The following is a 115,343-nucleotide window of genomic DNA, read 5'->3' on the forward strand; positions in this document are numbered from 1 at the left end:
CTATGGCTCATTCAAATGCTGGCAAACAAACAACAGTCGAAGATAATGCATTGCAGTTTCATCAGGTTCTAGATGCTGCGATGAGTGCCATGTATGGTGAATGGTCTTCATTTGACGAGATGACAAGCCTGGTCTGCGCGCATGGGTGCCAAGACAATCCAGACATCCAATCACTGCGCCTGAACGAGCAATGCCGAAGGGATCTAATAAGCTATCACGATGCATTAATTTCAATGGGCAGTGGCTATGAAAGAAGGCGTTACGCTTTTTCAATCCTTATCGCAGCCGCTGGTGAACCTTCACTTTTCCAATCAATGACAGCTTCGCTCATTGAAGCGGCGAGCATAGAGAGTCGGTTGAGTGGTTCTTTCAATGATGCCCTGCGTATCCTCCCACTAATGGTTTTGTCTCCAAACAATCAACGTTATCAAACAAGAGAGAACGAGGAAAATCAATCATTTGTATTAATGATGTATTTAATTGCCAGGAGTGTGAAAAAGACCGAAGAGTATGATTTTTTAATAAACAAGTGCACCAAAGGATTGCGCGATGGGTATTCAATTTATCTCAGCGGAGGCCTTTTTTCAAACGTAATCAATAAACTAGACAAAAGGCCTGGGAAGCAACAGGCCAAATGGATTATCGAGAATGTTACAAATTCTTTATATGACTATCTAATTGATAATGCAGGGTGCACGTTCTCCTTCCAGCCTTCAAGTTATGTTCAGAAGGCATGCGAAGCTATTCAACATGCAAACAATCGTGATGGTGATTCACAGTCAGTACATTTCAATAAGAAAGATAAGCTTGCAGAATTAATTTCAGCATCCCTGTCCGAAGAAGTTCTAAGAATTAATTTTAGCCAAGTATTAATAGGTCTAAAACGCCCTTCGATCATACCAATAGACCAGCATGACAACCAATTATCCAGGCTAGAAGAGATATTGGCGTTTATAAAGATTAACGCCAGTACCGCTGCGCACATTTCTTCTTGCAACACAGTCATGGCAGCCATGATTGTACTTCTAAGCCAGCCAAAAAAAATCATCTATTCTGATGCCGTAAAAAATCGAACCTATTCTTTTGCAATGAGCAACATTGAAAGCATAAGTCTTGATATTCTACATCAGCGCTTGCCTGACGAAGCTGGAAAAATAATTGAGGAATTCGTTTATAAGGGGAATGTGAAAAGCTCAATAAAAATAAGGCACTCAATCAAGAAGGATGCAATTAGCGCGGGGCTTGAATTATAGCTATGTAAAAGCGAGAGAAATCCGAAAATAATCATATATTTTCTGACCTATTTAGATGTGGTACAATTCGTTGCGCATGGAAAAACCAAATGGAGTGTGTATGGGCAACATTAATGAGTTTGTTGAAATGTTCAGTGAGGCAATTGACAGGAATCAACTTCAATTGCCAGACAGGTTCCACAAGGATGGGGTTTCAGAAAAAATTTGGACAAAGATACTTCCCGCAAGCTATAAATTAAAAGAATACGTAGAATCGCTATTTCAAGCAACAGGTTCAGCTAAAATAAGAAAAGCATTAAAGCACGCTAATCCTGGAACTGTACTTTCAATATTCCTTGGAAGCTTCGAGCATAGACAAATTATTTATCACGCGCTTAATAAAGATGATCCTGTAGCTCAGGAGCTTTATCTAGAGCGACACATGCAAAGGTTGTTAAACAAACTTCCTGATGGTTTTCTAGAAAAACCTGAAACAGTAGTACCTGATGAAATAAGGAATCTTTTACCATTCGTTTTTCACGATACATTTAGAGTTCTCGATTGCTTCTTTAATGAGCAACGATATAAAGAACTAAGTTATGATCTAAAAGACCTGGCAGACTTCTGTCTTAATATTTTTCTTGTTAGATCCAGTTCGTACAAATTCATAGTCAGTTATCTCGATGCTGCCCCATGGCTGAAGGCGCGCCAGACATCTTTGTACGAAGCAGCTCTTGCCGAGTCCATTAAGGAAGACGATAACCCAGCACATGTTTTTGAACATGCTGTAGATATATGGGGCTTCATGGCTTCTCACATCGAAGCTCAAGTCAAAGACCTCAATTCAATTGATGTAAAAGAAGTTCTGGAAATGGACATTCTTTTTGAGAGGTTTTATAAAGACCACTATTATTCACCATCGGCCCTGATTGCTTCCAGGATAGTGTATGACCAGGCGAAGATAAAAAGGACAACAAAAAGATTTCTATCCTTTGTGGAAAAGGTTGATGCCGTCGTACGAGATTCGACAGCAACAATCCTCAAGGAGAAGGCTGATAATCCAGCACTTGAAATCAACAGATTCAAACTGAACGATGACTCTAGAGGCATACTTGGTAAATACGTAAAGGCCATCAATGACGTTCAGTCTCTAAGGCAAGAAAAGTCCGAGCTGCTTGAAAAAGCACTGGTTAAGCGGGATGAGCTTAAATCTGAACTGTCTGACATCATAAATTCAAATAATCCTCAAGGAATGGCCAGGATTCCAGAGATCAGCGGCGAACTTCAAAATGTCGTTGCAAAGATAAATGAGTCGGCACAAGTAATTGCCGATGACATTCTGGTTCACTTCGAAATTATTGAAGAAGTCTTTGCGCAGCTGCAATCTAATCAGACTGAAAAAGTCACAGCAAATGAAACGACAGCAGTCCCGCCAATTATTGCAGAGGAACTTAAAACTCCTGCGGGAGTTAGCGAGCTATATAGTGAATTGAATATCGCCAGGCAACAGCTGGAAGCTGCACGTGATCATGAGAATGAGCTCATAGCGCTCAATGATCACCTAATGGATGAGATAGCTGAGCTTAAGAAATCAAGGCACGAAGCGAGAAAGGTGATGTATGAAGTATCTGACGTAAATGCCCAGGAGCCATCATCTGCCGGCATCTGGTTGCGCAAGCTCCTCAAAGATGAGGGTAGACTCACGCCCGAAGAGGTTCTTCAGGCCTACTGCTCAATGGCGCCCGACAGGGTAGTGCTACTTCCTTCCGCAATTAAGTCAGCACGCGAAGCTGAGAATTTTGAGCTTCCGCATCGCCTGGCTCAGATGCTGGACAGCCTTATTTTTGCCTATCTTGACAACATCCGAAGCGGAATTCCTGACTCAGAAGCCAGGGTTGTGCTTGGAAACCGTTACGCAGCCAACGAGTCCAAAACAGTCGGAAGCAATAAGCGACTTCGCTCACTCAGAGAGTTTGATTATCAAGGGCAAACCATTTTCTTCCGACAGCACGTGGGAATTGGGAGTGGTTACGGCACACAGCATGCTCTGAGGATCCACTTCAAGGTGATCGACGACAAAATTGTTATCGCCTATTGTGGTGAGCATATGGAAACGATGAGAAGCAACTAATAAGAGTGGGGCTGCCATGCCTTTCGCGTGGCAGCTATCCTCTCCTGAATCAAAATCTTGGTGCCCAAAGAGGGACTCGAACCCCCACACCTTTCGGTAGCTGATTTTGAATCAGCCGCGTCTACCGATTTCGCCATTTGGGCAAAACGTGCAGCTTTCGCTGCACAAAGCCTGCGACAACACAACACAAGCAGCACCATGCATAAGCATGGGAAAACAAGGGTTTTCCTATGCTTACGAGTATTGGTGCCCGAGGCGGGAGTCGAACCCGCACACCCTAAGGTAGAAGAGTTGGGTCGCCTGCCAGAGCCTCCGAAGAGGACTGCCAGCAGGCTCCCACCGAACCGGACGTGCAACTTTCATAGCATCCGGCTCTCCAGCAGGTGGATGACGACCATCATTGGGGTATGTAGGCAAGATCCGACAGCTTCACGCCGTCGTACCTTCCAGCATGGATCCCATCGTGACAACTGCGGCAAACCGGCAGCTGTTTTCGATTGATGGCACTCATGATTCTGTTGAAGCCATTCGCAATGGTCTTGTTCCCTTTACGCAGCGCCCGTACGTGGTGCATTTCTACACCATGTGGGTTGCCGCATACCGCACAGGGACTGCCCAGACGGCTGCGGGTGAGCCTCCCCGTCTTAGCCACCAGTACATTGATATCTAGTGGTCTTTCCGATGGGGATTTAACCTGCCGCCACGTAGGGGGTCTCCAGAACGAGATGTCCTTGGGCTCCCCGTCCGCTCCTTTGTAAGTGATTCGAGGAAACACACCATATTTCCTGATGGCTCTTGGGACTCTAATCCGATGCTTGTGACTTAGGGTCATTAGGCATGAATACTGGAGGATGTACATTACCCATCTGAGCTTGTGGGCGTTATTGCTGATGCAGTAGTAGTTGTAGACCCCTCTCCAGACCGAGTTATACCTCAGGACTATTTCATGATCCTCCAAAGCCACGAAGGACTTCTTGGAACACGGGAAATGGGTCTTGCCTTTTACTGAGTGGCAAAAACCTGACTTACTCAGCCGGGAGACAATCTCCAGCGTCGGGACGTCGACTCTTGGCTGCCATCCGGTCACACGCTTAAGCGTTGTCCGCTTTCCTTCTGTTTCGACCATGCGACGCTTTACAGAGTCGCCGACGGATAGGCGAAAGCCCAAGAAAGAAGCTTCATCCGACTTGGCGTGGGTGATTAGTGTCTTCTCCTCCGACAGTTCCAGCTTTAGGTTCTCGGCGAGAAATTGCGTTGCCCTAGACTTGACCGCGCTGGCCAATTCCTTGCTACCAACAACACCAATCATCCAGTCGTCCGCGTAGCGCACATAGTAGATGCGGCAAAAATCAGGGTCGTTGACCATGACCGTTGGTAGCAGTGAGGCCTTTCTCTCCAGTTCCTTTACTGCTTCAGATTCCTTAGTGGCTTTCCCTTTCGATATCAGGTAATCCCTCTTTCTAATCAGGCTGCGCCATTCCGGATTCGCTTTCCTCTTCACTCCCTTGTTGAGTTCTTTCTGAAGATCCATGACCCAGCAGTCGAACTCGTGCAGGTAAATGTTTGCGAGTATAGGGCTGATGATTCCACCCTGGGGCGTTCCGAGCTTACTGGATGACAGCGAGCCATCTTCTTCTCGAATTCCCGCTCGCAGGAAAGACCAGACAAGGTTGATGAACCTCTCATCCTTGATGCGCTTACGGAGCATCGTAATGAGGATATGATGGTCGATGTTGTCGAAGAAGCCTTTAATGTCCCCTTCGACTAACCAGGTCACCCCCTGCCATTTGGTGAACTCATTTATTGCCGTATGGCAACTCAGATGCGGTCTGAAGCCATGGCTGTGCTGTGAGAATGTTGGAGCCTCGCTCGTGTCGTAGATGCATTCGAGGATTTCTCGAATCATTTCTTGGACAATCTTGTCTCTCGGAGACGGTATACCCAGAGGCCTGGACTTCCCGTTTGCTTTAGGTATGAATTTCCTGCGAACAGGTTTCGGGGAGTACGAACCATTTTTAATCGATTCGCACAGCGTGCCTATTGCTTCCAAAGAGATGTGATCAAGGGTGACTCCGTCGTCCCCGACAGTCATGTTCCCTGGTTTCGATTTGATCTGCTCGTAGGCCAGGACGGCCATTTGAGGTGAGCACACCAACCTGAAGATGTTGTCGTTAATCCACTCCGGATTCCGGTTCAACTTTCTCAGAGTTTCAAGCCTTTCAATGATTTTCATGAGCCATCCAACTCAACCATTTATAAGCTTGATAACACCCGCCTGTAACCCTTCTGAGTTCGACCCCTCACGAAAGTCGTCCCCCCTTCCTATTACGGAAGTAATGGTGCCTCGGGCCGGACTCGAACCGGCACGCTCGGAGAGCGGGGCATTTTAAGTGCCCTGTGTCTACCATTTCACCACCGAGGCGTCACTCTACTACGGTTACTCCGTGACCATATCGCTTACGCAACTTAGGCCATCCCTGCGTTAACGACAGAACGTTGCACCGGACTTAGGTATCCCTTTCGTCATTTAGCCCCGCGCTGGGGTTGAGCCTTGGAAGGGGAACTACGGAAGGCCTTAAAATCTTACCTTCTGTCTCCAAGGAGTGGGGTTACAGCATCCTTTCCCCACCGATACGAGTAAATCGCTCTCTGACTAGGATTCGGGCAATACAGCTCTTACCATATCCGTTTTACCTGCCTCTCCGGGGAAGCGGATACTATCCCCTTTGAGACTTTTAACACCATGCTACAGTCCCTTACGGGGTTTCCCCCTCCGGTAAGGTGTTGGTTTACTCACTTTGTTCCCAGTGAGGACGTATGCCTACGTCGTCGTTCCGTCGCCATCTACAGGCGCACTTTTAAGTCTCCAGCGTCTACCATTCCGCCACTCGGGCAATCTTTGCGAATAACCGCTTCGATGGGCATATAATAACAATAGGACAAGAAATGTCAATAGCATTCGATGAAATTAACTACTTGACTTGCAACAGGAAGATGACTATAAGGGGTTAAAATCCAAGCGGCAAGGTGTGTCCATGATATGGGATCAAGTGATCCTTCAAAGCGGTTTTGAATACTGGTTGATGCAGCAACTAGTCAATCCCGACGTGGATGACATCCGGTTGCAAGTGGAGTCACTTTCAAATGAAAGCGATTTGCTCGCCGCCCCTTTGGAGCTGATGTCCCTTTCTGACTTGGTTGCAGATCCTATTCTGGGCCTGACCTCCAGGTATCCAGACATACATCTGGAAGCCAACGAACAAGCCCTCATTACACCTGCTACAGCGCTTTTAGGGCTGTGCTCCCGTCATGGCGTCAAACCCAGGGTTCATCACTGGCTCGGATGTAAAAATCTCGTATGGCAGCTCCTTCTGCTACCCAAGAGCACCTGGAATTTTCTAGGCATATCGCCTAAAGAAATCTCATGCGATGTCATCCGGGATCTGGATGATCAAGGCTTGCTGTGCGAGTCATACCATGAGCATTGGCATGAAGAACTGAATGCATGCTGTGGAATATCACCGTTAAAGGACATGCCTGCCGATTGCGTTGAAATTGCTGACGATTATATACAAGAGAACCTTGCGCGCTTTACAAGCAACTCATTGATAGATATCCCACATTTAGAACTGGCGAAGTATGTCGAGGCAGCCGAGCTGACGCAGGGTGAGGCGGCGAGAAAGGTTTTCTTGCTGACGGCTGAGCACGGCATCCTCTCCAGCTCCGTCCTTTCTGACTTGGTTAACTATCAAATTGACTTATCTGAGCTTCCGATTCCACTGCCTGATGACGTACATATCGAAGCGTTTTGGCTTCAAAGCAAAAATATGGCAGAAGGGACGCAGCTCACGGCCTTGGCCTGTATTGCTATCAATGCTGCGCTTGTTTACCTCTGCCAGCAACAGATACCCGATCTGTCTCTACTGAAACGGATTTCGCACCCATTCAGTAATTTGGCCTTGATCCAGCTATTGGGGGTTCGCCCAGATTGGCTTCAGTATGCCGATTATGACCAGAAATCGGCACTCATTCAGGATAAAATGCAACTTTATTGACACAAGCGTATAGGAATGATATACTCTCAACTAGTTTATTACAGTCGAGGTCTATCATGACAACGCCTCAAGCCATCGACCAAAAGCTCTTGGATTCGTTAGCTCAAAAACATCCCTTTTTCAGATCTTACCAATTCAACGAGTTTGGAGCACCTCATCTTAAGGGCGGATCTCCCGTTGATTTGGGGATGTATTTGCTTTTCATCCAGGAGCTTGAAAGGGACGCCAACTGCGTTAATCTCTCCAGCATCTTGTCTGTTAGCGAGCTCACATGCAAAAATTGGATAACTAAGCTTCGCGAAGAATGTGTCTGTGATATCGATTGGCACAGTCAGTTGAGGGTTGGACGTAGTTTCCAAGTAAAATCAACGGGCATATTCAGCATCGAACTTTATGAAGAGTTCAAGGAATACGTGAAGCTTGTCATCCATAACTGGCGAGCAGAGCAATGCAGAACAATTTAAACAAAAACAATAGCTTACAGGATTTTTTTTATGAAGCACTTGAGAAAAAAAGCGTTGATCTGTGCTTGAACATCCTGTCAAGAATGGTTGAGACTGCAATAATCAGCTCTAAAGGAGAAGATCTTTTAGGCAAGGGGAGGGTTTTCTCGAAAGCATTTGAGTTGATTTGCGATGACCTGACACATGAAAGAGCCATATCTTTTGGTCAATCGTTTAGCAAATGGTTAAGCACGTTCAGTGATGACATGATAACGCCTTGGGCTAAAAATACGATCTACAAAATTTCTAAAAATCTTGCAGATCTGTTAGTTGATGAAAACCAGTCCGTTGAATATCATCAGGTTCTTACCTCTCTTGTCATTGAGAAAAGGCACCCTCAACTAGACCGGCAGATCGGTCGAGCATTAGCGAAAGGGTATTATGAGAGCTGGAGCGATAGTCATCACCAAAACGATCAATGGTTGAATTTGATTGGTTGCATGAAGGAACACGGCGGGCAGTCTGTTCTGGATAATTTCGCAGAACAGACAGTGAAAAGCGCACTAGATTCTAACATTGGCGCTTGGCAGGATATTTTTCGAGTCTATTGCCCTGCTTCGCGCGAAATAGATGCCGAATTAGTCGAGAGTTTCAATTTGGCCAGAGATCGGGCTTTACCAGTCCCAGGAGAATCCATTTTTTCGTTGATGGCGGATGGAAACTGCAATAGATGGAGTTTTATCACGAAAATCCAAGAGCTGATCATGTCCAGCAGCGTTGACAGAAAGACGCTTGCCAAGCACGTAGATGGGAAGAAAGACGTAGATTTCATCACCCAAACGCTAAACTTGGACATTGGATATGTCTTTGGGATAAGCAACCTTATGCCAGCCGCGAAACGTGCCATGGTTTCAGACGGGCTGGACATTTAGCGAGTCGACTTTTCGCGTAGCGGCTATTTTTCCTTAATACCAATTGAGCAGGTCTTGAAAACACGACCTTCAGTGATGCTGTTGGTCAATTCTTCAAGAACCAAAACATCCCCTGGGAAGTAATCTAATGGCAGGGGAAGATCAATTAGGATCTCTTTTCCTTTCACAGCAGGCGTACGCATAAAGCTTGAATCAATTGATTCTACGTCCTGAATATCCTTGCCCTTGAACTGAGCCCTAACCAATGACATGGTATTGGTATAGGTATTGGCTTTCCAGGAAGTATGAAGGAAGCCATAACCGCTTCCATTGAACTCCTTGATTCCGATTTTAAGGCTTATATCACCCGTGCACTGTTTGTCGAACGTGAGCTTAAGGCCTCTCATCTGTCCGGAAAGCTGAATCAGGCCGACCATTGCACCGGATGATATGGGCTTGTAATCATAAGCTGGCTTTAAAAAATCAACACGAAGATCCACCGTTTTGCTTTGACTCGGGAGTACCTGGATGAATCCCTCATAGGATTTTACGTCGGTTCTCTTGAGAAGAGGAGGGTTTGTTTGAGCGCTGGCAATGAGTGACGTGGTAAGCGCGGCGATCAATAGAATTATTTTAGATTTCATAAACAGTAGTACCTTTCCGGTCAGGTTTGGGATATCGTATCATAAATAAAACACTTATTGACAAATACCATGACCGAAAGCAATCAGACCACCGCACCAGAGGATACAATCAGAATCTCGGCCCTGATAAAACAGCTGTCTGATTTGTGTTCAAAAAATGAAATCCCATTAATGATAGCCTTGCAGGACTTAACCAGTGATGGAAAAAAATGCATCAGGCTTGTCGCAGATGAATCTAATCCTGTCAGCCCGCAGATGAAACTCATCAAAACACTGATTCAACATTCGGATATTGACGGGTTTCTAAAAAGCCTGATGCTGGACGCAAAAAAGAATGGGCACAGAAGCATAGTTCTCAGGGCGATGGGCATCCCTGAAGAACCGAAATCCTGACATTGCATCAGGTCTTCGGCGGGAATTTTAATGCTGCTTAAAGAACTAGAAAAGTGGCTGGCCCGTCGATGTAATCTATGACTTCCATATACCAAGTCTTGAGCATATCAGGAGAAGCTGGGTAGCCGTATTCAGTAGCGGACTCCAGAGCTTCCAAAGCGCGTTCTCCGACGAACTCTTTATCAATATTGAAAACGTTCATCCAGATTGGGTGCTCATGCCCTGTGATTCTGGCCTTCATGGACAGATGAAACATTCCGTCCTCATGTGAAATGAGAATGTTTTCGATATCCGTAATGAATCGATTTTCAATCGCGATTTCGAGATGAGATTTGGCCGGAGGAGGGCTGACCTCCCTTGTCCGCCCCTTGAGGCGACTATGGTTCGGATCAAATTTCAGTACGTTCATCATAATAACTGCTTACTACATTAGATTCTGAGTTCTAAACGGCTTTAATTTCTCGATCCACGGCGTGAAACATAGCCCAAAGTAGGTAGCTGCGGCAAGGAAATTTCGGGTTCCAGGTCTCAAAGGGCCGCGAAAATCACTGATTTCTCACTCTCTCTGTATACCTATACAGTCCAAGGACGTCCATGAGCCCAAAACGAATTCACATCGTGAATTGTTGTCGTTACCTAGAATTGATTGCATGAATGGCCTTGAAAAAGCTCTGCACTGCCTTCATTTGATTATCAGGAAAATCTTTGCACGGACGTTTTAACGCGATGTGTCAATGTGTTGACATTTGCCGCTGGTCATAAATATCGCAGAGTCGCTCCACGTGCATTGAATGAAACTCAACAGCTGATAAAATTCACGCCTGAGCTTGACGCCAACTGATTGGAATTAGCCTTGTTTACTGAACCTAAAAAAAATGATAGCTGTGTCGGGAGCCTGAAAAGCAAAGTAGCCTTGGCGTGTGGAAGCTTTTCCATGCTTCCGATCATGGTGCTCATTGGTTTTCAGCTGCTGAGCGGCCAGGATCTGGGCTCGACAATCAATTTGATTTTCATCGCAGCTTGTATTTCTACATCCGTTCTTAGCACCGTGACGGTTCAGAGCCTCTTGCGAAAGCAGGATCTCAAAATCGGGCAAGCCTTAACTGATTGTGCGACCAATCCGCTTAGCGAAATGCTTAAGAAGCAAATGCCAGGCGCTTATGCGTTGCTTGAAAAAAACAGGCTTAGCGATATCCGCATTTCTGAACTTGAGATCAAGCTGCACGAGGCCAGGCAAGAGGTAGAGGCCGGCGAAAGTCGTATGCAGAGAGCGCTGAAGCAGGCCAGGATTGACTCTGAGCGATCCAAGCTTGAAGTCATCTCAGGGCTTGGGCATGACCTCAAGCAGCCCCTGTACGCGTCCAGCATGGCTCTTGCCAACATGCAGAGAAGCCAGGCGTACAAAGACAATCCATCACTCAAAGCTCACGCAAATCGCATTGAGGAAGGTCTCAGACGCGCCTCGAATCACATTAATGAAATATCGCGGGTCAGTAATACTGGGAGCTTGTCCTCGGCGTTAACCATGGCTCCGATGGACATTTATAGAGAGGTTGAGTCGATTCATGCTCATCTCTCAGTGACTGCCTTTGCAAAAGGTTTGTACGCTGACTTCATTGTCGATAGCCATGTACCGAACATGGTCATATCTTCATCAAATGCCATACGTTACATGGTGCAAAACGTTTTTGATAACGCGATAAAGTTCACCAAGTCGGGCGGGGTTACGCTTCGGGTTTCGGTTGAAAAAATCATCTCAAGCAGCGAGTTTATGCTCGGGATCACCGTAACCGATACAGGGTCGGGTCTAAGCAGGGATCAGATTGATGCAATCGTTTCACGCTTTGATCATAGCGGTGGTGCCATCAGTTTAATGGGTGGTGGTAGCGGCCTGGGGCTTGATATTGCGATGACTTACCTGAAAGGGCTGGGTGGTGCACTCGATATCCAGAGTTCTGAGGATGGAACCTCAATCAAAGCTGTCATACCCGTAAAGAGAGCCAACCAGACTGTTGGGATAGAGCAAAGCGTTTGCGCCTCTATTCTAAATGCCATGCAGGTCAACTTCTTTGTTCTGGATGGACGTGAAAGCTTTAGATCCAGCATTGCAAGCCGCCTTGAAAATATGGGGGCGACCTGCTTTAAGTCAACCTCACTCAGCGAAATTGAAGATCAAATCAAGGCATCAGATAAGTCTCCTATTGTAATACTCCGTCGCACGCACTCTGAAGAGACTAAGGGCATTATCGGCAGTCTAAGCAAGATAAGAGATCTAGACCCGGCCCTTATTATTTCTATGGAGAAATCCACGGAGGACTTGGACTCCTATGTCGGCAGAAGCGATGATACTGCGGATGTTGTAGTCAATGCCGCAATCCAAATATCTCCTCTGCTTGAAATCGTTCGACAGCACATCGCGCCGTCTGAAAGTTCATTGCACGACATTTTTCTTGATCAATCGATTTCACTGGAGCAGTCGACTCTCAAAGGCATGTCGATCCTGCTCATCGATGATGACCAAACCAATCTTGAGCATACGGCTGACTACTTAAGATCTTATGGTGCAAAAGTCGAGATAGGCCTTGGGCCTGATAAGGGCGTAATCCTGGCATGTAACAAGGCATATGATGTCATTTTCGTTGACATGAAGATGCCTGACACCAATGGCATAGAAGCGGCCTTTATGATCCGTGGAGGTCTCCCTAATAAAGAAACCCCTATCTTTGCCTTTACCGCAGCGAGCCTAACGGAGAAAGAATTGCTGGATATCAGCAATCTGGATATGAAGGTGCTTGATAAGTCAGACGCGATAAACTCTATCGTAATGCTCATTAAGACCGCTCACATGAAGAGTCAGTCTACCAAACTCACTGATGGGGAAAGGCCTGCGCGACGCTTAAGAAGCGTTCGCTGACTCGCTTTAGGCTTGCCCTAGGCATATAGTGAAAAAGCCCCTGTAAGGGGCTTTCAGGGCTCATGGGCTAGGGCTTTCTTCAAGACCCTGCTTCTTTGCCAATCGAGCGGCTTTCTTCTGCTCTTTCTCTTCCAAAACGAGCACTTCTTCCTTGGTCAATTCCTTGCATCTGTTAATCCTTGTTTCGCACACTTCCTTGCCATAAAACTTTGAAAACCATTTGCTGTACGAAGCCACAGTTCCCAGCAAATTTACTGTTGTTCCTTCTTCAAGACCTTCAGCGCCTGAACGCTTCCATATGATCAAGTTGTTTTTACTATCAAGCATATGAATCTTGACGTAGCTACCGTAAAGCTCACTATGGCCTGGAAAACAAGCCTCAACCTTCAGATCTTTGAATACTAGTCTTTCTTTTTCTTTTCCAACAAAGTTATTACAATATTCCTTGAACTTGTCTGCCTTTTTAACATTCCTTTCATGTTTTTCATATGCAATAACAGCACTTGCCATCTTGGATGCGCTTTTTCGGCTGACGCAACCATTATTGATTATATGCCTTAGATTTACAAAGTAATCAACGTTACGATCATCCTGGCGGTATTCGCTTGCCATGACATAATTTTTAACTGCGATTGCCTTTTCTTTAACTTCAGGCGAATATTCGAAATCAACCACCCCGTAATCATCTGACTTATTCATCACCGATTCGAAAGTGATTGCACCTGTATTGTTAGAGCCGTATTCGGTGGCACTAAAATAGCCCATGGAAGATACAACCAGTACAGCCTCATTGAGGAAGTCATCTATCAAAACGACGTTTTGTGCCTGTGCTTCTACCAATGAGATGTTGGATAGCTCATCGAGCACTTTCACTGCATCCTCGAACGACTGAGTCCACCTTTTCATGTGCGATTTTTGTAGCCCAGCAAATTCATCAGCGCAACCGCTTCCCACTCGAAACAGACCAGCATCGGTATTGAAAACGAACAGGGTGCTACGGTTTCGCTGAGTGTTGCAATGATCACAGTGGCATGGATGCGGCGGATTTTCGAAAAAGCTGACCTGCTCGTTATCGAGCTTCTTGAAAAACTGGTGGCTCATCTCAAGTTTTGCCTGATTGGGTAAAACGGTCGTTTTACCCAGAAGCTCGATGTTTCCATTTGGCGTATCAATGCTTCTCTTAAGGGTCACGGCGCTCGTAGTCATCGTTACGCCTGCATAACCATGCTCCTCTGCATTAGTGATCCTGGGCGCAGCGACCTCCATTTCAATCACAGGCGCTCCTGCAAGCCTTAAGCGGTCATTGATTTTACCAATGCGCTCTTGGAGAAGTTCAATTTTATCGCTAAGCACTTCTGCTGTTACGCTGGTCAGGTTGTTCATGGTACATACGCCTCGTCGTTAGCTACATTGATATCACACCCCTTGATCCGGTGGTGCCATTGCTTGAGGGCCGTGCAAAGACTGCGCTTGTCGATCTCGTCGATTGACACGTCACCTAGCGTGCTGGACAACTTGACGATTCCTTTAGCAGCCTGAAGATCAAGCGAAATGTGACCCAAAGATAGATTCATCCGCTGTTTCCCAGAAACAATTCCCTCTCTGACTTGGTTCGCTAAGGCCTTCAATTTCTTTTCATCTACGGGAACGTTTTCAACATCCGCGATTCGCGCTAGGGCCTGTTTGAAGAAAACGCCCAAAAGCTCATCAGTTCGGTAACTTTTGGTGCAATTTTTGTCTATGAAAAAACAAGAATCCTGGCTGTCATATCGGTCATTCAAAATGACCGTTTCAAAAAACACATCGCTCAAGCTACTTGGGCTCATTTCCCTTAGCAGCTCAATAAATTCATCAACTTCAACACGACCATCAACGGAGACTGTAGCGTTTTGGCTGTAGTCTTCCGCTAGGCCTTTGATCATTTCTTCTGGCGAAAGCGCTAGCTGAATGAATTGATATATCTCTTCCTGAGCCGAGTCAGGAATGGACTTAAGGCCCATGATTTCGAATCCTCTTTATTGTTATATTTTGATTCTATGTCCTGAATGAATGTCAATGCAAGAGTAAAGCCATGGTTGCTATCATTTTATGCTCATGAGCATAATATCTAAAAGGGGGAGCCAAAATGACTGCTACGGTATATATAGATTTTTTTAACGATGAGGTTGAGGTTGAAAACCCAGAGAAAATAGAAGACTGGGTGTCTGCGCTTCTACCCCTGTGTGAGGATTTTGCTGAAAAAAACTACAGATCCGTCTACTACAATGATTATCGCGGCGGACTTTCTGAAGACACAATGAAAAAAGTAGCCTTAGCCGTCTTTAACGCCATACAGGAATATCGCTCAGCTGATATCCCTGAGTCTTCAGGATGGCACCAAACATGGAACGGTATTTTAAATTGCTGTTTAGCGGACGTTTTAGAAGATTTTTTTGAAGACAATGACCAAAGCTCTGCATTGCATGAGGCCGGGTTTCACAGACTTTACGAATCGTTGGAAGAAGCAATGGAAGAAGTTGATGGGCCTGTATGCTGCGCAGAAGCCGTATATGAGCAACTAAAGGACTTGACTCAAGACAAAATGAGCGAGCTAGATACCTCAGAACCGGAAGATTACATTGGAAATAATCCAATACCACTCGCCTTTACACCTGACTTCAACCCTGATAATCAGTCAAGGGATGATATCATGATTTACAAGGAATCCATTGAAACCATGGATCCGTTGATTCTTAGGCTTCTTACTCTATGCAGAAATAGCGCAGAGGATTTGGTTGACGACGGCGAAATAGATTATACAAACACAGAACTTCTCGAAAAATGGGACAGGATTGCAAACATCACCTTTGATCATCCTCCTGTAATTTCAAAGGAGACGCTAAAGTCAGTTCTAGACAACATGCACAACTATGGCCTACCGCTATGGGTCGGTACGATCAGCCTTCGTCAATTGAAGCAAGCAAACTTTAAGGAGACTGTTTTCATTGAAGGAGGAATGGTGGGATCACATGATTTCATCAATGGTGCAGGGGCCATGGAGCCCGTTGAAACCTACATAACGATATCACCTTCTGAGTACCTCACAACAGAAGTCGGTTACACGGTAAAAGAAACCTATGACCCGTATGCTAGGACACTTGAGGCTCGTGTTATCCAGGATCCAAAATTGAAAAAAATGAAAGTAATCACGATGGATAATGACAATTCACCGAGTATTTAATTTGTTCAATTGAAGGGTGAGCGATCTTGGGGTAGTATTCATGCAAGAGGAAAAATCATGTCTAAAAAAACCACTACCCTTGAGGCGGCTCTATCCCGCCATATCAACGCTACGAATACAGATATTGTTCGTGATCGTGCTACTTTCGATGAACTGGCTAACAAGTTCTTGAGTAAGTCAAGTGCAGTCCTTGGACTGAAGGATTACCTTAAATCTTTGCAATCAAGCCCAAGGGTTCTGGGTCTTCTGGTTTACTCAAGCCATGGCAACCGGCTTTTACGAGACTGGGTTGATCAAGGCATGAATACGAAGCTTTTGTACCGAGGCATTATGTATGATGGAGCTTTCTGGCAAAGGGCGGGAGCAGAACTTCCAATAGCCGAAGACATCATTCATGGCGATCAAAAGTGGGATTTCGATCCGGCTGAATACTTCTCTGAAATTGAGCTTCTCACCTCGTTGCCAGGTTCCGTGGAGGCAATGATTGGGCGATTCAGAGCATCTGGTGAGCTTGGCCTGCTTCTTAAGTCGATGCCACTTTTCACCTTAAGAAAATTACTGCTTGATAAGCCAGATCTTTTCAAGGACGAGGTTCAGGGCTTGTCATACGATAAACAATCCGCTGGTGAAGATTGGGCCTCCCTTGCCGCAATAGATGTCCTTAAGAAATATCTTGATGAAGAGGGCGCCTTTAAGAAAATGTTGGGCATGAAGGTCGCTTAAGCCGCTAACATTTGCAACACTGAATCGGGGTGATTCATAATGATGGTGCATATAACATTTGGCAAAAATCATGACATCTAATTTTATTACCCCGTTTGAAATACATGAAATCGTACGGAGTCTATCCGATAATGATTTTCTTGATTTTCATTCCATTACAGTTCAAAACTACAAGGCAAAACTTGATGAGATAGCTCACAATGACAAGCTCATAAGAGAGCTTAGGGTTTATGCGGCATTTGCTGTACCAATGTCATGCAATAATATCAGGGTGAATAATTTCATTACGAGCATCATGAATTTCTGCGGCGAGAAAAGAGACTCTTCATCACTCATTTTGCTTGATGACATTCTCTATGATAAAAGCTACATGATTCCCGGCAATATGGGAACATCTCATCTGCTATACAAAGAAGGAACAGCAAGCCGAGCAAACAATGAAAACTGTGGCTATTTGAAGGTGTTTCAAAGTCATTTTTACGCAAAGTACTTTAATCCTGAAAAAGCAATCAGATACAATGTCAAACAAGAATTAGCAAACTGCCACAAGGCCATTGGTTTTAATATTGATTACGCAATAACCAGTGGAGATAGAACAATAGAAGATATTATGTATCTTCATGCCGCACACCGCTTCATTGAAAAAACATGGTGCAACAGTGACACGATTGGGTCACTCATATTTTTCTACTTGTTGAACTCAAGGGTTATGAAAGATGATGAAGAATACATTAGGGCCGATAAAGTTGTAAACCATTTAGTTAGTCAAAACTTCCTTCCATGCAAGCTGATTACATGGATAACTCTTTTTGCTAATCAAGGCACTTTTGAAAGCATGCTAAACAAGCTGCCCAACAATTTATTTGGAGCAGAACATTACTACAAATCTTTCAACATTGAAAATGAGTTCTCATACGAGAATAGGTTTGTGGAAAACATTAAGCATAGATTTCACAAATTAATCGAAGTGCTTAATCCTAATGAAAATAAAAAAAGCCAAGAGTTTATACATCTTAGTAAAATTCAGCAGCAAGCGATTTTTTCTAGCTGTGAAAGTATATTTGACGCCTGTACTGAAAACAATCCAGTGGTTGATGCAATTATTGAGCGCCTTGCAAAAAAGGAATTTATTGAAATTTTGATGAAACACCTGTCGCTAGCAAAAGATCCAGCGACCATCAGATCTTCGATAGATCGATATCCATTTATAAAGCCACACCTTGGGCTCTTACCAAGGGAGATACGGGCTAGTCTAGTGAGTCACGATTTTGATTTCTAGTTAACCTGGATCCCTGCTCTTTAGGGTGGGGAGGATGTCAAGAGCGTCTCGCAGGTGAACGACCAGCTCTAGAACGAGGAGAATTTCAAAGCAACCCCTTCGCCTCGTAAAGCCAGCCCTCCGTGACCATGGCCCATTGAACGACAAATTTTACCATATCCAGCGTCCCGCCTGATTTCGCCAACAGATCATCAAAACCTGCGGAGTTTACTACTGAATTACCTATGATTAATGGCGCTACAACTATAAATGCAATAATAAAACTCTTTATTTTAGTGCTATTATTACTGCGATTACTGACCGCCTCAATGAGTGAGAACAATAGTATCACTAAACTAATAACTCCCATAAAAAGAGATGTTGCAAGTGTAAACGGTAGAAACAACATGTTCTTTATTATGGCCTTACCTTGTTCGGAATCCAGATCAGTTGCAGCAACTTCATAAGCCATATTCTGTGAAATCTGTGGGATATATCTATTGAACTCTTCTTTTGTTGCCAAAGGATTCATGCCATTGACATAAAGTGGGCCGAGCACACTTTTTGCCATCATCTGGATTTGCTTATCCTTGATAAGACTATCCTTATTGCGGATGCCTTCTGGAAGCGCTCTTGCATAGAGCAAAACATGTGGGCGTGTTTTAGCGTTATCTGAAAATGCGGGCTCTGACAAGGGTACAGGCGCGTGATGTTTGCGCTCTGAAAGTGGTAGTGATTTACGATGTGCCTCTTCTGAAGCATATTGCTCTACAATTTCCTTTATGGGCTCAATAGACCGTGCTTTAAACTTTTCGTACAATTCATCACTATGCCTTTGCCAATAGCGAGTAAATACATAGTTTGTAAAAGCCACAAAGTCTTTGTCAATTTTCTTCAAATACTCGCTATTGTAATTTAGTAAAATCCCCATATTTGCCACCAAGGACTTATTGGCACCTGATCTATCTTTATTGAACCCTTCGATGTCTTTTAAGGTAATGACACTGCTCACGTAACCCTTTTTTACAACATAAGCGTAAACACTCGCAGCCTTATGTTTATGCTCAAGATTTTCCATTATAAGGTCAGGGACAACATCCTGAATTACGTAAGCGCAAGGATAGACCAGAACGAATGAGGCAAGCCACGTCACTGCCAACTTTTTTCCAACAAACCTTGTAGACAGTAGCTTCCATGCAAGTAAAGTCATGCCAAAAGCTGACAACAACTGACCATTTCGAGCAATTTCATCGAACTTAATAAGGGTTATGTCAGAGGCAGCCAGGTCTAATAATTGAGCATTGAATGCCAGGTTAAAAACCAAAAAAACAATATTAAGAAGAATAAGTGCTATTATCATGTCTGTATATTTCTAGAGTACATATATATTAGCCTTGTAAAACATGAAGGCCAAATTTAACAAGGTTATAACAGCAATGAACTGAACAAGGTTTTTTCGCAATGACAAACCAATCGTGTGCAAGCCAAAAGCGCAAATAACAGAGAAAACAACAAGGTCTGACAGGCTTGGAGGGACTTGGGAAGCAAATGTTAGTATATAGCGTATACCGAAAAGGGCAAGTGAAGAGAATCCGAACAGGAAAAAATCCTGCCACTTTGGTTTTATGAGTTTAACCCCAAGTAGCGCGTATCCGTGATTGATGCTTGTTCGTTCCATGTTCAAGTTCAAGCCCTCTAGAGTTAGGCCTCAATACTACAGGCCAAACCCTTTATTTACAAGACTCTTAGATCTCTTACAGCTCGAAATCTGAAAGGACTGATTGCCTCTTAATAGAACTCAGTCGTTTTGTTGACTTATCCAGAATTCCCAATGCCCCGTATAAGGCAAGCTCGTCAGAAACCTTGAACGATAGCTCCTTTAAAAGTGGAGTTATACCTGCGCCCAAGCTTTTGGCCAAAGCCTTTACATGATCAGGGATATCGCCACTTTGAGCCTTCGCATGCAGGTGCGCTGCAATAGCTTCAGTTGGGCTGCAAGTGTGTTCATGAATTACCCGCCTGGCTGCGAGTATGTATGCCTCGTTATCAGCATCTACGACAGTCCTTGAGAGCATCCATGCCATGACTTCCAGCATTTGGGCTCTGACTTCAGGTGAAAGATCATTGATGACTGAGCTATAGAGCTTTAGGTGATTATTTACAAGTATGGGACTTGGTTTTCTTCCCTTCACTCCATTCAAGATCTTTGCAAACAGCTTATCTACATCGACACCCAACTCTTTGGCTTCTTGAACGCTCCAGCGACCTCCAAGCCAGGCTATGACAAATTCATTGTCTTTGGGTTTTACCCATTCCATACCGGTTAGGCATTTACGTATATAATCATCAATATCAAATTCTTTACTGATGATGTTCTCTTTTTGAGCAGTCTTAAGAAACTTACTCAGCTGTTTGATCCTACGCTTACGCCGTACCGCCTCAATCCCTACAGACCTTTCTACTACTTGGCTAATATTTCGAAATGAACCCATATCCGAAAGATAGACCCTGAGAAACCATTCCTGCTGGAAACCGCCGTAAGCCAAGTAATCGGCGAGACCCTTTGCGAATGGCTTAACAATTGAGCCCAATGTATGGCTCATGAATTGCTGACCTACAACATGTTGCAACGGAAGTGGATAGCTCTTTTTGCCGCTGTTATTTAATGAATTCTTCTCATGAATTTTGACTTCTTCAGCTATATCATCAATATACGGATTTGCAATTTTCTTTATTGGATCGTCAAGAATAGAAAATTTTTGCTGAACATGCGTTAGCAAAGAAATATAGTCTTTCTCCTTTGCTATGCGAAGAAAACTATCTTGGATTTCATTTTCAATAGACATGGCTACCAGACAATATTCCTTGTCAGCAGCCATTTTGCGAAGCTCTTTGTACACAGATGACATACTTGAATTTATCTTTGAAATATCACCATCCGAATTTCTAAACAACTCCCAGAGATACCCCCTGGCCCAATAGCCTGCCCTGGTTTTCGCAAATGGCAACCGATATTTCGACGCAAACTCATCTGACATTTAAATCACCTTGTGCATAACTGTAGCCATTGGGCGCTCTTTATTTAGCCGTATGCAGGACTCTGAAGATCTTGTTTCTTGTCGGCCACATTCTTTTTATCACGATCCGCAGTAATTCCTTTTAGAAGTTCATTAGCGCCCGTCATATTAGTCGTTAGCTTGTGCTCGGTATCAACAAAAGTGCGGTAATCAACTTTGTCATTTGGATTCACTATGGCCTGCAATGGCTGCGGTACGCTTTGCTGAAGTGGAACACGATATTTCTCTTCTATGCGACCCAGCGCATCCTGAAATACCTGTGATTCTGCCGTGAGCTTTTCCATAATTTGATAAAGTGGCGCCAGGCTTTCCTGAACCTTTACTGCGTGCTGCTTGCATTCCTTGCCAGCCAAATACAAGCTTCCTGCGTTCAGTGCAGAAAAGACATCTGAACCAGGAGCGTAGATCATGTCGACAAATGTATCAATTCCCATTCCGCTAAGGTATGATTTCAGCTCAGGACTGCCATTTCCAAGCTCATTATTGAAATTGTTCAGATGATAGAGCGCCGAATGAACAGAGCGTTGAGCTGATGAGGTAATCGCTCCAGATACCGCTGCAACAGCCCGGCTGCGTGAAAAGGCATCAACAACTTCCCCTGCAATTGCTCTGTTGCATGCGCTTGACGCCGAAAGAAGTAGATCATGAACTCTTTCTCCACGCTTAATGAGCTGCCCAAAGCCATCAGTATAGCCGTCAAGTTCTCTTAATTTCTCCCCTTGCTCCTTCCAATCACGGAATTCTTCGGGATTTGCCTTGATCTGATGCATTACGTTGTTATCGACCCAACGGTCAACGCGGTATTCGGCCTCTTTGTGAACGCGGCCAAAAGTTTTGTCATACTCAGCCAGGGCTTCCTCGGACGATGTGTCTGCGATGAAGTCGTAAATCTTTCCTGCCAGGCCTCTGCCTGCCTTGTCTTGGGCCACTGCATCACTCAGCTTCTGCTTATGAGTCGATACATCGTTGTACTGCTGCGCGATATCGGAAAGGGGATGGGGTGCATTCATGGTTATTGCTCCTTCTTGTCATTCCTTATTATTGCAGAACACCATGTGGCCTATCAATCCAACGATTTCAAAATAACCTATTGACAACCTGCTCAGGCATGGGTAATATGAGCGCCATGGGGTCGTTTTGGATTCGACTTCGGAAGGTAGGACGTAGGAGCACGCCGAGCACGTAGATCACTCGTAAAAATGTCTGCAAACAGATAGTCGCAAACGACGAATCTTTCGCACTCGCCGCTTAAGGCGGTGCCGTTGAAGCCAGCAAGTTGCTCATTCTTGGGTTTTTCAACGTCAGATAATTGAGATAGGCAGACGCTTCGCTGGGGGAGCCAAGCCGAAAAATTTCCCAGCACCCCTGAACGGAGCCTGTCGACCGGCGCCAGCAAGGGTACTAAAAGATCGACTACGCGTTGTAGAACCAAAATCCGATAGCTGAAACACGGGGGTTCGACTCCCCCCGACTCCACCAAATCATAAGGCGCTCGATGAGCGCCTTTTTTCTTGCGGTTATTGCGAAGTGTAAATATTGACAAACATTCAATTACTAGTATCTTCGTGGTACTGACACAATCTGAACGTAGAAGCCTTTTCATTCACAGCAGACTGAAAGCATGGTTAACGAATCGCAAGCTCATAAACAAGACGCTCCAGCAACCCTGGCAGATAAGCTGTTTGGAGGCTTGATCGTATTAGTTGCTTTTTTACTATATCTCTTTATGCAGCTGCATGATTTTGAAATATCCAAGTGGAATAGTGAAATGTCGGCGCTGGAAAATAAAAGCAGCCTGCATACGCTCATCGTTCCTAACTATAGAGACTGTATGATATCTCGTAACCCTAACCATATAGTATGCGTGGGTGCTTTAAGTCAGGCTGCTCAGGTTAAGGGATATGAAATAAAAGACATAAGGTCTGCATTTGCCGATATCGAGGCTCCTAATATGAAGTATGGAACCAAAGGTTTTTAAGTTAAGATGCAAGTCTTTATTATTTAGCTTACACAAAGGCATATCATATGAGCAAAGAATCCAAGATCATTGCTGAAAATCGCAAGACCAGACACGACTATTTCATTGAAGAAACAATCGAGGCCGGACTCAAGCTTGAGGGATGGGAAGTAAAAAGTCTGCGCGCTGGCAAAGCTCAGCTTGTGGACAGCTATGTTGTGTTCAAAAATGGCGAAGCGTTTCTGTTTGGTGCCCTAATCCAGCCGCTGCTAAGCGCCAGCACGCATGTTGAGACTGACCCCATCCGCACACGCAAACTTTTGCTTAAAGCCGGTCAAATCATCAGGCTACAAGAGGTGGTAGAGCAGAAGGGCTTCACCTGTGTTGCGCTCAACCTGCACTGGAGCAAGCATCTTGTGAAGTGCTCGATTGCCCTGGCCAAAGGCAAGAAAAATCATGACAAGCGCGACACGATCAAAGCTCGTGAAGCTGATCGTGAAATCCAGCGCGCTGACAAAGGCCTGAGAAAATAGCCTTCAAGCAAGAGCTGGCCGCACGCGGAATACTCAATGAGGGAGGAGTATGAACTGGATTAACGACAAATTGGGGCGACTGAGCCATTGCACCGGAACGCAATGCGTAACGAGCGGCAGCTTAATTGGTTTCCTCGCCTCCATTGTCTTTTCAGCAGTAAATCATGTACCTGCGGGATGGCTGCTCCTTGCGATAATCGCAGGTAGCTTGTCTGGAGCAGTAGCCATGACGGCTCTGTTTTGTGCGCTGGCCCCATCTAGTAGAGATAAGGTCATTCAGCAGGCAACAGCTAAATGCTCAATCCTTCAGACAAAATAGCTCTCTTGATGGCAGGTGGGGCTTCAGACCCCATCCTCCTCATTTCATCATAGCCAAAGTCCAGCAGCCTGAAAGCCTTCGGCGTTACGCAGTTGCTTTTTAAGAAGGCTCGTTCCACTTCTTCTTTTACATCCGGCCTTGCCCTGTAGAGCAATTTAATATGAGATATAAGTTGTCTCTCCATAATTCTATTTATAGTAGGATTACCTTTACTTTCGCCCGGATAATTTTCCAAGATATTGTTAACGTGCAAGTACACCCAATTTACAAGTGATTTAACTGAATAGGCGTTAAAGTTGATATTCCCTCTCGCTTTCGTTAATTCTAGCTTTGAAACGTTCGAGTTTTCTAGATCTAGCTCAAGCGCCCGAGAATATCCATTTTGCTTATTAAGCAAATATGCTACAGCATGGTGATGCTGAACAAAACCATTCCTGGCAATATCGTAAGTTGTCTTTATACCATTTTCCGCAAGAACTTGATCAACTAAAGCTGGTGGCTGTGTCGAACCATTATCAATGTAAGCAGTAAGAGGCCCGCCAAAATGAGCCTTAAAAATACTTGCTCTCAAATCGTCAACATTTACGTTTCTTGCGGCCCCTTGAAATTCTTCGACTGCCGGAGACAAAACTGAGGCGTTTGTAAATGCTGAAAGTACATTTATCATAATTTGACGAACCAGATCGTTCGAAAAGCTTTCTTGATTAAATCCTGTTGCGATAAGTATGGCGTTAATAATAGGCGTTATGGCCTTAACCACCTTATCATCCGATAATCCTGACGCCTTAAGTGAATAACCGTGATTGTAGGCAAATGGTATAAGTAAATTATGTGCAATAATGTATCTGTCGGCGTCAGTCATTTCATTATAAACTTTGCCTTTTCGAGACCACCATTTCTGCGCAAGTGAAGCCATTTTGGTTTCAATATCTTGATATTCAAGATTTGGATAGCCTATCACCTCATTAAATTCAACAACATCAAGCCCAAGTTCTTTGATCTCTTCATCCTTGAAAGCAAATTTGGTTACTGATTGGCATTGTATTTCTGTATGTATACCCGTGCTTTCCCACATCGTGGATTCGGCATGTAATAACATGCAGATAAGTCTGACCGATTTAATGCGATCTTCCATATTAGCCACACCACACAAGAAGTGCAGGCCATGCAAGCCACGATCTCGGAGTGTGGTTGAAATAAGCCTTTTACCGTTTTCACCGATATCTTCAAGCTTGTCGAAGATATCGATGCCGTCATTCAAAAGCGCAATTTCACCATCTAAATTGAAAGAGTCGTCAGCAAAGGGGGACAGGGTTGAGCTATGGAATCCTGTAACTCGATCAGGCTCTGAAAATGGGCCGCTACATGAGCCATACCATTGGCATATACTTTTCCAAAGGCCCATTTCATGTGAGCATAATTCATGCAAAGAGTTATAACAGATATCTCCTTCATAACTCTCAAGATACACACGTATGCCAGAAAGAAGATTTTCGTAAGCTTGACGCCTATCCTCACGGAAAAACTCAGCAGGGGTGTTTTCGAAAAGCTTCTTGATTTTCATGCTCAACATTCCAAACATTTTTCTTAGTATCGCATGTTTTTGATATGGGCCGTCTACCTCATTATTTAACTACTTTAACAACCCGCCGAAGCTTGGCTAAAGCGTCTTTGTAATAGGGGGCATGATCGAATCTCGGAATCACATACCCTCTACATGAATAGAAGCTCATTAACGCATTTTTGATATCTATATAGTCATCGCTGTCCGCTTCTATTCTCAATACTAATGGAGAAATCTGCACTAGCCTAAAATCTTTAACGTGCGTTTGAAATAATATACTTCTTACCAAAAAATCAGGGAATATCTTCTTTGGAAGTCCGTCCGAAACCCCAGTTCCATCCAGCACGTCATCACAACGCCCATCAATCGATGCAATGGGCCGAAAGGGGTGATCGTCAAATGGCTTGACCTGAATGACATCGTCGAGTTGGTAGCGGATGATCGGCTGCGAGGTGCGTCGAAAGTCGGTAACGATTGGCTGAAAGCGTGTTTTCTCATCATTGAGCCAAAGCGGCTCGATGTGCACCATGTCTTCATTGAATCTTAAGGAGCCTGCTTGATGGCAGGCCAAAAAGCCCTCTGTGCATTGATAGATCTGCTCTACCTCAACGCCGAATGCGCCCCTGATGGCCATGCGCGTATCATCGTAAAGCACTTCGGCACATGCAATGATGCGCCTCGGCCTAAAGCTGATCGAGTCAGATAGAGACGCAAGGATAGACAGGACATGGCCAGGCGCGATTATGATATCCGGCTTCAGGTCGTTGAGCTCGCCAAGCTGATCTTCAACAGGTGTCGCCAGGTCAAAGTAGCCAAACGCAAGCCGTCTTGATCCAACGCTGTTATAAAGCGGGTTTCCTGCCCTCAGGAACAAGGCGACGCGATGTGACTTGAACAACATATCAGGGACAAGCTTTGCCAGGATCGCACCAGCCCATAAAGCTCGCTCAGCAGAGCTTGCCAGGAAGATTCCACGTGTTCCAGATGTGCCGCTAGACAATCCAACCGCAACCCCGTTGAGCGTCTTGGAAAAGGAACGCGACTGCTCAGATGTAAGCGCGAAGTCAAAGGCATCATCCTTGCGAATCCCAACCGTATTCAGAGCATCGAAGTTGCTCATCATGACCGCCTTGTTCATCAACGGCCACTGATCCAGGGGCTTGTCCTGCATGCCCTTATAAAAAGGGCTGTGCTTACCAACCCACTGGAGATGTCTGCTCACCTGTACAGACTGCCATTCAAGCAGACGCTCACGGCTGGCGAATGATCTATAGCGATAGGTGAGAAAATGGCGTAGTACGTCAAGCTTGTTCAATGTCGGGAAACCTTGTTGCAACGGAAGATTCGTGGGAGCAAATCAGCAAGATACTAGCGCCAAGGGATCGCTGAATGCCTGAAAGTGAAGACAGTGTTTGCTGATAGGACTGAGCGTCGTCCATGATCAGGTGCGTCAGCCTGTTGGGAAGGTGATCGGCAAGGTTTCCCTCTGTCCAGAACGCATCAGCGCATAGAAATACCCAGTTTTCCAAGCACCTGAATAGCAAGCCAATGTGCCCCGCAGCGTGACCCGGCAGAGAAACCAGGTAGCCACCAAGCTCTGGAACAGAACAGGCGTACAGCTCATGTTCGAGCTTCACGCCAAGTATCATTGACAGCGCCAGAGGGTAACGCTCAACCCATAGGATGCGCTGCTCGAAGTCGACGGGAAGCAGGTTACTCAAGAAGCCTTTCATTACCTGCCGAAATCTGGGCGTTTCTTTTAGCTTTTCATAGCCCTCGCGATCACAAAGAAGGCTCGCACGAGGAAAATCCTTCACGCCAGAAATATGATCGGCATGAAAATGAGAGAGGATTATTGTCGAAATCTCCTCGGGAGAAATTCCATCAGCGGCCAGCTTCAGCACTAGCGCACTTGGGCTGGCGGGCGTAGCGAGGGCATAAAGCTTTTCAGGAAGTTTTTTGGTAGCGTCCAGAAAATGGTCTGAATAGCCTGTATCGAAAAGAATCTTTCGGCCATCCTCAAGCTCAAGGAGTATGGCCAAAGCTGGAAATTTTTTGCTATCAAAACCAAGCCCGCGCTCAACCATGCAACCGGGATGAGTGCAGTAGCCGGTGTCGTAAATTTTAAACCTTTTTACTGACATATCATGACGCTGCATTGGAGGCATAATCAGCAAGCCCCTGTTGAATCGTAACCGTTGGAGCATAGCCAAGGCATCGCTTGGCACGACTGATGTCCAGCGTCTGGTCATACTGGAGCAATGAGGCCGTGTAGCGCGTCACGGGCGGCTCTATGCCCGTCAGGTGACCAAGGATATCCAGTGTGGCCGCAACGCTTCCCAATAGCCAAGGTTTGACGTTCCGGGTCTTGATGGCGGTGCCTGTGGCATCGCTCAGCATCGCCAGGAGCGCTTTTACCTGCATGGGCTCACCGTTGGTGATATTGAATACCTTTTCAATCCCAATCGGGCTGGACAGCGCTTTGTCGACAGCCTGCACCACGTTGCTCACATGGGTAATGTCAATCCAGGCATCACCGTCATTGGTGAGCGGGATTCCCCCTGACTCTGAAAGCTTTAACAGCCTGGGAAATATGGCGGTATCGTATTTTCCGAAAATACCCCTCGGGCGCAGGATGACAACCTCGATTTCCTTTGACGCCTGGAGAACCTCAAGCTCTGCCTGATATTTTGTCTCGGCGTACATGTTGACTCGATTCCTGGCGAGATACTCTTCCGGGATGTTCCTGTGGTGCTGAAAGTCAAAATAGAGACTGGGTGTCGAGATGTACACAAATCGTTCTGCGCCAGCAGATATTGCAAAATCAAGCAACCTTCGCGTTGCTACGACGTTGGACTCATAAAATTCCAAGCTACTGCCAAACGGGGCGGAGAGGGCGGCGGCATGAACGACCTGCGAAACCCGAGGCAAAACCTTTAAATCATCGCGCGCGTGGTCTATACGATAAAAACGATGCCCAGTACTGATCTCAATATCCCGACCTATTGCATCGTTACGCCCTGTGAAAATGCATGGCCCATTGAGGCTCTCAAGCAAATGACGACCAAGAAAGCCAGTACCACCTGTTATCAGTTTCATTCTCTTTCCTTAGAATTGGAGGAGGGCTGTGCCGAATGACATGCCGGCTGATGTGCCAAGAAGAAGGGCTTTAGACCCCTTTGGTAACAGCCCCCGCTCCAGCGCCAAATGCAGTGACAGCGGAATGGATACCGAGACCTGATTGCCAAAATGCTCAAAAATGTTGAAGAATTTATCATCTTCAATACCTAGCACCTTTTGCACATGTGCAAGCCCATGTGCACTGGCCTGGTGTGGTATTACCAGGTCGATTTCATCCATACTCAGGCCGTGATCTCCAAGATGCCTTGTAACGTAGGGCTTGAGATCCTTGAATACATAGCGGTAGAGCTTCTTTCCGTCCATGCGAAAATATGACTGTTTGATATGCTGCTCAAGGGTAAAGGATTTGCCAATTTGGCTAGGCGGGAGGGAGGTTCCTCCAGAAGGAATCACGCACGCGTCGAAGGCTTCGTGCACCGTCTCAAAGCGGAAGGAGATGGGCTCAAATGACCCATCGCCAGGTTTACCACCGAAGATGAAGGCCGAAGCACCGTCGCCGAAAATTGAGCTCGTTTCATAGCTATCAGGATCGAGCCCCACGGAGGCGCGCTCTGAGCAGACAATTGCAACACGCTTGTATTTTCCAGCGGCCAAATACAAGCTTGAAAGCTCAAGGGCCTGCACAAAAGACAGGCACGTCATGTTTACGTCGAACGTGTGAATTCTTCGATTTGATTCAAAGTGTCGGTAAATGCTGGCCGCGTTGTAAGGAAGCTCTTGGGCCGATGTTCCACAGGCAGCAATAAGGCAGTCGATTCCCTCGATGGACAGCCCTGCCTTGTCCAGCGCACTCTCCAATGCCCTGAAGCCCATGATATCAGCCGTCTCAGTAGAATCAGCGTAATACCGGGTCTTGATCTTAAAATCACGCTCCACGGAACCGACTTCTCTATTCATGCGAGCATCAAGGTAGCGCGAAGCCACCGCTTGCGATGGGAGATAAATAGCGCTGGACACAACGTTCATTGGATTCCCCAAGATTTTTCAATTGGCGGAGCTTAAGCATAGGCTATAAGACTGTCAATATTCATGTATCGTAAATGCGGAGTTGATTGACGAGCTGTCAATAAACGGGTAGGATGCTTTTGTAACTCACAAGGAGATGGGCATGTATAAGGCAGCAATTGGACTCGGTATCGCACTCTCGCTCGCAGGTTGCAACACAACTGATCTGCAAGGCATCCAACATGCCCTGAGCAGCAAGCCAACAGAAATCGCCCTTACGCCTAATCGATACTGGGCAGGGCAAGCCTACCAGCCACGTTCGCGAAGCAAAACCTGGACGATTGAAGGTTATATTGTTCCTCGGCGAGCCAGTCGGATGACATATCCATCTCTTGGATGTGCTGCTGAGTGGGCCTTTAAAGCAGGCGATCCTGCTGGAAAACTCACCTATCGTGAAGAGATCTATCATGATCCCAAAAACACCTGCGTCAAAAGCCTGGATGTCTCTGTAAAGGCAATTGACGCCACTACCGTCGAATACAAAAGCTACAATCCAGACGGATCCGTATCTGCAACCGGCCAGCTGAAGCCAGCACCTGTTCCTGTGCCATTCAATCTTGAAGGCGACTGGTCAGGCTTTGCCAAGAACGCGAAGGGGCAGAAGACGGAAATCCAGGTTCGCTTGCGTCGAAATGAGCAGTCCCTTTCACATCAGTTCAAGGATGGATGCACTGCCGAACTCTATTACAACTCAGTCGTGCGCGGCGCGCTTGGTATGGATGAGCAAACAGGGGTATCAGAAATGCCTGGCATCACCTGTGATTACGGTGGCCTTGTGATTTTTGCGCCGGTTAACGGTAATACGCTGATTCGGCGCGCTCACAACGAAAAAAATCAGATCATCTCGGAAACCACGCTGACGCGAATGAAGTAACGAGCACTGTACCGGGCACGCAATGATTCATTGTCGTGCTCGCTATCAAGCATACAGCAGAGGTGTTTCAGGTGGTCAGCAAAGCGCGCATCTCAAAAAACCTGCTTGTGCTTCGGAAAAATTCCTCCCAGCAGTCCGAAAGGTAGAGCCGGACTTGGAGTCAGGTAATTGTCACGCAGTCTGTTCGCAGCGCAATACGACCGCGATGTTAATGCTGCCAAGAACATTGCCCGCCTGGGACTTCAGGCGCTTGCAGATGGAATCCCCTGCGTTTAGGCTTGAGAGGAAGTCAATCAGCTCACCCAGGCGGAGATCTCAATGACGCAAGGCGTTTTGCAACAGGTGTCCCCATGCCCAAAATGCGGCAATCACTCGGGTTGGTATGAGAAGCGTCTATGCAAATACCTGCAATTCTTTGATGCGAATGGAGAAGCCTTTGATGCTGGAAATATGGAGCGAGTTAAAGGAGGTGATCGCCGTTTCTGCCTGGGCTGCCACAAAGACATTACGAATCTAATCAAAACAGTTTTCGAGTAGATCTAATATCCCACGGACGGACTCAGAGCCCAAAATCCGAAGACGCTATTCTTTTGATCATTTTCTTGTTCTCAAATCGGCCAAGAATTCTCGTGTCATTTGAAAACGTATAGTAGTGCTCCCGGCACCGATCAGTTGCCAGGATGATATCCAAGTCGTTTTCCTCACAACTGCGCAGTACCTCGGTAGCCACAATTTTCTGAATTGACTGCCCCTTTATTGAAAAATAATCGATTCTAGTCAACATCTCTCTGATGACGTCAATCTGATTCCCCCTGACATAGGCGTCATCATTGAACATTGCCACATTGTTGACGTGATCATCATCGAGCAAGAGCGCCGCAGTAAAATCAAGGCCTTTTGAAATCAGGTAGTTAGTAATCGAAGTAATTTCTTTAATTCTGTTTTTAACAGAATACATATGCGACAGCTTTACAATTTCGCTGGCGAGTATAACTGCGTATTTTTTTAGGAAAGCGTCAGTAATCTCTGGAACCTCAACCTTCTGTTCAAACTTGTAGTTTGCAAGGCAACGATAGAAGACCTCACGATCCTGTATCCTGTCGGTTCCAGTTAACAGTTGTCGCAAACCACTCATTTCCGGCTTGAGATTATGATGATAGAGCAGCTTCATTGCGGTTTTATGAAAATTAAGCCTACGATTATCGGGTAGATTTTCCATTGCAACAAACAGGCTCTCTAATCGCTCAGCAACCCTATCGTTGAATGAATCATATAACAATGGTTCAAAATTATTATAGAGCCACGCATACCCGATAATATTAGCCCGCGAACCTTCAATGCTTGCCAGGAGCGAGGTTATCTGCTTATCGCGACGTTCTTTATCGAAAGGCGCCAATGACTTCGAAAAAATCGCTCGATAATTTTTGAAATAATTAGACCTCTCCGGGAATAGATCACTCCCTGCAACAAAAATATTCTTGACCAGTGCAAAATAAGGGTAATCACTTACATGGAGTTCATCAAATGCGGCATGAACAACGTGTAATGCGCACATGATTGATCGAGCCTTATCTGAAGAACCCAGAACCCTAGTAATTGAATCCAGCAATGGAAAGGGGTCTGCTCCATTCTTCAGCATATACGTCGCTACATGATATTCCCAGCCATGAGTCTGAAGATCAAGACCTGCCTTTGTGGCATAGTGTTCATGTAGTTTCATACTGATAGCTCATGGCTTTATTTTAATTAACGCTTATGCGTAGATGACTTGCTCATTTGATACATTTTGTCGAAGGCCTTGTCGATTTCCTGACTAACCTTGCTTCGTTTTTCGATCTTTGAGCCGATAACCACCAGCCAGTGATTTTTTTCCTTGGAATCACGGAAGATGTAGGCAGTGGATTCATCAAGTTCAACGTTCCTGATCAGCCTGAGATCGGCCTCAAAACTAATCCTTTTGAACTTCATGGAAAGGGTGATATTCCGAGGGCTTACATTTGCCTTTACAAGGATATCAGAGCCTGCTTTCATGGTGTCATTATTGACGCTTGGCATGTTCTCCCATGGATTGAAGTCGATGCTATAGCGCTCATCACCTGTCAGCTCGTAAACGTACACGGTCGGAAACTTGCGGAACAAGCCCGCAATTCCATCCAGCATGTTGTGAACTTTAAAGTAAGAATAGATGTCAGGGGTGTGCATGTTCAAACGGAAATACTCCGTAAACGTCTTGTTTGCTTTCTTGCCATTATAACCAGCTATTGGCGCCTTGTCAATAACTCTACTATGTTCGTGAGCTTAGTGCTTATTTAGGTTTTCAGAATATTAAACGGCATTTGCACGCCACATCATTCTGGAAGAAATAAGACTACTATTCAATAGAAGGGTACGTATTTTTATTTATTGAAATCTTGCCTGTAATTGATTGAACCAAGGTGGTCTTGCCACCTTCAGTTGCCATTCCGACTTCCTCGCTAGCGGTCATTGCAGCCATTCTCATCATGGGTCTGACAGGGTATTGGGTTCCAGCTTCAGGCACATTAAGGCTGACAACTGAGTACTGCTGAGCCCCCATTCCTTTTGCGATCATTAGGGCCTTTTTGTTAAAGCTCTCAATCGCTTTGGCCGTTAACTCTTCTTCTTCACTAGCCAACAAAGAAGGCGAGACAGAGAAGCTCAACCCTTGCATTTTGATATCGCCATCGAGTTTGGCAATGGCTAGGCTGAGCGAGCCAAAATCTGAGCTACTGGCTGAAAATTCCAAGCGCTCAGTCCAGCCATCAGGCTGATTAGAGGTGCCATCGCTTGTGCTGATGCGCTTGTAATGCGGGCTCATGACTCGATTTCCAATCGTGATGACGAACCCCTGGGATTTTAACGATTCAACAGCGCTATTCAGGGATTTTGTATTTTTTATCCCTATGGATTTTGGGTTGTCACCAGTACTCTCTATGTACAGCTGCACGCGCATCAGATCATTTGGGACTTGCGTTTTGACAGACGCATTGAGGTCTATATAGGTGAAGTTTTCATCAGGCTCTGAGGCACAGCTAATAGTCGAAACGGCCATGAGCGCGCTGACCAGCAAAATGGCAAATGGTTCTTTAAGCATAGAATCACCAATTAATTGAACTTGAATCAATTTTATTGAACATCCGATGCTTAATCTACCGCGAAAACGAAAATGCCGAGACTTCTCTCGGCATATCGTTTTTCATTTTAGACTGGCGTAAAGGGCAATGATCGCTTGTGTTGCGTCTTTCGATACTGAAGGATGATCATCGCCGCCACTTGATAATCAACTTCACGCCCCAGCAAGAAACTGTCGATCTCATCGTAGGTGCATCCGTACGCTTTTTCATCGGGCTTTCCTGGATCCAGATCTTCAAGATCCGCTGTAGGGGTCTTGAATGCCAAATCTGTTGGAGCACCCAGTTCAACTGCCATCCGTCGAACCTGATTCTTGACCAATCCAGAGAGTGGCGCCAGGTCGCAGGCGCCATCACCAAACTTGGTAAAGAAGCCCATTACCGCTTCAGCTGCGTGATCAGTTCCAACGACCAGGCCCTGAGTCAAGTTGGCAATCGCATATTGCGCCATCATCCGCGTTCGCGCTTTGACATTGCCCTTGGCGAAGTCTGCCTGATAATCGCTTGGCTCAATCCCCGGCACGCGCAGATTGGCCATCAGACCATCGACAGCCTGTTCGATGTTCAGGTCGGCGACCACGTCGGGCTTGATGAACTCGATAGCACGTTGCGCATCTGACTCATCAGCCTGTGTCTTGTAGGGCAGTCGGACAGCAATGAATCGCGCCTGCTTATCGCCTTCCTCGCGCAACTCCTCTACTGCCAGCTGGCACAGGCGACCTGCGGTGAGGGAATCGACACCGCCGCTAATACCCAGCACCAGCGTATGAGTCGAAGACTCACGCACCATGTGCTTGATGAACGAGATTCGGTTATCGATGGCACTCTTTAGGCTGCCATCGTATTCGAGCTGAACGTTCACACCCAGGGCCTGGATGATTTCTTTTTGAAACGCTTTAATTTCTTCTTTATTCATGGTCTTCACCTCAGGCAATTTTGAATACGTTTTTGGCGTATTCAAGGAATGACGGACTGTTGCACACCACCTTCACCGGGTCATCGGAGAATTTGACCACCGGATCGCCATTTACCTCGACAAGCTTCATGACGATGCTGAGGGGTGTAACGCCTTCCACGTCGCAGCCAAGGTTTGTGCCAATGCCAAAGCTCATGCGAAGGCGGCCCTTGAAGACTCGAATCAACTCAAGACAGGTGTCAAAATTCAGAGAATCTGAAAACACCACACTCTTGCTGGCCGGGTCGATTCCCATCTTCTTGTAGTGAGCAATAACCTTCTCACCCCACTCGAATGGGTTTCCTGAGTCATGGCGCAAACCGTCAAACAGCTTGGTAAAGTAGCTATCGAACTCACTCAGGAAAAAGTCCGAGCTGATGCAGTCGGTCAATGCCACGCCCAAATCGCCACGGTATTCCTTGACCCAGCCTTCAAGTGCCGCACTCTGGCTCTCACGCAGGCGTCCGAACTGCTGATAAGCCATCAGCCACTGGTGAGCCATGGTTCCGATTACAGGAAGGTCATACTCATGCCCAAGGTGCACATTACTGGTTCCTGTGAAGACGCCAGGGAAGTCGGCCTTCATGATCTGAACCATCTCACGCTGAGCCTCGAACGAAAGGCGGCGCCGTGTAGAGAAATCAGCCACACGCAGGTATGAGAGTTCTTCCTGGGTTGCGCAGGCATGCAGGCTATCGAACTTGGCATACAGCTTCTCGCGCACGGCTTCGAGCGTAACATCGGGGTAGACGCGGCGATTGCGGATCTCGCTGATCATGCTGAGGATGGGTTGCTCGAACATGATGGTGTGCAGCCATGGGCCACGCACGCGAATTGCGACGTTGCCATCCTGCTCGAACACGTGAACATAACGCAGGTTGAAGCGATAAAGGCTCAGGAAGCGAATGAAATCAGGTTTCAGGTAACCACGCTTTACTGGATCACCAAGGAAGCGCAGCTCGTCCTCCCGCATTTCCAGATTGCACAGCACCTCCATCTGCTTGCGGATCTCAGGAATGTCTTCAACCAGCGATTCTTTTGATCGCACGATGAACTGGTATTCGACTTCTTCGCCAGGATGCTGATGAAGTACTGCCTGCATCATGGTGAAGGTGTAGTAATCGGTGTCGAGCATGCTCTGGATGATGTTGTTGCCGTATGCGCTTTCCATGTTCTTGTCCTTAGCCTTGAATGGCTGCTTTGAGTTCAGTTTCATTGTTTGCAATCAAAATGCCTTTGTCTGCCATGGCTTTCAGGGCAGGAAGCTGGGATTCACCGTTCAACACCCGGCACGCTGGAGTGAACAGGATCACCTTGAATCCAGCCTCGATCAGCTGGGTGGCTGTGGTTGCCACACAAAATTCCAGCGCCAGGCCACCAACCAAAACCGTGCCTACCTTTTTAGATCGCAGAAATTCGATCACACCGGTAGACATCGTATTGCCCAGGTCGTGGTAGCAGGCGCCGTAAGGGTGCAGATCGACCTCAACCCCCTTGTAGACCATGAAGTCATAATCGATAGGGCGGGGCAAGCCATCAAGCAACTCGAAGCCAGGTGTGCCGGGCACACAGTGACTGACCCAGGTGATATCAGCGTTTTCCAGGCCTGTGGGCTTGAGCATCTGCTCCTTGGTGTTTACAACCCAAAGTGCCTTTGGGCTGTGAGAATCCTTGCTGGCTACACGCACATCAGCGTATTGCGCCATGAGATTTAGTGCATCAACGATTTCATGGCCACCAGGTACGGGTAGCTCGTCTGGGCAGATGGGGGTGAAGCCCTTTTGAGCATCTACATCAAAAGCGGCAATAGCGGTATATGAAGTGGTCTCGTTCATGGGTATTTCCTCTTGTGTGTTTACATAGTACGCCTGGTGTACTATGTAGTCAACCGTCTTCTTGAGAAATTTTAAGAACGATGAAAAAATGGTGCTAGAGACTCATTGATGGAAGAGAATCGGCAAAAACCTCTTTACTACTTAGTACTCCTGATGTACTATATAGGCATTAGAGGAACTGAACATGTACAAGATCATCGTCTACGGCGGCGCCTTCAATCCTCCACATGCCGGTCATGTGGATGTCATTAAACAGCTATCAAACCAGGGTGAACGCATTCTGGTTGTACCTTCCTTTCGCCATGCCTTTGCCAAGGAAATGGCACCCTATGACCTTCGTCTTCAATGGCTTAAAACCATTTGCAGCGACTTGGCTAAGCAAGGCATAGAGGCGGAGGCTGACGATTGTGAGCGGGCTATTGGAGTATCCACAAATGGCCCGATCTACAGCCTTGATATGCTCAAGCATGTAGCTGAACGAGAGGGCGTTGAAGAAGGGGAGATTGGTTTCGTTATCGGCGAAGACAACCTCCAGCACATTGGTCGATACCACAAGGCCAATGAGCTACTTGAAACCTTCGCGCTGGTGGTAGCCAAGGAGCAAATTCATCTTCACAGCACAGACATTCGAAATGCATTGGGGCAAGGAATCGCCATTGAGCCATCATGGCTTGCCTCAGGTCTGAGCACCGCTGATTATTCTTACTTTTCATACCCTGGAGCCCACGCATGACCACCTTGCCCAAAAGCGCATATCTTCATACCGTCGATGTGGTCGTCTTACGATTTGTCAGCAAAAAAACTGCTCAGGGTCGTCATCTGAAGGAAGATCGAATCGAGGTATTACTGCATCGCCGTGATAAAGAACCATTCGCCAATGCCTGGGCGCTACCGGGCTTGGTTATCAACGGTGACACGCCTGATGCGAGCATTGAAGATGCTGCCAAGCGCCTGATGGACTCTCCTAAGGTGGCCATGAAGGCTTTCTATATGGAGCAGGTCGGAAGCGAAGGGAATGCCGTCCGAGATCCGCGCTGCTGGTCGTCAACCACCTTTTATATGGCTATTGTAGGATCAGATGTCCAGCCTGCTGAGGATCAGGGCTTCTTTGCGCTGGACGACATCATTGCTAACAGGACGCCTTTACCGTTCGATCACAACCGACTGGTTGCTTTGGTGGCTGACAGGCTGTACTCCAAATCGCTCTACAGCAGCCTGCCTTTGATTTTCCTCGGGGAGAATCTGACGCTGACCGAGGCGATTGATGTGACCGCCTGCATTCTTAAGCGAACTGTGCAAAAAAGCAGCATGAGATCACGCCTGGTCACCATGATCGAGGAAGGCATTCTGCAAGAGACGGATGAAAAGAAGGCGATGGCGGTAGGGAGGCCTCAGTCAATCATTAAAAACACGCGACCTGAAGAAGTGTATTTCTTCGACCGCTCATTCGAGAAATAGAAAATGACTACAAACACCGTAATGCTGCTGCAAACCCCGTTTTTCAATGTTGTACAGGAGGGGAAATACTACATGATCAAAGAGCGTGCCGTAGAGAACGGCGTTGTGATCGCCGCTCAGCGCGAGGATGGACGCTATCTGCTGGCTCGCCTTTTCCGCATGGCTATTGGACAGTATTCATTTGAGTTCCCGCGTGGTGCTGTGGACAAGGGGGAGGATGCAACGAAGGCCGCATACCGAGAGCTTTCAGAAGAGACCGGAGTATCTTGTTCGTCTGTAACCATACTGGGGCGTATGCATAGCAATACCTCTTTGCTTAGCAGCCATGTTGCTTTGGCTCATGCGCTAGTCACCGACGTATCAGAAGGGGACACCGATGGTGAGGTGGATTCGACTCAATGGCTTAGCGTCGAACAGCTGGATGAAATGATGGTTCAGGGGCTGATTACCGACAGTCACACCTTGTCTCTGATTGCGATGATCAAGGCGAGGGGCCTATGAAGCGGCGAATCGTTGTCTTCCGGCTTTGCCGGGATTCATAAAGCACCTATTGAGAACGAAGCCTAAACCGCCTAAATCTGTTCGAGCTGTGGATCACTCCCCAACACGAGGCCGAAAGGTATCGCAGGGCTTGGAATAAGAGAACGGACATGTACCGGTGGTATCACGCACGACCGAGACATCAATGCGGCCAGGGAAATTCTCGCGCTCTGGCATCAGCGTCCCGCTGATGGAATCCCAGCTTTTAGGGCTGGGAGGATGTCAAGATCATCCCAGTAGAGGTAACAAATCACGAAGGCTATGGCATTGCGCGCCTTTATGGCCCTCTCGGCTTAACCAGTAACTGGTAATTCCGACTGCTTCCGGCCCCCGCTTGTCGCAGCGCAGGGAGTCGCCAATCATGAGAGTCGACCCCGCTTCGACCCCAAGAGCGTTGATAGATGATTGATAGATAGCGGGGTCTGGCTTAGTCATTCCAACTTCGTAGCTCAATATATGGGCATCCATTCGAGGTAAAAAGGCTTTAACAGCTTTTCCATAAGGCAATGCCAGGTTGCTGCATGCAGCTATTTTAAAGCCGCGAGCGTGAAGTTCGTCGATCACCTGGTCAACCTCGTCGAATAGGGATATTGACTCCAAATGCTGCTCCAGCATCCGCTCAAGCTGTCGCATCTCCCTCGCGGTGACTTTGAAACGAAGATGTTCGGCACAATCTGCTAGCGACCATGGATGGCACATGAATTGATGCAGCGCCGTTCTCGGCACCTGAATACCCTGTTTAATAGCCATCTTACTCAATGCATTGAAAGGATCGCAAAATCGATCAATTTTCAACAAGGTTCCAAAAACATCGAAAATAATGGCTTTCACTGGGTTCCCCTACGGATGCTCTTTCCTGACAACAAAACGCATCAAATCTCTTGCCAGGTCACTATCATACCGAAAAGCTTCTAGACCAAGGTTTTTCGGTACGAAATCAGAGTCCATTATGACACCAAGCGCGTCATCAATTTGATCCGGAGTAAAGCTTGAGAAGTCTTCAAGATTGATGATTTGCGGACGCAGTTGAATCACGTTCATGGTATTTTCCTAAATAATCATGATTATGATAAAATCACAAAAAAAGCAATTAATCAAGAGAAACATTATGAATATAAATAAACTGTCGGGCATTATTAATCCTAAATCTGATCAAGATGCCCCAGGCCAACACATCTATGAACAACTTGAGCGCTTGTCTCAACAACCTAGAGAGACATTTATTGACGGTTTGAGTGTATTGCTTTTAGAGAATGATGACTGGCATATTGAATATGCAATTAATACTTGCGATCATGCGATATCTGATTCATTGATGAATGATCAAACAGTTAAGTTTTTGCTTGATAACAATGTCAGGCCTTATCTGAGTAACATGACGAAGTGCGACCTCTCACCAGAGACCATCAGATTAGTACTTCATGCACACCCTGAGTCAATCCAACATCTACCTGGCCATTTAATTACTTACGAGATGGCCGCCACAGTTGTAAAGTCTGACCCTTCTTTGTATCAAAGCCTCCCAGCACGTTACAGAACACCTGAAATAGCAAAGTTTATTTACCCAAGCCCTGGCAATTACTACAATCTCCCACCGGAAATTACTGAGCATATTTTTGAGCTTTGGTTATCGGGTGATTTTGTTTTCAAAGAGTATGCGGGTGCGGGTAATACAAGGAGTATCGGAAAACCAAACTGTGCAGATGACATTTTTGCTCTTTATAGAAACGCCTTCGACAGTGATCGAATGAACAATCAATTAGAAGTCATGACCACGATGACACCATTTTTACTGGCAAAATTCGATGCAGCTGAGTGCTGGAATGCTGCGAGAAATGAAACCGAGCAAAGGCTTGTGATTATGGCGTTCGGAAAAGAACACCTGATTACCCATGCTGCTGTCGATAACAGACGTAAACGCGACTGGATCGGTGATGGACTTGGCCTTTAGTAAGGTCATGCATACAGGAAGCGAGCACTGGAGAGCCAGCCAGGCGCCCGATGGGCCCGGTGGACGAGTCGTGAACTTCATGCCTTGCCTTGATTTATATCGCATCTATTGACAGTAAAATGAAAATGGATATACTGCCCGCAAACCAAATCGGGAGTATTGTATGAGCATGTTGATTATTGGAAGCGCAATTGCGGGTCTCGCCCTGGCAGTCGTCATGATGGGCGTTAAGGTCGTTCCTCAGGGTTATTGCTGGACGGTTGAGCGCTTTGGTCGATATACGCAAACGCTAAAGCCAGGTTTGAGCTTCATCATCCCTGTGATTGAAGGCATTGGACGCAAAATCTCGATCATGGAGAGTGTCATGCAGATCGACCCTCAGGAGTGCATTTCTGCGGACAACGTAATGGTGAAAATCGATGCGGTGTGCTTTTTTCAGGTTGAACTGCCCGAGCGAGCGGCTTATTCAGTCGACAATCTCCAGGTAGCGATCAGAAACTTGGTAATGACCAACATCAGAAGCGCTCTAGGCAGCATGGAGCTTGACCAGATCCTGAGCTCACGAGAAACCATCAATAGCCAGTTGATGAGCAGCATCAAGCCGGCAGTTGAATCGTGGGGCGTGCGCATGCTTCGTGTAGAAATCGCCGACGTGACGCCCCCGGTTGACCTGGTGGAAGCCATGGCCAGCCAAATGAAGGCAGAGCGCGTTAAGCGAGCCCACATTCTTGAGGCCGAAGGCCGCAGCCGCGCGGAAGTGCTGACTGCCGAAGGCGAAAAGGCATCAGCGATTCTTCGTGCCGAAGGCGAAAAACAAGCAGCCTGCTTGCAGGCTGAGGCGCGTGAGCGCGCAGCAGAGGCCGAAGCTAAAGCAACCGAGGTTGTTTCAAAGGCTATCAGCGATGGAGACATCAATGCGGTCAACTACTTTGTAGCGCAGCGCTATATTGATGCCTTGGGTAAGGTCGCATCCTCAGATAACAGCAAGCTGATCATGATGCCGCTTGAGGCGACTCAGGTTACCGGCGCGATTGCGGGCATCAGCGAACTTTTGAAAGCGGGTAAGGCGTAAGGAGCCATCAATGGGCGGTGAAATGAATTACGTCACGGTTTGGCTTTGCATTGGCGCTTTTCTCGTCATGCTTGAAATGATGGCATTGTCCGGGATACTTCTGATGCTTGGCATTGGTTTCCTGGCTACCGCATTCATAAGTTGGCTAGTGAGCCCAGGCGTTGAGGTACAGATCGTAATCCTGGCTGCATCACTGATTCTAACCTATGCGATTTGGGCTAAATTCTGGAGGCGAGTAAGCGCCACAAAAACAGATGATGAGATATCGCATGACAAGGAGCTAATTGGCAAACGGTTTCATCTCTACACAGCCATAGAGGGAGGGGATGGAGAGGTCAAAATACAGGATGCTCTCTATAGTGTTTACGGTGAGGACATGATGGCTGGGGAGCTTGTAAAAATCCTCCGAAAGGAAGGAATGGGTTATCGTGTTGAAAGGGCATAAGTCAGAGACTTATAAGTGATTTGTACCACTAAAACCCGGCCATGTGCCGGGTTTTCTATTTTATAAAATTGACAAATGCGGGCATTCAAGAAATGGGTTAGAATAAATCTTTCATTTAAACTAATTCAGCTCGCAGGCCAAAATCTTCTACAGGTATCCAGCATGCTTAAAAAATTCATAATATTAGCCTTTCCAATGCTTTTTATCGCACAGATGACGCAAGCTGAGAATACAATCCGAATTTATGCTCCAATAGCCAAGCAGGCCGGAAAATGGATTGCAAGCGAGCCACTCGTGAGCGATTGGATAAGAGCTGAAGAACCACTCTACTGTGCTCAGGGTGTGCCATCGAGTGATCAATATGATGAAGGGGTTCTGTTTGAACAGACAACATCCTGCGAATTTGAACTACAAAGAACAGTGACGCCTCAACAAACAAACACACTAACACATGAAGTTAGAGTCGCAGGGGAAGCGTCTATTGAAAAAATGTTAACCACCGAAAATGTAAAAAGATCTGCAACGGGAACATATACCGGCGTAAACATTAGCCTGAGGATTGGTAGTTACTATAAATCTGGTCGTACATATTGGGGATTTATGACGCCTGATTTTAGGAGTCTTTATTCAATATTCGTAACAGCAGAAGGCGTCCCAAGCGAAAATCTTTATAGAGGTAATGAAATTAAAGGGATTTACTTCGCCAATGATGGAACAAATGCTTTTGTAGTTGCTTACAAAGCTGACGAAAATAAAATAACACCAATAGTGGTTGTTGATGGTCAACAATGCACCCTGAAGGCTGCATATTTCAATGATGTGAATCACCATGGTTTTCATTACACCGGCTGTGGGGCAAGTCTGCGTGACAGAGCTGGGACAGAAATTCAGGTAAAGTTGAAATAATCAACAGAAGATAGAGATCAATGATCTTTATCAGTGCTGCTCGATCATGCGATACTGAAAAAAAGAGGGCGAGGCATGCTGAACACCATTCAACAAACGATGTTAGAAATTATACGAACTGGCGATAAAGCTCTGATTTCAGCGTATTTCACGCACTTATTTCCTTTGCTTCCGGCAGACAACAAATTCAATTTTTACGAATATGATTATCAGGACATATTGATATCAGATGATACTGAGATTAAGGAGCAGGCTGAGCTTATAGTAAGTATCGTAGGGTTTAACGAGAAATCTTCAAAAACATACATAAGTAGGTTTCTTGGGTGTAGGGATTCAGACAGGAAGGAGCGATATAAATTTGTCGAATCGGCACTGCACGAATTAGGCAAGCATACAAAGACAATATTTACGACTGCCTGCCTCGTAGGTGATGCCGATACTGCCGAAAAAATAAAATCGATACATGGAGATCTTACAATAAGCGTAACCTCCGTAAGCGGCGCGATAATGGTAGACGGTGAGACATATTATGGCTTCAGCGAAAGAATGGTCAATTCCGATGCTGAATCAATCAGGCGAAGCATAGAATTACTAGAAAATGCGGGGGCTGGCGCCATTCTTTTTCTTGACTTCAAGGGGAACGAGAACCCTTCTGATAGCCGATTTTTCAATGATCAACGATCAAGATTCATCTACTACCAGCCAGATAAACTTGAGCCTCAGAGTATCCCTGTATTCAACGGAGGAAGAATAAGGAATGCAGATCTCTTGCATGCCTTGAGTGAAAAACAACACTCAAATCGACTTGAAAAAGCGTATAAGCGAGCACCATGCTGGGTTAATGAATCCGATATCGGCTGTCTTGCGACCGCCAGGTATTATCGGCCTGTGCAATATTTTTCAACTGTGGGCGGGGCTAAAATCGACTACAAAGATTTAAATCCAAGCCACTTAGAAAAACCAAATACTCCAGATATAAAAAGATGTGTTATGTCTATTGTGGAGGATCTGCAATATAAATGCGACGAGCCATTAAGCGCTGACAATATGCGGCTGCATGCAATGATGGATGATCTAACATTGTCTGGATTTGGGCACGACAAAGGCTATGTATTATGTGTCGCTGACGTGGATGAGCTTTTGCTGTACAGCTCAGGCCAAATGAATCAAAGTACGCTTGATAAGCTGCGCAGTTACGCAGAAAACTTAGCATGCCATGAATATCTGAGCGCTATATATTCAGACAATTATGTTGAACTCGGAATTGATGAGAACAACATTATCCGATTCCTAGATCTTATAAGTTCTACTCCCAAACTTTTGGCTGAGTTCAGGGATAAAATTGGTGAAGAACCGCTAATGAATATATGCAGCAGAAACAGGAATTCATCAACTTTCTTAAATGCCATCCATAAACAATTTGGTTACAACAATAAGCATTTTGAAATCAGGATCCAAAATGCAAAGTTCCTCGATGATCTTTACCAAAATGGTTTTAGATTTGAGGATGGATCATCAAGACTCCCACGAGTAATTGATCCTCAACATAGTGTGCACATTGATTTTCAAATAGGCCTCTTCTCGGCGACCAAGCTATGTGAAATGGGCTTATGGCCAGGCGAAGCACACACCAGGCCTGAATCGATTGAGTCAGCCCTCAAATCAGCAGTCAAGCTCTCCGCCAATACCAATGCATATTATAGGGGATACTTAAAGGCGGCTGGCGTAGAGGAGGTGTCAAAGGCATGCAAAACAGCACCTCAATGGACGCTTCTGCTTAACCTATTCGAGGAACACGAAATAGAGAGAGTAAGAGCCATGATCCCGAAAAAACTGATGCAACTACAAATTTCGAGTGATTTCGGGCTTTGATACATTGATACCCTCCGATGAGGGTATCTTGTTTGTGATCAAACCTTGAATGATGAAATAAGCGCAGACAATGAGCTGGCCAGGCTTGAAAGTTCTTCGCTTGAGGCACTCGTCTGGTTTGCTCCGGTTGCGCTCTGAGCTGATAGATCTCTGATATTCACGAGGTTGCGATCAACTTCGCGAGCAACCTGAGCCTGTTCTTCAGAGGCGCTTGCAATAACCAGGTTACGCTCTGTTATTTCCGACATCGACTGAGTGATTGCATCGAGCGCAGCTCCGGCTGATCGAGCAACCTCCAGGGTTGCATTTGCCCTGTCCGATGACTTCTCCATCGAAGATACCGCATGGTCTGATTGGTCTTTCACATGCGAGACTATCTGTTCGATTTCCTTGGTTGAATCCTGTGTCCGCCTAGCCAGGGCCCTGACCTCATCGGCAACCACAGCAAACCCCCTTCCAGCGTCACCAGCCCGAGCCGCCTCAATGGCCGCGTTAAGCGCCAGCAGGTTGGTCTGATCAGCAATTGCCCTGATTACATCGAGCACCTTGGTAATGTCTGCCGTACTCTGCGCAAGCGCCTGCACCTGCACAGAGGTCACACCAACGTCTTCTGCAAGCTGGCCTATCGAATCAACCGTTCTAATAACCTGCTCACGACCGTTCTTGGCTGTTTGATCCGATTGTTGTGAGGACTGTGCTGTAGAGACTGCATTTTGAGCAACCTCATCAACCGCCGCCGTCATTTCATTCACAGCCGTTGCGGCTTGTTCAATCTCTGCATTTTGAGCGATCAAGCCACGGGTTGCATCGTCTGTAACGGCATGCAGCTGCTTAGCGGCACTAGCCAACTGAGCGGATGAACTGGAAATCTCATGAATTGTTTTTCGAAAATTGTCTTGCATCGTTCTGATCGATTGAAGCAACAAAGCTGGCTCATCCCTTCCTGTAATGATGACCTCGTGCGTCAGGTCTCCTTTGGCCATGTGATTCGCTGCAACCACGGCCTCACCAAGAGGCAGCACAACACTTCTGGTAAAAAACGTTGCGAGAATTGCCGTGATTACAACCGCCAGCACAATCGCGATAATCACTCCACGTACCGCATCTGTGCGCGATTGTGCTGCATCATCAGATGCATGATCAGAACCGGTTCGGTAAACCGACACCATGGCGGCTATGGCTTGGTTCAGCTGTGTTCCGTAATCATTCACAACCCCGTTTATCCCTTCAATGGCAGTAGACATATCACCATCATTGGCCGCTTGAGCAATCTTTGCCTGCTCCTGGAAGTAGAGGCGTTTTGCTTCGACCAGTTCAGTATAAACCTTGCGCTGATCATCTCCATTAACGTGACTTGAAAAGTCAGAAAGCCTTTTCTCAACATCCGCAACTGCTTGATTCAGGGCTTGGCTGTTTTGATTGAACACCTGGTCATCCTTGAGCAACGGCATGCGCAACGTCAGTACACGCACCCTCAGAAGAGACTGGTTGAGCGCAGCGAGATCCTCCAGTGAAGGAACCCAATTTTGATCGATGTCGTCGGCAAGATCGCCCATGTGATTGATCTTTACCAGAGAATAGATCCCGAGCATGACAACAATCATGGCCATCAGGCCAAAGCTTATGGCCGAGCGCAGAGCAAGCTTAAGATTTCTCAACATCGTGTTTCCTCGCCAATTTTTTTCGGCAGCCTGAGGATTAGGGGGAGGGACGGCATGATAGACAGAAAAATGACCCCTGTCAATATATGCTTTTCGAATGATATACTGGATAAATTAACGTGAAACTCGCCGAATTACCGCAAATTTTCTCGAATAAACTAAAGAGGTAAAGATGATCACCCTTTCAAAAAAAATTAGCCTATATAAAACTACTGCGGATGCTGAACTCGCACGACTTGGTATTCCCGCCAACAGTATGGATGTTGCTATTGTGCTTGATGCATCTAAATCGATGTATGCTGACTACAAGGAGGGGAGGGTACAGGATCTGCTTGAAAAGATATTCGGTTTGAGCATGTCCTTAGATAAGGACGCCAACCTTGACGTATTTCTGTTCGGTAACGAGAGCGCTCAACTCACTTCCATCAATAAGGATACACTTGAAGGTTATGTCGAGAGAGAGATCATCGGCACGCATAAAATCAATCAGGCCACCAATTACGCTAAAGCTATTGAGTGTGTGAATAACGCCTATTTTGGACGCAAAGATGCAACCTTTGTGATCTTCATCACCGATGGCGATGCTACTGATAAGGCGCATACCACGGCCTGGATCCATCAGGTATGCCGCAATCCGTACTATTTTCAGTTTGTGGGTATTGGCAACGAGCGCTTCAGCTTTCTTGAAAAACTCGATGATTTGCCAGATAGGGCGGTAGATAACTGCGGCTTCGTGAGAGCCGTCGATGTATTTCGCATGAGTGAATCAGCGCTCTTCCAGGACATACTGTCAGATCTGCCTACTTGGTTGGAAGAGGCTAAACGGAGGAAGTGGCTTGCTTGATTTTTTAGGGCGAGTTAACATCAAAGCAAATGGAGTTTAATATGCATTATAATGCATATTAAACTCTGTAAACTGACTCAATATGCATTATAATGCGTATTGAGGCTCTGTTTTAGTTAGATTAGATTAATAAAACTTATAAAAATAATAAAGGCTCCTCATCATGCATATGTTACGCACCCTTAGCCTGTTGCCACTGGCTTTCATCTGCTCAATATCAAGCGCTGAAAATATAATTAGAACCTCCGCGCCCGTTATGCTTTACACACATCCAAAACCAGAAGCGCCTCCGTGTTTGGAGAAAAGCGCGGTTGAGATTGGCACCGTTTCAGACAGGTTTTGCGGATTCGATGGAGAAAATCTCGTCCTTGCAAATAATAGAAAGCTTTATAAGTCTACAGATGAAAAAACCTCCGTATGGGATGTTGCAAGATATTCCTGCTCGGGAATTTACCGATTGCCAACACCAACTGAACTGTGGAGCTTGATTAAACAAACACCAAGATCGGCATCAGGTGTAAACGCAAACTATTACTGGAGCTCACAGACCTATTATAACTACTGGGGGGAGTATATAATCAAAATTGTAGGTGACGCAAACAATACTATCGATGGAGTTGGTAGTAAGCCGATTTATGCGAGGCAGGTCAGGTGTATCGTAAGATAGTCTTAAATATTAAGATCCCGATCCAGGAACCTGTATTTGTCGCCTGGAGTTCCCCACCCAAGACGCGCCATCTCGCGAAGGGGTAAAAAATCGTGTTTTATGATCGTATTGACTGTTTCTTTATCAATCTGTTTTAGCGCCTCTTGATAATTTGGATCATTAATCGCTTTATATAAGCACAACATCGAGACGCGGTGCTCAATCGTTTCGATACTTGAGTTAATTGATTTGAAAGATTCATTTGCAGAATCAAAATTGAAAGCCTCAATTAGCTGCTCTATGGTGATAAGCTTAAAGCACTGATTCTCTAAGCGCTTTGCGAATCCAACCTTGCATAACCAATGAGCGACAATCGTTTTTAAGTCAAAAACTCTCAGATTTAGTTCAAGGATCTCCCTCATATCTTGAATACTGAGCTCGTCGCGCGTGCGTTTGATATTTTGCCGATCCGGGTCAATCCATAGCAGTAAAGCTGGCCACGCTGCCTCTCCAAGGGTAGCAGCAATATGAAAAAGAAACTGGTCTAACCCTAATTTTTGGATTTCCCGCTCGATACATAGCGTGACGCGCGGGTGATCAACAAACGTTGTGTATAGCGGCTCATAAGCACATTTTGCAATCGATGAAAAGCTTTCGTGTATCCTTTCGATTCGATCAAGAATATCTGGGTGCGATCCCGCCTCTGAATAGATATCGATGTAAAAATTGAGAATTCGCTGTTGCCAATAGGGGCTTAATTTAGGGAAATCATTTCCAAGCCTGGTTAAAATGCAATCGCTATATAGTGCAAGCTTAGCTTCCACCCATGGCTCGGTCGTCTTGCCGACAATGCTAGGTAACAACCCGGCCTCAGTAAAAACCTTTCCGGCATGGTCAAGGTCTAGATGAGTGTCCCAGGTTGAAAAGAACGTGCATTCATCTATTACACAATTCAAGAGATCTACAGCGCTGTCCATTTACACCTCTACGCTTAAGGAAGCATCTTACCATGATGAGGTGGGCGCCACCAAGTGCGGTGTCAATAGGTGACTTTCAAGTAAATGATTGCTATACTCCCAGCCATCTATGAGAAGAGAGCTTAGCCATGCGGACACTTCACAGCACTGAAGACCAATCTGTCAATTTCGTCCAATTGGTTGATGGCCCAGGGTATTTTGAATCACGGTTCGTCAGGAGAGAAGATCGTTATTTTATCGTCTACCTGTCCTGCCAGTCTGGATGTGATCAGTCATGCCGCATGTGTCATTTGACCGCCACCGGACAGACCGAGCTGGTGAATGCTGACCTGGCAGGCCTATTGCGTCAGGCAGAGGCCGTGTTTGCACATTATGACACTCGCAATCGAGCTGAGCTTGCTCACTTCAACTTCATGGCAAGGGGCGAGCCATTGAATAGCCCTGTAATGCTAAACCAGCACGAGAAGCTGTTTGAGGGGCTCGAATCGCTTGCGCTGGCTCGCGGACTTCAGAGTAAGATCCTGATCTCCTCTATCTTCCCGAAAACGCTAGGGGAGCGCACGCTCGAATCTATTTTTAGCGCCAAACACCCTGAGATTTATTATTCGCTGTACAGCGTGAGCGAGGCGTTCCGCAAGCGCTGGCTGGGGAAAGCACTTTCGGCAGAGCGCGGCCTTGACTTGCTCAAGAGCTGGCAGGAGCATACAGGCAAGACGCCAAAGATCCACTTTGCCTTCATCGAAGGTGAAAATGACAGCGAAAACGACATGCGCATGATGGCTGATGCCATCAATGCTCGCGACCTCAAGGTCAACCTGAACATTGTTCGCTACAACCCGCACTCGGAAAAATACGGCGTTGAGTCTCCGCTAGAGGTGATCGAGCGCAACGTGGCCATGCTTGCCGAATGGATCAAGCCAGAATCATACCGAATCGTTCCCAAGGTGGGCTTTGATGTCAAAGCTTCTTGTGGCATGTTTATCGATAAGTAAAAACAGACAGAAACTGGGCAAAAATTGGCCCTTAAGGAATTATTTTGAATCAGGCACTAAAGAACAACCCTCTGCTGGCTCAATTGAAGGCCAGCATTGAAGAGCAGAAAAGTCGAGTAACCGGCACCGTACAAGGTTCTCGCAAATCGTTTGGATTTTTGCTCGACGAGCAGGGCAATCGGCATTTCATCGCTCCACCCGTGATGCAAAAGCTCTTGCCGGGCGATGAGGTACGCGCCGTTCTGGAATCGGAAAATGAACGCGAACACGCCGTTGTGGAAGAGGTACTTAGCTCATCTATTGCCGATTTTTACGGCGTGGTCAGAGTTCGTAGCCATGGCCTGTGGGTTGAACCAGAATCGGCGCTCATGCCTAACTGGATGCGACTGGACGCAGACAGTGACCTTGAGGACGGCGACTGGATCAAGGCCATCCTGATTTCCCACCCTTTCAAGTCTGGAAAGGGGCGGGCCAGACTGCTCAAGAAAATTGCAAATAGCAAAGACTCTTCCCTGCCCTGGAAGCTGGCCATCGACCGATATGGCATTCATACCTCGCCGGATCTATCAGAAGAAGTCACTGCGAATGATGAGGGTTACCAGGATTGGACTTCCATTCCATTCGTTACCATCGATAGCGAAAGCACCCTTGATGTTGATGACGCAGTCCATGCGAAAATCACTGATGAAGGCCTTTATGCCTTGACGGTCGCGATTGCAGATCCAGCAAGCCTTGTACGTGAAAATGACACGTGCGATCAGGAAGCGCTTAAGCGCGGCACCACGACGTATCTTCCGGGCGTGAGCCACTCCATGCTCCCAAGACAGCTGTCTGAAGATTTCTGCTCGCTGCTTGAAAATAGAGTAAGAAGATCCCTGGTGTGCCAGATGGTGATTGACCTCGATGGCAATATCATCAGCAGACAATTCAGCTCTGCACTTATCTGCTCTCATGCCAAACTCTCCTATTCAGGGGTAGAGCAGTACCTCAACGGAGAGACAAATCTCAACAGAAACGAGCCGATTCGAGATATTGTTCGCGCTCTACATGAGTGCACAACAGCGCTGAGACTGAATAGAGAGCGACATGCTGTCTTGGGTCAGTACGGTGATGACATACGATTTATCGTGCATAACCATGAGCTGACCGCTATCGTCAGACAGCCTCGCAATGTTGCTCATTTTCTCATTGAGGAATGTATGGTGGCAGCCAACCGATCATTCGCGGCTTACTGCCTTGAAAAAAATATCCCCTGCGTGTACCGCGTACAGCCTGGGTATTCCGAAAAAATGAAGAGCAAGGCTCAGGAAATTCTTGAGCATTGGGCCCTTATTGAGCCACAGGATGACATCAGCGATCTGGATGTATTTTCCAAGGTTGCGAGAGCGCTGGATCGGCCTGAGAACCTGATTCCCTCGATTCTCTTAAGGACAATGATGGACAAGGCAATTTTCAGCTTGACCCCTGGTGTTCATATGGGTCTTGGCCTGGAAAGCTATGCAACGTTCACGTCACCTATCCGCAAGTACAGCGACCTGATCAATCATCGTCTTATGAAAGCGCATCTTCGTAATGAAGACATCAGTAGCCCTGAGGCATCACTTCTTGCGCATCTGGATGAAAGGACAACAGCCGCAAATAAGGCCTCCAGAGACGTACAGAAAGCCCTTTATGCCCGTCATTTTGAGGCAAACAATGTCTTTGCGTTTAGCGGCCAGATCGTTGGGATCACCACTGGAGGCATTCGAATTGAAGAGGCTCAGACGGCGGCACAAGTCTTTGTGCCGATGAAAGAAATCTCTGGCCGGAATCAGAAAACTGAAATTCAAGCCTTTGGTAGTGAGCTATGGGTTGATGGTGAATGCCGCTACAAAATCGGGGATGAGGTTTCGTTTGGAGTGAGGTCAGTTGAGCCGATGAGCAATTCTATTGACGGCTTCCTGCATGCCTCTCCTCTAAATGGGGTTGCGGCAGCGTCCTGAACCTGTAAAAACTTTAGCCAAAAGCGACCCATTGATTGCGGTTGCTTTTAGCTAATTTCTTCCGCTCTTTTTCTATAAGTCAAAGCTCGACCTAATAAGAAGATTTCTAACTCCAGGTTTAAGCTTGCGAATAACTTCATCAGATGGTGAGCCAATAGACTCAAGAATCTGGAGCTGTGATTTGCTAAGCTTGGATAGGTCGCAAGTAGCAAAATAGATTTTATCCGTAATGCCAGGTATCGCTTTACAGCACCGCCTGTAGAAATCGGAAAGACTAGGCGCATATTCAGGTTTCATACCTGAATTGAAAATTGAAAGACATACTCGAATGACTGATTCTGGAGCCTCTTCTGGGTGCTGCAAGTATACTACTTTGTCAAGGTACTCTCGTTTAAATCTTGATTCAAGCTTAAGAGCCACGTCACTCCATAATTCAGGGTCTGTCTTGTATGCATATTCATTAATGTACCGACTAGAAACCCCTGATCTAAAAAAAACTTCTTTCTTAAATAGGTTTATGTCAAAAGCGGTCGCAATATGCTTGTCGCTGAAGCCCTCTCGGGCAAAACCATACTTCCAACTCTCTGTTAAAGGAGCATCAAAATAAAACGGATCTATGCCCATTACACTGTAATCGGGCTCATTGAAACGATTGAGAATTGCCAAATAAATCGATTTGTACTTATCGAAAATAGAGTTATAAGAATAGAGTTCAGATGCTGTAAGGGAATCCCCAATTTTCTTCTCAACAAACAGCTTAAACGGTATCCTTAATAATTCGAAATCCACACCATCAACTGCATGACGTATGGCCTGGTATGACATGATCATTTCAGAATTACGAAATAGACTTTCTTTTGTTTCATGGTCTTTTAATTTAAAGGCTTTTGAAAAAGTGTCACAGCACTCCTCAACTGTTGATCTCGAAAAATCCAGTTGTAAAAGGTCATTGATATCAGCATCTAGATACTTACCAGGCAAAGAAGTATTTCCAGTCCTTAATGCTGAAAGCATATGGATAGCTACCAGCGCGTTTCTTTTGACACTTGAAAGTAAAGGGTTGTTAGAACTATCAATAGATTGAACAAGATCATGTATAAGATTGGCGCAGCCAGCTTCAATATTCTGAGATAGATTTTCAAGCTTAATAAGCCAGCCAGGGTCTGCCACCAATAGAAGCGGAATGCCGGTATCCAGTATTTTACTATAATTTATAATGGGGATGTAACTGTCAAGAAAATGAGAGCCATATTGGCGAGGCTTCAAAGTACCGAATGCATCTTGTATTGATTTAGATTCCGGAAGATTGAGAAGGCACCATGACACGATGCCAACTTCATTTCCAGCAAACTGGAGGAATTTTCCAAGCACTCTTTGATTGCCGTTCAACCATTCAGCCATTTCATTGTCAGGCAGATGACGATTCGAATGAAATGAGGCGGGGAGAGCGGTTACATGTATATTGATAATGTCTCTTAATGCAATTCTTTTCATGAAAAGACCCTATGCTACACAAGTGACCTGTCTCTAATGGCAGGTGATTTACTCATTTCCATTCTGGAGTACGACGTGAACCCTTTAGAGCCGCATTGAAAAATTTCGTCATCATCGATACAGACGAGTGTCATAACCCCATCAGAATAACAGGTGCCGGTATCTATATAATGCGTGTTTCCAAGTACCACCGGGTCATAGAGCGAGGTATGGCCTACAAACAATTGGTCAACACCCCCTATCGGCTGAGTTTGATTTACATAGATACGCACGCGTGAGAAAAGCACCTTCTCAAGGAGCGGGGTGCTCAGGTGTGCTTCTTGATTTTCAAGCATGATAAGAAAATCATCCCAGTCATCGCCTACGACCTCTGCATGGACAAAACCTATTCTTCGGCCATCTGAGTGGGTGAGATCGATGGCATAGGGCATCTCATTGATTGCATCAATGATCCTGGAGCGCTCTGAGTAGGCAATCTTGGTAAACCACTCACCTCCGCTTTTGAGGTGCAAGGGGGTAATGCCTGTCAGGCCAGACTGCCGACAGAAGTCCTCATGATTACCGATCAGAGCGTGAACCCAGGGTCGTTCAATGAATTCCATGAAACGATGCGACTCCGGCCCCCTGTCCACCAGATCCCCACAAATTATGAGCCAATCGTATTTTTCATCAAACCCTGCACGATCAAGCAAATGCTCAAGTAATGAAATGTGTCCATGGACGTCGCTGACGGCGTAGACTTTGCCCTTCAAGTTAGGCCCGAGCCTTTTTATCGGCGATAAATGCGTAGATTTCATACCATACCCTATACTAATATGAATTTATTGTAGCACGATAACATGGCCATACCCAATAACATCGGCTATCATCATTAAGCGAGTAACACCAATGCGACCTGAAATTGCATATTTCAATCGTTTCTTCAAGAATTCTTTTGATAGCGAATACTTTACCAGAAAGGTAATTGAGAACTTCCCGATAGAGCTTAAGCGCTTCATGGCTATTTGTGATCTAGGAGAAGGAGTACTTAGTCTTGATGAAAAAATTAGAAAATCAGACCCCATGCTTGCCGGCGCTCAATGCCTAATCGAAACGTTGAGCATTACATGGCCACCTCAGACAGTATTTGCTGGCATCGATTGCAGTGAATCACTATTGCCAATAATTAAGGATATGGTGGTTGACACAATCAGAGAAAACATCCCAGGCGAGCTTGATAGCCTTGTCCAGGAAATTCCAGATGATCTCATTGATTCAACCATGGCCGAGTTGATTATAAGGCATGACGGTTCAATATTGAGATTGTTAAGCGAAAGAACGATTACCAGAGATTTGGCCCTGCTAGCAATAACCAATAATCCAAGCGCGTTTCATGATATTCCCAGGAAGATTAAGGATGATGATTTCATAAAAGACGCCATTGAACAAAATTATAAAGTAGGCGCATTGCTTCCTGTTGCCGAGCAAACGCCTGATACAGTTAGCAAAGTCATGAGGGAAAATCCGAGAATGATTCGATTCCTCAACAGTGACTATATCGATGAAAAAATGTACCTAGACGCTTTGAAGTTAGATGGATTACTTCTTGAATTTGTTCCTCCCAGTAAAGTAAAAAGCGAATTGATTATGGCATCGATTTCATCAAATGGTGCTGCTTTAGGTTTCGTGGATAGAAGAAAGATAACTGTTCCTATGGTATTGCTTGCTATTCAGTCGAAAACAAGCGCCCTAACTTACGCTCCTTTTGATCTGATTGGGAAGAAGCTAGTCGAGGTTTTAGAGCAACGTGATGACTTACCTCGTGACTTAATTTTCTTTATTCCAATGGAGTATCAAACGGATCTGCTCATTCACAAAGTTATAGAGAAATGCCCTACATCTATAGGATATGTTCACCCTAACAAAATTAAATTTGAACATCAGATCAAGGCTGTCAGCGCAGACCATGATGCGCTTCTGTATGTACCACTAGGGGAAAGAGATAGGGTTTTGAGTGAGGTAAGGCGTCTTAAAGATAAGTGTCTCAACGAAGATCCACACCCTTAAAACCTATAAGAAACATCAGGAAAATCACGTAAGACATTGATATATATGAAAATTACTTCGATCTAATGTAATTTTAGAATGCGGCCTTAAAGTGAAATCTATCTCTGCAAGCCATTATCAGCCGCTTTCTAAATGAAGGGTGTAAGTGCTTGATTTATAAATAGAAAGGGGTCTAAAAGACCCCTGGAAAGAGCACAATCAGAAGCCTGGGCCAGCTTCATAGTCATGGCTTTTCTTCGTTTTCTTGCCTTCTTCGCGAACGCATTTGCTGAATTTTTCGATTTCGCGAAATCCAACCATCGCCACGAGATGAGGCTTACCATCAAGAACGAAGACATCGCCCGTCATGGAAGATCGCTGATTGCCACCAAGACTGATTGCATTGTCGAGTGAATGCCAAGGGGCATCTAGGTTTTGGGTTTTCTCCCAGGCCGACTCTAGAGCGCCAGCGCCTAGATTTTTTGGTACGGACACATAACCAGCCATTTTAAAAAGGCCTGCCTCATCGAACTTTTCAACGTTCTCAATCTTCGGAATCATTGCAAATCTTGCGGCCTCGTTCTCAAGCCCTTTTTGCATGGCTTCCCTGATATCCAAGAAATAAACTTCAATTGTTGTGTTGTCTGGGTTGGCGAATTCTGCAAATTTTCTTTCAGTGCAGGGGTAAAAATACTGGCTTACCTCATTAGCATCATTAAGAAACTGAATCAGCTTGTCCGAAAGCTTGTAGGAGACTGTCAATGCATCAAGGTCTAGATAGGTTAGCAAAAGCGTCCTTACCATACTGTACTCTGATGATTCGCCATCAAATTTTGGCGCAACCAGCGTTGGTGTCGCAAAGTCAGGAAATGCAGGCATATGGCTAAGCAGCATTCTTACAAATACACTACCGCTACTATCGGAAAACTCTTTTAGAGTTACCTCCTTAGATTCAACTAATTCCTTTAGATCTGACATGAGCTGTAAAATGGTTTTCATGGATTACCCTCTTTCTTTTAAGCTTAGCATTGTCAGCATTGACATGTGAATTTTTTTGTCATGACTTTTTAAGCACCTTGCTAGCGTTCAGGCCAAAATTATCGCTTGTGATTGCCAAGTCAAACATTAATGAGTCATATTATAAAAAATTAGGCAAGAAATATGTTGATGAAATTTGCAATCGCAAGCAATACGCTCTGTATGAATATACCTGATGGGCAACGGGTGCTGGAGGCAATTTTTGACAACGCAAGGCGCGTAGATCCTATGAAGCTGATCGAAAATTGCGACTTGCAAACTTTGCTTGATGAAGGTGAGAGCTATGATGACTTTGTTGGATCAGATGATTGCGCCGGATGCTATGAGACAATTTTGCCAGGCTTGCATACCTATTTCATTCAAACGTCTGGTTTTGAATTCTTTTTCACCATGGATGGGCAAGTACCAAATTGCGTATTTGAGCGAAATCCAGTTTTTGATTTCGTTGCAAGAAATCCTATGACAACACTTCTTTTGCCAACAAACCATCCGCTTTGCGCGGGTAAATATGGATACGAAAAATCGGGGGAGCTCCTGAGCGAGGAGCTTGAAATGATTGAAGGAAATAGTGTTCGATTTAGGCTTTATAAAGATGGAATAGCAATCGCAGGCCTTTCCGTAAAAAACAATACGGTTGATTCAATTTATGTTATTGACGAATACCGTCGTGCAGGATTTGGCACGTCAATTTTTAGGATGGTTAAAAGTGTGCTTGGGACTCTTGAGCATTCAAATTCTCTTACGGATGATGGCAAAGCATTTGTATCCTCCTTTGATAAAAGAAAACAAAATATAACAAGTGAGACCGAATATGTTTGATAGAAATGAGTTGATTATTTTAGGTAACGCGCAATCCGTGGATAAAAAATTCCTCTTAATCTTAGAGCTGCTTAAAACAGGGATGAAGCCAAATGAAATGGCTCTATTTCTGAACGAAGAGCGCGAAAGAGCAGGACTGGTACACGCAGTGAGTAGATTTACTGAGGAATCGGTAAAGTCAGATATAACAAGAATGATAAATGAGCACTACAGAAATAAAGACAATCATGATTTACTGTTTAAAGTATTCGCATCAGGTGATTATTGCTCTAAGCGAAATATATACTTCATGCCAATGTGGGAACCGCTCATAGATGGTATTAGGATTAAAACGAGGAAAAACACATACGACAATTTTTCATTCGCTAGATGGCAAAACGGACAACTTAAAAAGCCATCAGACTTCAAAGAATGGCTTAGCTCGAAGGGCATGATTCGCTTGGTGCTTCAGACTGTAATATTGGCTGACGATAAAGATGGACTGTTAATGCTTCTTAATATTCCTCGTGTTAAAAAGGCTATTGGAGATGACCTCTCAACTATGTTCAAGAAAAACTCGATCCCGTTGTCGTTTAGTGTCAATGAGGTTCTTTTATCGAGGAATGGAGGTAAAGCAGAATACGTCAAAGTGCTGATCGACCTGTGTACTGCCAATGACTCTAAAAGAATGCTCAACGCGTATAATAAAGATTTCAGCCAGGAATTAGGACACGTCATTATTTGTGGTTTAATGAATATAAATAATGATGCCGCTAAAACGCTTTGTAGTCTTTTGGTTAAAGATGGCTCTGACTGGTTTATGGGAGTCAAACAGCATATCCATGGATATGCTGCCTACTATGACCTAAAGGATAGGCAAGTAAGCCTAGAGGATGAGCTTGAATTAATATTAAGCATCCATGCCGATGTTCTAAAAACAAGTTCTTCAGCCTTGAGTGGAATACTTAAGTCAATTCCTGAGCATAAAATAGTTAAAGCAGTGGCGGGCACCCGCTTAGCAGATGAAGTGCATAAGCTAACTGGTTATGAAGGGGTTTTGCAAATGGCAAGCAATGGCTACAAAAAATCTGCCATTAGAGAAGAGCTTTCTATATGACAATTTCTGCTTGGAAATTTCCATCAGATCATCCTATGCGGCTATGCTAAACGTGAGGTAATGACACCGCATTGCTAGTTTGTGCGCATAATCAGCTCCCGTGCAGGTTGCCTCCAGGCGGATGATGTCCGCCATGGTCACGTCAGGATTCCCGGCGTCAACAACTGCTCTGGTCAGCTCCTCACACATTTTGACTACGTAACGTGGTGCAGGGTAATCAGGGTGCCGATCAAGATCATTCTTGCAAGCACCGCTCCTAACAACCCCGTCAAACCTACTCATTTCGGTTTGATGGTCGACCCCCGAGCGCGCTTTGGGGTCTAATGGTTAAGGCACGTTGCGTCTAGAAAGGAATACTTTCCAGTCTGGCTGAGAGTTGGAGACGGAACACGTGTGTCCGTTTCCTCGCCTCAGCCCGCGTTGACGTGTACCACTTTCCGTACGCTGACATGGCCTTTTTTAGACACTTGGCTTCATCTTTCCGGGCATCCACTGGCGCCTGGAAAGTGCAAGGTCGACGCATGACAGGTACAACACTGGTGCGCGGTAATCGGTCTCCAAGGCCCATGCCACGCCTTGCTATCACCAGGCCTGCGGCCTGGTGAGCGCTGTTTTTGGTTTGATTCAGGTACTTCAGCTTGCCGATGAAGCTGGTGAAGGCCGGATTGACCGCAATCACCTCGACGCCCTCTTTGAAGGCGCGGGTTTCGATGATCTGGCGAAACTTTCGATACACCAGCGAGCTAACCACTTTATTCAGCTTGGCATCGCTGGCCTTACCCTTCTGCATGCTGGATTTTTTGAAGCTGAAATCCAGGTTCTCGATCACCACGGGCTTTCCAACTCGCTTGGCCTGGGCAACGATTTCAACCGCAGCCATCTGAAGCCGGGTGGTCGTGGCTGGGCTGGTGATGTTGTCTTGAAATCGAAACACATGGTCGGCACAGCCGACCTTGTTGCCTTTCCAATCGACTTCCGTCATAGCCAAGTGATGGTTGTTCAGGTCGATACCGATGGCCCCGTTACGCCGATCTGTGGTGATGACTTGGCCTGATCGTTCGGTTGTGACCAGAATGCGCCAGCCACGCTTTTCATCTCGCACGAAACGGTAGCTCATGGCCTGTCCATAAGCATCCAGAAAACGAGACTCCTTATTGAGGGGCCCGACAAACTCAGTATCTTTGGCCTGCTTGCGGTAGTCAGATAGCGCAACCTTCCTAAGCCGATTGGCAGTTATTGCTTCATAGATCCAGCGCTGATCGTGACCAAAACGGATATCAGTGATGTAGCAATACTCACCGTGGATTTCTTTAAGCGCGTCGGGCAATCTAAGCTTCAGCGTATAAATGCCATCGCCCTGGGGGATGATCACACAGCCCTGGCAGCCGCTGCTTTCGTCTTTGGATCCCAGCACAAAAAACTGGCTGCTGCGCTCACGGCGCCAAAGCTCCAGCCACTCAGCATGATTGTTCAGGCCGTTTTCAATCAGGTTGAATTGCTGCCTGAACAGCCTGCGGCTGCCCATGCAGATCGATGGCCGCTTGGCCTCGACCTGACGTTCATAACCGGCTTTTCTGGCTTCCAGGTGATTAATTCTGATCCTGTGCTGACGCACAGCCTGATGAAGCCGCTCGGTTTTACCGGCCCACCGTGGCTGGTCAATGAGCCCAAGCTTTTTGCTGATACGTACGTTCTGACCAGCGATCTTGACCCGGCAGTCCTCAATATAGTTTTCGAGATTACTCAGCTGAGAATCGATTTTCCCGTCGACACTTCTGATCAGTGCATTAAATTGACGGCCAGTAATGCCATGTTGTTTCAGGAAAGCCTTTTTATCGACTTTCTCGCCCTTCGTGCGGGTCGCTATCGCGACCCTTTCAAGCCGCGAAAACAACTCGGCATAGGCGTCCAACGCTGCAACGACAGACAAATCCGTATCACGCGGCAAACGTGTCTGGATGGTCGTGATGCGAGTTGGAAGAGATTTAATCATGGCTAAATGATAGCCAATCTTTATCAATAAGTCAATTCACCCCCTCCGTCAAGCCGCTTTGCGGTTCTTGTGAGAACGGGCGCCGTATAAACGAGCGGAAAACACCGTCATCAACTCGATGACATCGGCTACAAGGCGGTTTTCTATGGTATTAGCTTGCTCATCTTCAAGAATTACCACGTCGGTTTTGTTGAGTTTGCAAAGTTCGAAAACAATATCCGCACCAAATCTTAGCAGGCGATCTTTGTGCATAAGAACCAAGGTTGAAACCTGGCCGAGCGCAATCATTTTGAGTAGTTTGCGGAAGGATTTTTTCTGGTAGTTAAGGCCACTACCCAGATCGGTCAGTAGTTCCAGGTTGGTGTATCCAGCCTTATGGCAATGATCTTCCAGGCGAATCTTTTGACGCTCTAGATCAGCCTTTTGGTCATGCGATGACACGCGGGCATAAGCGACAACCTTTCGATCATCAGGTCTGGATTTGCCACACTTTTGGTTAAGTTCAAGCAGCGAATAGCGGCGATGGCCACCACAAGTGCGAAAGGAGGGCCGCAAGCGTCCCTCATTTTCCCAACGCCTGAGTGTAGAAACCGCAACGCCTAATAGTTCACTCGCCTGACCAATCGAAACATGCTGCATAGCGTCACCATTTTATTGTTTTTATGCATAAAATGATAACAACGAGTAGGTTTGATTGGAAATCAGGACTGCTGCTTTAGCCCCTCCCGGACAGCGAACGTTGAATAATTTCCGAAAAAGGTTGATACCGCGTCGCATCTATCATGGTCGTCATCCTGATTACGTCGTTGGCTCAGTGCTTTCTCACATCACTTTCGGGCATCACGATACTGCGTATCGCGGTATCGTTTCCAGCTTCGATCACGACTGTTAGACCGGCAAATCTCAAAGCAATCACGCAGCTTTTCAATGTACCCCTTTCTAACCGGTGGCTCCAAATCATCCAGAGCCTGGTTCGCAGCCAGAATCGAGATGTTGGTTGTCTTCCTGTAATACTTACTACCACGCCACCGTCTGCCAGGTCTTCCTGACTTTCTTGGGCGAAGCATGTACAGGTCTAGCGCATAGTGGCGATTAATGACACGTAGAGCCCCAACCGGATCAATCTGCTTACCGCTACGCTGATCAATCAGCAACAGCTGGACATTGTGAGGGTGCCAGAACCCCTCAACACCATCCGTTACATAGTAACGCTTTTCTCTCAAAAATGTATCGATGAAATTATAGACCCCAAGTGAGCAAACAAGCTCATGGAGGGTGTACACATCACGGTAAGGGTTTACAAGCCCGTCAATGCCATCACCAGGCGCCTTTACTCTAACCAGGCGCTGCACAAAGCATTCGTCGGAGTGTTTCTGATCTTGGTAAATCATGGGTTATTCCTCAGGTAAAGTAACCTAATGGAATCCCTGGATGTATAGATACATGATGAGCCTATTGCGGTTATGGTTGATGCAATAATAGCAATCGTAAATCAATTGTCAATAGCTACGGTTCGCTTTGTCTGAACAGGCTTGAGCCGAGCATTCGTGAACAGCTATAGTGAAATAACTTCAACAGGATGCACTCATGAGCAACGCAGAAAATAACCAGTCACGAAACAGATCTGAAATAGTTGAAAGTAGGGCATATTCAGGTATAGATATAAATCTGATCGATGAACTGCCAACTCTAACTCGAACTAAATCTTGTGAATATTTTCTTAGGATTTATGGTGAGGGTGAGGATATCCTGCCCATTAAGGATTGGAGCGATGAGTTAATCATTGAAGCGGCATATGAAGAGCCAAGGATTATTAGAATCTTTGATATTTGCCTAAATGGCAGGCTTACCCAGGAGATAGCAGACAGAGCATTCATTGCCAACATTCAGTGCCTTGAGTTTATACCTCACTCTCTGGTGCGTAGAGAATTCATGATTGCCGCAGCAATGGAAACACCTTCAGTTTTCCTGAAGATGTCAATTCTACTCAACCACCGAAATCGAAAAGGGCTATTCGAAGCTGACGCAGAATTTTGGAGTGAATGCTTGCAGGCAAGTGGGTATAGCTCTAGCGTATTCTTTTCGATTCCTGATGATATGCAAACAGAAGATCAAGTATTGGAGTTCATGAACGCCGGCTACTTGAGCATGAGAACTTCTTACGTGCCTCATCATGCCCTTACTGACAAGGTACTGGCCGCCATATTAAAAACAAAGCTAATGATAGATAGTTTAGAAATGAGCCCAGACGAAGCGACACGGGGAATGAGACAGTTAGTCAAGGATGGATTTGAGTCCGTCTTCGTTCGACACAAGGTTCCCGAAGAGGAAAGAACAACCACTAGACTCTTTGAGATGTGCGATGAGATGTTGGATTACCAACGAGACAGGGATCATTATGCAACGCTTGAGGAGCTACGTCTTTGCGATCCTTCTGAGGTCGCAAGGCTAGTCACAAATGATCGCCATGTTGAGATATTCAAAAGAGTATTCGGTCGAGAGCTCTCATTTCAGCTCCTAGGTGACAAGGCTGCTAAAATGAGAACTAAGTGGGTACGAGAGGATTTCGGAATGTAGCCCATTGGTAGCGGAAGCGGACTGACTACAGTTCAAATTCGTCTCTAACCGCTACAGAGCGCTCGTCTCTACTGATTAGGTCACGGTAGTATTTCGTTTCAGAAAAACGGTCAATCAATAGTGCTCGGCCTTTTGCGTTCATTCCTGAAATTGCAGTTGTCCAATTAACGCTATCTTTAATTGTTTCAATGAAGTTCGTGACTTCTTTTTTCGGCATAGTCTTAACGCTGCCATTGCATAGCTTAACAAGCATTTTTGTGTTGATCTCAGTTAACAGATCATTGCCCAATCCGCTTTTCATAAGTCTTCTTGAAAAGGAGCTCATTAGCCATGGCATATTAGCGCCATCACCTTTATTATTTCTATTGCCAAACGGAAGTAGGGCAGGGGTCACGCCCATATCCAGCGTGCGTGAAAAGTTTTTTATGTGCGCGTTGAGGCGCAGGCCAAGAAGGTCAAGTATGGGTTGTAAATCAGTTCTTCGCGATGAAGTCAATCGACCTACGTCATTAGTCGTAATACACATCATGACTTCAAGAAGTTTGTTTACGACTCCGTGTTGCCTTACTGGATCAAAAAAAACTAGCTCACCATTATGACTGGCAATAGTTTCAACCTTAAGCCAATGACTTAAATCTTCATCACTGCCGCAAATAAACAATGGAATTGCTGCATTTAATGCATTCAAATACGCACTAAAGCCCCACAATTCATGCTCATCTGCTATTTTTTCATTCAAGCTCTTGCATACAAGTGATGCCTCTGTAGCATCATCATAGATATTGCTAAGCAAAACCGTAATGCCATTGCCGCCAAGAATTGATGCCACTTGACGAGTTCTGTTTTCTACCTCAGAGCTAATAATACTTGCTATGAGTTTTTTCACTTGGGCTTTAGGGTCACCTTCTAAATCACATTTATTTTGTCCAATAATTGCATTTAGTGAATCCAGCAGTTTCAATTTGTCTTCGAATGAGGTTGAATTTATAAGATATTTAAAATCAGCATCTTTCAACGATTCTGTACGGAAGAATATTTTTGCAGCACAATACTCATCCACATGCTTGTGATTGATTATGGATGTGGTTTTTGTGGTATTGATGCGATATGAGATCTCGCGATCTTGACACTCTTTTATCGCATAAATGAGCGCGTCCTCAGGAAGGGGCAGTTCACCACCATTAATTAACTCATTGACGTGTCTTCTGAATTCAATAAAGTTAGGCGCTATGCTGGACATGTTAATTTTCTCAAATGGTTCATGACTCAATTTAGCACGATCAATCCACAATGATCAAAGCATATTGCTTAAAGTACGTTCTTAACCATCATTGATTGATATGAAAAGAAAGACACTGAATTTTTGTTTCCCCGTCAATACATCAATTATTGACGGAGATCACGCCATAGCTCATAAACAAATTGACTATTTAACTCTTAACTCCAACTTTAACAGCCAGGGACAGCCTGTCAGCCAGCAATGACCCGAACGGCTTTACGTCATCAGCCGGGTTGGCATTGACCCATGCTTGCCACTCAGCTTCGCTGACGCCGTTGGCCATTAGCATTCCGGAGCAATTGGCCCCACCCATGCAGGCGCAGATGCCTCCTGTGCACCAGCGGTAGCGCCAAGCAGCTGGCATGCTATTCATTAGACCATCTACATATTCGTATCGAGCAGTTTCCACGGTTCATACCTCTTGTTGTCTTATTTCCTACTATATGGACATGGGCATTTTATGCCAATCAAAAAAATCTCAAACAGCCTATTGACACCTTGCAAAAGGTGAGTATTATAGGCACCTCAAGAGGCGCTAGTCGCTTCGAGTGATGTACCTTATAGGGCTGGTGTGCCTGAACCAGGTGGCGACATCTGGAAAGAGGGATTCTCGCAAACCCTCGCTTGTTTCGATAGAGATGAGAAAAACATCCAAGGTGAGACACTTGCAATCAGCTCTTGGCTGGTTGATAGCGCGAAGATCAGCTCCGAAAACGAATCGAGGGTGACACTGTAGATTCGAGTTGGCGTGAGAAACCAGCTAGGAGATCCATCTGATCGAGCGTGAATGTCAAAGGCCGTGCTACATGAGTTCGAGCTTGGCGGCAAGAGCGGGTAGCGGTTGGTCGAAGGCAGGCGCCGTAAAAAGCGCGAGGTCGTGACTAAACAGTTCAAGTAAGGTTAGCCGCCTGAAAGGACAGCGAGGCGTGTAGTATTCTGTCGGTCAAAAGCTGATGGAGCTACGGCAATGCACGTCTTAGCGAGAAATCGCATATATGGTTTGCTAAAAACGCAAAGCCATTGCCGGTATGCTGTGAAAGCACCCTAATCCTGGGCACGTTGGTGAACCCAGGTGCTGAAAAGCTCGCAAGGCTGATCGGCATTGATGGAAAGGCGCACGTAGGGGGTCGAACCTCGTACTGCTCGCAAGGCAGGCGGTAGCTGGAACATCGAGTAGCAGCATGCGTCAAGAGACATGCCACTCTATAAAAGGCGGGTGTGGGGTATGACGTCCGTGCCGGACGTGGATAAGACAGTAACGCCGGGTTTAGCCCCTCGGCGGTACGCTGATCGAACGATGCCCTGTTAGAGCCTGTAATCTCAAGGCTCTTAAGATTCAAGTCAGGCTGTTTTTCAAAAGCTATGTTTTGAAAAGAAGCTTTAGGTTTTAACAGTGCGGCTTGCCGTACTGTTTGATGGTCGATGAACCAGAACCGCTTGGTGACAAGTGGAAAGGGGTAAAGCTCGCATAGCCCCGCTTGACACTTCGGTGTCGAGTAAATCATACAAGGTGAGGTTTGTGGCGAAAGCCGCTCTTTATGCCCCTGGCATGAAGATAGCGTGAAGGTTCTCCTGAAAGAGACTGGCTGGGAAACTCTGGGTCAGTCTATAGATGCCTGGAAAGCGTCTAGGGGCCTCAAGAATCGAGCGTGAAAACCAAAGGCCGAGCTGTTTAGTCCGAGTTTGGCGATTAGGGCGTTCAGCGGTGGATCAAAGGTTGGCGTCTTCAGGCGCGAGATCGTGATCTACAGTTCAAGTAAGACTAGCCGTCTGAAAGGGCATGAGGCGTGTGGTATTTCGTAGGTCAAAAGCTTATGAAGCCACGGCAACGCACGTCTTGGCGGGTATAGCAAAGTAGCTCAGTTGGTAGAGCACACGACTTTTAATCGTTAGGCCATGGGTTCAAATCCCATCGTTGCAATTAAACGCAAAGTCGTTGCCGGTACAGTGTGATAGCACCTTAATCCTGGGCACGTTAGTGAACCCAGGTGCTGAAAGGCTCGCAAGGCTGATTGGCATTGATGGAAAGGCGCACGTAGGGGCTCGAACCCCGTATTGCCCGCAAGGCAAGCGGTAGCTGGAACATTGAGTAGCACTGTATGACAGAAGAAACGCCACTTCTCAAAAAAGGCAGGTGTGGGGTATGACGCTCAAGAGAGCGTGGATATGGGGGTAACTTCTGGCCTAGCAGCTTGAAGGTAAGCTTTCCTAACGATACTCTGAAGGGGCCTGTAATCTCAGGGCCCTTTAAATTCTAGAAAAGCTCAAGGGTGGCTTCAAAATTCCCTAACGAATTTCTAAACCTGAGGTGACTCGGGTTTTTTGCTTTGGAAAAATCATGAGCGACTGCGTTCCGTATGCTATCCACATCGTCTCTGGGGCACCACTCTCAACGGTCATCGAAATGGCCATCAAGCGAGACTGGGACGCGGAGGAAGGAATGAGCGCGGTTGCAGGATGGTGCCTATTAAGAGACATGGGGCTTTCCATAACCCCCATGATGACAACCGACAGCAAGCCCACTATCGCAAGCTTTGTGAAGCAGCTCGATCCTTCAAAGATCTTTATCCTGAGCGTCAAGGAGCATTGGATTGCAGTTAGGATGGGCGCCATTCATGACAAAGCCGCAACACATCCAAGAGCAGTTGTAACCAATTTTTTTGAAATCAAAAGACCCCTCTAGAAATCACATAAGGCTCTTAAAATGCACAAAATTTACCTTGCAGGCTTCGATGTATTCAGGCCTGATGCCATTGAACACGGGGAAAAACTGAAAAAGCTATGCACTGCTGCGGGTGTCATTGGGCTATATCCTTTGGACAACGATATTCCTCAGGGCCTTGCGATGGAGGATTCGGCCCAGTGGATCTGCAAATCGAACATGGCCATGCTAACCCAGGCAGATGCCGTCCTGGCTAACCTGGAGTCATTTCGCGGCCATGAGCCTGATTCTGGAACTGTATTTGAGGTCGGTGTGGCGATAGCACTCGGCAAACCTGTCTGGGCGTATTTCCCCGAAAGTGTGCCGCTTCGCCAGCAAGTTTCAACGGATCAGTTCGGCTGCTGCCCAGACGGGTATATCGTTGAAAATTTCAACCTTCCGAAAAACCTGATGATTGCTTGCCAATGGGCTGGCTCAAGCCATAATTTCGAAACGGCATTGAATTCTATTTGCTCACTATTGAACACATCAACTGAGGTATCAAATGACTAAATTAATAGAAGATATCTCTCAAAAAGGGCATTTAAAATCTGTCGTGCTTGATGAGTTCTCGCAATATAGCCCATTCAGGAATGACGGTCTAAAGCAGCGTATTCGCTCGCTTGAGGGCATTCCCGCCAACGTTTACCAGGTCTTGGGTAAAAATAGAGTTTTCGTTTTCGACAAGCTGGTTTCGCTGACACTTGACTATCAGGAAAAGGTACGTAGAGCGGCAACCGATGAAGAGATACGCTCTCTTCTTCCAGGGGCAATTATGCTGCCCTATGAGGCCGTGGCAAACGAGAACATAAAGCCAGAAGGCTATTCAATTGAAAGCACGGACGGTTCAACATGGGGCATTCGCCTTGAGCCATTCGATGCGGTACTCCTCGCCTCTTTTGCGTCGAAAGACGCAGCTTGCAAAGCGCTGGCCAATATCTTGGTAAGTGAGTCCATCGAAACGTCAGGGCCAGGTGATTTCGTCTTTAAGCAAATGCAGTTCAAGACTCATGCGTCTTGGGGACTGGATTCGTTGCCAGAAAAGCCCACGCTGGAAGCGTGGCAACTGGACGATTTTTATGGTTATCGTGCCATGGCGCGCACTCAATTTCGTGAAGGTTTCCCGCTGGTGACGGAGGATCAATTCAATTCGCTTCGCGAGCTGGAAAAGCAATGGAGCTCGGAATCTGAAATCGCAAAAAGATGGGCCAAAAGCGAGATCAACAAGATTTGGTCTCTAGTGGATCATTTTGGTCTTGATTCACTCAATAACCCGTTCGACGAGGTTGATGAGAGCAGCAGGGACGATGCCAAGAAGCTTAAAGCCATCTACCCAGAGCTGGGCATGCTCAGTGAAGAGTCTCTGTTCGATTGGTTTGGATCCTTCCAGTCCGAGTGTTGCTATTGCCGTGGATGGATGGCATATCGTGACGATGATTTTGTGTTTTATCTCATGGGGAAGCAGCTCAATCAAAAGACCGACGACAGAGCTGTTGATTTGGGGCAGATGCTCGCGTACGGAATCATGCTGGGCGAAGCCTACAACGAAGCCAAGATCAGAGCACTTCAGTGGTTTGCATATGACGACGCCTTAAGAAGCATGGCGTGGCGCACAGCTCAAGCAATGGCTTACCTTGACCAGTATGCACATAGTGACGCTGGCCACAGGGTCTCAATACTGAGCGATGTGATGAATGTTGGGCGTAAATATTCGGTTTCACCGGTAATGGTTGAGCAGACCCTGGAGGACTTTTCGGAGTGCCCTAGTAGCTAAGAATGGGATGGCGGCATAGCGCCATCATTTAGAGAAGATAAGGCCGTTTCGAGAGAAACGGCCTTTTTTGTTGCCTGGATTTCGTCATTAATCCGGCATGAGCTGACAAACACGCCAACCAAACGATGTTTCCATGGAAACATCACAGATTCAACATCGACTCACGAGCAGGGACACATAGTATAACGCGATTCGCTCGTATTTTTTTTGCTACTCATCGGTACATGAAATTAAAGACAATTTTAAAAACAATCGTATTGATGAGCCTATTTTGATATGCGTTAATTGACAGGAATTAACGAGCAGCCCGGATTATGCCGTATCCGGATCTGCCTAGCCCTGAGATTTCCACATGTTGAATAGGAACAATCACGTCCCGCACGATACAGAAGATAAAAATTGGTGGTGCCAGCACGGTGAAAAGCTCGAAGGACAGTTCGTTACGCTGTGCCGCGATCACCTTGATCTAAACGCCGTAATCAATCCAGAAAAAGCCTCCAACCGCTTCGCCCTAGACCTGATAGTTGAAGACAAAATAGCCGATCTCAAGACTCAGAACACACCTTTCTTCACAGCCTCCCGTTACCGCATGGATCCTCGGTACACCTTCACATTCAACCGCAAAGACTATCACAGCTACAAAAGCAAGGCGCCAGAATGCGACATATACGTATGGGTAGACTGGAAGCAGCTTGAGGGCTATGGGGCAAAAGTCGATTACTTCGGCGGAATATTTAGGCTACCTTTCATTGAAGTTGCCAAAATGATCGATGCAGGAGCTCCAGAGCACTATTACAAGCGTCGACAAAGCGAGTTTGATCGAAACGCCAAGTCTTCATTTTTACTCGACATTAGAAAATTTGAAGCACTCTTCGTATCTGACGGGGCTTTCTCTTTGCCGCCGACAGGCACCAGCCAGGCCCGTACGTTCCTTTAATGATCACGAGGAGAAGGTTGTGAAATTTCTATCAATAGAAACTGATCATATTGTCTCCTGGTTAATGGGGATGCCGTCTGATACCAACCTTAACGATCTGGTAGAAGCCGGTATTCCTCGAAAAGCCATTGAAACGCTCGCGGACAATGGCATAGACATCATGAACCTCGTAGTCCTGCCGGATCCCCTCATTGAGTCGCATGTCAGAAGTAACACATTGACACCTGAGGCCGGGTGGCTTGTTTACAGGGGAGTGACCGTAATAGTGCTTGCAGAAGCTCTACTTGGTAACCGTGATTATGCCATTGGGTGGGTTACCAGGTTCCTGCGTGGCTTGGGAGGCGCTACGGCCATGCAGATGATCGCCACAGATGAAGGTTACGATGCAGTCGTGGTTTTCATCGAGCGCATTGCGCACGGGGTGTATCATTGAATGCGGTTTAGCAGGCGTATCGAATCAGGATTGTCTTTTTGCTATACGAGCCTCAGCTACATGCTTGACCGCAATCTTGCGCTCAGATGAATACTGATTCCAATCCCTAACCTCGGGGATTGACCTTCCACAGCCGCGACAAATCTCATCGCCCACATTGTGTGAGCACCTGCCTACGCATGGTGATGAATCAGGTTGGTTAGGTCGTAGAACGCTCATTTGAATAACTCCTATTTAAAACATTATGTCATGCCTACAATTGAGCTTCTAGCCTCTTATAAAAAGATGATATGTCATCCTTTTGATTGGATTGGAGATGATATGTCATCCCCCATAATTCTGTAAAGGCTATATTGACATATACCATACTCTGGGTTATGCTCAACCATCAAAAGGAGAGATACTATGCGATACGCCAACACTTTAGAAAGCTATGTGCTTAACCCATTGTCTGTTGATGATGTTTCTGAATACAAGAGAAACTACCGCAAAGAAGAAAGTTTAATAGCTTTGAAAAAAAAGTTCGCATGCAGAATCGCTTCGTTTGTCAGCATCGCCAGCCTAGTTACTGGGCTGTATTTCATCGGGGATGATATCAGATTCTCATTCGAATCTTTAATGCTTATCATATTTGCACCGGTATTATCTTTTTTTATTTATATGGCATATACTGAAGGGCTTGGTGAAGTATTCAGAGAATCCTATTCAATCAGGATTAGTGGCGTGGAATACTTCACAAGCCTGGAATCCTTCAAAGAAATTAAGATTGATTCAAAAAGATTTGAATCATCTCAGCTATCTACGACTCTGATGAAATCTGCCGCTGAGAAGGGAAGGGGGCTTTACGATTTCGAAAAATCTTTAATTGCCAATCTTGTGAATATTTGAAGCGATTAATATTAGCGCAAAATATTTATTCAGAATAACTTGGTGAGCCCATGAAAATAACAGACGTTTTTTAGAACAGCACTTAGAATCTTTCGCCAATCATGCGGTGCTAGATGATTAGGAGGCAGAAAGTATTCGCTCTACAGCGCTATATCGAATCTTTGTTGGAACGGATGGCTCAGCATTACCACTAGGAACCTCACTGTTTTTGTGTGCCTGTGTCTTGTTCTTTACAGCTGTTTCTTTTGTTAATTGGCCACTTTCTTTCGCCAACCTTTTTGCTTTTTTGTTCATATACATTAGTTATTGTCTGAGTAGCCTAGAACCCTTAGAAAATGCAAGCCAGATCGTCGAGCTGCACGAAATCGCACGAGAGACACCTGGCGTGGCCAAATGGTTGCTGGAGTCAAATGAGAGAAACTGCTCGCCTAAGTATAGAGATCTTCGACAGCTAAAATTTCGCACGAAAAGATCAAGCCAGCTCTGGCCATCAAGCGTAAGCACTGCGAGGCAAAGAAAAGGCAAGAAGAGATGATGGAAGACCTCACTTCGCTCATGAATAGCGAATCCTAACAATCCGCTCAAGCCTATTGAAAACCTCGTGAGTTGTGGCTAATATGGATGACGTGTCACTCATTAGAAACCTTGGAAGATGACAGATCATCATGACTACGCTTACTGATGATTCGCTCGATACACTCAAGACCCTTGGTCTGAACGTCGATACAGCAAGACAGAGAAGACGACTATCGGTAAAGGTCTTATCGGAGCGGGCGCTGATTACTGCTCAAACCTACCGGCGACTACGAAACGGCGATCCTAGCGTTTCCCTTGGCGTTGTCATGAGCGTATTGCAAGCCATGGGGCTTGAGTCTCAGGTAGCCAACCTGGCTGACCCGAAGAATGATGATGTTGGCATTGGATTAGAAGCCACATGGCGACAAAAACATTTCAGAGGTGATAGCCATAATGAGCTGGAAACCAATTTCTAAAGCCTACGTATTCGTGATCGACAAAGGCAGAGAGCAACCCATTGGCGTAGTCGATATGAGCAATGGGGTCTATCGCTTCGCGTATGGTAAAAAGTGGCTAGCCAATCCTAACGCTTTCTCGATTGATCCAATTAATTTGCCTTTGTCTGATAAGGCATATCTCTCATCGAAGCTATGGGGTTGTCTTGAGGATGCCACGCCTGACAACTGGGGTAAAAAGGTTCTTCTATCCCTTCACTCACATCAGCCCCAAAATCCAATAGAGTGGCTGTTGGCTTCGCGAGGCGCTGGTGTTGGTGATCTTGGGTTCTCGGCAACCCTTACCAAGCTTGCAAAAATGAACCCAACGCCTAGATTCGATGACCTGGTATCGCTCATGGAGGTTGCTCATGAGATTGATGAGGGTGATGACAACGTAGATCCTGCCCTGGCAAAAATGCTTTGGTATGGTTCATCAATGGGCGGTGCGCGCCCCAAAGTAACCGTTTCGCATGATGGCTATGAATGGATAGCCAAGCTGGGGCGCGATGAAGATGTGTTTGATCAGGTCAGGGCTGAGCACGCCTGCTTGAACATTGCGCGGACATGCGGGCTCGACGTATCTCATTCAGAGCTCATAGAGGTCGGTGGCAAGCCTGTGCTTTTGGTTAAGCGATTTGATAGGGCCGGTGATGCAAGGCTGCATTACTTAAGTGCCTATGCCGCCATTCATCCTGAGCGGGCAAAGCCAAATGACCCGGAATCCATCATCAGCTATGCAAAGCTTGCGGAAATCGTGAGGAGAATCAGCTCCCAACCGAAAAAAGATCTTCGAGAACTTTTCTCTCGTATGTCGCTTAACTGCCTGATTGGCAACAGTGACGATCATCTGAAGAACCATGGATTTCTGAGGATTGTTCGAGATGAGTATAGATTGTCACCCGCGTTCGACATTCTTCCTCATCCAGAACAAATGAGTGAGCAGGCGCTTATGGTTGGGAAGTATGGGAGAAGATCAACCGTTGAAAATGTTTTAAGCGGTTGCGAGAATTTTGGACTTTCTCATGCTGAAGCAAAAGCGATTGTTGACAGTCAGATCAAAGTCCTCAGTAAGAGTCACGATTTTTTTCGAGAGGCCGGCATGAAGGAACGCGACATCCGCTTGCTACATAAGGCTTGCAATCGTTTAACGCCGCAAAAGCAGTTCGATAATCAATTGTTTGAGAATACACCATAACAATCCAATATATGTTTTGATGACTTTTACAGGCAAAAGCATATAGAATAAAAGCACAACAACATAAACGCGTGAGCTTATGACTAACTTTAACCTCTCAAACTTCAATCATTTCCGTTACGCAGGTATCGGGTCACGCAGGATTACAAGCAAAAGCTCATATCTAATGATGAGATTCTCTTGTTGCATGGCCTTTTACGGCGGAGTAATGGCATCTGGCGGTGCTGATGGATCTGACACATCGTTCGAGGTTGGGGCCAAGATAGCTTATGACGCGCTTGCAAAAAAATTGGGACTTCCTGAAAGAGAATACAAGCACGTACTTGAAGTCCATCTGCCATGGCCAACATTCAATGGTAGAAATAAAAACCCATCCGAGGGTTATTATCACGCAGAGTCAGATGCGGCCCTGAAAATGGCTTCTAAATTCCACCCAGCCTGGGACAGGCTTGGTCGAGGCCCACGCGCCATGATGTCAAGAAACTGTATGCAAGCGATGGGCTCTGCGCTTGATACACCGGCTAGGTTTACGATTTGCGAGACACCAGATGGCGCTTATACGGCAGCCATGACCTCATCAAAAACAGGTGGTACAGGGCAAGCTATTCGTGTGTCCGATGCCTATGGGATTAAAGTCTATAACCTAAAAAATCCAGATCATCTTAAGCGAGTTATCTCGTGGATCGATGACTGCGAAGAAAAAATATACAAGAAGTTTGGCTTGAAGCCGAAGGAACTGGTGGATGATTTCCTGAGCTCATTTAAGGGTATAAAGCAGCATCAAACAGGAAATCTGGTGGAGATGGCAAATCGAGGTGAAATTGACGTCCTTGTACATGGCTCAAATTGCTTCCATATGAACAGCGGCATTGCCAAAGAAATTCGCAACACATTTCCTGAGGCTTATCAATCATTCTTGAAAACGCCAAAGGGCGATAAAACCAAGCTTGGTAAGATTGACTGTGTAACGGTTGAGCGAAATGGCAAGCCGGTTACTATCGTCAATGCTTTTGTTCAATATACTTGGGGGCGCGATCCAGATGTACTTTATGTTGATTATGAGAAGATCAGATCATGCTTTGAAGCGGTCTCCAAGCAGTTTGACAGGAATGTCAAAATTGGAATTCCAAGAATTGGCTCAGGTCTTGGAAATGGATGCTGGGTAACCATTAGCAATATCATCAATCAGCAGATGGGTAATCACAACCTAGTTCTTGTTGACTTGCCTTCACGGGAGCTGGATCTGCATAACGATACAGAAATGGCGTCTCCGGTCGTGGAATCAGGCGACCAAATGAGCCTCATCTAGGGCTTGTTTGTGAATAGCGGGACGCCATTGGTCGCGGGTGGAGGGGTTTTACTACCCTTCTGAAAATCTCTGCAAGCCCCTGGCAACCTCAGCGTCGCGTCGCTAACTGTTGCCGTGCAGAGCACTACAGGATCTTGAATAATCACTTGTGTGATATGATGTTATTGACATTAACCGAGTTACCCCAGAGATAACATCATGACAACAAGCCTATCTTTTCTGATTGCGGCCCATCATGCGCAGGATTCGCTACCACCATTGGTCAATGCTTTGCTCACACAGGGCTCCGAGAGATACCCGATTGAGCTCGTTATCAGCATCGACGAGGGCTTTGACTACAAATCAATTCTCCCTGATGATTAAAGAATCGTTTATTGCGAAGAAGGCATGAATTCCGGGCCATCCGCCGCAAGGAACAGGGCATTGTCGCGCGCCACCTCATCTCATATCACCTTGATGGATTCAGACGACCAAGTGGCTGAAAATTATGTCGAAAACATCTTCATTGGCCTTTCTTCCTATGATGCCTTTGCGGTAAGACCTGTATACAGACAAGGTAATCGTGAAATCAGAGGGCTAGAGCTGGACAGCCTCACAAGTTCTCAGTTTGCGAATTTTTACGGTAGCGTTCCATTCGTGGCTCCAAGATCATGGATACCCACATTTCCAAATGTCGTGGCTGAAGATGGGGTAGCCACCATTAACGTTATCCACCGAAGCGGCGGTACGCTTCCAGTAGTAAATGCGACATACTTCATTCAGCTGAGTGAAACCTCATATTGCGCAAGCCAGGGGAGCACGTTCACCGAGCGTTACCAGCCTCATCTTGATGAGTCCGAATCAATTGCGTTGCAAATGGGCAATCCTGGGCTTGCCGCAGATGTGGCCACTCTGTATCGAACCCGATTGGCGATGAGTAAAAACTATGATCGGCAATGCGAGGTAAACCCCGCTTTCGGCTATCATGAGTACGTAATGGCTTCGCAGCACATTTCTGCTCAAGTGAAGGCGCCAAAAGATGCCAATCATTTTTCATATGGGCTTTGATGCAGGGTAGTCCCCCAAAAAGTCGATCACGATTAACCATTGACATCCTTTAAAGCCCTATCGGAATTCTGATAGGGCTTTTTCGCTTCCAGACCAATCCTTTTATCCATGAATTTCAATAATTGATGCTAATCAATTGTTCAGTGCTGATCCGATGCCATAGTGAACTCATAGGCTAAACACAACATGAGGTGTCCTGGTGAGGGTGAGCCGTGTAGATATAGTGTTTCAAGAGGTTCCTGGCGAAATAGCCTTGGCGTTTTCAGTGACAGGCTGCAAGCTTCGGTGCGAGGGATGTCACAGCCCAGAGCTATGGTCGGAAAAGAACGGGGAACTGCTAAGTGACGAATACTACCTACATACGCTAGATCGATATTCTTGCCTGGCGACTTGCGTGTTGTTTTTTGGGGGCGAGTGGGAGCCCGATAGGCTAGTTTGGTGCCTTTCACAAGCTGTACTGAAGGGATTCAGGACTTGCCTATACACAGGTGAGGAATCAATCAGTGAGGCCATAATGGATCACCTGGATTTCGTAAAGCTTGGCCCTTGGATCGCTTCGAAAGGCGGCCTTGATCAAATTAATACTAATCAGATTTACAAAAACGCAAAAACAGGCGAGCGCCTAAATCAATTATTCTGGAGATGACCATGCTGTACCTTAGTAACGAACAAGCCAAAAAGAAAATCGAATTTATTGACAACTACACAAATTCGACCAACGCAGCTGACGGATCAAAATATGATCCAAACTCTAACGTAACATCAAAAAACATTGCAACGTTAGCAGCCGAGCTCCACAAAGATACGAACATTGCAATCAATCGAACTCTAATGTTCAACGAGATTACCAATTGCTACGGCGAAGATCTTGCTAAGGAATACATCAGGCAGCTTGAACATCATGAAATTTACAAGCATGACGAGACAGGAGCTGCGTGCATGCCGTACTGCGTCTCTGTCAGCATGTACCCTTTGCTAACTGGCGGCATGAAACAACTGGGGGCTGAGTCGAATGCTCCTCAACATCTTAGCTCCTTCTGTGGCTCGTTCTGCAATCTGGTCTTTGCGATCAGTGCGCAGTTTGTAGGAGCAGTAGCAACTGTAGAGTTTCTCACATATTTCGACTATTTCGCGCGTAAAGATTATGGCGATAATTATTTAAAAGACAATAAGAAGCTGATTGATGGTTTCTTGCAACAAGTTGTCTACACAATTAATCAGCCAGCAGCAGCAAGAGGCTATCAGTCATGCTTCTGGAATATTAGCTTGTATGATGAGTATTATTTCAATTCATTGTTCGAAAACTTTGTTTTTCCGGATATGACTGCCCCTGTATGGGAATCTGTTAAATCGTTGCAGGTTTACTTCATGGAGTGGTTCAGGAAAGAGCGCGAGAAGGCTCTGTTGACCTTCCCTGTGGTAACAGCTGCCATGCTCACCGCTAACAATGAGCCTCGTGATAAAGAATTCGCAATGTTTTGCGCAAGCGAGTTATCACAGTCAAACTCATTCTTTATGTATCTCTCAGACAGTGCAGACAGCCTTTCCAGCTGCTGCCGTCTGCGCAGTGAAGTCAGCGACAACACGTTCTCTTACACGCTGGGGGCCGGAGGTGTGGCAACTGGAAGCATTTCTGTTATGACGATTAACATGAACAGGCTTGTTCAAAATGCGCTCAGGGCAGGTGAGGGCGATAGCCTGTCTAGAATTGATAAAGCAATCGAAGATCAGGTCATCAAGATTCATAAGTACCAGGCTTGCTATAGAAAGATCGTTGAGCGCATGCTGGCTAACCGTATGTTGCCTGTTTATGATGCAGGTTTTATCACGCTTGATAAGCAGTACCTTACCATCGGCATCAACGGCATGGTCGAGGCAGCCGAGTTTTGTGGACTCAAACCAAACAACAATTCCGAATACATCGATTTTGTTTCTGGAAGGTTAAAGATCATTTTCGACCTTAACAAGAGTGCTAAATCGTCCACTGGTGTCATGTACAACACTGAGTTTGTTCCAGCGGAATCTCTGGGTGTGAAAAACTCAAAATGGGACAGACAAGATGGATATGTTGTTAATAGAGATTGCTACAACAGCTATTTTTATGCAGTAGAAGACGACTCTGTTAATGCATTGGATAAGTTCATATTGCATGGTGCAGATATGGTCAAATACCTAGACGGCGGAAGTGCACTCCACCTGAATCTCGATGACTACCTCGACCAGGAAGCTTTTTACAAGCTTATTTGCTGTGCTGCAATGTCAGGTACAAACTATTTTTGCACTAACGTCAAAGTGACATGCTGTGAAGATTGTGGCCACATTGACAAGAGAACGAAGCACTCATGTTCTGCATGTGGTAGTGACAACATTTCTTGGGCCACCAGGGTGATCGGCTACCTGAAGAAGGTGAGCTCTTATAGCAGTGAGCGTAAAAAAGAGCATGCCTTGAGATTTTATCACAAGAACACAAAGCAAGCTGCTGGCTAAATATCTAGATCTGTTGCCATCCAGCGTTTGGCAGGTAAATGCCTGCCAAACAGCTTAACCACCGCTTCCAAACCATATAGTTCTCTGCAAGCGTCCGGTAAATTACTTTGCTTACAGGTCTCAATTATTATTAAGCTGTCTTCCATCCTTAAAAGATGCTTCAAAACAATTCTGTTTGCTTTATCTCTTATGTCAGCACTTTTTACCTTTGAGCTCAATTTATCAAGCTCTACTAGTTTGCTTTCCAGACTTTTGTCATTCATGCTTCTAATTCTCGACTTTCCTCCAAGATTAGAGTGCTTTGGGTCAAGCGCATTTTTAATCAGTTTATCGATAAACTTTGGATTTACATATGTAATTGAATCATAATTGTGCAATATCGAGTAATCACAAATATCGAATGTATGCAGTTCATCTGGCAGAGTCTTAAGAATATCGCTATCCATGCGAAGAATATTCATAATGATCTCTTCATTGAGAATTGAATGATCCCTTAGGTCATACAAATCCTTATCCAAATATACGGATAAGATTAAATCCGGTGTCCAGGCCTGCTTCGGTATAACAGAACACACCCGCCTTTCCGTGTAAAAAGCAAAATTCACCAGATCCGGGGTCATGCGCTCAATAGGCAACTGTTTTATTAGAAAAGGATTTTTTCTTAAAATTGCGCGCAAGCCATTTTGATCAAGATTTTCAAAAGTCATCCGACTGCCTGACTCGATTGAATTGGTACTATATTTAGTATATATCACACGTCGGTCTATGACATTACATTTACTTACTGTGGATGATCTTCATTATCTCTACGGATTGCTTCAGCAAGCACCAGAAGAGCATTCCTTACACGTAAGCTACCACCCCCACCAAAGTAGTTTCTAAAGCGTAAAGATTCGAATGAATTTGGCAGGAACACGTGTAGGTCTCCATCACTTGCGATATGCACCTGGAGTTTGTGCTTCTCACCTGAGCAACCATCACGATCATCCTGCAAACGTTCATAGGTTTCATCAGGGCTTAGTGACTTGATCCAGAAGTCGCCTTCCAACACGGTATGGAGTGCGCTTTCAAGTTCCTTGTGGCTAGGATTGAAGCAGGCATTATCTGAAGCCATGATATTGATCCATTAAGTAATCGCTCAACACGACAATAGGAGTCTATTGACGACATGTCAACTAATTTCTTATCGTTAGTGCATGCTAATGCATTTATCGCTATAATAATTGAAATACGTAAAGGCTATCACATGACATACCTATACAGTTTACTCAAAGAGGCCTCGGCCATTGACAACGAAAATAAAAAAAGAATATCAGAGCTCGATGATTCGATTTCGGCAGTACTCTCTAAAGATATGCAATGGGCATCAGACCCAATCGAGTTTAGCCAGTTAGCATCCCTATTTAAAAATCCAGGATACATTAATAGCTTTAAAGCTGCTTATGCGGGTTTCATAAGTGTCATGATGGGGATACCTAACGTTGCTATTAAGGGTGAATCTTACATCCAGGACTTCTATATTAATACTCTACCCCAAAAAGTAGAATTTTACGTTTCGTATAAAGAACCATTTATTGAGTTATTTGGGTATGAACGAGCTTTGACCAAGCTTAAATCTGCAATGATTGGGAGTAGCACTGAATGCGTAATACCCGCATTTGAGAGCTATGGCGAGGTTTTGCTCGATGACAATGACTTTAAGATGTCATTGGTAAGCAGGGTCATCCCAAGATATTCTCTGATGGATTATGCTTTTGAAGCCTGCTCGCTAGAAGATAGATTACCTAAGTTTCAGGAGTTTTTAGCAACATCCATATTCGAAGACTACAGATTCTCCAGAGAGAAAAATCAAACATGCCCGTCAATAAAAGGTGCTGAGTGGCTTTTGAAAAAAATTGGAATTGATAAACTACTAGACATCTATGATTTTTTGAGCCCAAAAGAAGACGATACCACTAAAGGCGAAAATCTGAGTGCGCTATATACCACGTTGGATAGTGAAAAGTATAAAGCAAACGTCAAAAAGGCTTTGCTTAACACACTTAGATCAGTTGAGCCAGTCACTCTAAGCAAGCGCTATCCTGATCTAAGTATTGAAGTTGTACGCGCGTTATCAGATACCAAACCAGATTCGGCATATGTAAAAAGTCTGGTTAAGGCTTATCCTGAGCATAAGCGATTACTTATAGTTAACAGCTTTGAAATGTAAGCCTTAATTACAAATCCATGGATGGGTCACTAGGCCTAAGTTTTGTATTGCTGACACCTACAGGGGTCGGTTGCTCAGGGGAGGTCGTCATCTGTTCGAGCTTTAGCTCGGATGCGATTCTGCTTCTTGCTCGCATCAAGGCAGTACCCAGAAGGTTTAGCCCTTTCCACTGGGAGGGATTTAGGATCCTAGAATCGTTCTCACTGAGGCCCACTCCCCAAATTTTGTCGTATCGACTCGCTTCAACAAGAATAGTATCTTCAGTTGAGAGCAGGAGTCTTTTTAATTTTTCATTCTGTGAAAACTTTGCATAGCAGCCGCTGGCCACAATCCCATCTCTGCGCGCTTTCCAAACGTCTTCATCATATCCTTTAACCTTCCTTCCGAGTGCCTTATGATCTTTTGGGTGTGTAGCATGCATAATGTCACTTGCAATTTTCTCATCGCCGAAGAGCTTTGCTTTGCAATACATCATGAATTGCTCCATGCATATGAAGCGAATCCCTTTAACTTCAAAATCAGACCTATACCAATTTGAGAACTCATCATTTTCACTGAAAAATAAGGTCAAATTTCCGACTTTGCGCATTTTAATCCTCTCAAATGAAGTCTTATTATCCCACATTTCATCGCTTCGATCCAATTGCTTCTTATTGTCAAAATCCTGAATTATGGGTTATCCTTAATTTACGAGGAGCTTGATGATGCCCCAAAAAACGAAAATTAAAGAATTTCTTCAAGATATGTACATGGCCGCTAGAGGAGGCGATTTTATTCTTCTCGACGATTGTATTAGCAAAGTTTGTGATGAATTCAACTCATTAGCCAATTCAGCACAATGGCTGATGTTAAGTGATGCAATTTCTTCATTGACCAAGTTTCAGCAATATCAGGAAGATATTCCTGATGAAGCCATATTGCACATCGCAAAAAAGATTCCTTTCAGCATTCGCGGTATTGCGACCATGACCGACCGCTGTGATGAGGTTCAAATTGAGCTTGCAAATAATCTTGTTAGATTTCAAGGCTACGACACACTTAGCGCATCCCACATAAAGCATACGATCAATTCGTGGATAGCTAGGGGGAATGAACAAAGCGCAGTACAGGTTATGGCTGACATTCTTTCCAGCCAGACTGACGAAGATAACAATGTTGATTTATTTATTGTCGCTTGCAAAGCTGCTTCTTTATATAAAAGATCATTTGTAATGGATTTCTTAAAGAAATGATCATCAAATAGCATCACTACGTGGTCATACTAAAGAAGCATCAATCTCTGATGCTGTAAATTTTTATAAATTTGGGATGAAAGCATTCGCCAATAGGCTGTTTTATAGAAAAAATCAAACACTGATGGTATTAGATTTATACAAGATTCACGAAACCACAGGAAAAGAACCATTGTCTAGATTAGTTAAAGATGCATGGGTAGACAGCAGTATCTGTGGAAATCGGTGCGCTGTTGCTTATACAATTGCGGTTGAAAATGTAGCATTTCCGCAAAATTTCAATATAAACCCAAAACTGCCTAATGCTATACAGAACGCCATACAAACTCTAGATGAAGAGAAAATTAAATATAGCCCAGCAAGAGCTGCTAAGATAATAGATTACCTACTTCAGGACTTTGATAAGTCAGCTTTAAGAATTCTTAGTGATATTCCACAGAATATTTTATTAAGATCTGATCTTATGAAGAGAGACCTAATATCTAGTGACTTTGAAATCTAGAACAAGTGAGCCATAAATGCACCAGTCAGAATTATTTGAAACAGTAATCGATCTATTCGATAAACATGGAATTAAACTGGTTAGTGGCTGTGACTCGCTAGATATAATTGATGACGAAAATTTTCGTGAATCGAGTTCTAATTTCTATTATGACGCCTTCCAATATGGAATTGAGCTTGAAACAATAGGTTATGCATTGAAAAATGACCAATGATCCCGTTTTTCTAGGGGCTGTGAAAGATAATGCAAAAAAGACTTCATGTATTAATTCTGGGCTAGGCATGTAATATATGGTTATTAATTTAATGAGAGAACAATACTTATGATTTCTTTTGCAAGTCTTCCAGATGACATGAAAGTTTTGATCTCCGATCTGATATGTGGTGCGGATAATTCAGCATCAATACCAGAATACCTGCCTACTCGCATTGTAAAAATTAATGATTTCCCAGTAGTGCCGCTTAATGAATATGATCGGGGAACCCTTTATGCTCGTAAAATGAGAGTAGATGATGTACCCCCTATGATAGTTGCTTACAATCAATTTGTTGACGGAAAACATCGGCGCCTTTCTTTCTCTGAGCAAGGTATTAACAGTGTTACCGTTATTGATCTTACTGGAATTGCTGATCCGCGCATGATCGAAATGTGTTCTATGGGTGAATTAGGAACAGGCATCGTTTTTGACGGCCCCGAGGAAGACCTGGACGCCTTGCGATATGCTGTTTGGGATTACAGACTTAATAGCTTCATAAAAAAGGATGGTTCATTGACTCGATATCTAGTTGAAGCAGATGAGTACTCAAGAAACGAAATTTGCAAACTCTACCCAAGTCAATTTGATTACGTAATATTCATCCCGGATTTTTACGATAACCCGGACATAGAATTGATTGTTGAACAGAATCAGGATAAGGAATGGGTATGGCACTTCGAAGGACACGAAAAATCGGAATCCATTTATTCAACGTGCTCTACCGTTGAGCAATGTATTAAAGAAGCAAAATCCTATGCGTTGTCGCTTATGACAAATACAAGGACTCCTAATCCATTTTACCTTGATGCAACCAGGACGCCTCTTGTAGTTAAAAAACATGAAAGAGAATCTAAAAAAAGCATCACCAGGCGCTCCAGAGAGGATGTGAGCGTTTTTGACTGGGGCTAATCTTGTGTTTTTGACTTTCTTCCACAGGCAGAAATCCTCATGAGCTTGTGGATTATAGTATTTTCCTAAAACTTTTTGTCATAATCCTCAAGCTCATAAGGATTAAATTTTAATAGTCATCTCTTTCGACTCTTCACGTTTTCTTGTGCCAATAAGGGGTTTGGAGTGATCAGCAAGCCTTACGCTTTCTAGAAGATCGCTTCTCAGTGTATAATTTTTATTGACATTAGAAGCTTGATAAGTTTCAGCAGTAAGTACTTCAAGAAACATGAGTTCCTTCTTGATATTAGATTTTAGTTCTTCAGCAAAACCAATAGACCTGAATTTAATTTGGTAATCATTTGTCATAGTGTACTGTTGGTGCAAAGCAAGTTTCTTTAGATTGTAAAATCTGTTTGCATGAGCTTCATCGTAAAATGAATTTTTGCCAAGTATGCTCTCCGCCAGCTCCAGATACGGAATGATAATTCTAGATCCTTTTATTGCATCAGGAGTTCGCAGTTTTTCTGAAACATATTTCATCTCTCTTCCTGATGCTGACCAGTCTTGCAAAATTGAATAAACACCAGGACTTTTAAGAGATATTGAATCGCCATTAAAAAACTCTTTTTTAAATAACAAGTTGCCCAGTTCAATTACCTGTGACTGCTTTTTACCGTATAGGTCTTTAGGATCAATCTTTTCAATAATAGCGTAAACGGCACTGAGCGTTGAGTGGCGCGGGTCAAACTTTGCAGATCTTAGTGGAAGTATAACATTCCCAAAAGTACTCCAGCTTCCCGTTTTACTTGCTCCAATAAGTGTCGATAAGAGGTCAGCATGGGTTTCTCGAATAGCCAGATCCAATGTTCTAACTTGCATTTTGATGTTAGAAAACTCTTTAGAATTTAATAGGCTATTGATTTCATAATTCGACTTTGCAAAGTCGTGACTCAAGCAGTGAGAAACCTCGTGAGTTGAGATGTGCGCCATATACTCTTCGCTTAAGAAAACTAACGCCTCCTTGCCATTTTTATCAAACATGAATTTCATGTCTGAGCTGGTTGGCGACTCTGTGTATACAACGCATGCTCTTTGACCCTCGAACTCTCCCTGTAGGGTAAAGTTTTCACCGAAGGCATGTCTTGTACCAGATGGAAGGTTGAGATTGCTCTCATGACCTTTGAATAGAATTACTTCAGCATTATCTACAGTCTTTGCTGGAATTTTAACGCCGCCTTTAGCTTCTAGATTTTTAAAAAGAGGCGAGGTATTTCCAGCAGCTAGAGCAACTGGAGATGAGAGAAAAGATATAATTGTTGCGGCAGCCAAAAATACTGTTGGGTTTTTGATCATTATGGTTTGCCTTTTCTGTTCGGTTACAATCCGAAAATTCAATGAGTTATCTTCATGATAGATAATTCACTAAACCAAAGCAATTCATAAAAGTATAACTAGTTCTCTTGTAAGCCAAAATCTACAATCGATCAGATTATTCTGGAAATTGAAGCATACATTCCTATTGTGATAAGTATTGCTGAAGATGCCGTTAGAAACAAAATAAAAATATTACTAATCTTTTGAGAGCTGGAGGGCTGTATGCTCATTAATTATTCCACAGGGCTAGGCCAAATGCAGGTTTGTGTACACGCATCATAGCACGCAGTCGGAAACTGTCAATTAATATCATACCGTATCCTTGATGTAAATACTACTCATTTAGGAATTCTCCTTCAAAAGGGCTGGCCTGGTTATCTCCTCTAGCTTAATATCTGTTTATTGACATAACGGAGTATTAAAATGAATACGATGACTAAACTGGCGCTCGGGGTGATGAGTATTGCTCTGCATGGGGCTGCTACGGCTTCAGAATCATCAGAAAAGGCGAGATGCCTAGCGCTTAGCGACATCTCACAGGCAGAATCTTGCCTCCGCGCTTCTGAGCAATACCTGGGCAGGGTCGCGAGGGGTGTGGACGGTCAGAACGTAATTGCTGATAAACCTACTCGAATCGAAGGGGATTATGCTGAGTATCTAGGGGATAATCTGTCTGGAATTCAGTCGCCACTGCTTGCCAAGGCACTGGAAAACGAAGGCAAAAAGCTGGTTGTACGGGTAGGTGCTCCAGATCCGGTGAGCGGCGCTTACGCGGTCTATCTGAGCAGCGCCGACGATGGATATAAAGACTACCAAGGGGCGGTTCTTGCGTCGAACCAGGGCTCAGAAATCACTGGGCGTGACATCATATCCTGGTACAACCGAGCCAGGCTTGGCGAGGGATACGTGCTCATCAGTTCCCTTACTCACGGGATTTCTGATTTTCACGCTGTATCAAAGGGTGGCAAGTACGAAGCAGCATTCCTTGGCCTGGAAAAAGCTCAGAAATTTGGCCTCTTAGAGGTTCAATACCTGTATGCCCTGAACGAGCCGGGTGGTGAATCTAGGCTATATGATTTAGGCGGTGAAACAAATCGCTTATCTTTATCACTAACGAATTGGATGGATCCCAGCCTTTCGCTCAAAAATCAGATCTCCTACACCCACAGAGAGCAGGACTTCGGCGCCTTCAGTCTGACTGAAACGCAAAAATTCTGGATGTACCGACCGGTCATAACCTATTCAAATGGTGTTTCGTCTGTATCGTTGAGCCTTAGTAAAGGGCTAGGCGGTACGCAAGATTACAACCTTATTCCATTGATGGGTACATTCAATCCTCACTTCTGGTCGGGTCAGATAGATGGATCAACCCATATTAGCCTGCCGGAGAATGTCATGCTGAACGCAAGAATTTCAGGCTTCACAGGCTCTGAAGATATGCCTTCATCTGAACGATTTCGCCTTGGCGGTTCAGGGGCGGGTAGCAGCCATGAAAATGGCATCTACTCAGGTTATGAGGGTTTCAGCTATGAGATCGATGCCTCTAAATATCTCGGCCAGTACAGAGGTATTTCATTCTTGACCAAGCTTGGCCTCAACGGTGCGAACGTTGTCACTGCGACCGACAACAAGCTAGGTGTCAATGCAGGCCAAATCGGTCTATCGGCTCGTTATCAGAATTTCACAGTCGATACCTCCTGGAGCAGAAGCCTTTCTACCAAAGGGTTGGAGGCTGATTCAAGGGCTGCCATCGAACTGGCCTGGCGCTACTGAGGATAAAGCATGAAATTTCTGATGTGTTGGGAGTTTGGAATGGATTTAGGCCACATAACCTTTATTAGGACAGTGGCGTCTGGGCTAATTGCTCGGGGACACACGGTGATCGCGGCAGTGAAGGATACGGTGCATGCATACACACAGCTGAATGACCTTCGCGTTACCTGGTTGCAGGCTCCCTATTGCCACTCGATTAAGCTAAACAACCATACCGTGAATCATGCGGATATCCTCGCTGGCCGTGGATACGATGATCCTGTCGCGCTTGCTGGGTTAACCAGGGCCTGGGAATCTATTTTTAAAATGGTAAATCCGGATCGCGTGATATGTGAATCCTCACCAACCGCCGCATTGGTTGCTCGATCATTGCAATTGCCAGTTATTGCTCTTGATAAGGGCTTTTTCATGCCGCCTGTTGCCGATCCATTACCTTCTTTCAGGGAATTTGGGCATACGCCTAGATCAGCCTTGCGAAAAAAAGAGAGAGCGGTGCTTGAAACAATCAACAAAGCACAAGCGATGAATGGCTTTCCGCGACTGGATAAATTCTCAGATTTGTTTAACTACCCATGCCTCTGGCTTACATGGCCAGAGATCAGTCATTTCGGTAAACACAATGAACGCCACCATTTGGGCCCAATTTACAGGGGAACGGGAAAAGGCGAGATATTAAAATGGAAAACTGAAACAGCGCCCCATGTTTTCGCATACCTTAAACCTGGACATCGTTACTCAGTAAGTTTGCTAAGCGATCTGCTTCAACAAGAGTGCGAAATAATTGCATATTTGCCTGAGTGGGAAAAATCTCAGTTAGAAAGGTTACCAAACCAGCATTTGCTAACGGTAAGTGATAAACCAATAAATTTTGATGGCCTTATGGAAGGCGCTGATTTTATGGCGAGTCACACCGGGATTGGCACTGTTCACTCGTTTTTACTTAACGGAAAGCCTCAGCTAATGATCCCTCAGCAGATGGAGCAATATCTTCTCTCAAAAGCGATTGAGCGTTCTGGATTAGGCCTTATTGTGGGAAGTCATGAGGGTCTATTGAATCAAGTAAATATACAAAACGTTTTAGGCCTTAAAGATAATGCCAAGTCATTCGCAGCCGGCAGAAGATCTCCGGTTGAAAATTTCGATATTCTGATGGATAACTTAACCGTTTCTTGATATTAATAGTTCAAACAAATATAAAGGTACTCCTTATGTTTAAACCAACAAAACTTGCAGTATGTGTATCTAGGGCGATTTTCGCTTGTGCCACATTCTCCACTACTGCTGCATATGCTATAGATCCTGGCGCGCTTCCTGATGTGGCGAACGCCACCATTCAGTATGGATCCGCATCTTTTAACGAATCTGGGAAGACGCTTGATATTAACGCGTCTGAATCTACAGGGATAAACGGAAACACCCTAATTAATTGGGGTGGTACAGGATTCAACGTAGGTAAAGATTCAAGCGTTAATTTTCAGACTCAAACTCGCGATTCAATTATCGTAAACCACGACATGTCAGGCTCTTTGAGTACTATTAATGGAAACATTAATTCACATCAAGGGAACATTGTCATTGTAAACCCAAACGGTATTGAGCACACAGGCGGTGGCACTGCTAGCTTGACGCTATTGGCGGGCAGGCCAGGCAGTGAAAATTTCGGCCTTGAAAACGGCGAGAACAGAATCAGCGTAATCTTTGAAGAATCCGCAGACGCCCTGATTACATCTAATATTGAAAACATGGGCTCTCTCGACAACGGCACTCTTGCAATTGAAACAAGCAGGGAAGCCCAAATTCATTCCAATGTTTACAGCTTGTCTCTGCATGGTGGTGATCAAGGTGATTACTACTCTCTCTTCTTGAACCATTCAAAACTTAAGAGCAAATATCTTTCATTTACTGCCCTTCCATATGAAGACAGATACATCCCTGAATACGTTTCGACGCCTGTGATTAGGCTAACAGACAGTATTATTGTTGGTGATTCAGAATCCGATCTGAGCGATCTCCAATTTTCGAGGGGTGGTGGCTGGAATGATTATGGAATTTATGACGACTTCGGCCTAGAAATAAACAGATCTTCCATCAATAACGCTACGTCAAATATCTATAGTTCCTCTTTTATTTACATGAAAGATTCTGACTATAGTGGTAACGCTTCTTGGGCTTCGCAGTCACTTAATTTAACTGACAGTGATTTTTTTGGATTTACTTCTTTAACTTCACGTAACCATGGTCTGGCTGACTGGCAAGAAATGGTCATACAAAATGTAAACTTTACCGGCAGAAACCCTTCTGATTCGGTAATGTTTTACTATCAATCGCCTACGCCTGAAAAAGACTACTTTTTGATCGAGAACAACACCTTCAACAAACTTGACCATGTCAATTTTAGTTTGCAGGAATACGGTTATGCGCCCACTCTTGCTTTAGAAAATGAATACGGAAGCTATGGCGGGGACTACGGCAGCTATGCCGGCGATTATGGTAGTTACGGCGGTGATTACGGTAGTTACGGTGGGGACTACGGTAGCTATGGCGGTGATTACGGCAGCTACGGTGGCGAAGTAAGAGAGCCAAGGTATACGCTACAAATTAACAACATGTATTTCAATGATGTTAATTACCTTGATTATTGGCAGCAAATGACCAATGGTGAGGTTTATCTGGAAGAATTTCACTTGGAAAATGAAACGTCTCCAGAAAACAACTGGAACTATACCACTGTGGGATTTGGTTCTTCGTATGGATCAGGTGGCCTGAATATCGCTAATAGTTCATTTTCTGATGCTAACGGAGTTTTCAGGGTAGAGGGTGACCATGCAAACGGGGCTTTATCTTCGATCAATTATGTAGATATTGACATGGGAGGCTATGTCACGCTCAGGGGCGGTTTGCAACTCAATGGCGTAAATGTAAACACCAAATCTGGAATTTTTATTCATTCTCTTGGTTATGCTGAAGATGCGTTCATTAAAAACAGCACATTCAGGGCTGCTCATGGGAATATTTACTCGACTCTTAACTTCAGCCTTAGTGATCAGGCGGGGCAAGATGTTAGATATATTGTGCCCGAGGATGGAGTGGTGTTTAGTGATTATGATGGGGAAAAATTGGAAACCCCATACTGCAAAGATTTAGGCTCTTGTATTCTCTCATCAACTGGCGAAATGACTGGAGCCAATAATGATGATTCGATCAGCTACATGGCTGGGGAAAAGACCCCTGAGTATCAAGACATCCTATTCTTGAGCGAGGACTCAAATCTAAAAGTGGAAAATACCACGTTCGTGATCGGAGACGGAGACGCAACATCGCTTCCTTCTCCAAGCGATCCAGAAGTTCCTGTGGAACCAGAAGTACCTGTAGAGCCAGAAGTGCCGGTAGAGCCGGAGGTGCCTGCGGAGCCAGAAGTACCTGTAGAGCCAGAAGTGCCGGTAGAGCCGGTAGAGCCGGTAGAGCCGGAGGTTCCAGTAGAGCCAGAAGTACCTGTAGAGCCAGAAGTTCCGGTAGAGCCGGAGGTTCCAGTAGAGCCAGAAGTACCTGTAGAGCCAGAAGTTCCGGTAGGGCCGGAGGTTCCAGTAGAGCCAGAAGTACCTGTAGAGCCAGAAGTTCCGGTAGAGCCGGAGGTTCCAGTAGAGCCAGAAGTACCGGTGGAACCTGAGGTGCCTGTAGAGCCAGAACTACCAGTTGAGCCTAATCCTGAGCAACCTCAGCCAACCGAAAAGGAAATAGCAATAAAAGCGGTCGAGGCGGTTGGAGAGGGCGCTATGGCTAGGCAAGCAGAAATTGTAGTTGTCGATGAGAAGCAAGCACGAGAAGGCTTCATCCGCAGAATCGGCGCATGGTTCGGATTTGGCAATAAATCTGAAGAAGGAGCCAGGATAAAAGTGATTACCGAATAATCACTCTAAACCCCACGAAAGTGGGGTTTTTGTTGATTGATTAAACGGAACCATAAATGAACATTATTTCCAGTTAATCATTTCTTCTTGTATATCTTTAGTTGATCACAGCGATGGGTTGGATATCTGATAAGCCTCGTTGCTTCCTTCATCTCAACAACTGCATCAAAAAACTCATCGGTTGCACACCCGCCCAAGAACGGGAAAGGCTTGCGTGAGTAATCAGTTACTTCCCCAATAAACACTATCGGTGTATCTTTCGTAAGCCATTTTAGGCTTTTAAATAACCCTAGATCTGTCGTTGGCCAGCACACGAGAAGGACATCAAGCCAATCATGATATTTAACGACAGCTGAAATAACATCGAGATCTTCCACATTGAACACGTGCCCAAGATCCGCGCTAAAATCATGCCCCTGGCGCAAGCTGGTTGATTTAATTTCAACCCCACGCTCCGCGAGCAATGATGAAAGATGACCACGTCCAGCATAAACCTCAAGAACCCGCTTATTGGATAAAAAGCCAGAAAGATCGTCGATGAGAGTCTTGCTTAGATAGCCATAAAGCCTTTGACTGACTTGCAAATCTATTGACTTCGAACAGATGCCTTCCGGTAGTTCTTCGTACTTCAATGAAATAAATTCCAACTCGCAAGCCTGTCTTAAAAGCGTTTATTCTATGCACCTTTATTGCTTTGTCAATGAAAGGATTGAATTCGACAAGAAAAGCCAGCGGATCAACACAACCTGAAGATTTTTGCTCTTCATTTGAGGACAATTTCTGAAGCTACAGCTCCATCCAGCTTCGGTATGCCACACCATGTGCCTGAAAGCCCATAGAAGGCCATTTCTCACGGTAATCACGGTTGTCATGATGGTGTCCATGTACGCTTTCTGTTACGCCCAGTGAGCGGGCTAGCTCATCGATTTCCGCAAAGCCGTAAGGGTGGCAGCTTGGCGCTTCATGGGTGACTAAAATATCAGCATTTTCCATTGCTAGCGAAAAGTAGTCGTCTGGAAAAATGCTAGAACGCGCTTTTAACTTCATGCCATCAGCATGCTCTGTGGATTTTCTGGCAAGTAATGGCTGTTTGCAGTATTGGTTGTAATTTTGAATGTCTTGGCTCTCGCCGCCAGGCATCCATACCGATTGACGAAAAACTCCACCCAATCCCGCAACCCTTCGACCATCTACCTCAGCCACACGGGCATGGAGACTCTTATGAGCCAAATCACTTTCGTAGAGATTGCTCCAGAAGATATCCCGGTCGGTGTCGTGATTCCCATGAATGAACCACACATCTGTTTCTTTTAGAATTGGCCTCAACACAAGATGAAGCGGCAAAGGTGCTTCGATGTCTCCAAGCAGAATGATTGCATCAGGCTTTAATAGCCTGACTTGTGCGACAATGTGCCTGAACTCTCCGTGAGGGTCGCCAAAGTAGAGGATCATGACCTGGACTGCCTTTCGTTACATTGATGCGATGCTTAGTTATTTGGGGATTATCAAGCGGGTCGTAAAACCCCGCCGTTCAGGGCGGGGATATAAGACCCCATCGCGAAGCGATCTTTGCCCTTGAAAACGAAAAGGACAACCCTCATCCTTAATGCATGAAAATCATCAAGACACTCAGTGTTCGAATCAAAGACAAGCACGCGCCCGCACTTAAGCGAATGGCGTCGAGTGTCAATTTCGTCTGGAATTACATCAACGACCTCAGCGCCAGATCGATCCGAGAAAGAGGCGTATTCCTCTCCGAGTTCGACCTTCACCCTTACACCAAAGGCGGTGGGAAGCTCCTCGGCCTGCATAGCCAGACGCTTCAGGTGGTCGCCAAGGAGTACGTCACACGCCGCAAGCAATTCAAAAAATACAAATTGAACTGGCGCAAAAGCGTAGGCGTTAAGCGATCTCTCGGGTGGATTCCGTTCAATACAGGCGCCGCCACCTGGAAAAACGGTCAGGTCTACCACAACGGACAATTCTTCAAGGTCTGGGACAGCTATGGTCTGGCCGATTACACATTCCTCGCGGGCAGCTTCAGCGAGGACGCGCGGGGGCGCTGGTATTTTAATGTCGCGGTTGAAGTCAAGCAGGTTAGGCCTTGCGGTACAGGCAAGGTCGGTATTGACCTGGGCCTCAAGACCACGGCTACGTGCAGCGACACGAGCAAGCTTGAGACTGGCAGGTTCTACCGCGACCTACTGCCAAAGCTGAAAATCGCGCAGCGTTCAGGCAACAAGACGCGCTCCCGCGCGCTACATGCCAAGATCAGGAATCGAAGAAAGGATTCGCTACACAAATTCACCACCGAGCTCGTAAAAGCCAATCAGCTTATTGTGATTGGTAACGTCAGTTCGAAAAAACTCGTCAAGACCAAGATGGCCCTGTCTGTGCTCGATGCAGGATGGGGTCAGTTGAAAACACTGCTGGAATACAAATGCGCTTACGCAGGTGGTGTTTTCAAGGTCGCAAACGAAGCCTACACCTCCCAAACCTGTTCGTGCTGTGGCGCCTTGCCCAGCACGAGGCCGAAAGGTATCGCAGGGCTTGGAATAAGAGAATGGACATGTGTGTGCGGTGTCATGCACGACCGCGATATCAACGCGGCCAGGAACATTCTTGCGCTCGGGCATGAGCGTCCCGCTGGGGGAATCCCCGCCCTTTAGGGCGGGGAGGATGTCAAGACTAATCCATGCAAACCTAATCGACTAGCGTATAACCTTTAAGCACCGATCTAAAACTTGAAAGCCACGACTTCTGAATTTCGAGCCGAGCATCCAATACCCATAAGTGCTTCGTTGGGACTTTATCACTACGTACTAGACGGCCAATTCCCTGCCTGAATGCCCAGATGGCTTCAGTGATGTTCACGCTATTTCCAGCTACCTGCGTTCGGCGATGGTGTGTAAGGGTTCTATTTAGGCCAAAAGGCAGGCGTGGTATGACCAAATCTGACAATGTATGATCTTCATGGCCTAACGATGAGTTGCTTAAGTCTACACCTCGCCATGCAGATCCAGTTGCCAGCCAAATAGGTTTGCCAGGGTGAGTCATGAACCTCTGGCGGCATGATGATGCGCTTTGAGACATGCTTTGCGTAATCAACCGGTCTTCAAATTCATTTTTCAATAGTTCTGCAACAGCATCAATTGTGGCGTAGGAGGTAGATAAAAATAAAACCCCGCCTCTGGCGTTTCGTGAAACATCGCTAAGCGCGTGAGCGACCTCATGATGCCATTGATCACTACCATCAGGGATTGTGTGTACACGCCTTCTGTGAAGCAGGACGGGTTTCTTTACCCAGGACGGTATTACTGGAGGCAGAAAAACAGTTCGCTCTTTCGGCACTGATAGCTTCCAACGCATCAAACCCGCATTCAAATCGTTGGTGTAAAGCGTTGCAGAAAAAAGAGCACAGGACTTTGTTTGAGACCAAAGTATTTTAAATGCTTTTTCTAGATTGGATTGACCTACTGTAATGAGCGGATAGCGCTTAATTGGTGTAAGCTCTAATTTTATAGTTGCCATGCCGCTTAATGCGTTTCTTAATAAAGACTTGATCCTGTTAACTGTGCGAGAAGTTTCCCTATCATTTTTTTTGATTTTTAGCGATTCAAGTGACTCAAGTAATTTCTTGGCCGGATCAACGAATAGAGGATATTCATATAACGGCCCAACGGTGTAATCAGCACCGTTTTGGTTTTTCTTTGTCTTGGCCGCATTCTCTATATGTGCCTGAATATGATCACCAAGCAAAACGGCTGCTTTCTTTGCAGCAACCTTACCACCTGCTGTCGATAGATCCAGCTTTGATATGAAACCGCGAATATGGCTTGTTTGGCTGAAAATGCTGGAAAATGCAGACTCTAGATCGTGCGCCTCGTCGACAAGTAATACATCTATATCCCAGTTGAGTACGGGCTGGCTTTTAAGCTGTAGCGCCCTACAATGATATGCCAGCATATGATGAGACATGAGGACGAGATTTGAAGAATCGAGCCTTTCTCTCGTTTTCTCATAGACAGCCTGAGCTGGACAAGCATCCTCATCCGAATCTTCCCCAAGCATGACGGACTGAGCAGGGATGTTCTCGGTTAAGCTCATCGCATCATCCATCAGCCAGCACAGCTCGATGCCAAGAAGTTTGCTGAGACAGATGGCTGATTCGCTTATTGGTTTAGCACCGGCTTCAATCCAATCCATGACCGGCTTGCAGTCTGCCTGAGTGGCCCACTCATCAAGCGCTGAAGGGCTTACAAAGTTCGGCCTGCCGAGTATTACTGCCAATCTTGCTGTCTTATGGTCATCGAAGGATTGCAGATCGGTGATCAGTTTCCACATGATATTTACTGGCGCACTGATTACGGCGCGTTGACCACGTGCTATGGCGTTAAGTGCGTGGTAACAAATCATTCTGCCCTTGCCAGTGCCTGTAGCAGCTTCAGCGAAAACGACCTTTTTGTTAAGAATCGCTTCAGTTGTTTTTTCGGTTAACTTGTGGAGGACTGGGCGAACCTTCGCGAGCCTTGAATCAAGCACGGTCGAATGCTGTTTAGGTGGATCTTCCATCTGCACCATCTGCTGCTCGAAAGCGAATATCAAGCCAGCAGTTAGCCTGGCAGGTGACATGTCGAGCTCAACAGACCTCATTTTTATAATTGAAGCGAGATGAGGAGGGAGATTGGCTGTGAAGCCGACCACCTCATGTGCTGGCACCCTTGTAGGCATCACCCCTGCATCAAGGGCCTTGATCAGAATGTCCCTGGCCCACGGGGCTTTCCCTGTTTCAGGCGGGTTGATCGCACCTATTCGCAAGTATTCCATGCTGCTGATCTCTGCATCTCAGATGGTTGCACCCTACTTCAAAACGCATTATAAAGACAGCCGGTTTAGGCATGGCAGATCCAAATGACAGCGTACAGAGTCGACTTTAGGCTAGGTAGCCGGATTGCTGCTGATGATGCCAGAGCGGGTTCGGCGAAATTGATGTCAGGTGTTCAGGAAGGGCTCGTTGGGGCACTGATGAATTATGAAGTCCTTAGTGAGGACGAGCGTCGGACGAAAAACGCCTTGGCGCCTGTGCATTTCGCTAGCATAAAGGATGGTTTTTCGTTGATTGGATACGGAGAAACCGGAAAAAGCATCCTTAATGACGTCACTCATCTGCTTGCCGAAGCATGGTCAAAGCACCTGGGTTTGCCGGTGAGGCTAAATAGCCAGGAGATTCCAACGGGGATACAAAGCCGCCCTTATCGCATGATGTATACCGTGCCCCGCATCGTCATTCAGAAAAAAAGCAGACATCGAGACATCATTAAAACAGCTGAGCAGGGCAAGCCTCACGTAGAAGGCCTTATATTGAGAGGGCTCAAAAAGCACGCAGAAATGCTTTGCTTGTCCTTGCCTGACAATTTAGAAATAAATTTTGTAGGCTGTGATTCGAATTTTGCTGCCAAACTTGGCCATGGGGGAGCTTGTCTTGCTGGTATGAAGGGGGTTCGGTTTGAAGCAAATGCGGCCCTGAAAGGCTATTGGACAATGGGCTACATAACCTCCAAAGGATACGGCCTATTAAACGCCGATATGTCAAGAGGAGGTTTGTTTGATGCTCCGTTCCAGTGAGATAATTTCATCAGCACTCAATCTTTCGCCATCTAAAGGCCTCCCTGTATGGGTAGATGAAGATACTCACTGCTCACATTGCGCTATCGCCATCAAGGAAGGAGATGTATACAGCCCAGTTACCTTGGGCGCCTTCTTCAGTGACACGCGTGACCTATGCAATGATGCAGCTATCGTCTGCTGGCGTTGCGTACACCTGCGCAGCAAGGTCTTTCTTAACGGGTTGTCGTACACCGTTGTTACAAATGATGAAATTTATCCAATCGCTCAAAATATCCACAAGGCATGGCTGTTTCTTAGCCCTCCAGAGCCTCCATTTGTAGCGATCAATTCATCCTCAACGATGCAGCATTTGTCCTGGCGAACACCCGTGACACTCGACAAGCAGAGAATATCAATTAGATTCGGGCCAAAGCTGTTTGTCGTTAAACCTGCCAATATTCGCAAGGCTCTTGACATCGCATTGTCTATTACCGCAAAAAACCAAGGCAATTGGATATCACCCATGATTCTTGACCGCAAGGCAAGTCAGGAATATCACGGGCTGATTAACCCAAAATCTATTGCCTTGATGAGTCTGGAAGAGATTGATTTCTTTGTCAGCCTTTCGCCTGGAGATCGTTGGGCTTTGTCTGCGGTAATGCAGTCAAAACTTCCGAATCCAATCAAACCAGACCCTATTACATCCATCATCCACAGCAAGCTGTGAAAGGATCGAGTGTGCCAAATTTTAATGTCTCCGTTATCTTTCGCAATGTAACGCCGATGCACTCATCATCTCCGACAAAAAGCACGATCAGTCTTGATGGGAAAATCGGGGCACCGCTAGGATTTCCATTCACGCGCATGAGATCAATGAACATTCCAGCGCAGATGGGTGATGGTCTTCTAAGCGTTACTAAAATTCCGGTAGTTCCTGGAAATACCCTGCGTAATTTGCTCAGACGCTCATCTCTTTCGACTGTGTTCGGCCAGATGCGTGGGCAACAGACTTTAAGCGTAGGCGCATACGCTGCTGCTACCGCTGGTAGCGCAAGCGGTAATCCTGAAGGTCGGCCATCTACATTTGATGAGACGATGAAAGTTCGCAACCATGTATTCCTTGGACTCTTTGGGGGTGGCCCACGCCTCATCAAGGGAAAACTGTCTGTCGACTCTATGTACCCGATCATAAACACTGCAACTCGGGTGATTGGTGAAGGATATGAAGATCGAATGGTTAGTGGTCAAATTCTTGAAACAATATGGGTTCGCCGAGTTGATCCAATTGCAATAATGAGCATTGAAGACCCAGAGCAAGTTATTTCAAATGCTCGTGAATCGATTACCCAGTGGGCAATAAACAGTCTTGATCAATCAAATAAGGCTTTAGAAAAGCGATCAAAGAAAAAAAAGGGAGAGTTTCCTGAAGAGCAGGGCGATACCGAAAGCCGTGGCCTGAACGCCTTTAACGCTCACGAAGTAGTCATTCCCGGTATCGATTGGCGTTGGAATGTATTACTCAACAGCCCAACCCAAGCACAGCTTGGTCTCGTGCTGAAAGCTATTAAGGACATCGAAGATAATCAAATGCAGGTTGCTGGTGGCAACTCACGTGGTTATGGTCTAGTAAGCATTGAAGATATCACCCTAAACGGTGAATCAATTTGGGCATCAAAAAACTACACAGAATCTGTAGAGCCTTATCTTGATGCGTTAGCAGAAGATCTTGATCTTCTTAGCGCTAAGGATTTCGAATCATTTGTCGCGCTTACTGAGGCTGCTTCTTGATGGATCCGCTTCGGATTAGCATTTCCCTTAGAGGGCCAATGGTTGAACCGTTACAGGCATTCCATCTAGATGCTCTGCTAGGCTCATTACGCGTTCAGATGGAAGAAGATGCACGCGGGGCGATTGATCCAAAAACGGTACACCATGATATTCCAGTAGATAGATACACGAGCCCTAGCGGCGCATGGGTGTTTAAGGCATCTGCATTCAAGTTGACCAAGCTTTCTCCCACATTCCTTTGGATGCAGACCGGTAGAGCAAATCTTATTCAGGCCGCTGAGGACAGGGCGAGCGGATTATTGAGCCTTAGGTCGGCTAAGCCAGTCACGGCAGGAGGCCCATTCAAGAGCTCTGTGTCTCAGGTTGACATGGTATGGGCTGAGCTTACGGCTTATGCGATTGGCAACCAGTTGGAAATCGAAAAATTGCTTGCTCAATGCGCTCAAGTAGGCGCTCGTCGCTCGACTGGGTTTGGCAATGTTTCATCTATAGAGGTGGAGGTCGTTGACCAAAGTCTTTGCCATTGGGATTGGCGAGCGCTGCCTGAAGACTACAACGAGCATCTGACCCACAGTGATTCTCTCGTGCTTGCTCAGGGTAACCTGCGTGCGCCTTACTGGGATAAGCGATCATATGAGCGTGTTTTCGTTCCATCAAGTTTATAGCTGACTGATTGCTTTAAAAGTAGTTTCCGTTCTTTAATATATTGGCATGAATACAATATTCACCAGCAAGCGGTGGTGAGCCTGTGACTCAGGTTATCGTTCGTGAATTTGCCATGTCATCCCTATATTTTGGGGGTGGGCCGCCCCCAGCCAGCATGACCACGTCTGCGTTTAAGTATTCCCTAATAGATTAGGGAGGAGCCTGCGGGCAAGCGACGTCTGATCCTGGTCGAGTAATGTTCCACGCTTCGCGGGGGTGGGCCGCGTTCAACCGGTTCTATCGGCCAGCGGATGCGTTTTCCCTGCTTTACAGGGGTTAGCCGGTGACTGCTATTGAGATAGTTTCTATTTTACATGTTCCCCGTTACATGGGGGTGAGCCTAATGCAGAGGTAACGTAGCTCAATTACCTATGTATTCCACGCATTTCGTGTGGGTGAGCACGCTTCATCAGCATCTTTTCCCTTGTCGTTCCTGGATTCCTCGTTTAGCGAGGATGATCCAGCAGCGTTCTGGGTCGCACCGGTGAAAGAAGGTGTAAGCGAACTTATTCCCGCATTAGCGGGGTATGCGTCGGGGATTTGGAACAGCTTCCGCCCTGTTGAAGTATTCCCCAGTAACACGGGGATGAGCCGAAGCAGGTCTCTCACATACGCACTCGGTATATGTATTCCCCGCAAAACGGGGGTGGTTATTTATACCAAAAGCGTTTATAGGACAATAATAAACGCTTTATAGCAAATATCACGGTGTATTAAGTGACTCGCAATCCAGATTGATCATCCATTTCTTGACAGTGGTAATTTTCGAAGCTAACTTCCTTACTTCATCGCTATCCATATAATCCATAATATTGAATTCCACTAAAGACGGGTCGAATCCGTTTTTCTTCATGATTGAAGGTAGATTTCCTGCTGTGACCAAGAAGACAGGTACGTCTTTAAGTTTTGGAAATGAATTTTCCCTCTTGGCCGATGCGTTAATTATCACATTATCACTGAATATGTTACTTGAAGCCTTAAAAATTAACCTTAAATCTGTTATCCCGGCGCGTTCGATTGCTTTCCCCATTTCTTTGGACTCGTATTGTTCTGGGACGTAAGCAAAGAGCGAAGGATTAATTTTAATTATTTCATCAAGAACAGATTGGAGAGTGTCTTGTTGGATGACTGCTTGCACATGGTCAATCGACAGATATTTAGAGCATGCAAATATAGCCGAAATTACTCCATTTGTTCTGTACTCTGGATTAATTCTGAAAATGCACGCAGGGGACGTATCCCATTTATTGCCTTCAACCCATACGGATAATCTTGGTTTAGTTTTTATTTTGGAAAGCTCAGATGCGGCATTCCTCATTTTTACGAATTCACCAGCACTCATGTTCATTATCAAGTCTTTCATAGCATGAGCTTTATGAGATTTAATCCATTTAACTTTCTCTTTTTCAACATGCAGCATGATTTCGTTATGCTTCATCTTCACGGTGTCGATAGATTTTAGCTCTTTACCGTTAGACTTTATTTCTTTAACTTTTCTCTCAACCTCTACTCTTTTTCCATCAATGTAATCGAACTCAACAATTGAGGTTACCCATCCCAATGGAATTTCTACATCAATACTGTGATATAAAGTAATTAGAGAATCACGCGTTGAGGATGAAATCGGAAAAGGTGTCTCACATGGCAATCTCAGTCCATCTTCACCTTCAAGCGTAAACTCTTGCAAAGATTTCGGATTTATTACAATTTTACGATTTGCTCCGTAATCAAGCGTGTTTGAAATGTGCAACCTTTTCTGCCTGACATAAAACGTGTCACCCTGATTAAGAATATCACCATCGATTTCAACGGTTACTTCATTTGGAATAGTAACCCCATACCTGACTCCTCCAAATATCATTGATGTAAGTTCAGATTTATATTGCCTGTCGAAAATATTAAACTGGTAATTGCCATATACATAGCATATTCGGTTTTGAATGAAGTCGACAGCATGAATGTATTTCGCCATTTCGATTTCGTTTTTGAAGTTTTCCTTCAGATACCATGGTTTCGTAACTTTATAAAGTTCGTAAATCTGATGACTATCCGTATCTAGCATGCCTCTAAGCATTAATAGATTCTGCAACACCAAAGGCCTATCACTGTCATTAAGTGATTTACAAATTACAGCCATCTCCATGGCATAATCAATCAGTTCGCCAAGATTAGGCTTGTAGTCGCAAAATGGATTATGTGAATAGGTAAACTCAGGTTTCTTATCAGAACTTATCTGATGAGGAGTACCGTCCACGCTAAGAAATTTAATCGTTCTCATGATTCAGCCTATAAGTATAAAGGTGTGGCGGTTCTGCGCTCTGAGCCCCAGGCCCATGGTTCAGAATTGAGAAAATTTAGCTACCTTCTTAGTACCAAATTTCGTATTTTTCATGAAGTGGATGCCGTAAGGTCGCCGTTTCCGCCTTGTGAATGGCTGCTATGATAAGGCCTTGAATGCAGTTGTCAATCCAATGCGCCTGTATTACGATAGGTCTTTATTGACACGAAAAGGCCCATCTGATGTCTACCACACGCCAAAAACTATTCAGTACGATCTGGAGCATTGCGGAAAACCTGCGCGGAAGCTACAAGGCCAACGATTACCGCCGCGTCATCATTCCATTTACCCTGCTTCGCAGGATGGAATGCGTGCTTGAAGACACGCGTGAAGAGGTGGCCAAGGCATACGAAGCGCTTGAGGTGGACAGCGTTAGCGATCTCACCGAAGAGCAGGTCAGAGACCTGACCAGCATCAGCGGCCATCAGTTTTTCAGCTCCACCAGGATCACCTTTAGCGAGATGAATCGTGACAAATCGAATTTGTACACAAATATTCTCGCATACTGCAAATCGTTCAACCCAAGCGTCTTAGACATCTACGGCGAGCTGAAATTTTCCAATGAGATTGTCGAGCTTCAGAAGCTTGGCATCCTAGAAGGCTGTGTGCGTGATTTCTCCAAGGTAGATTTGCACGAAAACGAAATCAGCAACCATGACATGGGGCTTCTGTTTGAAGAGCTTCTTCGTCAATTCAACGATTTGTCGCCAGCTGGTGAGCAGTATACGCCACGAGACGCAATTGACCTGATGATGGAGATCCTGCTGGCTCCCGATGTCGCCAATAGTGGCTCGGCAATCAACACCGAATACAAGCATGTGAAGCTTTATGACCCCACCAGTGGGACAGGAGGGATTCTCTCCGCTGGTCAAGACAAGATGGAAACCGTAAACCCGAAGCTAAGGGTCAAAACGTATGGTCAGGAAATCAATCCTGAAACCTATGCGATTTGCAAAGCAGACATGCTTATCCGGGGACAGGAGATCAAAAACATTCGCCTGGGCAATACGCTCATGAAAGACCTTCATCCAGATGAAAGCTTTGACTATATGGGCGCTAATCCGCCGTATGGCGTTGACTGGAAGAACGCAAAATCCGAGGTCGAGGCCGAGCTTAGCTCAACAACGAATCGATTCAAGGGTGGACTGCCAAGGGTCAGTGACGGCCAGATGTTGTTCACACAGCACCTGCTTAGCAAAATGAAACCCATTGAGAAAGGCGGTAGCCGCATCGGTGTCGTCCATAGTGGCTCGCCTCTTTTTAATGGTGACGCAGGCAGTGGTGAATCAGAGATCCGCCGCTATCTGCTGGAGAATGACTACCTTGATGCAATCGTCGCGCTACCGACCGACATGTTCTACAACACCGGGATCGGTACGTTTATCCTCTTCCTGACCAACCGCAAAGAAGCGAACCGCCAGGGCAAGGTGCAGCTGATCGATGCCAGAGATCTTGGCTCCAAGATGCGCAAGCCGCTTGGCAGCAAGCGGATGGAGCTCACAGACGAGACCATCAGCCAAATCAAAGACATTTACATGAGATTTGAGCCAAGCAAGATTTCCAAAATTTTCAGCAATGACGACTTCAGCTTCCGAAAAATCAGCATCGAACGGCCTTTACGTATCAAAGGAATTGACGTGAACCGGGCGTACAGCACAAAAGAGATCAAGGCTTTGCTTGAAGAATTTGGCACCGATGAGTCAGCTCCACGAGTCATTTCCAAGATCTATCCAAAATCGGCTGTGGCCCAACCGCTCTATGGCTTGTACAACGCTGTCGTCAATGGAAAACAGGTCGTGGTGTCCTACGCTTCTGACAAGTCCCTGAAAGAAAGTGAGTCCATTCCTTTCGGAACCTGCACTGCCACCTACTTTACGAATGAGGTATTGGTTCATGCGCCTGACGCCTGGATCGATGAAGCTGTGCGTGATGATAAGGATGGTAAGGTCGGAAAAGTCGGTACAGAAATCAGTTTCAATCGGTACTTCTATCAATTCAAGAAGGCCCGATCTAGCGATGAGATTGATTTTGAAATCAAGGAATTGACGGCAGAATTCATGAGTCTATTGGGCGAGGTGGCTGTATGAATCCTATAAATATATTTGAATCAGAATGCCCATCAGATTGGATGCGAGTGAGGGCGCAACATGTTTTTAGTAATGTTTCGGAAAGAAGAACAGAAGATGATGTTCAGCTATCTTCTTCTCAAAAGTATGGAGTATTACCCCAGAGTCTTCTTATGGAGATGGAAGGAGTCAAATATGCTCTAGCCCATACAGGTATTAACGGTTTTAAAAAAATATTATGCAAAGACTTTCTAATCAGCCTAAGAAGTTTTGAGGGCGGATTTGAGATGTCTAGTTATGACGGCTGTGTTAGCCCAGCATATACTGTTTTAAGGCCGAACTCCGCAATATGCCATGAATATTGGAAATATGTATTTAAGTCCAATCTATTTATCGGGATGCTAGGCGCATATAATATTGGAATTAGAGATGGCAAGTCGGTGCGCTACGATGATTTCGCAAACTGCATTTTAGCCATTCCAAATTTATCTTTACAAAATAAAATAGCCAAATACATTACACAAGAAACAGCCCGCATCGACACCCTGATCGAAAAAAGCAACAACCTCATCAAACTCCTCAAAGAAAAACGCCAAGCCGTCATCACCGAAGCGGTAACCAAGGGTTTGAACCCAAATGTGCCGATGAAGGATTCGGGGATTGAGTGGATGGGGGAGGTGCCGGAGCATTGGGTGATCAAGAGGATTAAATGGGAAGCTAAAGCCTACAGCGGAAAAGATAATAAGTCTCTTCAAGGCGTATACCCTCTGTATGGAGCTAATGGGGTGATCGGTTTTTCAGATAGAGCCTCCATGAGATCACCCGGAGTACTAATAGGAAGAGTAGGTTCAGCAGGCTCAATTACATTTATTGATGAAGCATCCGGCGTTTCTGATAATGCATTAATTTATTCTAATAAAAGCTTTACTGCACCAAGATTTGATTATTATTTACTCCAGTCGATAAACTTTGAGATGGATATTTCGAGAAATGCTCAGCCGCTCATTACCGCTACAGATATTCAAGAAAAAATCGTTTGCGTTCCAATTGACTTGGCCGAACGAATCTCAATTGCAACATATCTTGATAGCTTTACCCTAAGAATCGACTCTCTATTAGAAAAAAGCCTAAAATTAATAAATCTATTAAAGGAAAAGCGCCAATCTATCATCACAGAAGCGGTGACTGGAAAGATTGACCTCAGGTAACAGGTAGACGAACAAACAACCCGGAGACGTTATGCTCCGGGTTTTTATTGCCATATGGCTATGTTTGGCTATATAGAAAGTTTAGGGTTTGCATTAAATCAAAGCATGGCATAATGGCTTAAAAATAATAAGGCCATTTCAATGTCTAGAAACAACCTCAATGAGCAGTCTTTCGAATCAAGCATTGTATCCTACTTGTCGGCAAGCAGTTATATTGTCCAGGCCAGCAGTCTAGACTTCAACCAGAAGACAGGTTTCATCGACAGTCACGTCATCGAGTGGATCCAATCGTACTATTCAAACACTTATAATCTTTATGTTCAGGCCTTCCATGAAAAAGCTGATGAAAAACTCATAAGAGATGTACGTTCCGCCATTGATAAAGAAGGTACACTTTCAGCATTACGGAAAGGGTTTCTCTTGGAGTTTGGTGATGAGATCAAGCTAATGGGACTCCCTGATGTCGCTGGCTCAAATAAAAAAATTCAAAAACAACATGAAAACAATCATCTAACTTTTATTCAGCAGCTATACATAGATGATCATGGAAGAAGGATAGATATAGCATTTTTCCTAAACGGCATTTGCATCTTTACCTGGGAGCTCAAGCACTCATCCAAGCAGAGCGTGGAAGATGCTATGGATCAGTACAGAAAGCCAGGGCGTTACCCAACAGTGTCACCCATCCTGAAGCCGCTCACGGGGGCTTTGGCTCATTTTGCAATAAGCAACGAGTACGTTTACGTCACGACCGAGTTATGCGGCACTCAGACGCGCTTCCTGCCGTTTAACACAGGCACAGAAGACGGCGGTGGCAACCCAGTAAATCCAAGTGGTTATGCGACGAGCTATCTGTGGGAGCGTGTGTTTGCTCGCGATAATCTTCTTGAGCTGATTTCAGATTATTTGTTTGTTGAAAACGGGCGTCTGGTTTTTCCACGCTTTCACCAGTGGGATTGTGTTGAGCATATGAAGCAGGAAGCCAGGTCTTTCTGCGACTCCAGGCAAACCAAAAAACGACTGCTTGCTCAACATTCTCCTGGATCGGGGAAGACGAAGACCATTTCATGGCTGGCTCATCACTTAACAAGACTTAACCAGAAGGGAAGGATGGTATTTGATTCAGTTATCCTCGTAACTGATCGAAAGATGCTAGACAATCAGCTGAAAGAAGCTATGAGCGGGTTTGATAAGGCTGAGCATTTTACCCACGCTGGTAAATCGAAAAGCCTTGCCAAGCTTATCCGCAACAAAGAGAACATAATCACCACGCTGCATAAATTTCATCATGCCTTTAAAGGAGTTAAGCGTGCTGTAAAAAGCGGGCGTGTAGCTATTATTATTGACGAAGCCCACTCATCTCAGAGCGGTGAAATGTCAAATACGATGATTGAGAAAATTAGTGAGAACATCGGTGAGAATATGGTTCTTTATGCCTTCACCGCAACGCCTACCTCCAAAACGCTCGACATCTTCGGAAAGCCAGATCATGTCTACTCGATGCGCCAGGCGATTGCAGAAGGTTTCATCGTAAACGTTCTAAAGAAAGTTAGCTTCAATTCTTTTGTATTTACGACCACCGTCGATCCTGGCAGTGAGCATATTGAAGTTGACGCAAAGAACTTTAAAGGGGAAGTGTTCAAGTCAGCTTTAAGATCTGAGCCAATGATCAAGCTAAAATCCGAGTATATCCTTCACCATTTTTTGAATAGCGTATACCCAGTCTCACCTTGGGCCAAAGCGATGATCGTAGCAAACGACATAAAATCCGCTATTGCCTATAAAATAATCATTGATAGGCTGATCAATAGCAAAGGTCTTGGCTACAAGACTTTAATAAGCTACACGGGAAAAGCATCATTACCAGAACTGGATGTCCCTGATGAGATTCCTTCATCTGTTTTATGTGGGTTGGGGTATGTAAAAAGCGACGACCAGTGGATTCGATCTAGCTTTGATACTGATGAATATCAATTTTTAATCGTCGTAAACAAGTACACAACAGGATTTGACCAGCCTAAGTTGATGGCGATGTACATCGATCAAAAAATGGAAGGCGTGCGACTCGTCCAGACTATTAATCGTCTTAACAGATCATATCCAACGAAAACGGCTGAAATGGTACATGTTGTTGATCTTTCTGGAAACACGCCAGAGGTCTACAAGGAATCGGTTGAGCCATATTACGGTGAAACCGAAATAACTGGTGATAGTAGCATTAGCTGCAACATGATCCAAATCAAATCGCGGTTGGCTGCGTACAGTATAACCGATGAAATAGCCTCCGCTTTTGACGCAAGCCATCATAAAGACCCCTTTATGTCAGAATTGAAAAGTGTGTTAATAAAAAACCATGCGCAAGCAATTCCCTTGATTTTGCATGCCATAAGCTACTATATCGGGAACTACCCATTTGCCATTAATGCAGGTTTTCCTGTCGATAGAAGTTTCTTCCATCTACTCCTTTCCCTGCGTGGATACCTAGTTGAGTTTTACGAGATCAATGATGGAAAAAAACAGAATTCCGCTTTGGATGCGATTGATATCAGCGACGTTAAACATGTAAAAAGTGAACAGATCGACATTACTCCGACCCAGGATGAAGCCCTGATGGGCACGGATGGTATACCATCCCCTGTAGCAATCGAATCAAGCGTAAAAACCGTAGCCGAATGCCTAAATGAGATTAATGCTCAAATGTTACAGATTATGAGCGCAAACGGAATTCAGCCTGGGCAGGGAGGCATAAACATAAAAGATGTAATGGGCTGTTTGACAGAAGGTGAACGTGAAGAGCTTTTGGTTAACGACATGGAAGATATTTTAAAGGACTCGGATGCAATCAGAAGCCTGATGCAATTTGGTAGCAAAATTGGAGCTACTGATATTGGTACGCTTTCAGCATCATTAGCCATGCTCATCAAGACCAACCAGTCATCAATCAGGGCGATGTACTGAATATAATTTTTCTTGAGCTATCCTGGTTTGGCAGGGTTGGAAAATACCCCGCCAAAGATTTTCAAAACATAGAGTGGACACAGTTTTCTGTATGACCAACAACTTTTAATTTAGGCCTTTGAGCATCTGGTAGTTATCGATAAGGCACCCAGACCTTTTGTACATTATCGTAGCGCTTCCACGCATTCAGGTCGCCATAGATTTCTTTGATCTTGGCATGATCCCGTTTGTCTAGCAGATCGTAAACGACCTTTTCTTCACATCCCGTGAAGTGGCTGATCCACAAGTCAACAATATACCGCCCCCTTAACAGAGCAAAATCATGCCCATCACTGCCCTGAATTTCACTGTGCGTAGCAGATGGGTTTTCTTCACTACTGAAGCCGTATAGCTCACCTTCACCCATTTCTTTTATCACGAAGATGGCTGAGTTGGTGCAGATGAAAAATTGCTCGCCATTAGGCAGGTACGAGACCCCAGAAAACTCTTTATCAGGGTGCTTTTTCTTAAATTCATCTTCATACAAACCCGTGACATAGTCCTCCTAGTAAACGCCTATTTTTTCCTCATCCCTGAATCTTTCTTCTAACATTCGTTTATAGTTCATTTGTTTAATCTGCTTATATTGTTGCAGCGCGTATTTTTCGATTGATTTGATTTTCAAGTAAAAATACAGGCAGCATTGTTTCTGTTGGAGCTCTTGGTTAATTTCTAAGAGTCGTATTGACAATCTGTTTCTTTTCTATTGATTTTATTAACGCTCTTTTTATCTTTGTTTAAGCAATTGGATACGACAGCCTGATTCATCCAGTGCTTGTCTGTTTGAACATGACCTTCACGTACGAACTTGGCTACGCAGTGCCTGAATTCACGGTAGCTAAATGGCCTTGTTAGCGAAAGCACATAGCCCTCACAGCGCTCAAGATCGAGCTCCTTAACGATGGATTCAGCGCGATCCCGTGAGTAGATGAACCGATCTATCACAGGCACAGGGCGGATACCCAGCATGTCCAGGTAAGCGACGGTATCGTCCCAAGACAGCCTTACGTTTTTTTCATTCCAAATGGAAAATGCCTCAAAATATGATTCAAGGTTGTCGTAACCAAGAGAATGACGAGCAAACAGGTTCTCGCCGCAGATGCGCCAGCCCTCCGGTATCTCGTGCTTGATTTGCCCCCAAAAATTCTTGATCCAATCACGCGATGGGTGATGTCGTCCGTCAAGACTTCTTGCATGATAATAATCAGCGTAGAGGGTGGCATTTTCCCCATCACGTTTTTCGGTCAGAATGACTTCTTGACCGATGAAATGAGCATCACTGGCCAAAGACCGATCATCACGCTGGACGCCCTGAGACCAGGGCACGTGGGGAGTCGAGGGATATTTGTAGTAGGGGCTGAAATCATCAAGGCATTCGCCTTTGATCAGCCACTGTTGCACATCTGGCTCGTCGAAGAGCTCGCCCTTGTAGCGCACGCCAGTCGGCCTGACGCTGTTTCCCCAGCAATCGTACCGTTCATCCAATGAATATGAATCTGGAAGAATTGGCGTTTTGATGCCTGCCGCATTCCTTACCAATTCGACGGAAAGCGTGGTCTTAAGCAGTGCGTCACGGTGCTCTGTGCATAAGGATGCGCCGTTATCGAGATAATGACCCCCATCCTCCCATAGCCTTGTATCTAGCAAATGCTGTACAGCTGTAGCTCGTTTTTTACAGCAAACGCATGCCCCATCATCACGTTCCATCACCAGTTCTTTAAAAAGAGATGGGCTCAGTAAAATTGATCTACTCATGGGAATGACCTTGTCGAGCTATCATTGCTCTCTACTTCATGCTTCTTGGTTTTCATCTTTTCGGGGGTTTCAACCAGATAGCTTACCTTCGCAGCCTCTGTTGGGAGAGGCACCTCCCATTTGAATAGCATTCGCGTCAGATCCTTGTTGGTGAGCGACGTATCCCGCCTTTGGTTCCTGGCCAGCAAGATGTGCTCTGGCTGCTCAAGGTAAACCAGATTTACATCTGCGTTGTAGCGATGCAAAAGATCCAGCGTCTTGTCACGCATTTGCCTGGATAGGTGAGTGGCGTTCCACACGAAAGGCTCTCCCTTTCGCAATAGCTCTTTAGCCATATCTACGGCATGATGCGCCACCATGCCCTCGTTTTTTCCGTGAGCGAGCTTGAGCGCAGCCCTGGAGTCATCGAAGGATACAACCGGAAGATCAGGCATGTTTTGACGAACCCAGCTATCTTTCCCACTCGCTGGTATACCGCACATCACGGTGACGTTAGACCCTTCAGACTCTCTGAATAGAGGGTAGTCAGGACAGACATTTGCACCATTGAGGTAGGCCATGCGCGTATAGGCATCAGCAAATTGTGCCGGCTTATCAAGGCAATTCATTTCTTCCGCCATCATTCTGAAGACTTCGATATCAACGAGCACCTTGTCACGATCCGGGCTGATCCTGCCAATCATGTCAGCCTTGGCCACAGCGCAAAGCATCCATAGCGGAAGCTCCCACGATAGTTTGTTGATCAGGTACTCCGGGCTCTTGCCCTGATTGTTCCCGGATAGCGCAAAAAACGGGAGCTGATGGACGCTGATGATTCTGCATATTTGCTCGCGCTGCTCGAATGGCACTCCTGCCCGCCACAATAATAATCTTGCATCAATAGACCCTCGCCTGGAATGGCCAGGCTGAGAGATCTTCCTTGTAACCTCGTCGATCACAGTGGTCGCTGGTTTCGAAATGTCGTGCAATAAAGCGCTATAAAAAAGAGAAAAGCGATCTTTGTCATTAGCCCTGGCGTAGTCTGCATCGCCAACAAGCGCTTCAACCACCATTTTTGTGTGCGTCCAAACATCCCCCTCACCGTGGTGATGAGGATCTTGTGGCGTATCTCCAAGCAAACCAAGCCCAGGTATCGAGTCAAGGCAAGCCTCATAATCAGGCTTACCAGCAGCGGGCGGCACTAAACTGACGAGATTTTCGAGATTTACATTCATTTTAATCCACTCTGAGATTCTGTGGCCTACCTGTTACTTGATAGCTCTATAGGCTTCAGTATACCCGACGAATGTAACCGCTTTCAAACTCAGAAACGCAAATAAGGTGAATGGATTTAACAGGCATTCAGAGAGGTTGAGTCCCATTTGCTGGCAGTTTCAATGCTTCCGGAGAGTGCGAAAAGGTCTTTCTATTGACTTTTGCGAGGTCTTGACCCACATTTAGCATTGCGGTGTATGGTATTAGCCGATTCTTGCTATATGGCTTTTACTGCCGAATAATGTGCAAACGATGATCATGTTGCGCTTTCTTTTGCTTTTTGGAGAATGAATGTTCAAGCAAAGATTTAAGGAGAAAAAATTAAAGGACAAATCTGGTCTTGAAGGCTATGGTCTATGGCTACTCTCACAAAGAGAGATGTCCAGAAAATCCGTTATGGATAAGATGCTTGGCTATGCTGAAAATAAAGATGATGTAGATTTAGTACTTGATAGGTTGGAAGAGTTAGGCTATTTAAATGATGAGCGCTACGCTGAGATGTATGTGCGCAGTTGCAAGACATCAAAAGGATATGGGCCGATAAAGACTAAAATCAAAATGAAGGAGAAGGGCATACCATCAAACATAATTGACGCGCACCTCAACGAGAGTGACGAATGCTGGGGTGACCTCGCCATGCAGGCGAGAGAGAGAAAGTTTGGTGATTTGCCCCATGATCGAGATGAAAAGAATCGTCAGATGCGTTTTCTAGCTTCGCGTGGCTTTTCCTTTAGCCAGATCAGTAAGGCTTTTTTGACGCCTGAAGGATAGCCTACAAGTTTCCAGAGCTTTCTCACCTGAAGGGCGACGGTCGAAGACCGAGGTCATGTAGGATTTCAAGTTGATGTCGCACAAGCTAAAGCTGGTGTTGTGCTTATTATATCGACCTGGGTGATTATAGGTTATTAATTGAGCATATTTCATCTGTATATTGAAATATTAGTTGTCATGTGCTATAATTAAAAAAATGATACCTTTTGGAGGTTGACATGGCCTTGCTAAGTGAAACTCAAAAGCGTAAAAATTATGCTGATCAAGCTAGGGCCTCTGCTCTAATTGAAGGAATTCCTCAGACTGATAAGGCTAAATCACTTTCTGAAAGATATGTGAATGGTGAAATAACCATTAGTCAGGCAATAAAAAAAGCGCGGGCGGATTACAGCCTTGAGCCATGATGATCCACACTACTACGTTGATCATGGCGAAGGGATAGATGATCCTCACGTTTACGATAACGGCGTTTTAATCAATACAAAGAGTATTAGAGACACCTCAACTCTTAATGAGTTTGAGGCTACAATGTCTGAGCTACGATCTATCGAGATTTTCGAATCTCCAATTGAAGGAACGTTCGGTCTAGCGCATGCAAAAGCTGTTCATAGGCATCTTTTTCAAGATGTTTATCCATGGGCAGGCAGCATAAGAGAAACAGACATTGGGAAGGGGAGTACCGTCTTCCTTAATCATAGATTAATTATAGATAGCTTTAAGAAAGTCGATGATTTTTTAGTAGAATCTTCTCTTTTGATTCGTGGTGAACATGATTTAAAGTCTTTTTCAGAAAAAGCTGGAATTTACTTGGGGATGGTAAACTTTATCCACCCGTTTAGGGAGGGTAATGGTCGAACGCAGCGTCATCTTCTCTCTATGCTTGCCTATACGCATGGAATTGAAATCAATTGGCGCCCAATTGGTAAAGAAGCAATGCGCTCCGCCTGTATCGAAGCTGAAATTGATCCTACTTGCCGAAAGCTTGGTAGGCTTATCATGTTGTCTAGCAGCCTGCTCCAAGAATCTCAAGCTACGGTCGAAACAGATGTCGTGTCTAGAGCTTTAAGATCTTTCGATAATCATGGCCTTGACTCATCAAGCAAATTCTTCAGTCAAATAAGGCAAATCTCAAAATCCAAAATTGATTTCGAGCCCTGAAAGCCTAGACGCCTCTCAGATTCTGTAGCCATCCATTAGTCAGCAGCCCCTTTCGGACTAGGCTCTCCAAAGCTATCATTCAACACTGTCCATCCATACAGTGCTGCCCGTGAAAGCGCATTTTCTCTCTGCCGCAGGCTCCAATAGCTGCACCACCCTGGGCTTTCTAGGCCGGGTAAGCTGCGGATTTCCGTCGCCTGCCGCCGACTACCATGAGCCAGATCTGTCCCTGGATGACCTGGTGGGCATAAGCCCCACATCGTCCATCTTTCTGTTCAGGGCTAGCGGCGATTCCATGATCGATGCTGGCATCCATGATGATGACATCCTCATTGTTGACAAGGCGAAAACAGCTGTCGACGGTGACATCGTCATTGCCTGTCTTGAAAACGAGTTTTTGGTCAAGCGCCTTATGCATGATGAGGAGTCCAGGCCGGTTCTTATGCCAGAAAACAAGCGATACAAACCCATCATCTTGGGGGAGGGTGAGACATTGCTGGTATGGGGTGTCTGCAAATGGGTGCTTCACAAGCTCTAACGCCATGATCGCGCTCATCGATTGCAACGCGTTTTATTGCTCAGCAGAAATCCTTTTCAAGCCATGGCTGGCAGATAAGGCAGTCGTCGTTGCCTCAAACAACGATGGCGCGATTGTCAGCCGGACTGATGCGGCCAAGAAACTGGGCATCAAGATGGGGCAGCCACTGTTTGAAATCCAGAATCTGATCGAATCTGGCCAAGTGACCGTGTTCAGCTCCAACTATTCGCTTTACCAGAGCTTGAGCAACAGGATTATGGCGGTGATAGCTGAGCACGCGCCACGCGCAGTCATTTATAGCATCGATGAATGCTTCGTTGATCTCTCTGGTGTCGCTGAGCTGGAGGCGTGGGGGAGGGTCGTTCAAAAGCAGGTCATGAAACGACTCGGAATGCCTGTTGGCGTTGGGATAGGCCGAACGATGACACTCGCCAAAATGGCAAGCTATGCCGCAAAAAAATGGAAGCACAAAACGGGTTGTGTGGTTGTACTCGATGATGTCGTGAAGGAGAGGAAGCTACTGGCGTATGCCCCTGTAAGTGAGGTTTGGGGCGTTGGGCGCAGAACAGCCGAGAAGCTTAAGACGATGTCCATCCATAGTGCCTTGGATCTTGCCCTGGCCGACCCCAAGTGGCTTAGGGGCCAGATGAACGTGAACATCGAACGCACTGCACGCGAGCTCAATGGCATGTGCAGCTATGCATTTGGATGTGAAAGCCCTGAAAAGAAGCAAATGATCGCCAGCACACGATCCTTTGGATCCAAAGTTTACGATCTCTATCAGCTTGAAAATGCTGTTTCACGATTTGTTGCGGTAGCAGCAGAAAAGCTTAGAAGGCAGCAGAGCCTGGCGCAGTGCATGCAGGTGTTTGCCAGAAGTAGCTTATTCAGGACAGAAAGGCCTTTCAGTCGTTCGGTAATGGTCAAACTGGCACACCCGACCCAAGACACTCGGGTTCTCACCCAGGCAGCGCTAGAAGCATTGCGGGGCTTTTATGTGGATGGAGTCGCCTATGCGAAGGCGGGTATCGTGCTCAGCCACCTGGTTGATGCCAAGGGCATGACTGCCGATCTCTTTGACGACAAACCAAAGAATAGCGAAGCGTTGATGAAGGTGATGGATGCGATCAACCTTCGTCAGGGTAGGGGAACTCTGAGGTTGGCCAGGGATGTGGATGCTGGATCCTGGAAGATGAGTCGAAAGCATCTGTCTCCTGAATTTACCACTCAGTGGGGTGATTTGCCTCAGGCCAGATAATGCACCTACACAAACCATTGAGACGTGAGATTGGCTTTTGGGCGGCAGCAAGAAGATTTCTCTAGAAAATTTCAGTAGCATTGCGCCATGAAATTTGACCTCTCAACTCTCGGCGAACATCAGGAAGAAGGCCTTCATGCTTGTATTGAAGCCTTCGATAAGCATGACCGCGTCCAAGCCCACATGGCTTGCGGCACAGGCAAAACCAGGCTTGGCCTGGCTGTCGCTTATGAACTTGAATCACGCGTTACGCTGCTTCTGTTCCCATCACTGCCATTGATCAGTCAGACACTGGATACCTGGATTACTGAAGGAAATCTTCGTCATCAGGATGTTCTTTGTGTTTGCAGTGACCAGAGTGTTGGTGATCAAGACGAGATCGATGATGTTGTTGATATACCCATCGAGGTAACTACATCGCCTGATCAGGTTGGTAGATTCTTCGAGACTCGATCCTTCGATGCGCCTACCTATATCTTTTGCACCTACCACTCGCTGCCATCGCTTGCGATGGGTTTGCCAATGGGGTTGATCATTGATTTGTGCATTTTTGATGAAGCCCACCGAGTGGTCGGTGACGTAGACAAAAGTTTTAGCTTTGGCTTGAATAATCACGTTGATTTAAGAATTGAAAAAAGGCTATTTCTGACCGCAACGCCGCGCCTTATCGTAACTGAAGAAGGCGAGGAGGATCAGGTTTATAGCATGTCAAACGAGGAGGTATTCGGCCCTGTTGTTTACGAGCTATCTCTTCACGAAGCCATCGAACGCGGAATCATCTGCGACTATCAGATAGTTGTATCAATCCAGGATTCTTCGCTTGTGGATCAGTATCTACTGAATACATTCGATCATGACTTGATTTTCAAGGCCGCGTCACTTTTGCAGACGATGGAAAATGTCAATGCGCATAAGGCATTCACCTTTCATCAGCGCATATCGTATTCCAAAATATTTTCTGAAGCACTAAAGCTTGTTGCGGGGCATAAGGGTAAGCCACTCGAAGCATGGCATGTTGACGGCGCAATGTCAGAGGGCGAGCGTCATGGCATCCTTAAGCGTTTCGCTGAGTCTGATACAGCTGTCGTCTCATGCTCAAGATGTCTCTCTGAAGGTACTAATGTTCCGGTAACCGATCTTGTCGCCTTCATGGATCCGCGTAGCAGTGAAACAGACATAATTCAGACCCTGGGCAGAGCGTTACGCAAAGCGCCTGGCAAGACCATGGGCTACGTACTTATCCCGCTCAGGTTAACTGAGGGTGAAAGCGTAGAACAAATGCTTGAGTCTTCATCAATGCGCCATATCTGGCGAGTGCTTGCTAGCCTGGCGGAGATGGATGCCAAGTACATCAATCAACTTAGAACAATAAGAAGGGACGTGCCTCAAAAGGATTGGTCTAATGAACGCATCGAGGTGCTGGACAAAGTAGTCATTCAGGCCACCGCTGACGTTACAGAACAAGCGTATCGGTCAATCAGATTCAAGATGATTGATAGACTAACCTCCAGATGGGATAGCTCGTTTGGAGAGTTAATACGTTTCGGCCATCATTTCGGACATTTGCGAGTCCCCAAGCGCTACATCAGCGCGTCCGGCTTCCGCCTGGGTGCGTGGTGTGTCACTCAGAGAAGCCTGGCCAGAACAGGTATGCTGAACCACGAGCGCAAAGCTGAACTCGCCAAAGCAGGGTTTGAATTCGAGCCGGCACAGAGATCATGGGATGAGGCGTTCAGAGAAGTTCTGAATTATAAAGAAATGTTCGGTACGGCAAACGTACCTTTGAGTCACGTTACACCAGAAGGTTTTGCGCTTGGCTATTGGTGCTCTGACCAGAGAAAATCACAGAAAGCCAATAAAATGACGATGGAGCGTGAAAATGCTCTTAGAAACACTGGATTTTCGTTTTCGCCAGCGGAAGATTCTTGGATGGAAAAATTCAACAAGCTGAAATCTTTGATTCAGGATCTA

The 115,343-nt window shown here is 45.6% G+C and carries 105 protein-coding genes, 3 tRNA genes and 1 other RNA gene (1 of these 109 running past the window's edge); 65 read left to right on the plus strand and 44 right to left on the minus strand.

Features of this window, described 5'->3' with window-relative positions; genetic code table 11:
- Nucleotides 1–2: 2 nt before the first annotated feature.
- Together P5704_023900 and P5704_023905 are read left to right on the plus strand one after the other, a co-directional pair.
- Nucleotides 3–1,253, plus strand: a complete 1,251-nt coding sequence (locus P5704_023900; protein ID WOF81847.1) for a hypothetical protein — start codon at nucleotides 3–5, stop codon at nucleotides 1,251–1,253.
- Between the two features lie 100 nt (nucleotides 1,254–1,353).
- Nucleotides 1,354–3,363, plus strand: coding sequence for a hypothetical protein (locus tag P5704_023905; GenBank protein WOF81848.1), 2,010 nt, complete (start codon nucleotides 1,354–1,356; stop codon nucleotides 3,361–3,363).
- A gap of 58 nt (nucleotides 3,364–3,421) precedes the next feature.
- Here the strand turns inward: P5704_023905 and P5704_023910 are convergent.
- The 3 genes from P5704_023910 to P5704_023920 all read right to left on the minus strand — a co-directional run bounded on the left by P5704_023910 (nucleotide 3,422) and on the right by P5704_023920 (nucleotide 5,785).
- Nucleotides 3,422–3,506, minus strand: a tRNA-Leu gene (locus P5704_023910).
- Between the two features lie 254 nt (nucleotides 3,507–3,760).
- Nucleotides 3,761–5,596, minus strand: coding sequence for a reverse transcriptase domain-containing protein (locus tag P5704_023915; protein ID WOF81849.1), 1,836 nt, complete (start codon nucleotides 5,594–5,596; stop codon nucleotides 3,761–3,763).
- Nucleotides 5,597–5,700: 104 nt separating this feature from the next.
- Nucleotides 5,701–5,785 (minus strand) — tRNA-Leu (locus P5704_023920).
- Nucleotides 5,786–6,398: 613 nt separating this feature from the next.
- Here P5704_023920 and P5704_023925 point away from each other — a divergent pair.
- From P5704_023925 to P5704_023935, 3 genes are read left to right on the plus strand one after another with little or no spacing between them, the layout of a single operon-like run.
- On the plus strand, nucleotides 6,399–7,418 hold the full coding sequence (locus P5704_023925; protein ID WOF81850.1) for a hypothetical protein: 1,020 nt from the start codon (nucleotides 6,399–6,401) through the stop codon (nucleotides 7,416–7,418).
- Between the two features lie 56 nt (nucleotides 7,419–7,474).
- A complete protein-coding gene (locus tag P5704_023930) occupies nucleotides 7,475–7,882 on the plus strand; it encodes a hypothetical protein (protein WOF81851.1) in 408 nt (135 codons plus the stop codon).
- Nucleotides 7,867–8,793, plus strand: a complete 927-nt coding sequence (locus P5704_023935; GenBank protein WOF81852.1) for a hypothetical protein — start codon at nucleotides 7,867–7,869, stop codon at nucleotides 8,791–8,793. The genes P5704_023930 and P5704_023935 overlap by 16 nt, the downstream gene beginning before the upstream one ends.
- A 23-nt stretch (nucleotides 8,794–8,816) precedes the next feature.
- On the opposite strand, the gene P5704_023940 is transcribed toward P5704_023935, so the two are convergent.
- Entirely contained in the window at nucleotides 8,817–9,416 is a 600-nt protein-coding gene (locus P5704_023940) for a hypothetical protein (protein ID WOF81853.1), read from the minus strand.
- Nucleotides 9,417–9,485: 69 nt separating this feature from the next.
- Between P5704_023940 and P5704_023945 the strand changes: the two genes are divergently transcribed.
- Nucleotides 9,486–9,809 carry a hypothetical protein gene (locus P5704_023945; protein WOF81854.1) on the plus strand — a complete coding sequence of 108 codons (324 nt, stop codon included), beginning with the start codon at nucleotides 9,486–9,488 and terminating at the stop codon, nucleotides 9,807–9,809.
- 37 nt (nucleotides 9,810–9,846) lie between these two features.
- Here the strand turns inward: P5704_023945 and P5704_023950 are convergent, their stop codons facing one another.
- Nucleotides 9,847–10,221: a hypothetical protein gene (locus P5704_023950; protein WOF81855.1), complete on the minus strand. Its 375-nt coding sequence runs from the start codon at nucleotides 10,219–10,221 to the stop codon at nucleotides 9,847–9,849.
- Nucleotides 10,222–10,743: 522 nt separating this feature from the next.
- Here P5704_023950 and P5704_023955 point away from each other — a divergent pair.
- Complete coding sequence (locus P5704_023955; GenBank protein WOF81856.1) at nucleotides 10,744–12,723, plus strand: ATP-binding protein; 1,980 nt, start codon at nucleotides 10,744–10,746, stop codon at nucleotides 12,721–12,723.
- Between the two features lie 60 nt (nucleotides 12,724–12,783).
- Here the strand turns inward: P5704_023955 and P5704_023960 are convergent, their stop codons facing one another.
- Together P5704_023960 and P5704_023965 are read right to left on the minus strand one after the other, a co-directional pair.
- Nucleotides 12,784–14,106 (minus strand): hypothetical protein, encoded by a 1,323-nt coding sequence (locus tag P5704_023960; GenBank protein WOF81857.1) that lies wholly within the window; start codon nucleotides 14,104–14,106, stop codon nucleotides 12,784–12,786.
- On the minus strand, nucleotides 14,103–14,723 hold the full coding sequence (locus tag P5704_023965) for a hypothetical protein (GenBank protein WOF81858.1): 621 nt from the start codon (nucleotides 14,721–14,723) through the stop codon (nucleotides 14,103–14,105). Before P5704_023965 ends, P5704_023960 begins: the two co-directional genes overlap by 4 nt.
- A 125-nt stretch (nucleotides 14,724–14,848) precedes the next feature.
- Between P5704_023965 and P5704_023970 the strand changes: the two genes are divergently transcribed.
- From P5704_023970 to P5704_023980, 3 genes are all read left to right on the plus strand, one after another.
- Nucleotides 14,849–15,943, plus strand: a complete 1,095-nt coding sequence (locus tag P5704_023970; GenBank protein WOF81859.1) for a hypothetical protein — start codon at nucleotides 14,849–14,851, stop codon at nucleotides 15,941–15,943.
- Between the two features lie 57 nt (nucleotides 15,944–16,000).
- A complete protein-coding gene (locus tag P5704_023975) occupies nucleotides 16,001–16,666 on the plus strand; it encodes a hypothetical protein (GenBank protein ID WOF81860.1) in 666 nt (221 codons plus the stop codon).
- A 70-nt stretch (nucleotides 16,667–16,736) separates the two neighbouring features.
- Nucleotides 16,737–17,945 (plus strand): hypothetical protein, encoded by a 1,209-nt coding sequence (locus P5704_023980; GenBank protein WOF81861.1) that lies wholly within the window; start codon nucleotides 16,737–16,739, stop codon nucleotides 17,943–17,945.
- An 85-nt stretch (nucleotides 17,946–18,030) separates the two neighbouring features.
- Here P5704_023980 and P5704_023985 read toward each other — a convergent pair whose 3' ends face one another.
- The 3 genes from P5704_023985 to P5704_023995 all read right to left on the minus strand — a co-directional run bounded on the left by P5704_023985 (nucleotide 18,031) and on the right by P5704_023995 (nucleotide 22,011).
- Nucleotides 18,031–19,284, minus strand: coding sequence for a hypothetical protein (locus P5704_023985; protein ID WOF81862.1), 1,254 nt, complete (start codon nucleotides 19,282–19,284; stop codon nucleotides 18,031–18,033).
- A gap of 394 nt (nucleotides 19,285–19,678) precedes the next feature.
- Complete coding sequence (locus P5704_023990; GenBank protein ID WOF81863.1) at nucleotides 19,679–20,962, minus strand: hypothetical protein; 1,284 nt, start codon at nucleotides 20,960–20,962, stop codon at nucleotides 19,679–19,681.
- A gap of 44 nt (nucleotides 20,963–21,006) precedes the next feature.
- Nucleotides 21,007–22,011, minus strand: a complete 1,005-nt coding sequence (locus P5704_023995; GenBank protein WOF81864.1) for a hypothetical protein — start codon at nucleotides 22,009–22,011, stop codon at nucleotides 21,007–21,009.
- Between the two features lie 118 nt (nucleotides 22,012–22,129).
- On the opposite strand from P5704_023995, the gene ssrA reads away from it, so the two are divergent.
- The 3 genes from ssrA (at nucleotide 22,130) to smpB (ending at nucleotide 23,491) form a co-directional block, all read left to right on the plus strand.
- Nucleotides 22,130–22,480: a transfer-messenger RNA gene (gene ssrA, locus P5704_024000) on the plus strand.
- 142 nt (nucleotides 22,481–22,622) lie between these two features.
- Nucleotides 22,623–22,979 (plus strand): hypothetical protein, encoded by a 357-nt coding sequence (locus P5704_024005; protein ID WOF81865.1) that lies wholly within the window; start codon nucleotides 22,623–22,625, stop codon nucleotides 22,977–22,979.
- A 47-nt stretch (nucleotides 22,980–23,026) separates the two neighbouring features.
- Nucleotides 23,027–23,491: an SsrA-binding protein SmpB gene (gene smpB, locus P5704_024010; protein WOF81866.1), complete on the plus strand. Its 465-nt coding sequence runs from the start codon at nucleotides 23,027–23,029 to the stop codon at nucleotides 23,489–23,491.
- A gap of 290 nt (nucleotides 23,492–23,781) precedes the next feature.
- On the opposite strand, the gene P5704_024015 is transcribed toward smpB, so the two are convergent.
- The 5 genes from P5704_024015 to P5704_024035 all read right to left on the minus strand — a co-directional run bounded on the left by P5704_024015 (nucleotide 23,782) and on the right by P5704_024035 (nucleotide 29,481).
- Complete coding sequence (locus tag P5704_024015) at nucleotides 23,782–25,374, minus strand: hypothetical protein (protein WOF81867.1); 1,593 nt, start codon at nucleotides 25,372–25,374, stop codon at nucleotides 23,782–23,784.
- A gap of 61 nt (nucleotides 25,375–25,435) precedes the next feature.
- Complete coding sequence (locus P5704_024020) at nucleotides 25,436–26,689, minus strand: adenylate-forming enzyme (GenBank protein ID WOF81868.1); 1,254 nt, start codon at nucleotides 26,687–26,689, stop codon at nucleotides 25,436–25,438.
- Entirely contained in the window at nucleotides 26,676–27,533 is an 858-nt protein-coding gene (locus tag P5704_024025; GenBank protein ID WOF81869.1) for an MBL fold metallo-hydrolase, read from the minus strand. The genes P5704_024020 and P5704_024025 overlap by 14 nt, the downstream gene beginning before the upstream one ends.
- A complete protein-coding gene (locus tag P5704_024030; protein ID WOF81870.1) occupies nucleotides 27,520–28,473 on the minus strand; it encodes an NAD(P)-dependent oxidoreductase in 954 nt (317 codons plus the stop codon). Before P5704_024030 ends, P5704_024025 begins: the two co-directional genes overlap by 14 nt.
- A gap of 9 nt (nucleotides 28,474–28,482) precedes the next feature.
- Nucleotides 28,483–29,481, minus strand: a complete 999-nt coding sequence (locus P5704_024035) for a 3-oxoacyl-[acyl-carrier-protein] synthase III C-terminal domain-containing protein (GenBank protein ID WOF81871.1) — start codon at nucleotides 29,479–29,481, stop codon at nucleotides 28,483–28,485.
- Nucleotides 29,482–29,623: 142 nt separating this feature from the next.
- Here P5704_024035 and P5704_024040 point away from each other — a divergent pair, with 142 nt between their 5' ends.
- Nucleotides 29,624–30,394, plus strand: a complete 771-nt coding sequence (locus tag P5704_024040) for a hypothetical protein (GenBank protein ID WOF81872.1) — start codon at nucleotides 29,624–29,626, stop codon at nucleotides 30,392–30,394.
- A gap of 559 nt (nucleotides 30,395–30,953) precedes the next feature.
- On the opposite strand, the gene P5704_024045 is transcribed toward P5704_024040, so the two are convergent.
- From P5704_024045 to P5704_024070, 6 genes are all read right to left on the minus strand, one after another.
- Nucleotides 30,954–32,114 (minus strand): hypothetical protein, encoded by a 1,161-nt coding sequence (locus P5704_024045; GenBank protein WOF81873.1) that lies wholly within the window; start codon nucleotides 32,112–32,114, stop codon nucleotides 30,954–30,956.
- Between the two features lie 26 nt (nucleotides 32,115–32,140).
- Nucleotides 32,141–32,602, minus strand: a complete 462-nt coding sequence (locus P5704_024050) for a hypothetical protein (GenBank protein ID WOF81874.1) — start codon at nucleotides 32,600–32,602, stop codon at nucleotides 32,141–32,143.
- A gap of 163 nt (nucleotides 32,603–32,765) precedes the next feature.
- Complete coding sequence (locus tag P5704_024055) at nucleotides 32,766–33,506, minus strand: SIMPL domain-containing protein (GenBank protein WOF81875.1); 741 nt, start codon at nucleotides 33,504–33,506, stop codon at nucleotides 32,766–32,768.
- A 107-nt stretch (nucleotides 33,507–33,613) separates the two neighbouring features.
- A complete protein-coding gene (gene nadE / locus P5704_024060) occupies nucleotides 33,614–34,459 on the minus strand; it encodes an ammonia-dependent NAD(+) synthetase (GenBank protein WOF81876.1) in 846 nt (281 codons plus the stop codon).
- Nucleotides 34,460–34,469: 10 nt separating this feature from the next.
- On the minus strand, nucleotides 34,470–35,669 hold the full coding sequence (gene pncB / locus P5704_024065; GenBank protein ID WOF81877.1) for a nicotinate phosphoribosyltransferase: 1,200 nt from the start codon (nucleotides 35,667–35,669) through the stop codon (nucleotides 34,470–34,472).
- A gap of 10 nt (nucleotides 35,670–35,679) precedes the next feature.
- Nucleotides 35,680–36,333, minus strand: coding sequence for an isochorismatase family protein (locus tag P5704_024070; protein WOF81878.1), 654 nt, complete (start codon nucleotides 36,331–36,333; stop codon nucleotides 35,680–35,682).
- A gap of 184 nt (nucleotides 36,334–36,517) precedes the next feature.
- On the opposite strand from P5704_024070, the gene P5704_024075 reads away from it, so the two are divergent.
- From P5704_024075 to P5704_024085, 3 genes are read left to right on the plus strand one after another with little or no spacing between them, the layout of a single operon-like run.
- Nucleotides 36,518–37,066, plus strand: coding sequence for an adenylyltransferase/cytidyltransferase family protein (locus P5704_024075; GenBank protein ID WOF81879.1), 549 nt, complete (start codon nucleotides 36,518–36,520; stop codon nucleotides 37,064–37,066).
- Nucleotides 37,063–37,791 carry an NUDIX hydrolase gene (locus P5704_024080; protein ID WOF81880.1) on the plus strand — a complete coding sequence of 243 codons (729 nt, stop codon included), beginning with the start codon at nucleotides 37,063–37,065 and terminating at the stop codon, nucleotides 37,789–37,791. The genes P5704_024075 and P5704_024080 overlap by 4 nt, the downstream gene beginning before the upstream one ends.
- A 3-nt stretch (nucleotides 37,792–37,794) precedes the next feature.
- Nucleotides 37,795–38,292: an NUDIX hydrolase gene (locus tag P5704_024085; GenBank protein ID WOF81881.1), complete on the plus strand. Its 498-nt coding sequence runs from the start codon at nucleotides 37,795–37,797 to the stop codon at nucleotides 38,290–38,292.
- Nucleotides 38,293–38,559: 267 nt separating this feature from the next.
- Here P5704_024085 and P5704_024090 read toward each other — a convergent pair whose 3' ends face one another.
- Nucleotides 38,560–39,162 carry an HAD family hydrolase gene (locus tag P5704_024090; protein WOF81882.1) on the minus strand — a complete coding sequence of 201 codons (603 nt, stop codon included), beginning with the start codon at nucleotides 39,160–39,162 and terminating at the stop codon, nucleotides 38,560–38,562.
- Between the two features lie 9 nt (nucleotides 39,163–39,171).
- A complete protein-coding gene (locus P5704_024095; protein WOF81883.1) occupies nucleotides 39,172–39,372 on the minus strand; it encodes a hypothetical protein in 201 nt (66 codons plus the stop codon).
- Nucleotides 39,373–39,439: 67 nt separating this feature from the next.
- On the opposite strand from P5704_024095, the gene P5704_024100 reads away from it, so the two are divergent.
- The 5 genes from P5704_024100 (at nucleotide 39,440) to P5704_024120 (ending at nucleotide 44,577) form a co-directional block, all read left to right on the plus strand.
- Complete coding sequence (locus P5704_024100; GenBank protein WOF81884.1) at nucleotides 39,440–40,282, plus strand: hypothetical protein; 843 nt, start codon at nucleotides 39,440–39,442, stop codon at nucleotides 40,280–40,282.
- A 163-nt stretch (nucleotides 40,283–40,445) separates the two neighbouring features.
- Nucleotides 40,446–41,354, plus strand: a complete 909-nt coding sequence (locus P5704_024105; protein WOF81885.1) for an SPFH domain-containing protein — start codon at nucleotides 40,446–40,448, stop codon at nucleotides 41,352–41,354.
- A 10-nt stretch (nucleotides 41,355–41,364) separates the two neighbouring features.
- The gene (locus P5704_024110; GenBank protein ID WOF81886.1) at nucleotides 41,365–41,799 is read left to right on the plus strand and encodes an NfeD family protein; all 435 of its coding nucleotides are present in this window, start codon (nucleotides 41,365–41,367) and stop codon (nucleotides 41,797–41,799) included.
- A gap of 162 nt (nucleotides 41,800–41,961) precedes the next feature.
- Nucleotides 41,962–42,705 carry a hypothetical protein gene (locus P5704_024115; GenBank protein ID WOF81887.1) on the plus strand — a complete coding sequence of 248 codons (744 nt, stop codon included), beginning with the start codon at nucleotides 41,962–41,964 and terminating at the stop codon, nucleotides 42,703–42,705.
- A 75-nt stretch (nucleotides 42,706–42,780) separates the two neighbouring features.
- Complete coding sequence (locus P5704_024120; protein ID WOF81888.1) at nucleotides 42,781–44,577, plus strand: hypothetical protein; 1,797 nt, start codon at nucleotides 42,781–42,783, stop codon at nucleotides 44,575–44,577.
- A 38-nt stretch (nucleotides 44,578–44,615) separates the two neighbouring features.
- On the opposite strand, the gene P5704_024125 is transcribed toward P5704_024120, so the two are convergent.
- The gene (locus P5704_024125; GenBank protein ID WOF81889.1) at nucleotides 44,616–46,238 is read right to left on the minus strand and encodes a methyl-accepting chemotaxis protein; all 1,623 of its coding nucleotides are present in this window, start codon (nucleotides 46,236–46,238) and stop codon (nucleotides 44,616–44,618) included.
- A 172-nt stretch (nucleotides 46,239–46,410) separates the two neighbouring features.
- Between P5704_024125 and P5704_024130 the strand changes: the two genes are divergently transcribed.
- On the plus strand, nucleotides 46,411–47,082 hold the full coding sequence (locus P5704_024130) for a VWA domain-containing protein (protein ID WOF81890.1): 672 nt from the start codon (nucleotides 46,411–46,413) through the stop codon (nucleotides 47,080–47,082).
- Between the two features lie 163 nt (nucleotides 47,083–47,245).
- Nucleotides 47,246–47,749 (plus strand): hypothetical protein, encoded by a 504-nt coding sequence (locus tag P5704_024135; protein ID WOF81891.1) that lies wholly within the window; start codon nucleotides 47,246–47,248, stop codon nucleotides 47,747–47,749.
- Nucleotides 47,750–47,751: 2 nt separating this feature from the next.
- Here the strand turns inward: P5704_024135 and P5704_024140 are convergent, their stop codons facing one another.
- Nucleotides 47,752–48,705, minus strand: coding sequence for a hypothetical protein (locus tag P5704_024140; GenBank protein ID WOF81892.1), 954 nt, complete (start codon nucleotides 48,703–48,705; stop codon nucleotides 47,752–47,754).
- Between the two features lie 128 nt (nucleotides 48,706–48,833).
- On the opposite strand from P5704_024140, the gene P5704_024145 reads away from it, so the two are divergent.
- Nucleotides 48,834–49,697, plus strand: coding sequence for a radical SAM enzyme, Cfr family protein (locus P5704_024145; protein WOF81893.1), 864 nt, complete (start codon nucleotides 48,834–48,836; stop codon nucleotides 49,695–49,697).
- Between the two features lie 44 nt (nucleotides 49,698–49,741).
- Nucleotides 49,742–51,679 (plus strand): VacB/RNase II family 3'-5' exoribonuclease, encoded by a 1,938-nt coding sequence (locus P5704_024150; GenBank protein WOF81894.1) that lies wholly within the window; start codon nucleotides 49,742–49,744, stop codon nucleotides 51,677–51,679.
- Nucleotides 51,680–51,751: 72 nt separating this feature from the next.
- Here the strand turns inward: P5704_024150 and P5704_024155 are convergent, their stop codons facing one another.
- Nucleotides 51,752–53,173 (minus strand): hypothetical protein, encoded by a 1,422-nt coding sequence (locus tag P5704_024155; protein ID WOF81895.1) that lies wholly within the window; start codon nucleotides 53,171–53,173, stop codon nucleotides 51,752–51,754.
- A 14-nt stretch (nucleotides 53,174–53,187) separates the two neighbouring features.
- Complete coding sequence (locus tag P5704_024160) at nucleotides 53,188–53,970, minus strand: metallophosphoesterase (GenBank protein WOF81896.1); 783 nt, start codon at nucleotides 53,968–53,970, stop codon at nucleotides 53,188–53,190.
- A 91-nt stretch (nucleotides 53,971–54,061) separates the two neighbouring features.
- Here P5704_024160 and P5704_024165 point away from each other — a divergent pair, with 91 nt between their 5' ends.
- Nucleotides 54,062–55,219: a DUF4116 domain-containing protein gene (locus tag P5704_024165; protein WOF81897.1), complete on the plus strand. Its 1,158-nt coding sequence runs from the start codon at nucleotides 54,062–54,064 to the stop codon at nucleotides 55,217–55,219.
- A gap of 198 nt (nucleotides 55,220–55,417) precedes the next feature.
- On the opposite strand, the gene P5704_024170 is transcribed toward P5704_024165, so the two are convergent.
- Nucleotides 55,418–56,197: a hypothetical protein gene (locus P5704_024170; protein WOF81898.1), complete on the minus strand. Its 780-nt coding sequence runs from the start codon at nucleotides 56,195–56,197 to the stop codon at nucleotides 55,418–55,420.
- Nucleotides 56,198–56,365: 168 nt separating this feature from the next.
- Here P5704_024170 and P5704_024175 point away from each other — a divergent pair, with 168 nt between their 5' ends.
- Complete coding sequence (locus P5704_024175; protein WOF81899.1) at nucleotides 56,366–57,055, plus strand: hypothetical protein; 690 nt, start codon at nucleotides 56,366–56,368, stop codon at nucleotides 57,053–57,055.
- Complete coding sequence (locus tag P5704_024180; protein WOF81900.1) at nucleotides 57,048–58,151, plus strand: hypothetical protein; 1,104 nt, start codon at nucleotides 57,048–57,050, stop codon at nucleotides 58,149–58,151. Before P5704_024175 ends, P5704_024180 begins: the two co-directional genes overlap by 8 nt.
- 343 nt (nucleotides 58,152–58,494) lie before the next feature.
- Here P5704_024180 and P5704_024185 read toward each other — a convergent pair whose 3' ends face one another.
- From P5704_024185 to P5704_024195, 3 genes are all read right to left on the minus strand, one after another.
- Complete coding sequence (locus P5704_024185) at nucleotides 58,495–60,144, minus strand: IS200/IS605 family accessory protein TnpB-related protein (GenBank protein WOF81901.1); 1,650 nt, start codon at nucleotides 60,142–60,144, stop codon at nucleotides 58,495–58,497.
- A 48-nt stretch (nucleotides 60,145–60,192) separates the two neighbouring features.
- Nucleotides 60,193–60,783 (minus strand): IS607 family transposase, encoded by a 591-nt coding sequence (locus P5704_024190; GenBank protein WOF81902.1) that lies wholly within the window; start codon nucleotides 60,781–60,783, stop codon nucleotides 60,193–60,195.
- 188 nt (nucleotides 60,784–60,971) lie between these two features.
- Entirely contained in the window at nucleotides 60,972–61,535 is a 564-nt protein-coding gene (locus P5704_024195) for a hypothetical protein (protein ID WOF81903.1), read from the minus strand.
- 196 nt (nucleotides 61,536–61,731) lie between these two features.
- Here P5704_024195 and P5704_024200 point away from each other — a divergent pair, with 196 nt between their 5' ends.
- Nucleotides 61,732–62,721: a hypothetical protein gene (locus P5704_024200; GenBank protein WOF81904.1), complete on the plus strand. Its 990-nt coding sequence runs from the start codon at nucleotides 61,732–61,734 to the stop codon at nucleotides 62,719–62,721.
- Between the two features lie 25 nt (nucleotides 62,722–62,746).
- Here P5704_024200 and P5704_024205 read toward each other — a convergent pair whose 3' ends face one another.
- On the minus strand, nucleotides 62,747–63,961 hold the full coding sequence (locus P5704_024205) for a hypothetical protein (protein ID WOF81905.1): 1,215 nt from the start codon (nucleotides 63,959–63,961) through the stop codon (nucleotides 62,747–62,749).
- A 1,887-nt stretch (nucleotides 63,962–65,848) separates the two neighbouring features.
- Here P5704_024205 and P5704_024210 point away from each other — a divergent pair.
- The 6 genes from P5704_024210 to P5704_024235 all read left to right on the plus strand — a co-directional run bounded on the left by P5704_024210 (nucleotide 65,849) and on the right by P5704_024235 (nucleotide 69,845).
- Nucleotides 65,849–65,921: transfer RNA gene (locus P5704_024210), tRNA-Lys, on the plus strand.
- A 417-nt stretch (nucleotides 65,922–66,338) separates the two neighbouring features.
- The gene (locus P5704_024215; protein WOF81906.1) at nucleotides 66,339–66,683 is read left to right on the plus strand and encodes a hypothetical protein; all 345 of its coding nucleotides are present in this window, start codon (nucleotides 66,339–66,341) and stop codon (nucleotides 66,681–66,683) included.
- A 21-nt stretch (nucleotides 66,684–66,704) separates the two neighbouring features.
- Nucleotides 66,705–67,214 (plus strand): nucleoside 2-deoxyribosyltransferase, encoded by a 510-nt coding sequence (locus P5704_024220; GenBank protein WOF81907.1) that lies wholly within the window; start codon nucleotides 66,705–66,707, stop codon nucleotides 67,212–67,214.
- Entirely contained in the window at nucleotides 67,207–68,475 is a 1,269-nt protein-coding gene (locus P5704_024225; protein WOF81908.1) for a hypothetical protein, read from the plus strand. The genes P5704_024220 and P5704_024225 overlap by 8 nt, the downstream gene beginning before the upstream one ends.
- 352 nt (nucleotides 68,476–68,827) lie before the next feature.
- Complete coding sequence (locus P5704_024230) at nucleotides 68,828–69,412, plus strand: hypothetical protein (protein ID WOF81909.1); 585 nt, start codon at nucleotides 68,828–68,830, stop codon at nucleotides 69,410–69,412.
- A gap of 19 nt (nucleotides 69,413–69,431) precedes the next feature.
- Nucleotides 69,432–69,845: an antitoxin Xre/MbcA/ParS toxin-binding domain-containing protein gene (locus tag P5704_024235; GenBank protein WOF81910.1), complete on the plus strand. Its 414-nt coding sequence runs from the start codon at nucleotides 69,432–69,434 to the stop codon at nucleotides 69,843–69,845.
- A 24-nt stretch (nucleotides 69,846–69,869) separates the two neighbouring features.
- Here the strand turns inward: P5704_024235 and P5704_024240 are convergent, their stop codons facing one another.
- Nucleotides 69,870–70,064 carry a DUF1289 domain-containing protein gene (locus P5704_024240; GenBank protein WOF81911.1) on the minus strand — a complete coding sequence of 65 codons (195 nt, stop codon included), beginning with the start codon at nucleotides 70,062–70,064 and terminating at the stop codon, nucleotides 69,870–69,872.
- Between the two features lie 186 nt (nucleotides 70,065–70,250).
- On the opposite strand from P5704_024240, the gene P5704_024245 reads away from it, so the two are divergent.
- The 7 genes from P5704_024245 to nrdD all read left to right on the plus strand — a co-directional run bounded on the left by P5704_024245 (nucleotide 70,251) and on the right by nrdD (nucleotide 77,784).
- Nucleotides 70,251–70,733, plus strand: a complete 483-nt coding sequence (locus P5704_024245; protein WOF81912.1) for a hypothetical protein — start codon at nucleotides 70,251–70,253, stop codon at nucleotides 70,731–70,733.
- Between the two features lie 665 nt (nucleotides 70,734–71,398).
- The gene (locus P5704_024250; GenBank protein ID WOF81913.1) at nucleotides 71,399–71,725 is read left to right on the plus strand and encodes a helix-turn-helix transcriptional regulator; all 327 of its coding nucleotides are present in this window, start codon (nucleotides 71,399–71,401) and stop codon (nucleotides 71,723–71,725) included.
- Complete coding sequence (locus P5704_024255; protein WOF81914.1) at nucleotides 71,703–72,941, plus strand: type II toxin-antitoxin system HipA family toxin; 1,239 nt, start codon at nucleotides 71,703–71,705, stop codon at nucleotides 72,939–72,941. The genes P5704_024250 and P5704_024255 overlap by 23 nt, the downstream gene beginning before the upstream one ends.
- A gap of 79 nt (nucleotides 72,942–73,020) precedes the next feature.
- Nucleotides 73,021–74,250: a hypothetical protein gene (locus P5704_024260; protein ID WOF81915.1), complete on the plus strand. Its 1,230-nt coding sequence runs from the start codon at nucleotides 73,021–73,023 to the stop codon at nucleotides 74,248–74,250.
- Between the two features lie 366 nt (nucleotides 74,251–74,616).
- A complete protein-coding gene (locus P5704_024265) occupies nucleotides 74,617–75,297 on the plus strand; it encodes a glycosyltransferase (GenBank protein ID WOF82220.1) in 681 nt (226 codons plus the stop codon).
- Nucleotides 75,298–75,520: 223 nt separating this feature from the next.
- Nucleotides 75,521–75,943, plus strand: coding sequence for a 4Fe-4S cluster-binding domain-containing protein (locus P5704_024270; GenBank protein WOF82221.1), 423 nt, complete (start codon nucleotides 75,521–75,523; stop codon nucleotides 75,941–75,943).
- 2 nt (nucleotides 75,944–75,945) lie between these two features.
- Complete coding sequence (gene nrdD / locus P5704_024275) at nucleotides 75,946–77,784, plus strand: anaerobic ribonucleoside-triphosphate reductase (GenBank protein WOF81916.1); 1,839 nt, start codon at nucleotides 75,946–75,948, stop codon at nucleotides 77,782–77,784.
- On the opposite strand, the gene P5704_024280 is transcribed toward nrdD, so the two are convergent.
- Nucleotides 77,781–78,491, minus strand: a complete 711-nt coding sequence (locus P5704_024280) for a hypothetical protein (GenBank protein ID WOF81917.1) — start codon at nucleotides 78,489–78,491, stop codon at nucleotides 77,781–77,783. The genes nrdD and P5704_024280 overlap by 4 nt on opposite strands.
- Before the next feature lie 74 nt (nucleotides 78,492–78,565).
- Complete coding sequence (locus P5704_024285) at nucleotides 78,566–78,898, minus strand: hypothetical protein (GenBank protein ID WOF81918.1); 333 nt, start codon at nucleotides 78,896–78,898, stop codon at nucleotides 78,566–78,568.
- A gap of 54 nt (nucleotides 78,899–78,952) precedes the next feature.
- On the opposite strand from P5704_024285, the gene P5704_024290 reads away from it, so the two are divergent.
- Nucleotides 78,953–79,993, plus strand: a complete 1,041-nt coding sequence (locus tag P5704_024290; protein WOF81919.1) for a hypothetical protein — start codon at nucleotides 78,953–78,955, stop codon at nucleotides 79,991–79,993.
- 7 nt (nucleotides 79,994–80,000) lie between these two features.
- Here the strand turns inward: P5704_024290 and P5704_024295 are convergent, their stop codons facing one another.
- Complete coding sequence (locus tag P5704_024295; protein WOF81920.1) at nucleotides 80,001–80,618, minus strand: NADAR family protein; 618 nt, start codon at nucleotides 80,616–80,618, stop codon at nucleotides 80,001–80,003.
- Between the two features lie 76 nt (nucleotides 80,619–80,694).
- On the opposite strand from P5704_024295, the gene P5704_024300 reads away from it, so the two are divergent.
- The 4 genes from P5704_024300 to P5704_024315 all read left to right on the plus strand — a co-directional run bounded on the left by P5704_024300 (nucleotide 80,695) and on the right by P5704_024315 (nucleotide 82,892).
- Nucleotides 80,695–81,225: a hypothetical protein gene (locus P5704_024300; GenBank protein ID WOF81921.1), complete on the plus strand. Its 531-nt coding sequence runs from the start codon at nucleotides 80,695–80,697 to the stop codon at nucleotides 81,223–81,225.
- A gap of 76 nt (nucleotides 81,226–81,301) precedes the next feature.
- Nucleotides 81,302–81,727 carry a hypothetical protein gene (locus tag P5704_024305; protein ID WOF81922.1) on the plus strand — a complete coding sequence of 142 codons (426 nt, stop codon included), beginning with the start codon at nucleotides 81,302–81,304 and terminating at the stop codon, nucleotides 81,725–81,727.
- A gap of 16 nt (nucleotides 81,728–81,743) precedes the next feature.
- The gene (locus P5704_024310; GenBank protein WOF81923.1) at nucleotides 81,744–81,941 is read left to right on the plus strand and encodes a hypothetical protein; all 198 of its coding nucleotides are present in this window, start codon (nucleotides 81,744–81,746) and stop codon (nucleotides 81,939–81,941) included.
- Nucleotides 81,942–82,049: 108 nt separating this feature from the next.
- Entirely contained in the window at nucleotides 82,050–82,892 is an 843-nt protein-coding gene (locus P5704_024315) for a hypothetical protein (protein ID WOF81924.1), read from the plus strand.
- Between the two features lie 102 nt (nucleotides 82,893–82,994).
- Here the strand turns inward: P5704_024315 and P5704_024320 are convergent, their stop codons facing one another.
- Complete coding sequence (locus tag P5704_024320; protein WOF81925.1) at nucleotides 82,995–84,227, minus strand: hypothetical protein; 1,233 nt, start codon at nucleotides 84,225–84,227, stop codon at nucleotides 82,995–82,997.
- Between the two features lie 444 nt (nucleotides 84,228–84,671).
- Between P5704_024320 and P5704_024325 the strand changes: the two genes are divergently transcribed.
- Genes P5704_024325 through P5704_024335 form a run of 3 tightly spaced genes read left to right on the plus strand, consistent with a single transcriptional unit; the run spans nucleotide 84,672 to nucleotide 89,929 of the window.
- Nucleotides 84,672–86,021, plus strand: a complete 1,350-nt coding sequence (locus tag P5704_024325) for a hypothetical protein (GenBank protein WOF81926.1) — start codon at nucleotides 84,672–84,674, stop codon at nucleotides 86,019–86,021.
- Between the two features lie 9 nt (nucleotides 86,022–86,030).
- Entirely contained in the window at nucleotides 86,031–87,194 is a 1,164-nt protein-coding gene (locus P5704_024330) for a hypothetical protein (protein ID WOF81927.1), read from the plus strand.
- 35 nt (nucleotides 87,195–87,229) lie between these two features.
- The gene (locus tag P5704_024335; GenBank protein ID WOF81928.1) at nucleotides 87,230–89,929 is read left to right on the plus strand and encodes a filamentous hemagglutinin N-terminal domain-containing protein; all 2,700 of its coding nucleotides are present in this window, start codon (nucleotides 87,230–87,232) and stop codon (nucleotides 89,927–89,929) included.
- A gap of 77 nt (nucleotides 89,930–90,006) precedes the next feature.
- On the opposite strand, the gene P5704_024340 is transcribed toward P5704_024335, so the two are convergent.
- Both P5704_024340 and P5704_024345 read right to left on the minus strand, forming a co-directional pair.
- Entirely contained in the window at nucleotides 90,007–90,561 is a 555-nt protein-coding gene (locus P5704_024340; protein ID WOF81929.1) for a hypothetical protein, read from the minus strand.
- A 154-nt stretch (nucleotides 90,562–90,715) separates the two neighbouring features.
- A complete protein-coding gene (locus tag P5704_024345) occupies nucleotides 90,716–91,381 on the minus strand; it encodes a metallophosphoesterase (GenBank protein ID WOF81930.1) in 666 nt (221 codons plus the stop codon).
- A 158-nt stretch (nucleotides 91,382–91,539) separates the two neighbouring features.
- Here P5704_024345 and P5704_024350 point away from each other — a divergent pair, with 158 nt between their 5' ends.
- Nucleotides 91,540–92,598 carry a transposase gene (locus P5704_024350; protein WOF81931.1) on the plus strand — a complete coding sequence of 353 codons (1,059 nt, stop codon included), beginning with the start codon at nucleotides 91,540–91,542 and terminating at the stop codon, nucleotides 92,596–92,598.
- Between the two features lie 34 nt (nucleotides 92,599–92,632).
- On the opposite strand, the gene P5704_024355 is transcribed toward P5704_024350, so the two are convergent.
- Nucleotides 92,633–94,756: a helicase C-terminal domain-containing protein gene (locus P5704_024355; protein ID WOF81932.1), complete on the minus strand. Its 2,124-nt coding sequence runs from the start codon at nucleotides 94,754–94,756 to the stop codon at nucleotides 92,633–92,635.
- Between the two features lie 84 nt (nucleotides 94,757–94,840).
- Between P5704_024355 and P5704_024360 the strand changes: the two genes are divergently transcribed.
- The 4 genes from P5704_024360 (at nucleotide 94,841) to P5704_024375 (ending at nucleotide 97,989) form a co-directional block, all read left to right on the plus strand.
- Nucleotides 94,841–95,554, plus strand: a complete 714-nt coding sequence (locus P5704_024360) for a hypothetical protein (GenBank protein WOF81933.1) — start codon at nucleotides 94,841–94,843, stop codon at nucleotides 95,552–95,554.
- Nucleotides 95,538–96,263: a hypothetical protein gene (locus tag P5704_024365; GenBank protein ID WOF81934.1), complete on the plus strand. Its 726-nt coding sequence runs from the start codon at nucleotides 95,538–95,540 to the stop codon at nucleotides 96,261–96,263. Before P5704_024360 ends, P5704_024365 begins: the two co-directional genes overlap by 17 nt.
- An 11-nt stretch (nucleotides 96,264–96,274) precedes the next feature.
- Nucleotides 96,275–97,324 carry a type IV CRISPR-associated protein Csf2 gene (gene csf2, locus P5704_024370; protein ID WOF81935.1) on the plus strand — a complete coding sequence of 350 codons (1,050 nt, stop codon included), beginning with the start codon at nucleotides 96,275–96,277 and terminating at the stop codon, nucleotides 97,322–97,324.
- A 98-nt stretch (nucleotides 97,325–97,422) separates the two neighbouring features.
- Complete coding sequence (locus tag P5704_024375) at nucleotides 97,423–97,989, plus strand: hypothetical protein (GenBank protein WOF81936.1); 567 nt, start codon at nucleotides 97,423–97,425, stop codon at nucleotides 97,987–97,989.
- A 743-nt stretch (nucleotides 97,990–98,732) separates the two neighbouring features.
- On the opposite strand, the gene P5704_024380 is transcribed toward P5704_024375, so the two are convergent.
- Nucleotides 98,733–100,307 (minus strand): hypothetical protein, encoded by a 1,575-nt coding sequence (locus tag P5704_024380; GenBank protein ID WOF81937.1) that lies wholly within the window; start codon nucleotides 100,305–100,307, stop codon nucleotides 98,733–98,735.
- 242 nt (nucleotides 100,308–100,549) lie between these two features.
- Here P5704_024380 and P5704_024385 point away from each other — a divergent pair, with 242 nt between their 5' ends.
- From P5704_024385 to P5704_024395, 3 genes are all read left to right on the plus strand, one after another.
- A complete protein-coding gene (locus P5704_024385) occupies nucleotides 100,550–102,454 on the plus strand; it encodes a class I SAM-dependent DNA methyltransferase (GenBank protein ID WOF81938.1) in 1,905 nt (634 codons plus the stop codon).
- Complete coding sequence (locus P5704_024390) at nucleotides 102,451–103,641, plus strand: hypothetical protein (GenBank protein ID WOF81939.1); 1,191 nt, start codon at nucleotides 102,451–102,453, stop codon at nucleotides 103,639–103,641. Before P5704_024385 ends, P5704_024390 begins: the two co-directional genes overlap by 4 nt.
- 141 nt (nucleotides 103,642–103,782) lie before the next feature.
- On the plus strand, nucleotides 103,783–106,599 hold the full coding sequence (locus P5704_024395) for a DEAD/DEAH box helicase family protein (GenBank protein WOF81940.1): 2,817 nt from the start codon (nucleotides 103,783–103,785) through the stop codon (nucleotides 106,597–106,599).
- 133 nt (nucleotides 106,600–106,732) lie between these two features.
- Here the strand turns inward: P5704_024395 and P5704_024400 are convergent, their stop codons facing one another.
- The 3 genes from P5704_024400 to P5704_024410 all read right to left on the minus strand — a co-directional run bounded on the left by P5704_024400 (nucleotide 106,733) and on the right by P5704_024410 (nucleotide 109,607).
- Nucleotides 106,733–107,125, minus strand: a complete 393-nt coding sequence (locus P5704_024400) for a hypothetical protein (GenBank protein WOF81941.1) — start codon at nucleotides 107,123–107,125, stop codon at nucleotides 106,733–106,735.
- 185 nt (nucleotides 107,126–107,310) lie between these two features.
- On the minus strand, nucleotides 107,311–108,393 hold the full coding sequence (locus tag P5704_024405; GenBank protein ID WOF81942.1) for an RNA ligase family protein: 1,083 nt from the start codon (nucleotides 108,391–108,393) through the stop codon (nucleotides 107,311–107,313).
- Complete coding sequence (locus P5704_024410) at nucleotides 108,390–109,607, minus strand: AAA family ATPase (GenBank protein ID WOF81943.1); 1,218 nt, start codon at nucleotides 109,605–109,607, stop codon at nucleotides 108,390–108,392. Before P5704_024410 ends, P5704_024405 begins: the two co-directional genes overlap by 4 nt.
- 331 nt (nucleotides 109,608–109,938) lie before the next feature.
- Between P5704_024410 and P5704_024415 the strand changes: the two genes are divergently transcribed.
- From P5704_024415 to P5704_024440, 6 genes are all read left to right on the plus strand, one after another.
- Entirely contained in the window at nucleotides 109,939–110,418 is a 480-nt protein-coding gene (locus P5704_024415; protein ID WOF81944.1) for a regulatory protein RecX, read from the plus strand.
- Between the two features lie 218 nt (nucleotides 110,419–110,636).
- Nucleotides 110,637–110,822 carry a hypothetical protein gene (locus tag P5704_024420; GenBank protein WOF81945.1) on the plus strand — a complete coding sequence of 62 codons (186 nt, stop codon included), beginning with the start codon at nucleotides 110,637–110,639 and terminating at the stop codon, nucleotides 110,820–110,822.
- Nucleotides 110,812–111,576 (plus strand): Fic family protein, encoded by a 765-nt coding sequence (locus P5704_024425; protein WOF81946.1) that lies wholly within the window; start codon nucleotides 110,812–110,814, stop codon nucleotides 111,574–111,576. The genes P5704_024420 and P5704_024425 overlap by 11 nt, the downstream gene beginning before the upstream one ends.
- Before the next feature lie 109 nt (nucleotides 111,577–111,685).
- Nucleotides 111,686–112,114 carry a translesion error-prone DNA polymerase V autoproteolytic subunit gene (gene umuD / locus P5704_024430; GenBank protein ID WOF81947.1) on the plus strand — a complete coding sequence of 143 codons (429 nt, stop codon included), beginning with the start codon at nucleotides 111,686–111,688 and terminating at the stop codon, nucleotides 112,112–112,114.
- Nucleotides 112,115–112,118: 4 nt separating this feature from the next.
- Nucleotides 112,119–113,372, plus strand: a complete 1,254-nt coding sequence (locus P5704_024435) for a Y-family DNA polymerase (protein ID WOF81948.1) — start codon at nucleotides 112,119–112,121, stop codon at nucleotides 113,370–113,372.
- A gap of 87 nt (nucleotides 113,373–113,459) precedes the next feature.
- Nucleotides 113,460–115,343, plus strand: partial view of a Helicase associated domain protein gene (locus P5704_024440; protein ID WOF81949.1) — the 5' portion only. It continues 549 nt past the right edge of the window; the window shows 1,884 of its 2,433 coding nt (coding positions 1–1,884); its start codon is at nucleotides 113,460–113,462; the stop codon falls past the right edge of the window.

The organism is Pseudomonas sp. FeN3W, from assembly GCA_030263805.2.
In the GTDB taxonomy this organism is placed as follows: Bacteria; Pseudomonadota; Gammaproteobacteria; order Pseudomonadales; family Pseudomonadaceae; genus Stutzerimonas; species Stutzerimonas stutzeri_G.

Bases quoted from the DNA above. Each gene is read 5' to 3' on its own strand.
- P5704_023900 (WOF81847.1), top strand. From the start codon at position 3: ATGGCTCATTCAAATGCTGGCAAACAAACAACAGTCGAAGATAATGCA.
- P5704_023905 (WOF81848.1), top strand. From the start codon at position 1,354: ATGGGCAACATTAATGAGTTTGTTGAAATGTTCAGTGAGGCAATTGAC.
- P5704_023915 (WOF81849.1), bottom strand. From the start codon at position 5,596: ATGAAAATCATTGAAAGGCTTGAAACTCTGAGAAAGTTGAACCGGAAT.
- P5704_023925 (WOF81850.1), top strand. From the start codon at position 6,399: ATGATATGGGATCAAGTGATCCTTCAAAGCGGTTTTGAATACTGGTTG.
- P5704_023930 (WOF81851.1), top strand. From the start codon at position 7,475: ATGACAACGCCTCAAGCCATCGACCAAAAGCTCTTGGATTCGTTAGCT.
- P5704_023935 (WOF81852.1), top strand. From the start codon at position 7,867: ATGCAGAACAATTTAAACAAAAACAATAGCTTACAGGATTTTTTTTAT.
- P5704_023940 (WOF81853.1), bottom strand. From the start codon at position 9,416: ATGAAATCTAAAATAATTCTATTGATCGCCGCGCTTACCACGTCACTC.
- P5704_023945 (WOF81854.1), top strand. From the start codon at position 9,486: ATGACCGAAAGCAATCAGACCACCGCACCAGAGGATACAATCAGAATC.
- P5704_023950 (WOF81855.1), bottom strand. From the start codon at position 10,221: ATGATGAACGTACTGAAATTTGATCCGAACCATAGTCGCCTCAAGGGG.
- P5704_023955 (WOF81856.1), top strand. From the start codon at position 10,744: ATGCTTCCGATCATGGTGCTCATTGGTTTTCAGCTGCTGAGCGGCCAG.
- P5704_023960 (WOF81857.1), bottom strand. From the start codon at position 14,106: ATGAACAACCTGACCAGCGTAACAGCAGAAGTGCTTAGCGATAAAATT.
- P5704_023965 (WOF81858.1), bottom strand. From the start codon at position 14,723: ATGGGCCTTAAGTCCATTCCTGACTCGGCTCAGGAAGAGATATATCAA.
- P5704_023970 (WOF81859.1), top strand. From the start codon at position 14,849: ATGACTGCTACGGTATATATAGATTTTTTTAACGATGAGGTTGAGGTT.
- P5704_023975 (WOF81860.1), top strand. From the start codon at position 16,001: ATGTCTAAAAAAACCACTACCCTTGAGGCGGCTCTATCCCGCCATATC.
- P5704_023980 (WOF81861.1), top strand. From the start codon at position 16,737: ATGACATCTAATTTTATTACCCCGTTTGAAATACATGAAATCGTACGG.
- P5704_023985 (WOF81862.1), bottom strand. From the start codon at position 19,284: ATGATAATAGCACTTATTCTTCTTAATATTGTTTTTTTGGTTTTTAAC.
- P5704_023990 (WOF81863.1), bottom strand. From the start codon at position 20,962: ATGTCAGATGAGTTTGCGTCGAAATATCGGTTGCCATTTGCGAAAACC.
- P5704_023995 (WOF81864.1), bottom strand. From the start codon at position 22,011: ATGAATGCACCCCATCCCCTTTCCGATATCGCGCAGCAGTACAACGAT.
- P5704_024005 (WOF81865.1), top strand. From the start codon at position 22,623: ATGGTTAACGAATCGCAAGCTCATAAACAAGACGCTCCAGCAACCCTG.
- smpB (WOF81866.1), top strand. From the start codon at position 23,027: ATGAGCAAAGAATCCAAGATCATTGCTGAAAATCGCAAGACCAGACAC.
- P5704_024015 (WOF81867.1), bottom strand. From the start codon at position 25,374: ATGAAAATCAAGAAGCTTTTCGAAAACACCCCTGCTGAGTTTTTCCGT.
- P5704_024025 (WOF81869.1), bottom strand. From the start codon at position 27,533: ATGCAGCGTCATGATATGTCAGTAAAAAGGTTTAAAATTTACGACACC.
- P5704_024030 (WOF81870.1), bottom strand. From the start codon at position 28,473: ATGAAACTGATAACAGGTGGTACTGGCTTTCTTGGTCGTCATTTGCTT.
- P5704_024035 (WOF81871.1), bottom strand. From the start codon at position 29,481: ATGAACGTTGTGTCCAGCGCTATTTATCTCCCATCGCAAGCGGTGGCT.
- P5704_024040 (WOF81872.1), top strand. From the start codon at position 29,624: ATGTATAAGGCAGCAATTGGACTCGGTATCGCACTCTCGCTCGCAGGT.
- P5704_024045 (WOF81873.1), bottom strand. From the start codon at position 32,114: ATGAAACTACATGAACACTATGCCACAAAGGCAGGTCTTGATCTTCAG.
- P5704_024055 (WOF81875.1), bottom strand. From the start codon at position 33,506: ATGCTTAAAGAACCATTTGCCATTTTGCTGGTCAGCGCGCTCATGGCC.
- nadE (WOF81876.1), bottom strand. From the start codon at position 34,459: ATGAATAAAGAAGAAATTAAAGCGTTTCAAAAAGAAATCATCCAGGCC.
- pncB (WOF81877.1), bottom strand. From the start codon at position 35,669: ATGGAAAGCGCATACGGCAACAACATCATCCAGAGCATGCTCGACACC.
- P5704_024070 (WOF81878.1), bottom strand. From the start codon at position 36,333: ATGAACGAGACCACTTCATATACCGCTATTGCCGCTTTTGATGTAGAT.
- P5704_024075 (WOF81879.1), top strand. From the start codon at position 36,518: ATGTACAAGATCATCGTCTACGGCGGCGCCTTCAATCCTCCACATGCC.
- P5704_024080 (WOF81880.1), top strand. From the start codon at position 37,063: ATGACCACCTTGCCCAAAAGCGCATATCTTCATACCGTCGATGTGGTC.
- P5704_024085 (WOF81881.1), top strand. From the start codon at position 37,795: ATGACTACAAACACCGTAATGCTGCTGCAAACCCCGTTTTTCAATGTT.
- P5704_024095 (WOF81883.1), bottom strand. From the start codon at position 39,372: ATGAACGTGATTCAACTGCGTCCGCAAATCATCAATCTTGAAGACTTC.
- P5704_024100 (WOF81884.1), top strand. From the start codon at position 39,440: ATGAATATAAATAAACTGTCGGGCATTATTAATCCTAAATCTGATCAA.
- P5704_024105 (WOF81885.1), top strand. From the start codon at position 40,446: ATGAGCATGTTGATTATTGGAAGCGCAATTGCGGGTCTCGCCCTGGCA.
- P5704_024110 (WOF81886.1), top strand. From the start codon at position 41,365: ATGGGCGGTGAAATGAATTACGTCACGGTTTGGCTTTGCATTGGCGCT.
- P5704_024115 (WOF81887.1), top strand. From the start codon at position 41,962: ATGCTTAAAAAATTCATAATATTAGCCTTTCCAATGCTTTTTATCGCA.
- P5704_024120 (WOF81888.1), top strand. From the start codon at position 42,781: ATGCTGAACACCATTCAACAAACGATGTTAGAAATTATACGAACTGGC.
- P5704_024125 (WOF81889.1), bottom strand. From the start codon at position 46,238: ATGTTGAGAAATCTTAAGCTTGCTCTGCGCTCGGCCATAAGCTTTGGC.
- P5704_024130 (WOF81890.1), top strand. From the start codon at position 46,411: ATGATCACCCTTTCAAAAAAAATTAGCCTATATAAAACTACTGCGGAT.
- P5704_024135 (WOF81891.1), top strand. From the start codon at position 47,246: ATGCATATGTTACGCACCCTTAGCCTGTTGCCACTGGCTTTCATCTGC.
- P5704_024140 (WOF81892.1), bottom strand. From the start codon at position 48,705: ATGGACAGCGCTGTAGATCTCTTGAATTGTGTAATAGATGAATGCACG.
- P5704_024145 (WOF81893.1), top strand. From the start codon at position 48,834: ATGCGGACACTTCACAGCACTGAAGACCAATCTGTCAATTTCGTCCAA.
- P5704_024155 (WOF81895.1), bottom strand. From the start codon at position 53,173: ATGAAAAGAATTGCATTAAGAGACATTATCAATATACATGTAACCGCT.
- P5704_024160 (WOF81896.1), bottom strand. From the start codon at position 53,970: ATGAAATCTACGCATTTATCGCCGATAAAAAGGCTCGGGCCTAACTTG.
- P5704_024165 (WOF81897.1), top strand. From the start codon at position 54,062: ATGCGACCTGAAATTGCATATTTCAATCGTTTCTTCAAGAATTCTTTT.
- P5704_024170 (WOF81898.1), bottom strand. From the start codon at position 56,197: ATGAAAACCATTTTACAGCTCATGTCAGATCTAAAGGAATTAGTTGAA.
- P5704_024175 (WOF81899.1), top strand. From the start codon at position 56,366: ATGAAATTTGCAATCGCAAGCAATACGCTCTGTATGAATATACCTGAT.
- P5704_024180 (WOF81900.1), top strand. From the start codon at position 57,048: ATGTTTGATAGAAATGAGTTGATTATTTTAGGTAACGCGCAATCCGTG.
- P5704_024185 (WOF81901.1), bottom strand. From the start codon at position 60,144: ATGATTAAATCTCTTCCAACTCGCATCACGACCATCCAGACACGTTTG.
- P5704_024190 (WOF81902.1), bottom strand. From the start codon at position 60,783: ATGCAGCATGTTTCGATTGGTCAGGCGAGTGAACTATTAGGCGTTGCG.
- P5704_024195 (WOF81903.1), bottom strand. From the start codon at position 61,535: ATGATTTACCAAGATCAGAAACACTCCGACGAATGCTTTGTGCAGCGC.
- P5704_024200 (WOF81904.1), top strand. From the start codon at position 61,732: ATGAGCAACGCAGAAAATAACCAGTCACGAAACAGATCTGAAATAGTT.
- P5704_024205 (WOF81905.1), bottom strand. From the start codon at position 63,961: ATGTCCAGCATAGCGCCTAACTTTATTGAATTCAGAAGACACGTCAAT.
- P5704_024215 (WOF81906.1), top strand. From the start codon at position 66,339: ATGAGCGACTGCGTTCCGTATGCTATCCACATCGTCTCTGGGGCACCA.
- P5704_024220 (WOF81907.1), top strand. From the start codon at position 66,705: ATGCACAAAATTTACCTTGCAGGCTTCGATGTATTCAGGCCTGATGCC.
- P5704_024225 (WOF81908.1), top strand. From the start codon at position 67,207: ATGACTAAATTAATAGAAGATATCTCTCAAAAAGGGCATTTAAAATCT.
- P5704_024230 (WOF81909.1), top strand. From the start codon at position 68,828: ATGTTGAATAGGAACAATCACGTCCCGCACGATACAGAAGATAAAAAT.
- P5704_024240 (WOF81911.1), bottom strand. From the start codon at position 70,064: ATGAGCGTTCTACGACCTAACCAACCTGATTCATCACCATGCGTAGGC.
- P5704_024245 (WOF81912.1), top strand. From the start codon at position 70,251: ATGCGATACGCCAACACTTTAGAAAGCTATGTGCTTAACCCATTGTCT.
- P5704_024250 (WOF81913.1), top strand. From the start codon at position 71,399: ATGACTACGCTTACTGATGATTCGCTCGATACACTCAAGACCCTTGGT.
- P5704_024255 (WOF81914.1), top strand. From the start codon at position 71,703: ATGAGCTGGAAACCAATTTCTAAAGCCTACGTATTCGTGATCGACAAA.
- P5704_024260 (WOF81915.1), top strand. From the start codon at position 73,021: ATGACTAACTTTAACCTCTCAAACTTCAATCATTTCCGTTACGCAGGT.
- nrdD (WOF81916.1), top strand. From the start codon at position 75,946: ATGCTGTACCTTAGTAACGAACAAGCCAAAAAGAAAATCGAATTTATT.
- P5704_024280 (WOF81917.1), bottom strand. From the start codon at position 78,491: ATGACTTTTGAAAATCTTGATCAAAATGGCTTGCGCGCAATTTTAAGA.
- P5704_024285 (WOF81918.1), bottom strand. From the start codon at position 78,898: ATGGCTTCAGATAATGCCTGCTTCAATCCTAGCCACAAGGAACTTGAA.
- P5704_024290 (WOF81919.1), top strand. From the start codon at position 78,953: ATGTCAACTAATTTCTTATCGTTAGTGCATGCTAATGCATTTATCGCT.
- P5704_024295 (WOF81920.1), bottom strand. From the start codon at position 80,618: ATGTGGGATAATAAGACTTCATTTGAGAGGATTAAAATGCGCAAAGTC.
- P5704_024300 (WOF81921.1), top strand. From the start codon at position 80,695: ATGATGCCCCAAAAAACGAAAATTAAAGAATTTCTTCAAGATATGTAC.
- P5704_024305 (WOF81922.1), top strand. From the start codon at position 81,302: ATGAAAGCATTCGCCAATAGGCTGTTTTATAGAAAAAATCAAACACTG.
- P5704_024310 (WOF81923.1), top strand. From the start codon at position 81,744: ATGCACCAGTCAGAATTATTTGAAACAGTAATCGATCTATTCGATAAA.
- P5704_024315 (WOF81924.1), top strand. From the start codon at position 82,050: ATGATTTCTTTTGCAAGTCTTCCAGATGACATGAAAGTTTTGATCTCC.
- P5704_024320 (WOF81925.1), bottom strand. From the start codon at position 84,227: ATGATCAAAAACCCAACAGTATTTTTGGCTGCCGCAACAATTATATCT.
- P5704_024325 (WOF81926.1), top strand. From the start codon at position 84,672: ATGAATACGATGACTAAACTGGCGCTCGGGGTGATGAGTATTGCTCTG.
- P5704_024330 (WOF81927.1), top strand. From the start codon at position 86,031: ATGAAATTTCTGATGTGTTGGGAGTTTGGAATGGATTTAGGCCACATA.
- P5704_024335 (WOF81928.1), top strand. From the start codon at position 87,230: ATGTTTAAACCAACAAAACTTGCAGTATGTGTATCTAGGGCGATTTTC.
- P5704_024345 (WOF81930.1), bottom strand. From the start codon at position 91,381: ATGATCCTCTACTTTGGCGACCCTCACGGAGAGTTCAGGCACATTGTC.
- P5704_024350 (WOF81931.1), top strand. From the start codon at position 91,540: ATGAAAATCATCAAGACACTCAGTGTTCGAATCAAAGACAAGCACGCG.
- P5704_024355 (WOF81932.1), bottom strand. From the start codon at position 94,756: ATGGAATACTTGCGAATAGGTGCGATCAACCCGCCTGAAACAGGGAAA.
- P5704_024360 (WOF81933.1), top strand. From the start codon at position 94,841: ATGACAGCGTACAGAGTCGACTTTAGGCTAGGTAGCCGGATTGCTGCT.
- P5704_024365 (WOF81934.1), top strand. From the start codon at position 95,538: ATGCTCCGTTCCAGTGAGATAATTTCATCAGCACTCAATCTTTCGCCA.
- P5704_024375 (WOF81936.1), top strand. From the start codon at position 97,423: ATGGAAGAAGATGCACGCGGGGCGATTGATCCAAAAACGGTACACCAT.
- P5704_024380 (WOF81937.1), bottom strand. From the start codon at position 100,307: ATGAGAACGATTAAATTTCTTAGCGTGGACGGTACTCCTCATCAGATA.
- P5704_024385 (WOF81938.1), top strand. From the start codon at position 100,550: ATGTCTACCACACGCCAAAAACTATTCAGTACGATCTGGAGCATTGCG.
- P5704_024390 (WOF81939.1), top strand. From the start codon at position 102,451: ATGAATCCTATAAATATATTTGAATCAGAATGCCCATCAGATTGGATG.
- P5704_024395 (WOF81940.1), top strand. From the start codon at position 103,783: ATGTCTAGAAACAACCTCAATGAGCAGTCTTTCGAATCAAGCATTGTA.
- P5704_024405 (WOF81942.1), bottom strand. From the start codon at position 108,393: ATGAGTAGATCAATTTTACTGAGCCCATCTCTTTTTAAAGAACTGGTG.
- P5704_024410 (WOF81943.1), bottom strand. From the start codon at position 109,607: ATGAATGTAAATCTCGAAAATCTCGTCAGTTTAGTGCCGCCCGCTGCT.
- P5704_024415 (WOF81944.1), top strand. From the start codon at position 109,939: ATGTTCAAGCAAAGATTTAAGGAGAAAAAATTAAAGGACAAATCTGGT.
- P5704_024420 (WOF81945.1), top strand. From the start codon at position 110,637: ATGGCCTTGCTAAGTGAAACTCAAAAGCGTAAAAATTATGCTGATCAA.
- P5704_024435 (WOF81948.1), top strand. From the start codon at position 112,119: ATGATCGCGCTCATCGATTGCAACGCGTTTTATTGCTCAGCAGAAATC.